103 protein-coding genes and 2 pseudogenes are annotated in these 107,214 nt (G+C 39.0%); 9 read left to right on the forward strand and 96 right to left on the reverse strand.

The window, feature by feature from the left end; translation table 11 throughout:
* Positions 1–591: 591 nt before the first annotated feature.
* The 6 genes from ACFYU8_RS18250 to ACFYU8_RS18275 form a co-directional block, all read right to left on the reverse strand.
* Positions 592–894 carry a hypothetical protein gene (locus ACFYU8_RS18250; protein WP_390301943.1) on the reverse strand — a complete coding sequence of 101 codons (303 nt, stop codon included), beginning with the start codon at positions 892–894 and terminating at the stop codon, positions 592–594.
* 73 nt (positions 895–967) lie between these two features.
* Complete coding sequence (locus ACFYU8_RS18255; protein WP_390301940.1) at positions 968–1,315, reverse strand: hypothetical protein; 348 nt, start codon at positions 1,313–1,315, stop codon at positions 968–970.
* Positions 1,316–1,588: 273 nt separating this feature from the next.
* Positions 1,589–2,032: a hypothetical protein gene (locus ACFYU8_RS18260; RefSeq protein WP_390301937.1), complete on the reverse strand. Its 444-nt coding sequence runs from the start codon at positions 2,030–2,032 to the stop codon at positions 1,589–1,591.
* A 44-nt stretch (positions 2,033–2,076) separates the two neighbouring features.
* Complete coding sequence (locus ACFYU8_RS18265; protein ID WP_390301934.1) at positions 2,077–3,159, reverse strand: hypothetical protein; 1,083 nt, start codon at positions 3,157–3,159, stop codon at positions 2,077–2,079.
* A 37-nt stretch (positions 3,160–3,196) separates the two neighbouring features.
* Entirely contained in the window at positions 3,197–3,706 is a 510-nt protein-coding gene (locus ACFYU8_RS18270) for a hypothetical protein (RefSeq protein ID WP_390301931.1), read from the reverse strand.
* A 121-nt stretch (positions 3,707–3,827) separates the two neighbouring features.
* Positions 3,828–5,087, reverse strand: coding sequence for a helix-turn-helix domain-containing protein (locus ACFYU8_RS18275; protein ID WP_390301928.1), 1,260 nt, complete (start codon positions 5,085–5,087; stop codon positions 3,828–3,830).
* 202 nt (positions 5,088–5,289) lie between these two features.
* Here ACFYU8_RS18275 and ACFYU8_RS18280 point away from each other — a divergent pair, with 202 nt between their 5' ends.
* Positions 5,290–6,015, forward strand: coding sequence for a CPBP family intramembrane glutamic endopeptidase (locus ACFYU8_RS18280; RefSeq protein WP_390301925.1), 726 nt, complete (start codon positions 5,290–5,292; stop codon positions 6,013–6,015).
* Positions 6,016–6,147: 132 nt separating this feature from the next.
* Here the strand turns inward: ACFYU8_RS18280 and ACFYU8_RS18285 are convergent, their stop codons facing one another.
* The 12 genes from ACFYU8_RS18285 to ACFYU8_RS18340 all read right to left on the reverse strand — a co-directional run bounded on the left by ACFYU8_RS18285 (position 6,148) and on the right by ACFYU8_RS18340 (position 15,647).
* Entirely contained in the window at positions 6,148–6,495 is a 348-nt protein-coding gene (locus ACFYU8_RS18285) for a hypothetical protein (RefSeq protein ID WP_390301922.1), read from the reverse strand.
* A 299-nt stretch (positions 6,496–6,794) separates the two neighbouring features.
* Positions 6,795–7,730, reverse strand: coding sequence for a DNA-methyltransferase (locus ACFYU8_RS18290; protein ID WP_390301919.1), 936 nt, complete (start codon positions 7,728–7,730; stop codon positions 6,795–6,797).
* 274 nt (positions 7,731–8,004) lie between these two features.
* Entirely contained in the window at positions 8,005–8,904 is a 900-nt protein-coding gene (locus tag ACFYU8_RS18295) for a hypothetical protein (protein WP_390301916.1), read from the reverse strand.
* Between the two features lie 85 nt (positions 8,905–8,989).
* Positions 8,990–9,793: a hypothetical protein gene (locus tag ACFYU8_RS18300; protein ID WP_390301913.1), complete on the reverse strand. Its 804-nt coding sequence runs from the start codon at positions 9,791–9,793 to the stop codon at positions 8,990–8,992.
* A gap of 100 nt (positions 9,794–9,893) precedes the next feature.
* Positions 9,894–10,220, reverse strand: a complete 327-nt coding sequence (locus ACFYU8_RS18305) for a hypothetical protein (RefSeq protein ID WP_390301910.1) — start codon at positions 10,218–10,220, stop codon at positions 9,894–9,896.
* 298 nt (positions 10,221–10,518) lie between these two features.
* Positions 10,519–10,917 (reverse strand): hypothetical protein, encoded by a 399-nt coding sequence (locus ACFYU8_RS18310; RefSeq protein WP_390301907.1) that lies wholly within the window; start codon positions 10,915–10,917, stop codon positions 10,519–10,521.
* Between the two features lie 114 nt (positions 10,918–11,031).
* Positions 11,032–11,352, reverse strand: coding sequence for a hypothetical protein (locus ACFYU8_RS18315; protein WP_390301904.1), 321 nt, complete (start codon positions 11,350–11,352; stop codon positions 11,032–11,034).
* A 295-nt stretch (positions 11,353–11,647) separates the two neighbouring features.
* Positions 11,648–12,118 (reverse strand): hypothetical protein, encoded by a 471-nt coding sequence (locus ACFYU8_RS18320; protein ID WP_390301901.1) that lies wholly within the window; start codon positions 12,116–12,118, stop codon positions 11,648–11,650.
* A 65-nt stretch (positions 12,119–12,183) separates the two neighbouring features.
* On the reverse strand, positions 12,184–12,888 hold the full coding sequence (locus ACFYU8_RS18325; RefSeq protein ID WP_390301898.1) for a hypothetical protein: 705 nt from the start codon (positions 12,886–12,888) through the stop codon (positions 12,184–12,186).
* 109 nt (positions 12,889–12,997) lie between these two features.
* On the reverse strand, positions 12,998–13,804 hold the full coding sequence (locus ACFYU8_RS18330; RefSeq protein WP_390301895.1) for a hypothetical protein: 807 nt from the start codon (positions 13,802–13,804) through the stop codon (positions 12,998–13,000).
* Positions 13,805–13,869: 65 nt separating this feature from the next.
* On the reverse strand, positions 13,870–15,030 hold the full coding sequence (gene dnaN, locus ACFYU8_RS18335; RefSeq protein WP_390301892.1) for a DNA polymerase III subunit beta: 1,161 nt from the start codon (positions 15,028–15,030) through the stop codon (positions 13,870–13,872).
* 59 nt (positions 15,031–15,089) lie between these two features.
* On the reverse strand, positions 15,090–15,647 hold the full coding sequence (locus ACFYU8_RS18340) for a hypothetical protein (protein WP_390301889.1): 558 nt from the start codon (positions 15,645–15,647) through the stop codon (positions 15,090–15,092).
* A gap of 620 nt (positions 15,648–16,267) precedes the next feature.
* Between ACFYU8_RS18340 and ACFYU8_RS18345 the strand changes: the two genes are divergently transcribed.
* Positions 16,268–17,410, forward strand: coding sequence for a hypothetical protein (locus ACFYU8_RS18345; RefSeq protein WP_390301886.1), 1,143 nt, complete (start codon positions 16,268–16,270; stop codon positions 17,408–17,410).
* Between the two features lie 85 nt (positions 17,411–17,495).
* On the opposite strand, the gene ACFYU8_RS18350 is transcribed toward ACFYU8_RS18345, so the two are convergent.
* The 33 genes from ACFYU8_RS18350 to ACFYU8_RS18510 form a co-directional block, all read right to left on the reverse strand.
* A complete protein-coding gene (locus tag ACFYU8_RS18350) occupies positions 17,496–18,365 on the reverse strand; it encodes a hypothetical protein (protein ID WP_390301883.1) in 870 nt (289 codons plus the stop codon).
* Positions 18,366–18,441: 76 nt separating this feature from the next.
* Complete coding sequence (locus tag ACFYU8_RS18355) at positions 18,442–22,464, reverse strand: S-layer homology domain-containing protein (protein ID WP_390301880.1); 4,023 nt, start codon at positions 22,462–22,464, stop codon at positions 18,442–18,444.
* A gap of 270 nt (positions 22,465–22,734) precedes the next feature.
* Positions 22,735–22,995: a hypothetical protein gene (locus tag ACFYU8_RS18360; RefSeq protein ID WP_390301877.1), complete on the reverse strand. Its 261-nt coding sequence runs from the start codon at positions 22,993–22,995 to the stop codon at positions 22,735–22,737.
* 168 nt (positions 22,996–23,163) lie between these two features.
* Complete coding sequence (locus ACFYU8_RS18365; RefSeq protein WP_390301874.1) at positions 23,164–23,751, reverse strand: EAL domain-containing protein; 588 nt, start codon at positions 23,749–23,751, stop codon at positions 23,164–23,166.
* A 124-nt stretch (positions 23,752–23,875) separates the two neighbouring features.
* Positions 23,876–24,319, reverse strand: a complete 444-nt coding sequence (locus tag ACFYU8_RS18370; protein WP_390301871.1) for a hypothetical protein — start codon at positions 24,317–24,319, stop codon at positions 23,876–23,878.
* Positions 24,294–24,497 carry a hypothetical protein gene (locus ACFYU8_RS18375; RefSeq protein WP_390301868.1) on the reverse strand — a complete coding sequence of 68 codons (204 nt, stop codon included), beginning with the start codon at positions 24,495–24,497 and terminating at the stop codon, positions 24,294–24,296. The genes ACFYU8_RS18370 and ACFYU8_RS18375 overlap by 26 nt, the downstream gene beginning before the upstream one ends.
* Complete coding sequence (locus tag ACFYU8_RS18380) at positions 24,497–24,787, reverse strand: hypothetical protein (protein WP_390301865.1); 291 nt, start codon at positions 24,785–24,787, stop codon at positions 24,497–24,499. Before ACFYU8_RS18380 ends, ACFYU8_RS18375 begins: the two co-directional genes overlap by 1 nt.
* 74 nt (positions 24,788–24,861) lie before the next feature.
* The gene (locus ACFYU8_RS18385; RefSeq protein ID WP_390301862.1) at positions 24,862–25,770 is read right to left on the reverse strand and encodes a hypothetical protein; all 909 of its coding nucleotides are present in this window, start codon (positions 25,768–25,770) and stop codon (positions 24,862–24,864) included.
* A gap of 193 nt (positions 25,771–25,963) precedes the next feature.
* The gene (locus tag ACFYU8_RS18390; protein WP_390301859.1) at positions 25,964–26,869 is read right to left on the reverse strand and encodes a type II secretion system F family protein; all 906 of its coding nucleotides are present in this window, start codon (positions 26,867–26,869) and stop codon (positions 25,964–25,966) included.
* A gap of 13 nt (positions 26,870–26,882) precedes the next feature.
* On the reverse strand, positions 26,883–28,436 hold the full coding sequence (locus ACFYU8_RS18395) for a TadA family conjugal transfer-associated ATPase (protein WP_390301856.1): 1,554 nt from the start codon (positions 28,434–28,436) through the stop codon (positions 26,883–26,885).
* Between the two features lie 20 nt (positions 28,437–28,456).
* On the reverse strand, positions 28,457–29,833 hold the full coding sequence (locus tag ACFYU8_RS18400; protein WP_390301997.1) for an AAA family ATPase: 1,377 nt from the start codon (positions 29,831–29,833) through the stop codon (positions 28,457–28,459).
* Between the two features lie 58 nt (positions 29,834–29,891).
* Positions 29,892–31,487 carry an RcpC/CpaB family pilus assembly protein gene (locus ACFYU8_RS18405; protein WP_390301853.1) on the reverse strand — a complete coding sequence of 532 codons (1,596 nt, stop codon included), beginning with the start codon at positions 31,485–31,487 and terminating at the stop codon, positions 29,892–29,894.
* 15 nt (positions 31,488–31,502) lie between these two features.
* Complete coding sequence (locus tag ACFYU8_RS18410; RefSeq protein ID WP_390301850.1) at positions 31,503–31,976, reverse strand: hypothetical protein; 474 nt, start codon at positions 31,974–31,976, stop codon at positions 31,503–31,505.
* A gap of 37 nt (positions 31,977–32,013) precedes the next feature.
* Positions 32,014–33,882 (reverse strand): Athe_2463 domain-containing protein, encoded by a 1,869-nt coding sequence (locus tag ACFYU8_RS18415; RefSeq protein WP_390301847.1) that lies wholly within the window; start codon positions 33,880–33,882, stop codon positions 32,014–32,016.
* On the reverse strand, positions 33,879–34,964 hold the full coding sequence (locus ACFYU8_RS18420) for an S-layer homology domain-containing protein (RefSeq protein ID WP_390301844.1): 1,086 nt from the start codon (positions 34,962–34,964) through the stop codon (positions 33,879–33,881). The genes ACFYU8_RS18415 and ACFYU8_RS18420 overlap by 4 nt, the downstream gene beginning before the upstream one ends.
* A 77-nt stretch (positions 34,965–35,041) precedes the next feature.
* Positions 35,042–35,350, reverse strand: a complete 309-nt coding sequence (locus ACFYU8_RS18425) for a hypothetical protein (protein ID WP_390301841.1) — start codon at positions 35,348–35,350, stop codon at positions 35,042–35,044.
* A 15-nt stretch (positions 35,351–35,365) separates the two neighbouring features.
* Entirely contained in the window at positions 35,366–35,899 is a 534-nt protein-coding gene (locus ACFYU8_RS18430) for a prepilin peptidase (protein WP_390301838.1), read from the reverse strand.
* The gene (locus ACFYU8_RS18435; protein WP_390301835.1) at positions 35,896–36,708 is read right to left on the reverse strand and encodes a CpaE/TadZ family protein; all 813 of its coding nucleotides are present in this window, start codon (positions 36,706–36,708) and stop codon (positions 35,896–35,898) included. Before ACFYU8_RS18435 ends, ACFYU8_RS18430 begins: the two co-directional genes overlap by 4 nt.
* 25 nt (positions 36,709–36,733) lie before the next feature.
* The gene (locus tag ACFYU8_RS18440) at positions 36,734–38,269 is read right to left on the reverse strand and encodes a CpaE/TadZ family protein (RefSeq protein WP_390301833.1); all 1,536 of its coding nucleotides are present in this window, start codon (positions 38,267–38,269) and stop codon (positions 36,734–36,736) included.
* Between the two features lie 175 nt (positions 38,270–38,444).
* Positions 38,445–38,876, reverse strand: a complete 432-nt coding sequence (locus ACFYU8_RS18445; protein ID WP_390301831.1) for a hypothetical protein — start codon at positions 38,874–38,876, stop codon at positions 38,445–38,447.
* 57 nt (positions 38,877–38,933) lie between these two features.
* Positions 38,934–39,332, reverse strand: coding sequence for a hypothetical protein (locus ACFYU8_RS18450; protein WP_390301828.1), 399 nt, complete (start codon positions 39,330–39,332; stop codon positions 38,934–38,936).
* Positions 39,333–39,436: 104 nt separating this feature from the next.
* On the reverse strand, positions 39,437–40,108 hold the full coding sequence (locus ACFYU8_RS18455; RefSeq protein ID WP_390301825.1) for a hypothetical protein: 672 nt from the start codon (positions 40,106–40,108) through the stop codon (positions 39,437–39,439).
* Positions 40,109–40,412: 304 nt separating this feature from the next.
* Positions 40,413–40,562 (reverse strand): hypothetical protein, encoded by a 150-nt coding sequence (locus tag ACFYU8_RS18460; protein WP_390301822.1) that lies wholly within the window; start codon positions 40,560–40,562, stop codon positions 40,413–40,415.
* Positions 40,563–40,578: 16 nt separating this feature from the next.
* Complete coding sequence (locus ACFYU8_RS18465; RefSeq protein ID WP_390301819.1) at positions 40,579–41,916, reverse strand: helix-turn-helix domain-containing protein; 1,338 nt, start codon at positions 41,914–41,916, stop codon at positions 40,579–40,581.
* A 145-nt stretch (positions 41,917–42,061) separates the two neighbouring features.
* Positions 42,062–43,081: a hypothetical protein gene (locus ACFYU8_RS18470; RefSeq protein WP_390301816.1), complete on the reverse strand. Its 1,020-nt coding sequence runs from the start codon at positions 43,079–43,081 to the stop codon at positions 42,062–42,064.
* A 272-nt stretch (positions 43,082–43,353) separates the two neighbouring features.
* The gene (locus tag ACFYU8_RS18475) at positions 43,354–46,689 is read right to left on the reverse strand and encodes a helicase-related protein (protein WP_390301813.1); all 3,336 of its coding nucleotides are present in this window, start codon (positions 46,687–46,689) and stop codon (positions 43,354–43,356) included.
* Positions 46,690–46,772: 83 nt separating this feature from the next.
* On the reverse strand, positions 46,773–47,813 hold the full coding sequence (locus ACFYU8_RS18480; RefSeq protein ID WP_390301810.1) for a DUF6094 domain-containing protein: 1,041 nt from the start codon (positions 47,811–47,813) through the stop codon (positions 46,773–46,775).
* A gap of 357 nt (positions 47,814–48,170) precedes the next feature.
* Entirely contained in the window at positions 48,171–48,416 is a 246-nt protein-coding gene (locus ACFYU8_RS18485) for a hypothetical protein (protein WP_390301807.1), read from the reverse strand.
* A 69-nt stretch (positions 48,417–48,485) separates the two neighbouring features.
* A complete protein-coding gene (locus tag ACFYU8_RS18490; protein ID WP_390301804.1) occupies positions 48,486–48,758 on the reverse strand; it encodes a hypothetical protein in 273 nt (90 codons plus the stop codon).
* A 716-nt stretch (positions 48,759–49,474) separates the two neighbouring features.
* Positions 49,475–49,975, reverse strand: a complete 501-nt coding sequence (locus tag ACFYU8_RS18495) for an SMI1/KNR4 family protein (protein WP_390301801.1) — start codon at positions 49,973–49,975, stop codon at positions 49,475–49,477.
* 61 nt (positions 49,976–50,036) lie between these two features.
* Positions 50,037–51,125, reverse strand: coding sequence for an HNH endonuclease signature motif containing protein (locus tag ACFYU8_RS18500; protein WP_390301798.1), 1,089 nt, complete (start codon positions 51,123–51,125; stop codon positions 50,037–50,039).
* 70 nt (positions 51,126–51,195) lie between these two features.
* The gene (locus ACFYU8_RS18505; protein WP_390301795.1) at positions 51,196–51,345 is read right to left on the reverse strand and encodes an aspartyl-phosphate phosphatase Spo0E family protein; all 150 of its coding nucleotides are present in this window, start codon (positions 51,343–51,345) and stop codon (positions 51,196–51,198) included.
* A 371-nt stretch (positions 51,346–51,716) separates the two neighbouring features.
* Positions 51,717–53,114 carry a helix-turn-helix domain-containing protein gene (locus ACFYU8_RS18510; RefSeq protein WP_390301791.1) on the reverse strand — a complete coding sequence of 466 codons (1,398 nt, stop codon included), beginning with the start codon at positions 53,112–53,114 and terminating at the stop codon, positions 51,717–51,719.
* Positions 53,115–53,378: 264 nt separating this feature from the next.
* Between ACFYU8_RS18510 and ACFYU8_RS18515 the strand changes: the two genes are divergently transcribed.
* From ACFYU8_RS18515 to ACFYU8_RS18530, 4 genes and pseudogenes are all read left to right on the forward strand, one after another.
* Positions 53,379–53,999: a recombinase family protein gene (locus tag ACFYU8_RS18515; RefSeq protein WP_390301788.1), complete on the forward strand. Its 621-nt coding sequence runs from the start codon at positions 53,379–53,381 to the stop codon at positions 53,997–53,999.
* A gap of 55 nt (positions 54,000–54,054) precedes the next feature.
* Positions 54,055–54,375 carry a hypothetical protein gene (locus ACFYU8_RS18520; protein WP_390301785.1) on the forward strand — a complete coding sequence of 107 codons (321 nt, stop codon included), beginning with the start codon at positions 54,055–54,057 and terminating at the stop codon, positions 54,373–54,375.
* Positions 54,376–54,545: 170 nt separating this feature from the next.
* Positions 54,546–57,493, forward strand: a pseudogene (locus ACFYU8_RS18525) (Tn3 family transposase).
* A 17-nt stretch (positions 57,494–57,510) separates the two neighbouring features.
* Complete coding sequence (locus ACFYU8_RS18530) at positions 57,511–58,239, forward strand: hypothetical protein (RefSeq protein WP_390301783.1); 729 nt, start codon at positions 57,511–57,513, stop codon at positions 58,237–58,239.
* A 363-nt stretch (positions 58,240–58,602) separates the two neighbouring features.
* Here the strand turns inward: ACFYU8_RS18530 and ACFYU8_RS18535 are convergent, their stop codons facing one another.
* From ACFYU8_RS18535 to ACFYU8_RS18590, 12 genes are all read right to left on the reverse strand, one after another.
* The gene (locus tag ACFYU8_RS18535) at positions 58,603–59,160 is read right to left on the reverse strand and encodes a hypothetical protein (protein ID WP_390301780.1); all 558 of its coding nucleotides are present in this window, start codon (positions 59,158–59,160) and stop codon (positions 58,603–58,605) included.
* 141 nt (positions 59,161–59,301) lie between these two features.
* A complete protein-coding gene (locus ACFYU8_RS18540) occupies positions 59,302–59,544 on the reverse strand; it encodes a hypothetical protein (RefSeq protein ID WP_390301777.1) in 243 nt (80 codons plus the stop codon).
* A 333-nt stretch (positions 59,545–59,877) separates the two neighbouring features.
* Positions 59,878–60,078, reverse strand: a complete 201-nt coding sequence (locus ACFYU8_RS18545; protein WP_390301774.1) for a hypothetical protein — start codon at positions 60,076–60,078, stop codon at positions 59,878–59,880.
* Between the two features lie 42 nt (positions 60,079–60,120).
* Positions 60,121–60,321, reverse strand: a complete 201-nt coding sequence (locus ACFYU8_RS18550; RefSeq protein ID WP_390301771.1) for a hypothetical protein — start codon at positions 60,319–60,321, stop codon at positions 60,121–60,123.
* 147 nt (positions 60,322–60,468) lie between these two features.
* Positions 60,469–60,684, reverse strand: coding sequence for a hypothetical protein (locus ACFYU8_RS18555; protein ID WP_390301768.1), 216 nt, complete (start codon positions 60,682–60,684; stop codon positions 60,469–60,471).
* A 21-nt stretch (positions 60,685–60,705) separates the two neighbouring features.
* Positions 60,706–60,939, reverse strand: coding sequence for a hypothetical protein (locus ACFYU8_RS18560; RefSeq protein ID WP_391365904.1), 234 nt, complete (start codon positions 60,937–60,939; stop codon positions 60,706–60,708).
* A 685-nt stretch (positions 60,940–61,624) separates the two neighbouring features.
* The gene (locus ACFYU8_RS18565) at positions 61,625–62,998 is read right to left on the reverse strand and encodes a CHC2 zinc finger domain-containing protein (RefSeq protein ID WP_390301762.1); all 1,374 of its coding nucleotides are present in this window, start codon (positions 62,996–62,998) and stop codon (positions 61,625–61,627) included.
* Between the two features lie 118 nt (positions 62,999–63,116).
* Positions 63,117–63,449 carry a hypothetical protein gene (locus tag ACFYU8_RS18570; RefSeq protein WP_390301759.1) on the reverse strand — a complete coding sequence of 111 codons (333 nt, stop codon included), beginning with the start codon at positions 63,447–63,449 and terminating at the stop codon, positions 63,117–63,119.
* 236 nt (positions 63,450–63,685) lie between these two features.
* The gene (locus ACFYU8_RS18575) at positions 63,686–65,437 is read right to left on the reverse strand and encodes a hypothetical protein (RefSeq protein ID WP_390301756.1); all 1,752 of its coding nucleotides are present in this window, start codon (positions 65,435–65,437) and stop codon (positions 63,686–63,688) included.
* Positions 65,424–65,603: a helix-turn-helix domain-containing protein gene (locus ACFYU8_RS18580; RefSeq protein ID WP_390301753.1), complete on the reverse strand. Its 180-nt coding sequence runs from the start codon at positions 65,601–65,603 to the stop codon at positions 65,424–65,426. The genes ACFYU8_RS18575 and ACFYU8_RS18580 overlap by 14 nt, the downstream gene beginning before the upstream one ends.
* A 126-nt stretch (positions 65,604–65,729) precedes the next feature.
* Positions 65,730–66,704 carry a hypothetical protein gene (locus tag ACFYU8_RS18585; protein WP_390301750.1) on the reverse strand — a complete coding sequence of 325 codons (975 nt, stop codon included), beginning with the start codon at positions 66,702–66,704 and terminating at the stop codon, positions 65,730–65,732.
* Positions 66,697–67,596 (reverse strand): RNA-binding protein, encoded by a 900-nt coding sequence (locus ACFYU8_RS18590; RefSeq protein ID WP_390301747.1) that lies wholly within the window; start codon positions 67,594–67,596, stop codon positions 66,697–66,699. The genes ACFYU8_RS18585 and ACFYU8_RS18590 overlap by 8 nt, the downstream gene beginning before the upstream one ends.
* Positions 67,597–67,924: 328 nt before the next feature.
* Between ACFYU8_RS18590 and ACFYU8_RS18595 the strand changes: the two genes are divergently transcribed.
* The gene (locus ACFYU8_RS18595; RefSeq protein ID WP_390301744.1) at positions 67,925–68,236 is read left to right on the forward strand and encodes a DUF2325 domain-containing protein; all 312 of its coding nucleotides are present in this window, start codon (positions 67,925–67,927) and stop codon (positions 68,234–68,236) included.
* Positions 68,237–68,261: 25 nt separating this feature from the next.
* Here ACFYU8_RS18595 and ACFYU8_RS18600 read toward each other — a convergent pair whose 3' ends face one another.
* From ACFYU8_RS18600 to ACFYU8_RS18695, 20 genes and pseudogenes are all read right to left on the reverse strand, one after another.
* Positions 68,262–69,644: a 5'-3' exonuclease gene (locus ACFYU8_RS18600; RefSeq protein WP_390301741.1), complete on the reverse strand. Its 1,383-nt coding sequence runs from the start codon at positions 69,642–69,644 to the stop codon at positions 68,262–68,264.
* A 41-nt stretch (positions 69,645–69,685) separates the two neighbouring features.
* Positions 69,686–71,191, reverse strand: a complete 1,506-nt coding sequence (locus ACFYU8_RS18605; RefSeq protein ID WP_390301738.1) for a DNA cytosine methyltransferase — start codon at positions 71,189–71,191, stop codon at positions 69,686–69,688.
* A gap of 197 nt (positions 71,192–71,388) precedes the next feature.
* Entirely contained in the window at positions 71,389–72,255 is an 867-nt protein-coding gene (locus tag ACFYU8_RS18610; protein WP_390301735.1) for a hypothetical protein, read from the reverse strand.
* 861 nt (positions 72,256–73,116) lie between these two features.
* Positions 73,117–74,415, reverse strand: a complete 1,299-nt coding sequence (locus ACFYU8_RS18615) for a hypothetical protein (RefSeq protein WP_390301732.1) — start codon at positions 74,413–74,415, stop codon at positions 73,117–73,119.
* Between the two features lie 1,076 nt (positions 74,416–75,491).
* A complete protein-coding gene (locus ACFYU8_RS18620) occupies positions 75,492–76,754 on the reverse strand; it encodes a RepB family plasmid replication initiator protein (RefSeq protein ID WP_390301729.1) in 1,263 nt (420 codons plus the stop codon).
* 472 nt (positions 76,755–77,226) lie between these two features.
* A complete protein-coding gene (locus ACFYU8_RS18625; RefSeq protein ID WP_390301726.1) occupies positions 77,227–77,886 on the reverse strand; it encodes a hypothetical protein in 660 nt (219 codons plus the stop codon).
* Between the two features lie 49 nt (positions 77,887–77,935).
* A complete protein-coding gene (locus ACFYU8_RS18630; RefSeq protein WP_390301723.1) occupies positions 77,936–78,208 on the reverse strand; it encodes a hypothetical protein in 273 nt (90 codons plus the stop codon).
* Positions 78,209–78,307: 99 nt separating this feature from the next.
* Positions 78,308–79,099, reverse strand: coding sequence for a helix-turn-helix transcriptional regulator (locus ACFYU8_RS18635; protein ID WP_390301720.1), 792 nt, complete (start codon positions 79,097–79,099; stop codon positions 78,308–78,310).
* A 1,425-nt stretch (positions 79,100–80,524) separates the two neighbouring features.
* The gene (locus tag ACFYU8_RS18640; RefSeq protein WP_390301717.1) at positions 80,525–80,740 is read right to left on the reverse strand and encodes a hypothetical protein; all 216 of its coding nucleotides are present in this window, start codon (positions 80,738–80,740) and stop codon (positions 80,525–80,527) included.
* 299 nt (positions 80,741–81,039) lie between these two features.
* Complete coding sequence (locus ACFYU8_RS18645) at positions 81,040–81,267, reverse strand: hypothetical protein (RefSeq protein WP_390301714.1); 228 nt, start codon at positions 81,265–81,267, stop codon at positions 81,040–81,042.
* A gap of 49 nt (positions 81,268–81,316) precedes the next feature.
* Positions 81,317–81,520, reverse strand: coding sequence for a hypothetical protein (locus tag ACFYU8_RS18650; RefSeq protein WP_390301711.1), 204 nt, complete (start codon positions 81,518–81,520; stop codon positions 81,317–81,319).
* A 206-nt stretch (positions 81,521–81,726) separates the two neighbouring features.
* Positions 81,727–81,888 (reverse strand): hypothetical protein, encoded by a 162-nt coding sequence (locus tag ACFYU8_RS18655; protein ID WP_390301709.1) that lies wholly within the window; start codon positions 81,886–81,888, stop codon positions 81,727–81,729.
* 87 nt (positions 81,889–81,975) lie between these two features.
* Positions 81,976–82,230: a hypothetical protein gene (locus ACFYU8_RS18660; protein WP_390301706.1), complete on the reverse strand. Its 255-nt coding sequence runs from the start codon at positions 82,228–82,230 to the stop codon at positions 81,976–81,978.
* Positions 82,231–82,270: 40 nt separating this feature from the next.
* Entirely contained in the window at positions 82,271–82,825 is a 555-nt protein-coding gene (locus ACFYU8_RS18665) for a hypothetical protein (RefSeq protein WP_390301703.1), read from the reverse strand.
* 48 nt (positions 82,826–82,873) lie between these two features.
* On the reverse strand, positions 82,874–83,050 hold the full coding sequence (locus ACFYU8_RS18670; RefSeq protein ID WP_390301700.1) for a hypothetical protein: 177 nt from the start codon (positions 83,048–83,050) through the stop codon (positions 82,874–82,876).
* A gap of 174 nt (positions 83,051–83,224) precedes the next feature.
* Positions 83,225–85,597, reverse strand: a complete 2,373-nt coding sequence (locus ACFYU8_RS18675) for a hypothetical protein (protein ID WP_390301697.1) — start codon at positions 85,595–85,597, stop codon at positions 83,225–83,227.
* A gap of 10 nt (positions 85,598–85,607) precedes the next feature.
* The gene (locus tag ACFYU8_RS18680; protein ID WP_390301694.1) at positions 85,608–86,084 is read right to left on the reverse strand and encodes a hypothetical protein; all 477 of its coding nucleotides are present in this window, start codon (positions 86,082–86,084) and stop codon (positions 85,608–85,610) included.
* Between the two features lie 1,176 nt (positions 86,085–87,260).
* A pseudogene (locus tag ACFYU8_RS18685) lies at positions 87,261–88,745 on the reverse strand (amidase family protein).
* A 117-nt stretch (positions 88,746–88,862) separates the two neighbouring features.
* Positions 88,863–89,657 carry a hypothetical protein gene (locus ACFYU8_RS18690; RefSeq protein WP_390301691.1) on the reverse strand — a complete coding sequence of 265 codons (795 nt, stop codon included), beginning with the start codon at positions 89,655–89,657 and terminating at the stop codon, positions 88,863–88,865.
* Positions 89,658–89,732: 75 nt separating this feature from the next.
* Positions 89,733–90,317, reverse strand: coding sequence for a hypothetical protein (locus tag ACFYU8_RS18695; RefSeq protein WP_390301688.1), 585 nt, complete (start codon positions 90,315–90,317; stop codon positions 89,733–89,735).
* 86 nt (positions 90,318–90,403) lie between these two features.
* Between ACFYU8_RS18695 and ACFYU8_RS18700 the strand changes: the two genes are divergently transcribed.
* Positions 90,404–90,616, forward strand: coding sequence for a hypothetical protein (locus ACFYU8_RS18700; protein ID WP_391365908.1), 213 nt, complete (start codon positions 90,404–90,406; stop codon positions 90,614–90,616).
* Between the two features lie 539 nt (positions 90,617–91,155).
* Here the strand turns inward: ACFYU8_RS18700 and ACFYU8_RS18705 are convergent.
* The 3 genes from ACFYU8_RS18705 to ACFYU8_RS18715 all read right to left on the reverse strand — a co-directional run bounded on the left by ACFYU8_RS18705 (position 91,156) and on the right by ACFYU8_RS18715 (position 93,083).
* Entirely contained in the window at positions 91,156–91,446 is a 291-nt protein-coding gene (locus ACFYU8_RS18705; RefSeq protein ID WP_391365905.1) for an aspartyl-phosphate phosphatase Spo0E family protein, read from the reverse strand.
* A 147-nt stretch (positions 91,447–91,593) separates the two neighbouring features.
* Positions 91,594–91,728, reverse strand: a complete 135-nt coding sequence (locus ACFYU8_RS18710) for a hypothetical protein (RefSeq protein ID WP_390301682.1) — start codon at positions 91,726–91,728, stop codon at positions 91,594–91,596.
* Positions 91,725–93,083: a helix-turn-helix domain-containing protein gene (locus ACFYU8_RS18715; protein ID WP_390301679.1), complete on the reverse strand. Its 1,359-nt coding sequence runs from the start codon at positions 93,081–93,083 to the stop codon at positions 91,725–91,727. Before ACFYU8_RS18715 ends, ACFYU8_RS18710 begins: the two co-directional genes overlap by 4 nt.
* A gap of 252 nt (positions 93,084–93,335) precedes the next feature.
* Here ACFYU8_RS18715 and ACFYU8_RS18720 point away from each other — a divergent pair, with 252 nt between their 5' ends.
* Positions 93,336–93,539, forward strand: a complete 204-nt coding sequence (locus ACFYU8_RS18720; RefSeq protein ID WP_390301676.1) for a helix-turn-helix transcriptional regulator — start codon at positions 93,336–93,338, stop codon at positions 93,537–93,539.
* 369 nt (positions 93,540–93,908) lie between these two features.
* On the opposite strand, the gene ACFYU8_RS18725 is transcribed toward ACFYU8_RS18720, so the two are convergent.
* From ACFYU8_RS18725 to ACFYU8_RS18770, 10 genes are all read right to left on the reverse strand, one after another.
* Complete coding sequence (locus ACFYU8_RS18725) at positions 93,909–94,079, reverse strand: hypothetical protein (RefSeq protein WP_390301673.1); 171 nt, start codon at positions 94,077–94,079, stop codon at positions 93,909–93,911.
* An 847-nt stretch (positions 94,080–94,926) separates the two neighbouring features.
* Positions 94,927–95,061, reverse strand: coding sequence for a hypothetical protein (locus tag ACFYU8_RS18730; protein ID WP_390301670.1), 135 nt, complete (start codon positions 95,059–95,061; stop codon positions 94,927–94,929).
* 347 nt (positions 95,062–95,408) lie between these two features.
* Positions 95,409–96,242: a hypothetical protein gene (locus ACFYU8_RS18735; RefSeq protein WP_390301667.1), complete on the reverse strand. Its 834-nt coding sequence runs from the start codon at positions 96,240–96,242 to the stop codon at positions 95,409–95,411.
* Positions 96,243–96,260: 18 nt separating this feature from the next.
* Positions 96,261–96,797: a hypothetical protein gene (locus tag ACFYU8_RS18740; protein WP_390301664.1), complete on the reverse strand. Its 537-nt coding sequence runs from the start codon at positions 96,795–96,797 to the stop codon at positions 96,261–96,263.
* Between the two features lie 153 nt (positions 96,798–96,950).
* The gene (locus tag ACFYU8_RS18745) at positions 96,951–98,636 is read right to left on the reverse strand and encodes a serine/threonine-protein kinase (RefSeq protein WP_390301661.1); all 1,686 of its coding nucleotides are present in this window, start codon (positions 98,634–98,636) and stop codon (positions 96,951–96,953) included.
* Positions 98,637–98,967: 331 nt separating this feature from the next.
* On the reverse strand, positions 98,968–100,206 hold the full coding sequence (locus tag ACFYU8_RS18750; protein WP_390301658.1) for an LCP family protein: 1,239 nt from the start codon (positions 100,204–100,206) through the stop codon (positions 98,968–98,970).
* Between the two features lie 216 nt (positions 100,207–100,422).
* Entirely contained in the window at positions 100,423–101,076 is a 654-nt protein-coding gene (locus ACFYU8_RS18755; RefSeq protein WP_390301655.1) for a hypothetical protein, read from the reverse strand.
* A gap of 207 nt (positions 101,077–101,283) precedes the next feature.
* The gene (locus ACFYU8_RS18760) at positions 101,284–101,508 is read right to left on the reverse strand and encodes a hypothetical protein (protein ID WP_390301652.1); all 225 of its coding nucleotides are present in this window, start codon (positions 101,506–101,508) and stop codon (positions 101,284–101,286) included.
* 89 nt (positions 101,509–101,597) lie between these two features.
* Positions 101,598–104,018, reverse strand: a complete 2,421-nt coding sequence (locus ACFYU8_RS18765; protein ID WP_390301649.1) for an S-layer homology domain-containing protein — start codon at positions 104,016–104,018, stop codon at positions 101,598–101,600.
* 579 nt (positions 104,019–104,597) lie between these two features.
* Positions 104,598–107,214: cadherin-like beta sandwich domain-containing protein (locus tag ACFYU8_RS18770; protein WP_391365906.1), on the reverse strand; the 2,617-nt coding region annotated here is incomplete at its 5' end.

The following is a 107,214-nucleotide window of genomic DNA, read 5'->3' on the forward strand; positions in this document are numbered from 1 at the left end:
TCCGGATGTGTCTTAGTTTATATGATTCTTTTATTGGTTATTCATCATGTCTCTAATTTCTTCTAATCTAATGATCTCCACTTTCAATTCATCCGTAGGATGAAAATAGTATTCACGTTTAAGCATCCTTATTTTTGTTGACAATTGGATTTTTGAATAGACGAGTGGATTCTCGTCTTTCCATGGCGGTAGTGCAAATGAATAACTCATATCCGAGTACCCGTTTTCGTAGGAAAGCAGATTGGAGTATTTTGATGAGCAACTACACATTTCAAAACAAATCTCTGAACGTTCATAATATAACTCCCCTTATTCTCCGATTCATTGTTACTTCAACTACCCCTGTCAGGATTTGCTCAAGCATTGTACAACCTCTTTCTCATGATCAACACCCATGAAAAAGACCTTCCATGTGAAACCCCGTAATTCGGTCCGGTGGTGTTCAACGAAAGGTCTTTATCAAAATGAAAAAAGGCACTCTATAAGAACACATCCCCGTAATTGGTTTTGTGCCCACAAAGAGCCCCTTCCTAACAGTTTCTTCTACTCGCCTAATAGTTGTAAGCGGCATCGATATTCATACAACCGCAATTAGTAGCGATATTTCCAGATAATATTAGTTATGACATACATTATTCGATCTACAATTTCAGCTGGAATGCCTATATCATTCAATTCTGGGCCTAACGTCGTCTCCAGTGGAAGATCGTAGTATTTAACCCATAAATCATTCGTGTCATTAGGCTCTAGGTCATCATCATATGTAAAGCTGCAACCAATTACAGTTTCTTTATCGATGTTAATTGATCTCACTTTACCACTAGCCTCAATCCACAAGCTATATACCATGCAGTTGCTACCAGTATTGATGTACTCTTCTTTGGTAATCTTCATTGACCATTTCCTCCAACCATATGATTCAAGTCACAGTAATTATCCTTGTCTTTAAAATCAGTGAATACATAGGCTATTGTGTTTGTTTCTTAGAACGGAACGGGTAATAAAACCGTTTCCCCGCCTCTTCTATTACAATCCGATTAATCGTTTCAATGATGAGTTCTTCATTATTTCCTGCGATAATTTTCTTCTGTAATTGGTCAAAAACTAAGCGGGGATTTGCTTCGATACATCGGGGCTTCTGTCCGTATATAAGTTGAAGTGTATCAATAGGCTCACTCGTCTCTGTTAATACTTCAAAAGAGTGTCCAAGATATTTCTTGGTAAAAACCACATATCTCATTCGACAATGTCGGTTTGCTTTATCCTCCAGATGATCTAGCAAAGCTTTGTTCTGATTCAATTTTGACCCTTTCATTTTACATTCTCTCCTTTTCGTATTTTTGAAAAATGCACAAAAAAAGCCCATTTTCCTAGAGCATACGAATTCTGCACTTCATTCGTATGTCCAGTCAAATGGACTTTAGTTTGCTTTTTCATTCGCTGACCAATGTATGGCCGCATTAATAAACAAAGTAAATCTACGCTCATTTTAACCTATTATTAAACCATTACTCAACAAGCATTTATGTTAGCTCTATGATAAAGTCCTAAAAGTAAGGAAGCCAACCTTTTTCTACTCTACGAGACACTATTTCATTAGGCTTCTAGTCAATTCCTTAAACAAAAGGATTAAACCATAGCGATTATTGATTTTTAAAAAAATTAAATAAGTAGCAACAAACACTATTCCGGTACAAATTATAGAATATAAGATTACTGGTGAAGAAAAAAGCGATTCGTCAATATACATTAGAGAATAGAATAATACAAATCCACATACAATGGCTGTCATTATCGTACATATGATATTTAAGACAAACATAAGTCTTCTTAATCTTTGGCGTTTAGATTCTAATAAGTCATAAAATAACGCTAATGAATCTTTAGGTATGTCGCCAATTCTTAGATGAATATCTTTGGTAATCTTTAAAACTTCCTCAAACTCTGTAACCGTGAATTTATCTATCTTTCTAGTCGGATTAGAATTAGAAAATTGAACTAGGAGCTGCTGATAATATTGATTCAAATCCATACATTTCTCCTTTTCAAAACACGCTTAATTCTCTACCCTGAAAATTATATATTCATAATCCCCTCGGATCGAGGATTAGCAGCTGCGCGTAAAATTGACGCAACCCCATCATTATGTACTCTTGTATAGGGAATCTGAAGTTCTTTGCAAATAGGACCACTAATCTCGCCAGTATGAGTCCTACTTGCCGTAATAATGATTACTACCACATTAGATTTCCTTATATACGTTTTTAAAACATCTTTTGTTGCATTTCCTTTTAAGCCCGTAAATTCGCCTCCACACGCTTCAATACTATCCCGATAATCAGCGTGCCTATCATCTCCACCTATTACTAGTACCTTTTTATTATTTAGTTCTGGATATACGGCTGCAAGAGTATTATCCGATGATGAAGAAGGGAGACTCTTTTTGTTAATCGAAGATGGAAGCGGTGCAGCGTCCGAAAACATGGTTGTCTCATGTTTCCAAATAACAGAAACATTGTTAGGATGCTGAGTGAAAAATGCAATATCAACTAATGCACCCTTGCCTAACTCTTTGCCTTCATCATATGGCAATGTAATGGCCTCAATTGGAAGAGGCTCTAGTTCACTGCTGTTCTTATAATAGCTCTGGATAATAAATTGTCCATGAATCTCTTCGACATGACAGAGGTTAAATTGAACTCGATTTTGTCTTGGAATCATCGGTCCTTTTTTGATTATCTTTACATAAGGTTTTCCTTTGTTATCAGTGACTCTTATGATATCGTTGTGATCCAAATTCAATCGCCTAATGATACTCTCTCCGATATATCGCCCATCGGCATACCCTCCTTTTAGCTCACGAGTTAAGACAGTTTCATGTACCTCGGTTGGTTGATTGAAAGTCACGTTCTGAGTATTCTTGGGTGTTTCATTTTTATTCATCCACTCTTCTTGAAAAACGTCTAGAGATACAACATCCGCTTCGTTTTCTACTGGATTCTCAGTACTATTCCATAAAGGTAATTCCTCTAGTATCGATACTGCTGATCGTAACTTAGGAAGCCGATCAATTAAGTTCTCATAAGTTAAATCTTCCAACTGAAGCATCATGTCTTTACTTAATTCTTTTAGAAATTGGTTCATTATATCCGGACTCAATCGCAAACCTCCTACCTATAACTTGGTAATTACTTATTTAATTATTCTTCCACACTAAGAATAACTTTTTTCCTTGCTTTAAAGACTCAACATTCTCTGTTTCCTTTAATACTTTTTGAATTGTAATGTAGTAATTAGACATATAAATGTTATCCTTCTTCAAAATGGATACAACCTCTTTCAAAGGTACAGGTCCATCTGACTTCTTTACTATATCTTCGAGACATCGCGTAATTCTCGGATAATCAATGGAATTGTAGGAACGTCTCTTAGCTACTGGTAAATTGGTCATGGGTTCTTCTTGCTGATGAGTAAGATCACCTGTAGACACTTCTTCGTTAGCATTGTGGAAATGTTTATCACCATTCTCAAACGTTTGTTGTACACTTAATTGGTCTAACTTAGAGACACGATCGATAATTTCTTTGATTTCAATAGAGAGCGCTTTATCTTGTTCAGCAAAACTAACCCGTAGGCTGTGACGCATCTTTAATAAACTTTCGAGGTTCATTTGTAATGCTGCTCTTTCATTAAAAAAAGTAGTCATAGTAGCCCCTCACTAATATTGATCCTAATTCTATTAAAAAATACCATACTAACTGCTGATAATATAGACTTTTCCAAACCTTTTATTCCCAATAATGCCCATTTGTACTCACATGGGTAATTTATCTAACTAACATAGTGGATATCCGTTTAAACATTATAGCAGCTTTATGATGTTCCCCTTGCTCCATTAGCATGTTAGCTATTTTATGATATGTATGGAATAACGGTCTGTTTGGAGGCAAATTTGCTATTGTATCAAACACATCGATGAACAATTGAAAAGCTTCTTCTACTTTATTCTCTTCCAGTAAAAGTTCAGTAAGAACAGACTTTGCTTCTGATGAAGCCGAGTCTTGACCATTATCCGCTACACTTTGAAGTAATTGTTTTGCGTGTTCAAAATTACCCATTGCTTTATAAGTCAAAGCTAGTTCAATCGAATTATTCTCGTGTCCAATAGCAAAGCCAAGAGATTTATATCCATCTTGAGCACGCTTAAGATATTCTAAAGATGCATCGTATCTACCTATCATCCTGTAGAAAATCCCCATGTTCCCTATACAACCCATATAAAGAATTTCATCATTCCCTTTACTCTCATAGATATCGATAGCTTTTTGATTATAATATTCAGCCTCCTCATGATGACTTGAAGCAGCATATCCGATCCCCAACCCCATAAAAGTATCCTCTAACCTATATTGGGTATTATAAGCTTCCTGAGTAGAGTATACTTCCTTAAACAACCTAATTGCCGATACATACTCCGACAAACGAAGAGACAAGTTACCTAAACTAATTAAAACATTGATTTTCAGTCTGCCAGATAGATCATATTTACGTAGGAGTTCAAATGCGTCATTCAACAAAAATGATCCTTTTGGTACGTCGTCCCTAAAACGGCAATAGAACGTCCCAATTGAATCGAGTATCCTGACTCTGGTTGAAATATCAGCAATATCTTTTGAAACTGTTTCCGCTTGGGAATAGTATTCTTCGGCTTTATTAAAATCGCGTCTTAATTCCGCCAGTTTTCCCATTGCCCAATAAATAATAGCTTCATGTCCGAATGACTTAGGTATACTCGATAATTGTGTTAATAGAGATTCAGCTTCTTCAATTCGCTTTTCATCTAACAAATCGATCAACTTCGAAATTCGGCGTGTTAATTCTTCTGAGCTAAAGGTATGAATTGGACTTAAAAAGTCTGGAGAAACCTGTAGCTTTTCCAGAATTTTTTCAAGCATAGCTTTTGATGGTGTTATAAGTCCATTCTCTATTGAGCTTATGTACTTTCTCGAGCAAATTCCCTGAGCAAGTTCATCTTGCGTCATTTTTTTGCTCTTTCTAATATCTCGAATTCGTATCCCTATATTCATGATAAACCCCCACGTTGTGATCTGATAACGAATGTATAACAATGAAAAAGGTAACACCCTATAACTTTTCAATTATCTAATCATAATTTTTATCATATTGTAATTTACCTATCAATTACAATTTAATATAGTTGTAGGTATAGCTCCAATGATTCTTTGTTCGTAAGTTATAGAATGTTTTTGACTTCAGGAGGATCTAGCATTGAAAAGCCATCGGAAAACACTTGGGAATAATTGTGAAGCAGATCTGGTAATTCATTATCGTGATTGCATCCTTGTCTTCGCCTTGTATTATTCAATAACTGGTTTGTATCATACTCTCTTATCTAGGAATTGGATTTTTGAATCAACACAAACAACTCTGTTGTTTTATGTGATGAGGTTCATCTTGTTTTGTTGCTTTTTATTCCCCCTTTTCTTTAAAGGAAAAATGGAGATGTTGCGTCTAGTTAATGTTCAATTCCCTACTTTTACTAAAAATCAAACAGGTATAATAATCGGAACTATCCTATTTGTGTATTGCCTCTTGCAACTTGAGCAATTATTCTCCTGGTCGAACCAATCCCTCCGAGTAAATGCCTTCACCGAGGAGATTCAAGCAGCATTTCATCTTGGACTATTATTCTCCGCCCTATCTTTTCTTACGGTGACAATAACTCCTGCAATCACAGAAGAGATAATGTTTCGGGGAGTTCTACAGACATTCCTAGAACAAAAATATAGGCCAATCTTTGCAGTGGTTATTACTGCATTAATTTTTGTCTTATTTCATTTTGATTTAGCTAAATCTCTTTCATTATTTGCATCAGGTATCCTATTGGGGAGTATTCGTTACGTAACAAGGAACCTCTGGGTGTGTATAGTTGTTCATGCCGGTCTAAACCTAACCCCATGGCTCTCTCAACTAATGATCTTCCTTAATAAGTAGGTTACACATGATGAAAGTCTATACTAATGAAAAGACACCAGGCTATAGGGGCTGGTGTCTTTTCATTAGTACTGATATGTGCTTTCTTAACCCTGTCCATGGATTACTCACCCTACATTTACTCACTCCGCACTAGTAACCACTAGCTTCTTGTTGAACCATATTCATAGTTTCATGATTCTTACCAGGCTCATAGCCAGAAATAAGCTTCAACAAGTCAAATCTACTCTTTAAATCATCAAACCATTCCTGATCCCCCATTATCTTTGCTTCAAAAAGAAGATAAGACAAGTCTGTTAGCTCGGATTCAATGGAGTAGTCACGAACATAACATGTAGGTATTACACAAATATGAGCTCCGTCTGTAGTAAACCAGCATACTCGGTACGACGCCGATCGTTCATCTAATACTATTCCAACCGATCCTTCAGGTAAGTCCCCTAACTGTTCTGGCGTATAAACCCACTTAGATCTGTTCATCGGTTTTCCTTCCTCCGATCAAAATGTAACCAACATAATCTTGAAAATATATCGAAAGTATCCCTTAAAAACAAAGAAACCTCCTTATGGCGCAACTATCGCTGCTCCACAAAGGAGGTCATAAAAAAACCATTTGCAGGCACACTACTCCCTTACAAGGAAATAGATGCCCACAAATGGACGCTGTATCTTTTGGTTCGCTAACCTGCTATCAGGTTGCCACAGAAAAATAAAAGTTACACCCATTATAAGGGATAGTAGTTTAAATTTCTATACTTTTCACCTAGATCTTATGTTAATTAGATTGAAAGCTTCATTTGAACAAGTGAAGTACGCTTAACTGCCTCATCAGCAAAATCGGGATTTATTTCAAAGCCAACAAATCGACGATTGTACTGTAAAGCAACTTCCCATGTTGTACCTGTTCCAACGAAAGGGTCTAAAATGATGCCTCCTTCTTTTGAAGCTTTTACAAAGGGTTCAATAAGACTGGGTGGAAATACAGCGGGATGGGGACCTTTATATGCTCTTGTCGGAACACTAAATACGTCCCCAGGGTTTTTTCCATTTAATCCTGGTACCCATTCTTTACCGCTGTAACTACGCTGCCCATATTTTTTATAATTAGCTCCGCCAATAGAATAATGACCTTTTGTCGCTCCTTTTGTTAAACATGGTATTTTTATATCTTGTAAATTAAAGATGTATTTGGGACTTTTAACAAAGAAATATACTTTCTCATACTTGTTTGAGAAACGATCTGACACGGACTGCGGGCAAGCATTGGGTTTATACCAGATTAATTCATTCCGTAAAATCCAGCCTCTCTGCTGCATTGCAATGGCTATTCTAGCAGGAATTTGCATAAGTTGCTTCGGTTTTGCCCATGGCTCCTTCGTATCCATTTTTCTACTTACATGTCCTTTGTGGTTTCTAGTATTGGTTGGACGGTGACCGGATCGATCACCACCATATACATCACCAATATTAAGAAATACGCAACCCGTTTTAGAGAGTACACGGTACACTTCAGTATTAAAAAGATTAACGATCTTCTCAATATATTCAGCTGGGTCGCTTTCTAATCCAAACTGTTGTGGATGGCCGTAGTCTCTGACAGCATAATACGGAATGCTGGTAATTACCGTATCGACAGACTCATCTCCCATCTTCTTAATACCTTCAAAACAATCTAAGACATGAAGTCCTTCTCGAATATTCAATCGATTACTCATGAAAATCTCCCTTTCCGAAACGTAGGTTTTCGGAAAAGGTAGGGCCCTGTTTGTTTACCCTTGTTCACTAAGTGTAGGATGCTTAGTGAGTGCTACTCTTCCACATTGGGAGATCAGTTCGAGGGTGGACACACTGGTCTCTAAAATGAGTCTGCTTCCTAGCTACTTGTCGTCCTACACCACTAGGTACTCACTCCCTCATCGCACCTGTATTAAAGGAAAGATTTTCGTCTATATGCCTGATACTTCATAATGTTCTCCTACCTTATATCTCTCATTTCAATAGGGCAATTTGCAAACGAAACAGAGCATCACTGATATTCCGCTCTGTTTTTATTACATACTCATGTTTAATCAAATACCTAGTGAATTTTGCTAATGTCTTTCCACATTTACTCTTTATTGCTTGGTATTGGTCTAGGTTCTTAGTTAGATCAGCTGGACCACGTATCCCTCGAAAGAATGACTCTACATGCTTGAATTCAGAGTCTTCTTCACTTTGGGCTTCAAAGTCGCTCAGTGCTTTTCTCTCATCTTTACTTCTTTGATAATAATTTCTTAGCTGCTCTCGAACTTCTTCGACTATTTCCTCTACTACTCGTCCATAATGTTCCGATTGGAAGCCAATTAAATCAAGAATTTGCTCAGCCTCTTGAATATTCCGATACTCCAATAGAGAAGAAAAAAACAACTTTTCTTTCTGCATATCTTTGAGTCGTCGGTATTTTTTTTCCTGCTCCATGAGCTCCACATACGGCTTATGTTTGCTACTCAAAGCCTCTTCTTCAGCAAATACTTTATAACCATACCCATATAACTCGAGGAGGGGTTTTAGTTCCTCGTAAACGTTTTTTCCAGCGTGTATTTCAATTATGGTCCTTGGATCGTACTGTTTCTGAAGAAACTCAATTATGCTCTGAGCAAGCACTTTCTGATCAGTCTTAGCTACTTCACCGCTTCGCTTGGGGTAATCCTCAATCTCTGCTGTAAAAGGGATAATCCGATTCCCATGAAATGATAAGAAGAAAATATCCTCTTCTGGAAAGTTCCTTACTTCCATGTAATCAATAACGTGATTAATCCACCTTGAATATCTTCCTCTGTAAAATTGCTTAGCAGCTGCTCTTTTCATTCGATTACTTGATTCAATGATGAATGCTACACGTTTAGTCAATTCAACCCCCCCTTTTATAACAGAAGAGGACGTCATTATAATTAATGACCTCCTCTATGGCTTGGCCCTATCCGGCGTCATCAACTTATTTTTCCCCGAACAAAGCATTCAGAACATGTCTTACTATTTTTAGTCCTTCAATCGGAATACGTGTCGACCGATTTGTTAACCTATCCGTAACAAGGTAATTACTCTCGCTATCCTTTTGAAATGCAAACCTTACATTGTTTGCTGGTTTCTTACTTTGTTGGCTTTGAACATTATTGGTTTTTTCTAAAAATGACTCCACTAAGACACTGTCATCAATTGCTGCACCTCGATTTTCTGATAAAGCCTCTTTCCAGGGCCATTTACCGGCACCGATAGGATAAGCTCGTATAGCATCAACTTCATTAAAGAGGACTGTCTCAGCACTATAAACTTCTGACTGAGTCGCGTCCAATGCTTCTTTGCTAAATCTAAAGTAAAATGCATCTTCCTCTTCGTTATACCAGGCATGAAACCCCATAGAATTGACCTTCATGACCAGCCGTTTTGCCTGATCCATTAAGAAGTACGCTTTGAGTGAATCACCGTCATTGACCCTTCTCCGAGCTAACCCAGGTGACGCGAGACCGTTCTCATCTTCCGTAAACTCAGAGCGATACCAGGTACCTAGTGATTCTAGAACTCTTGTATCGTACCCAAACAGGATGCCCGTATATGATACATCTGCAACTAAGTAACCTGAAGTATCTAGTACTAAGCCGATATTCCTCGTGTAGTACTCTTGAACTCCTAAATTCTCACGGTCACATAATGCAGAACATAATGCAACTGCCTGTTCTATTGATTCTACTTGTAACTTTCTACTTTCTGACACGGTAACAAAGAAATACGATTCAGACATATCCCTCTCTCCTCTACTGATCAGTAAATGAAAAAGAGGGCTGGCTAAATAGCCACCCTCCTGTCCTATTCTTCTCCGAATATCAATTACTCTTTCAAGTTTAGATTACCTGGACACTTTCGCAAATATCCGGTTCTTTAGACATGAACAATTCATACAGTATAACTGATGCTTCTTCAATATCTTCCAATAACAAGTTAGGAATATTAATATTATATTCAACCCAATCGAAGGCACTGTCATCAAACTTAACCGTTTGATCCTCTTGAAATTCGCCTCCCCTATAGGTAACATAAAAAAATTCATTGTCCTTTTTAATTACAGTTGTTTCATTAGCCCTATTTGAGAAGAACCAATTTGTAAAAATGTACTCTTGGTTTTCCTGCATTTCAGACACTTTCATTTTAGATTGCATTAACTGATCCATTATTTACACCCCTGTCCCCAATACCTATTTCTAAAGATACCTCATCAAAACCTTTAACATTTCTTCTCCTTTCCATTCGCCCGTGATTTATCAAGGAACGCAAAAAAGCCCCTTGTAAGTGTATAGAAACCTAATTCTTGTTTCCATATACTCGCAAAGAGCTTTATCTTATATGCATTCGCTTACCACTATGGTAGCATGACAAAAACACAAATCAACTTAGTGCAATTATAACAAAGTGGTTGCCCTACTTACAATAAATAAAAAACGCGAGCACAATGCCCGCGTTTACAGAACCCTACATCCAGCTTGTTTTATCCCATTCTTCCATCCATACACTCATTAAATAATGGGAACCGTCAGTCATGGAATCATCATTGAGCTCCCAATTTTCTATCCATAGGCTAAGCAAGTATGCGCAGGCAGCTTCTTTGTATTCAGTATTAATACCACTCGACTTCATTACTGTACGCACATGACGCCAAGCCTGTTGAAAGTCAACGCCCTCAAAAGAACGAAATGTTCCTGGCACATCAAATCTGTAACGAATATACCTATACAACCGGTTCCATTTTGTGTGACCTTCCTTAAACTTTGTAGGGATAGTATACCAGTCTGGAAGAAGCTTTTTGATATCATGTAGACCTAAAACAAGATCCACATCTGACACTTCCAATGGAACAAAGCTAGTTGACATTTCCATTCACCACATTTCAATTTATTAAAGTTCACTTTGTAGTTTATCTGCAATTGCATCGCATGTTTATAACAATAACGATGAGCTTTGCTCTATCTCACACAAGGTATTTAGTTAAATAATCCATATGATATTTTCTTCAAAGGGATGTATAAACACAATTCCTTTTTGTTTTTTCAATTGCCTCATGATTAATAGCTCAAGACTATTAGTTGCTAATACTTCCTTCTTGTGCTGATCATAAAGTAAATGGGATACTTGAATTTTTTTGTCTTTCAATTGACTACCTACATAATATAAAGCCGTCCGCAGGTTATCCGTATCTTTAATAAAGGTAAACAATTCGTCATTGGCCATCTTTTTAAGCATCACGTATCTGCCCTCACAAAAGCTAGCATATTGAGGTACAAGATCAACAACTTCCATGTTCGACATAACCATACCATTCTCCCCTCATTTGGAAATAAAAAAAGGCAGAACAAAAAAGTCCAAATGTGGGATTCACTCTTCCTAAATTAGGATTCGTATATCCAACAAATGGACTTATGTTCTGCCTTAATATTCGCTAACTGATTTCTCAGCTGCATCAAAAAACAAGTAACTTAAGTCTTATACTACTACACAGTTAGGCTGATTTGAAGATCTAATTATTACTCTCCTTTTAGCATGACAAAAGATAGGCAGCTTGACGCCACCTATCTTTTGTCTAAATTCAGCCGACAATAAGATCTTATAATGTGCCGACCTTTCCTTGGTACCTATCCGGAATGACCTGTAGAGTAGCTATTTGGGAATAAATTTCAAATTCTACGTGTTCCAAATCATATAATGTCAAACTTGAAATATCATACTCTTCGCAGTAATTGACGGTATTTACGATTGAAAGATCAAAGAAAAATTGTTGGCCATCTTCAGGAAAATCCCCACCTTTTATCGTGACAGTTAATCTATCACCGTTTTTGGTGAAGCCCACAATATCATTGGTGTATTCGTGATCAGCTATTATCTCGTAATAGACACCATCGACCATTTGGGTAACAGGGAAGCTTTGGTCTGCAAACTCTTTTTCCACAACACAGATACATTCACCATGAAAGTATCGATTAGCATACTTTATGGCTCGCTGTTCGTTATTAGCCTCAACGTGTCTAATATAGATCCCACTGTCTGAGTCTTTCATCGTTACTTTGTATCCTGCCATTTCAACCTCTCCCGTTCTTCGTTAAGATTAGACACATTAATACTGAACATGTAAGTTGAGCAATATCAATAGATGCTTATGATTAGCTTAGGAATATACGTTACTCCCACCCACCAGGTTAATCCAAGCCAAAAAGATATACAAAAGATTTGGAAGCAAAAAAGCTTGATCGTTTTGAAATTTAACGATTTAGATTCTTGTTTAAATTTGCTGTATCGCCGTTCGTATTTTTCAAGGATTCTGTCATCAATATGATCAGTGAATAAGATGTACTTCTTCATTCTCCAAAAGCCCCAAACCTTATTGAACTTAAAGTACAGAATGAAAATCATAATTGGATAAACGATGTGAATCCATTCTGAAATAGTAGGTCTAGTAACAACGATATTATCTCCAAACTTAGCAACTATATTCTGCTGTGAAGAATGCCAAGTATAAAAAAGGATCGGCTTATTTATCCTTCGAGCGTCAAGAATAGTCTTTCCAGTCATAGTAATAATTTTTTGTTTATTCATTGACATTCCAATATGCAGTTCCATAACCTGATTTATCGGATTATAAGAAGTTGGCATTTTTTCTTTCCAATTAGTAAAAAACACATATCCTATATAGCTCAGTATGTTGGTAAAGAGATATATGGTAGATATTGCTGTAAACATTACATTTCTTTCTAATAAACTAAATGTTAATAAAGGGAATCCAATAATATTCCCATAATATACGAACTCTAAATACCATCGAAATGTCCTTTGCTCTTTGGTCTGCCTCACTTTCCCATCTCCTTTTGGATATTTTACCAGATTGGTACTAATAAAGCAGAGACTTGAAGCACAACATGTCTCTGCTTTAAGGGTAATAGTTCCCAATGTTTTTATAGCCTTAGATAGCCTCATCTGGAATAAAATCAAACATAGATATTTGTGCATTATATGCCTCGCCTCGCTTCGGTTTCATACGGAGAGTCTCTTCCTTTGAGCTCATAATGGGGTCCAGTATGCTCTCGATTTGAGTACCATTGTATGCTTCCTCTAGCGAAACAAGGGCTTGTATACTATAAGCCCTACATTGTTCTGTAGACCAATCCCTCGGTGCAATTTCGAACCCTCTAGGTGTTATAATGGTTTTCCTTCCATCTGAATCGTTCTTTCGTGGGTTTAGGTAACTTGTTGAGTCTGCAGAAAACCACTTATAACGATAAAGCAATTCCGAACTGAGTCCCAAAATATGAAATCTTCCGTTTGGAAAGGCGGCAAAGATCTTATCGAAAAGCCTTCTTTTCTTCTGGGAGTTAAATAAATTTACAGTACCACCAATCGCAATAAAATCGTACTTATCTGCTCTAACAAGTCCCTCGAGCGTTTCCCATGAATCGTTAACCTGCCACACTGGAAATATCCCCTGGAGGAGTCCCATTAAAAGAGAACTATACTCTGAATACCTCTCTAACTCCCTACGAGTCGCTGTTCGCTTGTAGTAGATAAAAGCCATGGCTTCCTTTATTTTTTTTACTGGTATGACGATAGCGTTAACACTTGCTTCGGTTTTGAAGTAGATTTTTTTTCGATCGATTTCTGTTATAAAATTCGGTCTTCCAAGTCCAGTATGAAAAGGTAAGCCTGACTTTCTCCATTTTCGAATGAATTTACGGAATCTAGCTCGAGCTCTGAAGGTTGATACTTGGTTCATTTTACCCTCCCCAAAAATATAGAAATGCCCTTAGCATTATTACTAAAGGGCATTTCATAACTTAATTATTTTCTTATTGGCAATACTAGTTGCAGAATATCGCCATTGCCCTGAGTTCGTAAAGTAAATGGATGCATATTCCCCGAAAAAGACAGATCTATCGGTTTCTTTGCCTCGTCTAATACATTTAATGCTTCAAGGACATATTTTGCATTGAATGAGAGTTTTATATCTATTCCATCGATTCTATCGGTATACAATACCTCTTCAGCCTTCCCTACCTGATTACTAGCTGAAGTAAGGGTTACTACTCCATCTTCCTTAATTGAATTCAAAGTAATAACTGTTTTACCGTCTTCCCTAAAAATATCACACGATTTCACTGCATCAATGATTTCCTTGGGATTTACGGTTATTTCAGTATTAAAATTTGTTGGAATGATCCGATTTGTATCTGGATATTGCCCTTCTAATAAACGAGTAATGAAGGTAGTATTCCCATTTAAGACGGACATGTACTGTCCATTTGTGCAGATATCCGCTTCCGAATCTTCATGTAGCACCTTAACGAGCTCTTTTAATGATGATCCTGGTACTACAATCTCAAACGGTTCAACATCCGCACTAATAGCATATACGTGCTGAGAAAGTCTATGCGAGTCTGTAGCCACCATTTTCAACTTCTGGCTGTCATATTCGAACTTAACACCCATTAATATCGGTCTTGTTTCGGAAGTTGCAATTGAAATAATTGTTGATTTCACCATGTTTTTTAGTATGTTAGTATGCACTTTCAGACTTTCGCTTTGCTCTACTAACGGGAGAACTGGATACTTCGAAGGATCCAATCCCGAAAGATCATGCCTAGAGGTAGCTGCCTTCTTCCCCTTTTTGGCAGGCAGTTCTGAACTGATTATTACTTGATAACCATCTTTTTGCTCAATTTCAATGACATTCCCTCTTAAATTTGTAACAATTTGACTAAAGTAACGAGCTGGGAGAATAATGGAACCCTCTGTCTCAATTACTAAATCAGCCGCTTCAGAAGAAAGTGGAATTTCATGAATAAAAGCAAACTGGTTGTTGTATCCAGTGAATAATAAGCCGTTCCCCTTTACCTGGATTAGTATGCCTTGTAAGACTTCGAGTGTTGAGGAAGAAGATACTGCCTTACCAACAATATTAATCGCTTCGCTTAACAAACTCTTTTGTACTTTTACCTTCACTATGACCCTCTCCTATGTCTTGTCCTTTTTTAGAAAAAACTGATTAACGCTTATCTCAGTTAAACCGCTTTTTCTATGCCCGTGAGATTTTTCATGTTTTCAAGTATCCAAATTGTCTTTTTTTGCAAACATTTCCACTGTTTCTTAAAGCGTGTACGAGTCTGGAGAACAACCCCATCATCAAATTGAAACAAACTGATACCATCAAGTTCATAACATCGCGCTCTTGCGGAGGTTGACTCCATTTTTTCTTGGAACCCTAACCCTAAAATCTTTAAAGCTGTACCTTTTCTGATAACAGGTAAGTAAATTGAAAAAGACCTTTTACAAAATCGTAATTTACTGCACATAGCTTCAAAAGAGGTCACGCCATGCGTAGGGTCACCATTATAATGTGCATAGTACAGATATTGCCCGTTTGACGAAGGATCTCGACGATTCCAATAAATCGTAAACGATCTCCCTTCAACCGATCGAATAAAACCCTCAGCTGCTTTTGTATACCCATGGCTAACTAATTTTTGGGCCATTTGGTCAGGTCCATCTTTACTAGTAAATACCCATTCTGATGTAAGAACAGTTGGCCTTTGGATTAATAAATTCATACCATTTGCCACTCCTTTATCATCCTTATTGTGTTACGATGTAACAACTGACCACACCCATAGATAGTCACAAACAGAAATCCAATTAGACCAATTAACAGCCTTCGAATTTCAGAAATCCCCAATGGTAACACCTCCTTTTCGTATGTAAAAAGAAGAACAAGCAAAAAAAAGCCCATCTACTTCGCACATACGAATCCCCTAAAAGATTCATAGTGCTCAGCAGATGAGCTTTACCTTGTTCTTCAGTCGCTCACCAATTGGTGGCAAAAAATAAACATAAAAATCTAATTACATTATACGCATCCTAAATCTAACAGTAAATATATCTTTTTTTGAAAATATGATAAACGTTTAGTATAATAAAAGTGATAAGGATATTCTAGGTTATTCCTTTCTCCACTTGCCCGTGAGACTTGAAAAAATAGAGTATCCTTGTCCCTTTCCAAAAAGAGCCCGCAAGCCTACCCATGCTTGGTGGGCATTTTTTTATGCCCATTTTAGAAAATATTAGTAACAAGTGATACCATAGTGTATAATCTTGGGTAAATGTTACTAAAACAATATGTTTTAGTCTCTTCGGTATGCATTTTAGCTTTTTTAACATGTTAATGTAAAAGGAGATACTCAAGATGGCCATTTCATTCCAGGATGTCCAAACAAAAACTATATCTGAGATACAGCTTGCGGTTTTTAAGGAAAACTACTTTACTATCGATCAGATAAGTAGTCTCCTTCAATTAAAAGGTCGACTTGCTGCATTAAGATACATTCAACCAAGAGAAATGAAGATGGTTGAGCTCTTCTATCACCCCATAGATAAACAAGACGAGTCTATCATTACCTCGCAAACAAAACAGCTTAAGACCAGATACTTTATTCCAAAAGAGGTATGGGCCCAGTTCATTACTGAATCAGGATGGGCTATCAAAACCTCTCGATCTATTACTGAGCGATTTACATTTAAAATCAACAATAAACTGATGCATTTACTGGTTGTTCATTCCAAAAGTTCCAAAGACATTGAGAGCGATGAACTATTTAATAGCCTATCAAATTGGCGGAGACAAATTAATATCACGATCGAAACCAAAAAAACTAAAAACGATGATTATAAATGTATAAATAAAGCATATTTCTATAAAATTGCCCAGCTTTGTAATTCTCTAGCTATAACTTCTCCCGAAAATGTCAGGCCATTACAATTTTTCGACCCAAATCAAGCCGCTTGGCTCTATAGGACCTCATTATTCTTTTCTGATTTAGTTGTAGACTACCAAGAGAGTTATGACAGTTTATCATTATTCGATCGCTTTAATAAGTACTTAAATGATGCTCTTTCTACTGAGGATCAATCCATTCATGATGATTTAAGGGATGAGATGTTAAACACAGCTGAGTTATTAACGACTTCAATACACCCATTTAGCTTGTTTAACCCCGAGAATGCAAACATGCTCTTATCGATACAAGAAGATCCCCTTTTACGTTTTCCACTCATTAATAGTTTGTTGCAGCTACACAATGAGTTTAAATCATTATCTCAGAGACACAATAATGTACTCCCTGGTATCCGTTTTTCTCGGGAGAAAAATGAAGATTTACTACAAGACTATCATTATGTCTACGATTTAATTCACTCACATAAGTTCTATCTTCCGGACAATATTCAGGAAGGTTACCATCCAGAAATTTTTGAGATAGTTTGTTCTGCTACATATCAGTTACTCGAGATCCTGGGAGGAAAAGACGCCCGTTTGACAGTTGCACCTTAAATTTACTTTCTGGCATTATACTTAAACAAAAAGGATAGAGGTTCAGAAATTATCTGACCTCTACCCTTTTTGTTTTCTATTTGGTCTATGAATTCAGAAGCCACTTTTCAACTTCTTTCTTCAAACTGTCATCATTCACAGTACCAGGTTTATCGAGAACTTCACCGGTTAATGTCTCCACCGCTTCGTAAAGATTATCTCTCACTTCTTCAACATAATCTCTATAATCGTCCAAGTCATCTTCGTCTGAGCTTTCCAACCAATCTTCTAATACTCTAAATGCTTTATTCTGATACTTGATTGCTTCTTGAATATTGTCTCTTACATCATCCATATCTCTTTCTTCACTTCTACCAATCTGATCGCCAAGCTCATTTGCTAATGCTTTCATGCGATCATCCATGAGTTCTAATGGTAAACCTCTATAAACCATTCCCTGTTTAATTAACTCTAAATTGGGATCACGATTAATGCTTGCTTTCGATTGAACAGCATTGTCCATCATTTCCGTAACGGATAAAAAAGCCTTTGCGAAGGATGCTATGTTAATGATGTCCTGATGCATCATACCAGAATGATACCGATCATCATCATATGGTATGTTTTTCATAACTTCAGCTGCGAGCTCCGATTTAGACTTATATTGGTAACCGTTATCCCGATAATAGGGATCAAACGAATCATTACTATCCTTACCACCACCAAAAAATAGATGTGTCTGATAGTTAGCTGAATCATAGAAGTATGCAACTTTATTGTTTTTTTGCATTTCACTTACAGGAACGTAAATTTCTCCATTAATAAAAAGACCCTTAGCGTTTGTTTTTTCCCTATCCATGTTAATAGCAACTAGTTCATAATTGCCTATTTTTCCATATGGGCTACCAGCAGCATAAACGGTACCCACTCCAATTAGAAGCGTTACAACAGAGGTAAGGACTATTTTTCTTTTCATTTCACTCACTCCAATTTGTATAAAGTAGTTGAAAAGCCTTCCTTCTGGACCAGTCCAAAAAGAAGGCTTTTGGTTCTTACAACTTGATTTCAAGAACTGGAGGTATTTTCTTTTGATTCGTCATTACACGCGACATAAGGATTGCTGCATCCCCGCGCAAAATATTTGCATTAGGTTCAAATACAAACCCTTTTTTAGGATCCTGATCATCTACCGGTGAACCTGCAATTATTTTCAATTTCGCAATTGCAAGTACAGATGGCGCAGCATAATCATTAATAAGATTGTAATCTTTGAAAAGCTTTGCAAGTCCTAATTTACTAGCTGACGCAGAAGTGCCAGTTTTCAATTTCAATGCACGTGTTAAGATGACAGCAGCTTCCTGACGAGTAATTTTACCTTGTGGGTTAAAGATTCTAGGGTCAGTTCCCTTTACAATTCCTAACCTTGCTGCTGTCTCAATGTGACGATAATCATAGAGATCCGTTGGAGTGTAATCCATGATTACATCATCAAAGCTTGGCTTTGAAACATCTGTTACAAGTGGTAACTGCAAAGCTCGTACTACCATTGCAGCGAATTCCCCACGCGTAGTATCTGTATCTGGAGCGAAATCCAGTGAGCTTTTTGCAAGAACTACCCCTTTTGCAAACATCGCTTCCATATGATTACGAGCATAAGGGTGATGTACTACATCACGGAAGGAGTCATTCAGTTTTGCTACTACATAATATCCAAAACGGTCAAACGGAACTTTAATTGTCTTTTTCCCAGTATTTACAACACCGCCAAGATTCTCCCAATAGAATTTCTCTGGGTCATAGCGCATTACTGTTAAGGTATGAGCTGCACTTGGAACCACATTTTCATCATATGATAACTCAAGGGTTCCCCGCTTTGTAGGCATAAGAACTCGATTCTTAGGAACTTCGTTAAAATTGTACAAGCGAGGATTCATTTCTTTTGGATCAGGGATGGCCAAAATAGGCAACATACCGTATTGATATGGATCGTATTCATCTGTATTTGGATTATCAGCCATACCTGCATCGATCCAAAATACATTACTTGCTTTAATAAAGTGCATATCAAAGGAATTCTTATACTGTCTTCCTAAGTCTTGTACAGTGTCATCGAAGTTTTTCGGTCTCTCTTCTAAATAATCATATCGATCTACAACACCGTCATCCGTATTTGCAATACCAAACAAGATGTTATGTCCTTTAAATACTTGACCACGCAGATTTTCAGCGACTGTATAATCTGTTCTCATTAGATAGGATTCTTTAGGGAAAGTCAATGCAACTTTTCCTCCAAAAACTTTACCTATCTTATCCATTGGCGCCATATGTTGAGCGCCTTGAATATTGGTAGGTGCGTAGAAAACTTCAATCGTATCTGTTACTTTGTCAGCACCGCGTGTAATTGTAATTGGAATCTTATTTGCCTTTCCTGGCTTTAAATCAGTGAATATTGCACGATAAGCATCGGTAGTATCTACGTCGCCATCCATGTCATCATCAAAGCTAATTTTTTGCGCTTCTTTTTTTCCTACCATTACACTTGTAGAATTCTTAGACTCAATAACAACTTCAACATAGTTTTGATTTACAGTCTTTTGTAACGAGGTCGGTCGCAATATTTTATATGCAACACCTGGAGCTGAAACTTCTAAACGATAGGATGCTTTTGATCCACCCGTCAAACCATTATTGTAAACGGTAAATTTAAAAACTACCTTACTTCCATCAGTAGGAATGTCTTGCTCATCAATATCAAAAGTAAAGTAATGCTTATCCATGTCGTAGTACACGTCTAAATCTGGAATGTCAGTCATACCATTGTCGAACGGACTTCTATCATTCATTAAAGTATTTTTGGTAATATCCCATGTTCTCGTTCCAAAACCATCTGGACCCTCAACAACCAATAGATACTTAGAATCATCTAGACGCGAAATGGTATTGTTCACTTCATTTTTGTTATCACCTAAATCAACAAAGTCAAAAGTACCAGTAATCTTCATTTTATTTTCTTTGGTAGTGTAAACTCCATCTTTACCAACGAAACGTGAATCTTTTTTTCGAGTAGTTGTGTTATATGGATAAATTTCTGTATTAGCTACTGGGATCTCAGGAACCGAATTCGAGTAGAGAGTAACCGTTAATGTCTTCTCATATACCAGATTATTTTTATCGTATTTGAAGACGATTGTATTTTGGCCGTCATGGAAGTAGCTAGAAACTTTCCCGCGATAATTTATTCCACTCGCAAGGCTTCCTTGATCCGTATTCATCATAAATGTGTTAGAGCCAGTACCAGGAACTAAAAATACCTCATTATTATTAACCTTTAATGTGATTGGTTTTTTTCCGTCCGAACCTTTAATGAAGTCGGAGGCCACAACATCAACATTGTCCAAGCGTCCTTCAAAATCTTTCAAAACTGTTTTGATAAGATACTTGGTAGATCCTGTCTCTTTTATTGCATAACCAGAACCATCATTAGACTGATTTGGATCATATTTAAAGATCAAACCATCATATACACCGTCCAACTTGAGGACTAGACCTGCCGCGGCATTGATTTTTACGGATTCGTATGCATTTGCATCGTAGTAAATTGTTAATGTTTGTGTTCCATCAAAAGGAAGGTTATCAATTTTCACATCATACATTACTGGAGAACCAGCAGCGGTCGTAATATTTGCTGAAGGAATTACCACTTGCGATTTGTTCCCATAAGCGTTCACAGATTCCACTTTTATTCCCGCAGTACTTGAACCAAATGGAACGTGCATTCTAATTGTGAACGGCTTTTCATTGATAATAGTGCCTTCTTTCAAATCATTAAAGGTATTTCCTGAAGCAAACTTATATTCCAATTTTGAAATATATGGCGCATTTTTATCCAAAAACATATATCCAAACTCATCATCAGTAGGATCGTCATATACCGCAGATGGTGTAGGATTAGACGGATCAGATTTAAATGTTTCTACAGGGCTAAATGCCGAAAATTCGGTATAGATACGTGCATTATCTTCAAACATATTGGTTGTAGGTAAGTTCGAACCTTTAAAGGTAAACTTGTAGATTGCGTAAGATCCTGTTTGACTCTGGAATGTGTATGAAAAATCGCCAGTTGGAACAGGTTCCGTTACATTCTTTGCTTCATTCACCAAATCTGCCTTCACTAACACCGTACTTCCTGGTGAAGCTGGCTTAAACGATGTTAAACGTGGTTCTTGAGGGATAATTACATATCCACTAAAGGTCGTGTTCGATTTTCTATTAGCTACGGTTGAATTAGTTTTTACTGTCGGATTGTCTCCCAAAGAATAAGTTGTTGAATTATCTACCATTTCGACATCATAAAAAGTGCCTGTACCATCGAAATAAACAATATTCCGCTTTACTTCTACTGTTTGGTTGTTATTTTTCAGAAGAAATGTCAGCTTGTTAAGACCACGGTTTAACTTGACTCTACCTACAATAAAGTAAGCATCGGAATCTTGTGTTACACTTCCTGAGGATGACTCACTCCCATTCCTAATAATAACTTGGGATACATTGGGAGCATTACCTTCAATAGTGAAATAGTCACCAGTAGCAAACTCTCTCGTAACGATAGTTTGTTTTGTTGGATCAATTGGTAGCTTTTTACCTCCACCAGTTAGCTGAAGATTATATAGAAGTGGAGTACTGATGTAGGTGATTTCATAGGTATTGATAACATCTGACGTACCTTGTTTGCCATAGAAGGTAATTGTATTGTCTCCATCATACAATTCAATATTAGCAACAGTAATTTTTGCACCATCTTGGGATACCGTAATTCCCCTTGATGTAGGAGTAGTTTCAATATTAGCCGACTTGTTCTTAACGGAATAAGTGATTCCGTTAGGAGAAACTTGACTTAGTAACCCTTGTAACGTGATATATTTGTAATTTACTTTCGAAACTACATCGGGAAAGATAAAGTTCTTCTGTTTATTATTGTTGTCCCCCCATGCAGCTTCTACATGCACTGGATACAATGGAACCATTGTGAATATCAGTGCTAGAGCAATCAAAATTTGAAATACTCTTTTACCCATTAGATTTCCCCTCCAAAAAATAGTCTACTTACATTATCCTCACATTTTTTTCTATTGCAAAAAAAGTGACTGCCCGTCTGCGTGAATGATAACGTATGATTTTCAACACAAAATACATCCTCATTACTCTTATCGACATAAAATGCTAAAATCTTAATGTTTTTATGAAAAAAGGATTGGTGTATATGAAATAATCTATTCTAAAAACCAAATTTAACTTGCAGATCGTATTTAGAAACAAAAAAGAAGCCGTTGCTGCCGGCTCCTTATTTATTGTACATCTAATACTTGTAGAATAGAGGAATCAATTTTTACTGCCACTTCATAAAAACCATTTTCCTCACATTCTTTTATTACTTGTGGATCAATTTCGTTACGAGAGACGACTGCTTTACTATTGCTAAGTGTTTTATTTGACTCACCAGAGCTATCCCCATCCCACTGAAAGAACGAGGTATAAACCGCCACTTTATTATCTGGCATCAATCGATAATAAGTCCCTTTATACAAACCCGGTTCATTTACGAACACAAAAGCTCACACCTTCCACAAGCACCTTCCTAGTATGTACAACGCATCATAAATATTAGAATATGAAAGGTTTACTCCCCCGCTTTAAGTATATACAGAATATACTCAAAAGAATACCCCTATCTTAATTTCATTTAAAGACATATAGCGACATTGCTAGGTACCATTCTAATAGTCAAAATAATATCCTTGACCATATACTAGCCCTTTCTCTAACAATTTCTCTCTCATTTCTAAGGAGTCTACATGTTCAACAATAAGCGGTCTATTCTGTTCAGTTAACTCTTTTAAAAATGTTGTATTTGATAAAACATCGGCAGCAACCACTTTATATCCATTTACAGATATATTCCTCCATAAGGCTCCCCATGTATGTGGTGAAAGATCATCTACCCATACTTCGATTCCTTTCTCTTGAACACAGGTGATTAATGATTGAAGTGTTGGCTCTGAGAAATTCAGAGCTGGACCCCATTCTACAATTTCTAATCCGCCTTCCCAATGCAGATCGCTGACTAAAAAATATGGAAGAGAAGATACTGTTAAATTCAGCATTTTAGATCGCTTACTATTTTCAGCTATCCCCTTTTCTAGACATTTCTTTTCCCTCTGCCATAAGGAAAAAGGATCATTCACATTAAAATAGTCGGAGATCGTTTGAGTTGCTGGTCTACATAACCATTCCTCTGCAAATACATCATCTGTTCTCATATTAATAATTGCTTGTGATATCATATTGATCCGTTCAGAACACAATTGTAATTTTCCCCCTCTTATAAAAAAATGACCAAAGGACAATAATCCCTTGGTCAACACCCATAGCCGATTACGATAATAGTTCGTATATAAGAAGAAAAGACCCGTATCTATCTCTAGGTCTTTATCGTATGTACACATTCGAAGCGTCCATTTTATACGCTGTTACTTGTATCACTCCGTCTTCAAGCGCAAGCGAGTTTGATAATCGAATGCTAGGTAGAACTCGAAGGATCATTGGGTAAACATTAGCAATAATCTTCACCTCAACTTGCTCCTTAAATCCTTTAATTTCTCCAGTACCATAAATTTCAAAGTCAGTGATATTTCTTGCTTTTAAGTACTCAACTGTTTCATCACTAATTGTTTCGGTCATTCTTCCTTGCTCAACAGCACGCTGTATTGCATAAGAACTTGCTTCTTGAGTATAAAAAATGGCTCTACCGGTCAGAATGATGTCCGGCAAAAGCACAACAATTAGAAGCAAAAAGGCAATTTTTAAAACGGACCACTCAAAAACCATAAAGTTACCAGATTCAGAATTAATGAAATCTTTGAAGCGTTTCATCGGCTTCAATCTCACTTCCGATAAATTCATTCTCAACGCGTGTATATTCCCCACTTGCGATAGAGACAATGTAGCCAACGACAACCAATGCAACCATGAAAGCTCCCCAGGCGAGAGCCGTGCTTTCAAAAATTTGAAAGCCCGACTCGTCCCGGAACCATTGATGGACAGATGGCATTAGTTCCAACCAGTATCAGCTTTTGCACCCCAACCTGGAGCAATTGCATCTGTATTACCCGGTTGAAGAGCACCGATACCACCTGTGTTACCAAAGTACTTATTACCGACTCCGCTCCAGTAATCATTCATTACCAAAACGCTGACAGCAGCTACACCAATTGCTAAAAGCACTCCGCCTTGAGTCAAACCAAACTTCTCAAAGACCTGGAAACCATCTTCGTTTTTTACCCAACGCTTCGCTACTTTTACTGCCTGTACAGAAAAATTCTTTACTGTGTTTGGTTTCATGCTACTACCTACCTTTTTCATAAGAATTTGTATTCTACAGAAATTCCTTTTGGGAATTTGCTGTTAGTACCATATCATCCTTGCATCCTTAACATACTGCCGAACAAGATCACGCCCATATATATCGCAATTAATCCGACATTCAAAAACGTAGGAATACGAGCGATAACTTTCATCTGATCGATATTTTCATCTGTTACTCGTTCTTGTAGTTCGATCAGAGTTTCACGCAAGCGTAGATTAATCTCTTTTGGATTGGAACCAGCCTGATTGATCGACAGCAGAATGTTATTCACAAAACGGTCCACATACGTCTCATTAATTTTTTGAGCAAAGTCTTTTAACGCTTTTTCAGGCCCCTTTGTCATTAATTCTGATTCCAGAGGCTCAAGATAATAGCGCAGGGCATGAGATTTGCCCAATACTTTTTTAATTGCTATCAGTAATGAGTCATACGGAGTGTTGTTTCCTTCTGCTTGCATGATGTAAACCGTTACGAAACGCGTAAACTCTCGTAACTTGTTCTCACTGTGTTTCTTTCTTTTCGCTTTAAGGTTTCGCATAGGAGCTCCATACATGTAAACACCGGCCGCAAAACCCGCCACGACCACATAGGGTTTATATTGACCATCCATGAACATGGATAGCAATAAGAACACGATAGGATAAATTAGTATGTTGGCAATTTGAGCAATTTGCACGTCTTCAGGACGACTTTTATATTCCCCCGCTTTTTCCAGCTCGACTTTAATTGCTGCGTAACTTTGTTTTGCAATTGGGTTCTTTTTCTGGATCCACTGGTGAATTGGATATAAAATCTGGTGGATACTAGACTTTTCCACTACATTCCTTTCCTCATCACTAATCCGGTCAGAATTTAGAAACTCCCCAGCTGCATATTTTTTTTCAGCGGGATGAAATATACGATAAAATGCCCAAAAGAATACAGCACCCACTACAATGGTTAGGGCCTTGATACTCATGTACTCCCTCCTGTTTTATAAGACCCACTCTAGCTGAAAACTCAAAAAGGTACAGCAAGAACGATTGATTCCCAAAAACAGAAATCCAGTGGAAAATAAATCCACTATTCGTTCTCGCTGTACCCTACGTACCTGCGAGTTATTCAATTAGATAGGATAATTATACTAAACTTTGATAAAAAAGACAACGATTTTAGAAAAGATTACGTGGATTAAGTTTTTTCCGATATGTCCATGTAATCCAAGCGCTTAATGTCAGTACAACACCGTCCATGATATTCTGAATCGGTCCAACCGCTAAAGGCCCACTACTAGGAAGCATAAATGTAAAAGACCCTACCATCACGACAACCAGCCCAAACATCATATTCATTTCTTTCCTTGACTCGGACGTTTCCCTCAAATATCGATTCGCGTTTTTCTGTTGCCTTCTAAGAAGGTCGGAACAATCACGAACAATTTCTCGAGCTTTCTCTTGTGTCTCTTCCGCAACTTCCACAATCATATGAAAGTATTCGAGTTGGGGAAGGTCTAGACGTATAGGGATATCCTCTAAAGCTTTCTGTAAGCCCATTCCCGCTTTTTCAACTCCGTCAACAGCTTTTTGGTATTCTTCCTTTAATGGTGATTGCATATAAGGAACAGCAGCTTTAATAGCATGAAAAATTGGGATATCTGCTTGCATTTGTTGCTCTACTGCATTAATCGCTTGTTCAGCGCGAAGAGGAAGCTCCTGTTGAAATGCCTCTTCGCGCTTTTTTAGTTGGAAGAATGGAAAGAACAGGCCAAACGCAATCCCCGCAAGAATATAGAGTGCTGAATTGCCAACAAATCCTCCAATTCCACCGATGACAAAGCCAATTACTGCCCACGTCTGTTGATAGTTCGGTGGAATTAACCAGTTCACCCTTTCAGCCCGCATGCGAAATGAATTAAGCCTGCGTTTTCTCCTATCCTCATCACTCATATCTTTCTCAATGTTTTCTTGCTCAGATATTAGTAGCGCAAGTGATTTTTTCTTAAAGCGTTTTGATATCTGGTAAAACACAACCATTAGTAAGATTGTCCCAATAATCCAAAAAACCATATATAGTTTCATCTATTGCACCTCACTATGCGACGTTACTATCGTTCTCGTCTTCATCATCAATGCCTTCGAATAATTCTGACACAGGGGGGATCTCCGGCGCCTGCAAAAAACGTTTAACTATATGAACTGGCGCCCCATGATCTACTAAATATTGTGCAAACTTCCGTGTTATTCTGCCTGTTCGATAAAAACGACCAATTATCTTCCCGTTCTCATCGGTGCCATCCTTAACAAATTTAAAAATCGTTCGATACTTTAATTTCCCATTTTCAAAGTCTTCAAGTTGAATAATTTCACTAGCACGTCTTACATTATCTTCGTATTTCATTTGGAAATAAACTATGTCAAGTGACTGAGTGATCCACTTGCCGATTGAATTCGTATCCATCTTGGAACCGTGTTCCTGGACCATGTTAATTAGCCGCTGTACTGTATCTGGCGCGGACCGTGAATGGGCAGTTCCCATAATCTTATGACCAGTAATGCCTCCATTCAACATATCGTAAGCTGCACCGTCACGCACCTCACCATATAGCATGTAATCCGGCTTTTGTCTCATTGCATTCCTTGTCAAGTAAGACAAATTAAAGTTGGCATTAGGATCTTCCGTATTGAATTTACACTCTTCCGTAATTATGTGTTTATCCGGAAACTTATGACGAATTCTAGCTTCTTCAACATCTTCCATCAAAATGATGCGTTCATCGTCTGGAATGTGATCAACAAAGGCAGTAAGCAATGTAGTTTTACCCGAACCAGTACCACCTGCAAATAAACTATTACCTCCATATCTAACCACAAGCTCCATAAACTCATTCATTTCCTCACTAATTGATCCACTTTTAACAAGATCTTCTGGTAAGAGTGTATCCTTAGGAAAAATTCGGAATGAAATATAAGGTCCACCCCCACCAGTTGCAACTGGTTCCTGAACAATATTAACACGACCATCTGGGTACCTAACGTTAGCTAGAGGCATATTTGTCCCTAGCTTTTGTTGGCCATTCCTCGCAATTTTTTTAGCAATGTCATTCGCATGTTCTTGATCTCGAAAACGAGCTTTTTCCTCTTTATACTTTTTCCCCTTTTTTTCATAATAAATATCAATTGCACCTGTTATTGGATTTAGTCCATTTATCCATATTTCATTAAGACCTTCTTCGCGTTCAATAATTTCATCTATCGGTCCTAATCCACAAATTTCAAATGTCATGTGTTCCACGAGCTTTGAAGTTTCATTAAAGCCGTTAATTATTATTTTGTTTTTTTCTATGTAGCTAGAAATAATAGGCACTAACGTATGCCGAGCTTCCTTATCAAACATTGAAGCTTTTAACTCATATGAGTGTTTCTCAATCAAAAACTCACTTAATGTGTCTACTAGTATTTTTGTTTGTTTGTTCCGCTCTTCTTCATGATAAATTTTCTCATGTTCTGGTGCGGAATTAAGGTTTCGTATATGCTCTTCCTTTTTTTGATCGTATGCAAGTCGATCAGCACTACCTTGACTCGTCCTTGATACGCTAGCTAGCGTCATAGCAACCTTTCTTTTGTCTTCATGGGTTAACATGCTCATATTACCACTGCCCTTCTACACTAGTTAAAGATAAAAAGCCCTTTTTTCTTAGGCATCATTGTTTCATCTACATTAATTCCATATCTTTTTGCAAAAGATCTAACTTGCTGCATATAAGCTTTCCCGTATTCGATTTTTAAATCTAATTGGGCTGTTACCATCTCAGAATCAAATGGTAACGTCACTATTGGAGTCATATCGTAAAACTTTGAAACCTCCGCTGCAGAAGCATCCTCTTGAACTTTGTTTACAATTAATTGAAAGTGTTCCTCTGTCATTTCGAGTGCCTTATATGCCTGCATTGCCATTTTAAAAATACCTGAAGTAGCGAAGGAGTCATCCACTACTGCAAACCGCTCATCTGCAGAAAGAAGTGATAAAAGAGTAAACTCAGATAGGCTTGATGGTAAGTCGACCAAAATATTGTGGTACCCATTCTGTTTAGCTTCAAAAAATAATCTTTCAATAAGACGATCATCTTTCAACTCCATCGCTGGTTCATAATGAAGCTGCGCATTTCTGCTTAATGCAAATAACGTGTCTGGTAGATTTCTTAACCTCTGCTTGATAGCTCGTTGTGTTGGTGGCAAATCATCTTCAGCAACTTTATTATTTACAACGAATCCGTTAATCCCCTTTTCACCGTTTAGCATACGTACAAGAGCACCTTTTAGTGTTCTGTCTTTATGAGATAAGCCTGTTCTTCTAGCTAGTTTTGGATATTCCCAATCCATTTCGATGATTAAAACACGTCTACCCCCTCTAGCTAAAATGTTTCCCAACGCAGTAATAAATGACCCCACACCTACATTTGGTATTGGAGACCAAAATGCACTAACAGTTGGTTTGCTATAATCAACAATCCGATCAATAGATTGTATAGCATGAGGGTAGTACGGTGAGTTCGAGTCATCAAAAGAATCCTCGAGCGATGGAGGAGCGATAAAAGCTTTGTCTGTCACTCTACTTCTAGATTGAGGAAAGTAAGTATTGTCTGACTTGAAAGCTTTCTCAACATCCTCCCTCGTCGTTGGTAAAGCTAATATTTTTTCTGGATCTGTAAATGGGACAATCTTATAGAATTCTGATTCGAACAGTTTCTGTATCAGTGAATCTTGTAAAGGACGCTCTACCATAAACACCAGGTTCCAATCTTTTAAATCCATGATGAAATTGTATAGATATGCGTCAAACTTACCCTTATTGTCTATCGGGGAGCGTGTAGCAATCCGATCGGATACAAAGATCATATCCGGCATTTTACTCCAAATTAATTCCTTTAAATCATCTAAATAATCAACCTCATCACTATCAATGATCACTTGATTCTCTTGGTTGATTAAATCATGCAAAGTATTGTGTAGTTTTACATCCCCTGTTGCAAAAATGATTTTCATTTCTTTCACTTTTATGTGCCTCCTTATTTACTGGTTAGGAAGGTCCTGCCCCTCCGTATTATTGCTCAACTGAGATACTCCAAGAACCATTAGCATCCACGTCTAATATGTACTCTCCTGCAGCCGAAACACTGAATGCTTTCTTTCCTTGATACATTCCTTCTTTATGGTCAAGCAGCTTCTTTGCGCGTCCTTCAGAATCAAGCAGATTAACGATCATTGGGCCAGATCCTTGGAATTGAATATTTAAAACACCAATACCCTTAGATAGGAAAAACTTGTTGGATACACTCTTCCCTTTTCCAGAAAAGGTCATAGGATCTTTTGTTATCGGATTCTTTGCTGGTTCAGTTTTGTTTTGTGTTTGGTTAGTGCTGTTAGGTGCAGTATTTGCCGATCCACTAGTATTGCCTTGTGTAGTGGAAGGAGTTGTTGGAGTAGCTACACTAGCTCCCCCTGATGATGGGTTAGGCTTCGTATTAAGAACTTGATTAATTTCGTCTGGACTCAGCTCTTGTAATACATAAGTACTATCCTTAAATTTTTCTTGAGTTTCAAAATAGCGAAGTTGATTTTGTTCTTTATCGAAGTAAACAACCTCACCTTTAGGTGTCACGAAGTACTTATCCTCGAATTGAGTTTCAATGTTATACGTCATAGAATCGATAAACAGTTTGATCGGATTTCCCGTAAACTTCTTTCCTTTTCCATCTTCTACTTTCTTTTCAGTAGCTAGTGATTCTAGCATTAGCTTTTGTTCAGGAGCCAATTTATTCCCAAGGCCATTAATTAACTGTAAGATAGTATCCGAGTCACTGGTTTGGTTCAGGTTATTAGTAGCAGCTCCTTCAGGATTTGCAGAAGGAATTTGCTCAATCGCAGCAGCAGGAACAGGAGCGCTGCCACTTTCATTAGGATTTGATTGAGGAGCTTGCTTCTCTAACTGTGCTTTTTCACTGATAGGAGCATCCGACTCACTCAAAGCAACCAGGTTTAATTCACCTAGATTCTTTGCTCTGAATAAGTAACTAGCTTGTTCGTCAGATGCATCAAAGACGACAACCGTAGGTACTTTTGATTGCTCATGTTCTGTTTTAACAACATCCCGGCCTGAGTTATCGCGAACAGCCAAAATTTTAATCTTCTCCTCTAATACTCCCTCTACCGGCATATTCGATGGTGTTCTATCTGTAAAGAATCGAACCTGAACCCACATATCGTCTTTTAATGAGTTAGCAACCGATCTTTCCAAATCAACACGCATGGTTATACCGACTTGACCTTTATCAAGCAACTTTGGAATTCTTGTGGGGATTTGATCCAAGGTTGACAACATATCTTTATAGAAATAACCTTTTTCAGGAATCGTGTAATTTGTACCTACAAACTTTCCTAACAATTCATCTGGGTTAACCACTACTGTATTAGGCGGAAGACTTTTTGCAGAAACTGTAATAAAACCCACCATATCTTTTTTAATTTCTGTATGTTCGTTTATTCGAACTTTTGCATATGGTACTGTAATTGGTGCAACTTCAGCTTGTACTTTTATGTCAGTTACCTTATAGAACAATACCGCAACAAGTACCGCCAAACTGACTGGCACAAGTGCACTCTTCTTTTTTTTCTTTACTACGGATTTTTTATTAATCAATGTATTCCTTCCCTTCTAGTACGTTTCTTTCCATTCAAGAATCGCTATCTTTTGAGTTTGGATAACATATCTTGGCTCTAGTGAGATAATCTGACCCAAAAACGTTCTCATAAGCGATTCTCTAACAACATTAGATCGGATTGCGACCATCGGTGGGGATTTGCTAATCCCCACCCGCTCATCCCGTTCAGCAGGATTGATCACATACATCTTTTGTCCAGAGCTATCTTTTTGTAACATTGTCATCGATTTCTCAAAACCTTCATTCGCAAATGCCTGGTCATAGGTTGTTGAGACTTTCTGAGGATACAGATCCGCATCACGGAGACTACCTTTCTGGACACCCATCTTTAAGGCATAAGTTGCAGCTTGTCTCGTTGCGGTATCAGCATCACTTTTAGTAACATTATGGAGTCCATATTCACTGAGCAGCAGCAATAACGGTATGAATATGAACATGAATGCTACAGTCCATTTAAAGACTGACATAACTTCTCTTCCTTCCGCTGATCTATATTGAGACGAGCTATCGAACTTTATTCTGATAAGCTTTCTCGGGTTCTGAGTACCAATTCTGCAAATCAGTTATTCGATCAGTATAGTCGTAATAGATCCCCTCTTGGTCGTATCCCTTCCAGTTGACACCGACCTCTCCTGTTGGAAACGGATTGTTAGGGTCAACCACTCTAACAACGAAATCTTCAAATGGCGTACCTTCCACCCGTATAACTCTTCCGTCGCATGCATTTAGGGTGTTTTTATAGCCCGCTTGGACCTTACCATATAGGATAAATTCTTCGCCGTTTGGTACATCAAAGCCAAAATACCAACGAGTTAACCCACCAAATTCATTTTTACTCGGATCAATTGATGGTTTGGTTTGATGCTTCATCCAATTTCCATCCCCATCGAATTTGGCGTATGGAGGATGCCACTTGTTATTCCAGCTACCTGGAGTCTTTTCTGAAACCATCTGTTGATTCTCCGTATAGATACTTGGCCATTTATCAGTATTAGGTGCTTCCAGGATTACCGTTTTTCCACCGTAACTCTTGCCGGCATGAGCTGGGTTATCGTTTTCATAGGTAGTTTTCAATGTGATATCTGTTCCTTGACCGGCTTTCACTATTTCCGGATTGGGTTTTAGCATATCCACCCAGAGCTCCTCATAGTAATAGCCAACGCACGTTGAAGGATTACCATCTTCATCGTAGGGTGGACAGTCGTAGTAGTACTTTCCTGAAATACCCTTACTGTAACTACTTGTTGCTTCATCTATGTTGCATGCTCCATTAATCGGAGGAGGAGGAACACTATTCTGTAGGGTCACGCTCATTACATTATTTGCGTAAACATCGCCTGTTTTTTGCCAGTACTCTGTGTGTCCTCGTGGGAGCGGGTTAATCTCAGCTTTCAGTGATATGTTTGCCGTCACCCTGGGAGTCCAGGAAAACGTTAGTGTCTTTTCAATTCCTTTTGTAAGTGATATCACTTGAGTTCCAACTTGGCTTCCGTTGGCTGTTAGGGTTACTCTTACGTTGCCAAGTGAATCAATATCACTACCAGCTGTAAGCCCTACTTTTACTCGAGTGGTTTTTGGTACGTTTTGTTCAAACTGTCCACCTTCAACATATGAGGTATACAAATCTCTCTCATTTCCACCGCAAAACAATACGTCTGGCGCAATTAAGAAATCCTGGTACCAGTCACCGCCGCGATTTTTACCGTCATTTCGGCCTGATCCAGTATTGAACATTACAAACGTGCCCCAAATATATTTTTGTGGAGGGGCAACAATAACACCGTACTCTTTCAAAGTTTTAGAATCCCAAGGATACTTTATATTTTTCCAGCTATTACTGGGAAGTGAGTTGAAATCCTCAAGCCAATTGAACGGTCTGTCTGGATACATTGACACAAGTCTTTCCCGTAACCATTGGTCACTTGCTGGATCAGAGTTATAACCGAGATCATTGACTTTCCATTGATCAATCAGTTTTTTACTAGCTATTGGATCGTTCCAGGGCTTATACGTCCATGATTTTGCAACGTGATATTGAACTTCAGTGTCAGGTGGATATTGAGGGTTTGTATAAAGAGCATCTTCGAAAGTGTATCCGATATATCTGTACTCACCTTGGTTAACACTTCCAGAGGGATTTCCATATGTTACATATCCTCTTTTTTGAAGCACATCGCGATTAAGCGGTTTTCCTTTGACATTTTTAAGCGCAATATCAGGGTTATTCTTTAAAATCGAATCAACATCTAAATTACAACTTAATGGTGGAGCCCCTGCTAAAACTGGCATCTTAGGGTCTATATAGGGGCTAACTATTAAAAGAAGCGACACTGCTACAACAGATATCGCCTTTAATACTTTCGATATCCTCATTTCACTCCCACCCAAATTCTTAAGTCACCGTTTCCTGTTGAAAAAAAGGTTGTCTTTTTGCCTTCGAAAACTTTTTGCTCCTGAGATGTAAATTTGTTGCTAGATGCTATAGCAGCCTTATAAACTTGTTCACTGGATTGAGGATAAAACACTTTTAAAAATTCCTTAAGAAAGGCTTTCTCAGGTTCTTTTAATTGTGTAAATGCAATTGTTACCTTTTTGTCAGCAGAATCAGAGTATTCGATTCGCACATTATAGCCATATCTTGATTCAGTTCCTAAGAGAATATCGTCGTATGAGCCTTTGCGAAGATTACTACTATAACTTTCAGAACTAGGTAGAGATCTTACAAAGCTAATAAGAGTATTAATATCTTTTAATGAGGCAGGATTCTTATTAATTTCCTCGTGCTTTTTAGAGTGATCGACTTTCTCCGGCAGCTCTGGTAATTTTGTAAGATCAGAAGGAGTGTTTGGTCTTGGTTTTAAGGTTTGATTTCCATACTCTTTAAGGTTCTTAAGGAACTGTACTGCCTCGGCCCGAGTAAGATAGCCGTTGGGATCGAAACCCTCGATCGTTTTATGTTGACCTTTACCACTAGCTAGGCCATTACCAAGCAGGTACTGAATTGCTGAATTACCCACATAATTAACCCCTTGGGTACCAACTACCAGGTCAGCGACACTTTGTCGAGTAATGGCAAGGTTACGCTGGTTTAAATCATTAGTACCCAACACTGGATAGTTCATTTCTGCTGCAAACATATAATATGGATCAGCCCAATGTGAGTGCTCCCCAGTTAAGTTAAGGTTTGTAGGCTGAAACATTTTAATCATCATTTTGATAAACTCTGCTTCTGTAACTTGTTTGTCGGGACGGAATGATCCATCAGGATATCCTTCCACAACCGTATTTTGTACTGCCCAGTTTATTGTTTGATAACCCCAATGACTATGTGTATCTATGAACTCCCTACGTTCCATCCTTTGGGTTTCCGTTGCACTGTAAACCGTACTAGATGTTAGTACCCCTACGAGTGGGAAAATTGCAAACATAATACCAATTTGTTTCTTAGTCAACATTTAGAATCGCTCCTTTTTCGTCACCTTTAATAAAAGTGTATATCGCCATTTTTATCGGTTCAAAAAAAGTAACGTGCTTAGATAGCATTGTTTAAAGCTTCCAAATCATTGCGATAAGGCACAGAATCTAAAAATTTGAGTACCTCATCAGGCTTTACCTGGTATTCGACATGGATGCGATGTACGTTTTCAGTAACTTGATCGATTTGAACATCCGTAAATTTCCATTCACCTTCGATCTCATTTAATACGGAGACCGCTTCTTCTCTCGTTCCTTTAATCTCGTATACAACCGGTATACGAACAGTACTTACTTTCCCGTTATTTCTTTTGACTTGTAGGGATGGAAATGAAAGGTATAAATGATTTATTGCATCTTCTTTCATATGTTTTCCTCCGTTTTATAAATTGATTAAGATTGCACCAATATAAGCTAGGTTACCGACAGCGATAGCAATAGCTCCCGGCAATATTGCGATGACTTCCTTTTCTTTCTGATCTTTAGATTGCCTAACAAGAATTGAATGAGTTATCTCTCGTATGTAACTGAAGATATTGAAGTTCAGTCTCTTAAGCCAAATAAAGTGACCTATTCCGAGATGAAGTATCACAATAATCAACAGGATTCCGGTAGCCGAGATGATCGAATTACTTTGAACTATTATTGATGTTAATAACCCCCCGGCAATGTATAGTTTTGTATCACCTGCAGCCCAAATTGGTATCATCATGCAAATGATTGACAATACAACAAGTGCGATCGTAAAGACAACAGTAGACCATAAACCGTTTTGATAAACTGAACCTATAAACCCCAGTAAAATCAACGGGAGAGTCAGCCAGTTTTTTATCTTTCGAAATTTAACGTCAGTATAGATTGCAATAATATACATTAACAAAAGAAGGCATGAAGTTATTACACCTACAATATTCATCGAGCGATCAGCCTCCTCATACGCTCAAACAAACCAAATGTTCCTTTCTTAATCGTTATTGCATTAGGAACGATGCCAAAGTCGCTTAACATTTGAAAAATCGCTATCGATAAATCACTTTTTGGTAGGCTTATAACAATACTTTCTCTTAAATCTCGTAATTTTCGAATTCTCTCATCATCCGATGCCATATAAATTTGCTGAATTGGAGCCCCTGAAGTTTTGAACAGGTGAACAACATCAGTGATATCAATGTCCTGGTTCTTCCGTATCTGATTAATAAGTAAGGAAATTTTCAAAGGGTTGACCCCAAGATTCACAAGGTCTTCCTTGTACTGATGATTATTCCAGATTGATACGTTGTGAGGAGCTGTCACAACCACAATCCGATCTGCACTAATTAAAGCTGATTGAGTCGAAGGACTGAGATCAACGCCAGTGTCTACTACAACATAGTCGTAACAAGAAGCTAATTGCTGTAGAATCCGTTCAGCAACCTCTCCAGTAAAACGAGTAATGTCGGAAGCACTTGCTACAGTAGGAAGTAAATCCAATCCAGTTTGATGGCTAATTACTAAACTCTTAATAGCTTCTTCACTAATAATTCGGTTCGTTCTTATCCAATCAGAGATAGAACTCTCTTTCCCAAGTGCTAAGGCTTGTGCAACGCCACCATAAGGAATATCAAAGTCAACGATTATTGTTCGTCTTCCTGTTTCCTTTCTGATAGCTACAGCTAGACTTAAAGCCGTTTCAGTCTTTCCAACTCCCCCCTTCATACTAGTAACAGTAATTATCTTCCCTCTCACGGTTGCTCCCCCCATTTTTTATACTTTACGATTTGGAAAACCATTTTTTTCTAACCGGAGGTTTTGACCTTTTGATAGCTGCCATCGGAACAATGGAGAAGGCATCAAGGATCATATCCATACCTACACTAAAGGGATGGTTCGGATCCTGTGAATAAAAAAGCCCACCTTGGTTCCTTACAATTCGAACAGAATCATCAAACGGTGCATATCCTATAACAGGTATGGCGGTTTCATCGTTATCATCATCGAATGCCCCTGCAATATCTTCTTTTGTTATGTCTTCATCATCAGGTACCTGATTAATAAACAAGCTGATCTTCCCATGTTGTAATCCATACCGATCGAGTAATTCACACTTCCAGTTAAGTACATTGGATATAGCAACAGCATCATGAGTTGTTACAAGAATAATCTCAGAAGATCTTTCTAAAGCGACTTTAGATACTGGCCAAGAACCGTTACAATCAACTATGACAATGTCATAGACACGTTTTAGAGCATCAAGAATGTGTGCTGCATGATCAGTATTAAATCTGATGCAATCATCTAAATTCGCTGACATGGGTAAGTAATCAATCCCGAAATGTTCTACAGTCTTATGTTTGATACCCGATTCAGTTAGTGGATGTCCGTAATCAAACATCCAATCAGCAATCGTCCGTTCCCTCTTAAGTTTTAAAGCCTGAGCAATGCCACCATAAGGACAACTAAAGTCAACCACTACAATCCTTGAGTCTGTATGTTCTTTAAGAGCACACGCGAGATTGTTTGCTACGTCTGTCTTTCCAACTCCTCCTGCAACTGAAGCAATTGTAATAATCTTTGCTGCAAATGCAAGGTAGGCGGTATTAAACTCCTCGTTAGCTGTTCTGCCAAGGTTAATAGAAGGTAAGTTTATTTGGATGGATGGCATCTGTATACCAACCTTCAACCGATCTTTACCCTTTTTTAATCCACTTTCTAATTTCTTGCGAAAACCATCTGATTTATCATTTTCTTCTTCTTTTACTACTTCTTCATCAGCTTCATCTTCTTCCTCATCCTCAGAGGTTACGACTTTACTTATCGTCTTTATCCCTACATCCTGTCTTGCTTCCAGGTCACCATTTGCATATACATCCCTAGGCGCCGGCAGCCTGTTTTTTAAATGAATGACTTTTTCGAGAGATGCAGGTTCTTTCAGTTGTTTTACTAACATATGCGGATCAAATTGATTTCCGACAAATATGTCATAGACACCTAAGTGGATTAATCGAAGTAAAAAAGGATCATTATCTTTACGAGTTGCAAAAAATACAATTCGAGTTTCTGGTGATTTTACTCGGATTTTTTCCAGAATTGCTACCCACTCATCATCCAACACTTTTCGTTCAGTATCTGGAAAATCTGAGTGTAGTTTATCGTGAACAAGTAAGATTGTAGGTTGTGTTTCCTCTACCTTTTCTACAAGGAACCTACGCAAATCAACTGTAGTTTTTAATACTTGAAAATCATCTTTAAGAAAAGGGAGTAACAACTCGTCAAAACGTTCACTCCCACTTGCTAATAGCAACGACATCGTTGCCCACCTCTTTCTTTTTCGTACAGTTATGCCGAAAAACAAAAAAGGGTATACAGGAATAAATCCTGTATACCCTTGGGTTTTCCAATCGGTATCCATTGTATTTGTTTAAATTTTTAACATTAATCAAAGGATAGCACATGGATATTTATTTGTAAATCTTAAAATCTGATCAACCTTTTGTAATCAATATATGCCTTACGATGTATTGATTACTACTAGAATCCCAGCTCCGGGATAGATAAACATATCGCCCCCAACCATTAGCGTCTATAAACCACGCCATATGAGCACGAAAAGAGTTTGGAACATCTGCTTTATGGAGTGGAACCGGACTTCTGTATGAATTAGAACTGTCTAAAGGGAAGCTTTTCACCTGCGATAACTTTCCAGGTACTATCATTAACCCTTTATATTCAGACTGAATCCAACAGCCCCATTGTTCTTGTGAATTATAATACCAATGTAAGTTTTCGTAGCTCTCAGGGGTAAAGGGAGCATTTTCAGGATAGCCAGGATAACTTTGATTAAGTCTCATCTCCAACTGTTTGCTCATCGTTGTTTCTTTCTCGTATTCATCTAATACTTCACTAATCATTTTCATAGTATCCCCCCTTTGATCTGGATAATAGCTTATCTATTAAACTCGTTCAACTTTTGTTTATAGGTTGTACATGATAACTGGGCCGAACTTGATCGCTATAAATCCTAGTATTGAAGTAAAAATCGCTCCTCGCCCCCACTTTTTATATTCAGGATGCTTTAAGCCAGCTGCAAAGATCATAATAATCCAGCCAACAATAAAGAAAAAAACAGCGAACTCAATTCCTATAATTTGTGTACCTGAGACTGTTGTCTTAGTTGTGTTCTTCATTTCCTCAACATCCAATGGACTTTTGCCATTGCTCTTGTCCTGCAAAAAATTACCTAGCTTTTGATTACTACTGGGACTAATTGGGCTTTTCGTTTCTGCTGATGCAAATCCAAAAGGAACAATAGCACAGATGAAAAGCACCATAATCATGATAGAAACACCTTTCAACATTTTCACCCTTTCCATCAAAAAAACCCCACTACTCCTTAAATAGAAGTTAGCGGGGTTTTCCCTTAATTGTTTTATTTAATATTTTCTAATTATAGCATTTAGCCACTCTATAGGAAAGACTACATCTTTACATTTTTATCTGCATACCATTTTACAATTTGGCCAAACTGATCTTTTTCGGTGACAAAAATCTCACCAAACATTTGTCGTTGAGCAGCTGTAACCATTTTCATAAACTCTACTTCATTATGTTCTTTTACTTTATTAGTGACAAATGGATATGTAATCAAGTCCTGAAAGTAATACTTGAAGCGTAGTGTCGTAATGCGCCCTTCTTTGAATACGAAACTAATCTGACTATCACCCTGTCGAAAAATCTCCGGTAGCTCATTTTGTAAATAAATGATTTGATCCCAGAAATCGTCTAATCCACTAAAATACCTGACCCCTTCGATATAGCTGTGCTCGTCTATAATTATTCGATAATCATCGCGGAAGTAGAAACGCAAAGAAAATTGATGATATCGATTCATTAGTTCAGGTAACGTTGTTGTATAGAGAAAATCATTATTCTTCCTGAGTACACTTTCAAACTGGATCTCTGGATCTCTACCTATTCGCTTTTCAAAATCCTTTAGTTGTATGGTATGTGAAATGATCATATTGTTGTTTACTTTAATCTCTCCACTATGTAATGGAACAATGTTGTTAGAGGTAACGTTCTCTGGTATTAATTCTACCTTACGGAGATGTTGTAATATCTGATTTACTGTAAGCGGCTGTGCTGACACGATGTCTTCACTCCAAACATTCAGGTATTATGTATGATCTTACTAAAATATATGGATAATTTGGGAAATAGAGTACTTATTTAGTCTAGTTGGCTCAGAGAAAGTCCTAGGACTAAAGTTACTATTCCTTCCCATTCACACGTTAAAAACGTTGAGATTTTACATTTATGGTAGTATTGTCACGTCCACATTACATACTATAGCATCATATTCCAAAAATCATAAGGGGAATATTTCTGAAATACTTTCGTCAAATTCTCGATAAATGTGAACTCATAAAAAATAGAGTGCCATATCGGCACTCTTACCATCCTGGACCATTATCACTTCTTTGTACTATGATTATCTGGTCTTTTTTGAACTTATCTTGTTGTTTCACTTCAGACTTAGCAAACGCGCTAGTCGTTGAAATAACAAGCAGAGATAGAAGAAGAATGGAGACTTTCTTTTTCATAAATATTCCCCTCTCACTAAGGCGTGTTTTTATTTATTTGTTCTATGCAGTCTTTAAGTTTCTGCTTTTCTTCATCCTTAAATTCATGATAAACATCAAGGATTAGAGGAAACAGATCTGAAAAATATTTTGATAATTTTAACCTAACAGATTCCTCTGCTATGTTCAATATAATGTTAGGAATATCCTTAATGTTATTGCTTTTTAACAGATAATGAGCAAGATAAAAGTTAATCCGTACCCTTATTCTACGATCCCAAGGTGTTTTCTTGCTGGCTTCAAAATTCTTGTTAGCTATAGGTATATACGCGTTTATTATATTCTCCATAATATTAATATTATCATGAACTAAGCAAGCGTTTAGTATTACAGGTAATGAAGCATTTATTTCTCCAACATGCCGATCTAACCAGGTTAAGTATTCGGGAATAAGTGAAACATTGCCACTTTCTATGAGGACATTGTACCGATTAGCAGTTCCCCACCTTTTAAAGTCTCCGTTCTTATCCTCAATATTTATATAATCCTCAATAATTTGTAAAGCCATCTCATTCATCCCTAAATAATATGCTGCTCTTCCCTTGTAAACTAATGAATTACCGTAATTGATCATATCCTCTTTTTGTTTCGTAAAAATAGCTAATTTATCACAAAGTTCAATAACTTTTTTCCATTTTTCAAGCACGTAGAAGTAAGAAATTAACTTTCGGATTGCATCAGTACGGATGTCGTCGGAGTCATCATCAAAACGTGTACTACTCTTTGAAGGCATCAAATCAACTGTATAGCTAAACATAATTGCGATATCATAAGCTTCTTCAAGGGCCATCTCTCGTAAAGCACTAAACAAACGATAATAACTTAATACTAAAGTTGGTGTCTCGACAATCCTGGTTAACTCCATCCCTATTACCAGTCGATAGATCTCAATGGCATCTAAAACAAACCCCATCTTGTGTAAGTCCTCACCTAAGGACAGATATAGTTTTGACAAGGACTTATTACTGATATCAGAAAGCTTTTTGATATATTTCCTTCCGATGTAGTCCAAATTTCTATAATAGCAATGTCTTATAAATGAACATAATTTGGTGGGCAACACTTTCCCACTGGGTCCATACATTTCAGACTCATAGTATGGGTACAAGGCACCCTTAGGAAATCCGAGCCCATCCGTAATCTTATCCACTTGTTCTAATGAGAAATTCCTCTTTCCTAAGAGGGCATTACTTAATGTTGACTGACTTACATTGGATAATCTTGCTATATCTAATTGATTTAAACCTCTTTCCTTTAGTAATTCTTGTATAATCTCTCTGAGTGGAAGATACTGACTTATCTCAGAAACAAACATTAAAGAACCTCCCCCCCTCCACTCGGGTAAAGTCGTGAGCACTTACTCCCTATTTATCACACATAGTCTACTCCATATATTAAACAAGTAGCATAAAATTAAAAACCCCACTTTTAAAAAGTGGGGTTATGTCCAATGTATGACTCTACATAGCTTGGATAAGTTGATCTTTCCCTAGTTTGAATACGTAGTAATCTTTATTTTTCTTTTGTTCAAATACAATATTACCTTCATACATGCTTATTTCTACTTCATGAAGTGCAACAATCGCCTCACAATCAACCTCTCGATATACTGTGTCACAAACTTTTACCCAACGTTTAATCTTTGGATCTGCTAAATGTAGGACACAGTAATCATTAAATATCTTCTTCTCAAGGACCTTTCCTATAATAGGAAAAGCACCCCCTACATATTTATTCGGCTCATCAAGAATTTCACTAAATTGCAAGTACATATTTATTTGATCGAAAGGTATTCCCCAAAAATCATTATTGTTTGTTTTTCCAGTTTCAACGGATACTAGCGTCTCAAATAATGAATTTATATTGGGATCTCCTTCGACATCTACTTTCCTTACATTTTCAGGAATTGGGGTTGTTTCTGGAACCTCAATGTGTACTACTTTTACCTCTTCCACATTAGAAGCAGCTGGCATATCGTTCTTTTCTGATGATATCAAAACTTCAGGAGTACTTGTTTTTCCGGTTCTAAACGGATTTAGATAGTTAGTACTGTTCTTTTCATTTTTTATATCTATCAATTCGGAATTGATTGTGGAGCGTAAAGGCATTTTTACAATATTTCCTTTTTCTTGTGGAAGTTCCTCCAAATCACTAACATCAATACTTACCTCATGCGTCGTTTTCGTTTCCATATCCATTTGTTTAATTTCATCATTCTTTTCATTTGCATCTAATATGACCGGTGTATTCCCAATAGCAAGCGGGGCATTCAAATTCTGTTGTTTCATGAGCTGAATGGTTTCATTATCATGGCCATAATAGTGATTATGGACTTCGGTAATTATCCTTTTTCTTCCGTAGTTTCTCGAATCAGCTTCAGCTTCTTGGGATTTTCTATATTGCCAAAAACAAAAGGCAATAAAGAAAATCAAAATCAATAAAATTAACTGCCAGCTAGATAAATTCATACTAAAGGTCATAAGATAAGCCTCCTTGAAGGATAATCAATTAGTTGTTTTTATATAAACTCCGCAGAGAATAAAAAAACTCTCTACAAACATACGAAGCCTCAAATAGGTTCATATGCTCGCAGAGAGCGTTATTCAATACTTTATCCGCTCACCATTCTCAAAATTACATGAAGGTGGCACCCATAATCTAACAAACAAATAGGAACATCTTAAGTATACAAGAGTTGACTCAGGAAAAAAAGAGGGACAGATGCCCCTCTCCCTAATTAAATCAGTTTTCTTTAAGCAAACAATTTTAAAGCTAATTGTCCAACAGCTGGTGTATCCTTTTTTCGTCCTCTATGTTTTGTATTATCATTTACAACATCAAAATCCTCATAAATTTCTAACATACTTAATTGGCCTTCTTGTTTTTTAACGATTATCGGTTTACCTTCTATTGTAAGCCCCATTGAATGCATAATATGGTCCACAATCGCAATCTCATCGACGAAACCGAATCCGAATGTGCTTACTTCATCGAAGTAAAACAAGTCTTGATCATAAACGAATCCCAAAATACTGTTTTCTCTAATTCCCCGTAGGATCTGTTCCTTACGTGATAGTAAAAGCGATTTCCATGGTGTAGCAAAGTAATTCAACCACTTCATTAAATGCTGTTCAAGGCTATTCGAATTGGTTTGGCTACCCGGGATTGTCAGACATCGACTTAAAGTAATTTCAGCTAATTCCTTCATCCTATTACGGAGTATCGTTTTAAAATCGTTTTCATTGACCAGTTCAAGACCTTCATCAATATCCTTGGCAGCTAATTGCTTCCACATTGCTGCTACACTAGTACCATCCAAAGAATCAGCAATATCTCCTGCCATCGCTGAACTAGCATCCCTTGAATACTGTGCAAGTTCAGATCGATCGATCCTTCCTTCCGCCAGCATTGCATGACCTCGCTTTGCCATTATCGTCATAAATTGATTCAACTGTTGAGACAGATCGTAGACCAGATAATAGACTCTGCATACTCGATCCTGACCAATCCGCCAGGCCCTACGAGAGCTCTGTCTGACTATGTTGATATCGTAATCAAGTTGATAATAGATAATCGTTGGCCACATAAGCAAATCTAATCCAACCTGTACGATACTCGAGTTACATATTATAACTTTAGTACCTAGTTTCGCCTGTCGTTCGAGCCATTCAAATCGCTGCAATGTACCAGTGCTACTCGATAGAATTTCAGAACTGATTCCTTCTTCTGCTAACTGATTCTGGAGGTATTCATTCATCTCATATGCATCACTATACTTGGTGTAGATCACTATACCCCTGTCCTCTGCAAGCTCCTTTTTTACGATGTCTATAAGTCTTCTTAATTTAGCGTGCTTCCCTGGAATCGGTGGCGCTTTAATGATTAGATCCGAATTAGAGTCTTTATCCCGAAATTCAATTTGGGCTCCCAAATCCGGTCGATCACCATAATTTATTGTTGATGGAATAAACTTCCCCCATCTACGTGTTTTACGGGACTCTTCAAAAGCTCTTTCGTGAAACTTCCGATATTGGTGTCTATGTTCTGTATCCATTTCTATAATTTCAGGTAACTCATGAAGCTCGACGAGCGGTAACCCCAAATCTTTTAATTCTGTAAAGGTTGATTTATGCAAAAGATGATTAACAACTAAGGCAGGAGCAATACCAGGATCTTCTTTTGGTTGCAACGCCTTTACCCTTCTAGGAGTTACTATACCTCTGTCTCCACCTTCTACTTCAAATACTTCCCTCAGTACCCCATATTTTCTAGCCCATTGGATCATTCCTGTTTCATGGTCGAAACCCTCGTCTAGTAAAGCTTGAGGATGACTTCGCCATATTATTTCTTTAATGGATGTACTCTTGCCGGTTGTTAATGTACCGGTTAAATTCAAATTGTTTCTACCGGCTTTCACCATTTGAGCGAATGCATCGCCTCTCCCGGATGACTCTGACCTAGTCTGCTGAACTTCATCTTGAGCAAAAAATGTAAAGAACTTCTTCGTCTTCTTTAGAATCTTGCTGATGTTATACCTAGGCTTGTTACGCGTTTCATGTCTGCTCTTTAACGACGGTCGCCACAACACTGACTGACAATTATTGCATTTATTCGGCTTACCTTGATTATCCCATTTCTTAATATAACCAATTGGAACATTATTTGGTGTTAACATTCCATCTTCAATGTTTACATTACTTTGAAGGTAATGTTTAGTGATGTGTCCTTTTTTTGCTGCACTTTTAATATCTTGAGGGTTTGGACATCTTCCTTTTTTGACGAAATCGAAGAAATCCGCATTTCTAAAGTAATTTTTCTCTTCCTCGATTTGAATCGGTTCTCCACAATCAGGACAATGCCATGCATAATTGGTAGTTGAATGCTTTAGACGCTTCCAAATCCCTGAAAAGAATGGCTCATGCCCTAATTTTGCCCGATCTAACCCAACCATATAGATTTCAATATCGTCCTTGTGAGGTTTGTGTCCATTTCTGATTTTGTTTAGGAGGCGAATTGCATCTTCTGTTGAATTGATATACGTGATTTTAGCGAACTGTGGGATGGTTGGCATGATTTCGTCCTGTTCCCATTTTGGTAACGTAATGGCCGGTGCAGATAGCAGGCAGCTCGTACCATAACTCGAGCCACGTTCCTGTTTCATTGTATGGTAAATTTGTAGAACCCCACATAAGGTAATTGATTTTCCTGTTCCCATATCCGAGGAGTCAAAGCGCGAGGTGGAATCCGCGTCTTTACTTAATAAAGAATTCACTAGTGCTTGGATCTTGTAAGCTTGTGCTGGGAATGGTATTCGCTTCATCAAGCGGAATCCCCAGTGAAGTTGATCTACATCAGGATCAAAATATGGACGCACCTCAGAGAGCTTGGTCGCTAATGTTACAGCGTTGTTTTTGATGAATTCTTTCAAAGTCCACCCTGGCTCAAAAACTCCACTGGTGATGAGATCAATCTTTGGAATGGATAGTCGGCCATTCATCATTTCAACCTCAATTTTTTTTAGAAACTCTTCTTCCTTTACTTTTAAACGAACAGCCTTTAGCTCAGACCAGATCGGAAAATTATTATTTAATACGACAATCAATTTCTCCTTCTGTTGATCTTCTAGTAAATGATAATAATCATCTTGCCAGCAGGAAGGTAAATTGAATTTTTTTGTTAGAAACCTTCCGATAACTTGTTCGATTTGACCATCAACTGCAATAATTACAGGATCTACAACGACTCCATCCACCGCGTCACCTTCAATATCATTCCATACGGCTGCTCGAGGTAAAATCATTCCATGATAAACATCCCCAATACCGATGGGTCTTTCTTTTTTCCGATAAGCTACTCCACGTAGCGCTTTGATTCTTGTATTCTCTATAAATGTGTCACGCTGCTCAATTATCCCAGCGCTAATTGCTTTAACTGTCGTTGCATATCCCATGTAACTCGCAGCTAGAAGTTGCATCTTCTCGTCATATACAATAAAATGCAAAATCGCTTCAAAGTTTCTTTCTGGAGTTTGCATTCCAATCGTTAGATTTGCATCTGGTACTTCCATAGTTGGGCTAATGTTTTTCATTTTTGACGCTCATAAGAAAAAACAAGGGCATGGTAGCCCTTGTTTCCCTTAAGGGCTACCTCCCTTACTTTGTTCTCTTTACATCACTTCAACTCTACAATGCCAAATTTCGGTGAGAAGATACGTGCAACCGGTACAGGTCGATGCACAATCTCTTCTCGGACGGTTATCCCCTCATCGTTTTCGATATACTGAGTCTCCGGATCATTAACGGTGTATCCAGATAACCAAAAATCACCCATATTTCCGTCTACTGTATTGGCTGTAATAGCCAATCCCATGTGAGCTATTTTCAACGGAAGCGGAGGCCTCTTTAGTCTATTTGCGTTTTGCAGTGAAGGAGGAAACATCATTGTTACTACATCTCCAAAAACAGTGGAACCCTGCAAGTCTTTCCAGAGCTCATCAGTTCGTAATGCTTCACCTCTAAAATACGACACTTCTCCTTGGGCAGCCGGAACTATATATTCAATACCGTCATTATAGTCAAGCGGTGTTACGAAAGATGGTCCTTGCTTTGCCACCTCTTTTAAATGCTGCTCCGTCTCGGCTGCGTCTTTACCTAGCGGTTCTTGAAAATAACCAAAGACGACGACTTGACGGAATACAGGGTAGAACTCGTCAGTAAATCTGTATACGCGTACTGCATCTAATTTTCTTGAGACAGCACTTGCAACATCAGCTAATATTTCTTGAGGGATGCAAAAGCAAACGACAGCTCCCTTTTGAAGCATTTGCTGTTCATTGCGATACGTGTGGATTCTAAAGGCAGTTAGCTCCATCCTTTCAATCCCCCCATTATCGTAAGGAGGATTCAACCAACAAAGTGTCTGATAAGGACTGGAACGAACTCCTTCATAACCACCCTGGATAACAACATCGAGTTTGGTTCTCGCCTTTTCATACCGGCCATGTTCTAATTCATTTCCATAAGTGCTTACAGTCGCACCTTTCCCTAAAAGATTTGTTTTTAATTGCAGTAAGGCATCCCCTTCACCGCAACATGTATCCAAAATATTTACATGTTTCCCTGGATGTACAACCAATCGTCGAGATACCAATTCGATCATCTCAGTAGGTGTAGCATAGAATCCACCTTTTGCTTGCGAAGCTAATCTTGCCATTTTGTCCTCCCCAATAAAAAAAGAGAAGGATTAAATCCTCTCTCTCTTCCTGGCTTCGTATTGTTTTCTTATACTTTTAACTCCAAATTAACATCGCATTTGCAATAGTATCCCCCTTATTGATTAATAGAGTATGTCTTTCTTGAAAACAAAAAAAGTCCACCAGCTAGACATACGAATCCCAAAAAAGGCCTTCATACGTCCAACAGATGGACTTTGCTTCCAATCAATCGCTAACCAAATAAATCATGGCTGCAGACAAAGACAGAGTAATCTTTTTTAATTATACCGAATTATATTAGATCCGGAAAGAAAAAGAATCCCTCTTGCTTAACGCAAGAAGGATTCTACGGTTAATCACCGTCTGGGTCTGTATTTCATAAATATGATCCGCAATATTTCTACCCCAATATATGGAATGACTAGGACTACAGGTAATAAGACAATGAACACTGTTACCCTGATCGGGTCAAACTCATCACCTTTTAACCATCCAAACGCATTCATGAAGCCAGTAGCCCCAGTAATGGCACCTATTTTGCGGATCAAATCCGAATTGTATATAAACAAAATCAGCAATACTGGAAGTATATATCTTTTCATGCATCATCACTCCTCTTCTTCCAATCTTGTTACCATGAGCAAGTGGTTCAGGAAGAAGATAGAATAATTCTACATATCACCCTCTAACCATTTATTTTCGCCACTTGCTAACGATTCACGATCAGGCTGTTGTATAGAGAACAGCTTCTTGTTATTAATCGTAACAGGTTCTTTAATATTTTCAAAAAATGTGTATATGCTTCCTATTAAAATCGCTACTACGCACCATCGCCAATAAAAAGGTAAAAAGCGTTTCCCTAATCTATTAATCGATCTTCGAATTTCCTTTGCTAGTTCACTCTCATTTTCATAGCTGTCGTTTGAGTTCATCGTTTTTTCCATATGCAATCCTTCTCCTTATTAATTTTTTGATAGATGAAATTTATCTCTCCTTCCCAACAACTGCGCTTTTTATCTATATAAAAAAAGACAACCACTTCTAAAATAAATTAGAAAATGGTCGTCTTTTGAATTTGGAATCATACAATAAGAACGCAAAAAAACTCTTTGCGCATACGAACCCTGAAAATATGTTCGTACAACTCACAGAGAGTTCTCATTTACCAGATAACCGCTGCCCCATTCACCATTTTGTGTGGGACGCTTACAATACAATATATCTATCATTAGAATAGCACGTTATAAACTTATATGTAAATATTTTCTTCATAATAATGGGTATATGCTTTATTAAGAAGGACCTACATTTCGCCTTCCTTCAGCGCTAACCTTCTTTAAGGGGTACCGCCAGCAAAACGCAGATTTACAACGCTAAGGAGTTCCTGACACAAAAACAGCCGATTTTCACCACGCTAAGGGGTGTAACTGGCTGTTTTGAATACGTACTAACTTACAAACTACAAATTTTTCGTTCATCCCGATTTAATTGATCGGTCATAGGGGTACAGCCGAGATACGTGTAAAAATGGGTTATAGTATGTAATTTATTGGAAATCTTATATATTCCCAAATGGCGGCAGCACCTTTATAGGGGTCCTAAACCCCGTTTGTAGATTGTAACTTCTTAGCATAAAAAAAGACGCGATTTCTCGCGCCTATTACTGCCCAAAGGGTGGAATCCAGAATTCTTTCCCTTCGTGTTCGATGAGCTTATCCAGCCATTCTGTAAATGTCAGATCAATGTCAATCGGGTTATCGGGGTCCATTGATTCAATCCATGTGAGGTAGCCGTTTCCGCTGTCGATTCTGTCTTGATCTACGCATATGCATCCGTTTGAGTAATCACTCCAAGCAATGGGGTAGTGCGGATGATCGATACTATAGCCTTTCCAATGCGAAATGACACGTTGGGGGCTCAATATACTGCAACCACCGCCATAACCCAACCCTTGAAATAAGACGGCACTATCGAATTCATGTAAAAATTCTACATAGTCTTCAGGGAGATCAAACGATCTCAAATGCGCCTCTATACTGGTATTTGGATCGTTTGCTTTGTAAAAAATGAACTCATTTTTTTCATTTATAATATGCAAGTTCCCATCTTTCTCAACTCGTCTTCCCTTAATCTTGTCTAAAATATGGTCAAAATTACTCACGCAGTAATCACGTCCTTTCGATAACAGGATGGACAGCCATATATGACGGCTGTCCATTTTTTTAATTTTTCCGGTAACTTCTCCACCAGTCAGTCACTTCCTCATGTATCAGGATGTAATCGTTTTTGTAACCGTCTTTAAGAAGAGGAATTAGGTTGTCGAAATCGTTTGATCCATAGTATTCTAGCGGAATCATGTGATGGATCGCAACTTCGTTCCAACTGAAATATTGAGGGGGGCCGAAGTAGCCCTCGTAACGTTTCTTGTAGGCCTCTCTATCCACCGCTCGCTCCCTCTTCTGAGGCACCATGTCAGCGTCCGGTTTAATTAACTTAATGTTTGACTGCGGATCGACGTAATCAGGGTAAATTTCGCCTTTATTGTTAGTCAGGATCTTTTCTACCTCCTTCAAATGGGCGATAGGTGAGGAGCCTCCTCCCAGGTATCTAACAGTTCCTTCTAATTTTCCTGACCACCAGTAAGTCTCCGCATTAGCGCGTGCCCTATGAGTAGATAGGTTCGCGTATGGAGGCTTAAAATTCATACTTTCATTTCTTTCTACTTTATATTTCCCGTCCTCTGATACCGAACGGATGATAGTGTGGGTGGCTTCCACAGAGGCTACTCTGCCTACCACGGCGCTTACAGTAACCACCGAGTATATGTCGCCACCAGCCCAGTCGGACGTCATCTTGTGATTAAAAAACACTCCATCAACGCTAGGACGCAAACTCCTTGGCTCAATAGCTCCAACCTCATCAGTGTCAGATTCAGCAACCTCGGCAGCCTTGTCGGCACTCTGGTAAGAGAAGGCACCGAAGTCAAATTTAGAGTCATCTTCTTTTTCAACTGGGGCTGCATTGGGGCTATACACCATTTGACGCTCTCCGATGATTTCATCCGTTGCGCTACTCTCCATAATAGTTACGTTTTTGCTTTCGAGTATGCGAGGTTCATCCATGGCCTCTGCCAATTCCTCTAGTGTTACCCCCTCCGCCAATTGTATGGGAAGGTTTTCGAAATCAACGACTTCTTCTGTCTCGGCGATTTTCTCTGTACTTTCAGCAGATGCTGGCGTCAAGACTGACACAGGAGCAACTAACAATGAGAACACGACAAAAGGCACTAATACTCTTTTGAATTTCTTCATAGGGCTTCTCTACTCCTTTTTTCATGTTTCTACATCTTTACGCTTCTGATCTAATTCTTTAGAAATTAATTCATTCTTTTTCCATCATTTTTGATTGAATGACCAGGATGTACTGATCCAATTGCTGACTTAATTCCACAACTTCATCATTCAACAAATCATTCTTTTCTAAATACAATTGCACCAGTTGCTCGCGTAATTGTTCCACAATGTTTTTCAAATGATCTACATCGTGATAAGTTCCTCCTTCCCGATCTTTTGGTAGCGTGGTACATTTACTTATAGGAGCCGTTACAGCTCCTACTGTGGGCGTTCCGTTAACCTTGCAAATGGGTGGGACGCCCTTTTTATATGCAATAGCTCCTATGGTTATCACCTCCCTTTTTTTGTAATTACTTACAAATATAACTATAACTTATTACCCGACAAATGCCCGACTGAGAAAAATGGGGTAAAAAAAAACACCCGTATGGGTGCTAGTTGCAGACTTGATATGTACTTGTTTAACCGCCCATTCCATGTGTGAGAGTAGTCACTCTTGGCTTCTCTGTGGCCGGTATGACTTGATCTTGTACGGTAACGCTAAAGAAGCTAAATGTTACCACTAGTGACAGCAAAAACGCCTTTATTTTCATGATGTGATCCTCCCTTTAAAATGTTATGATACGCTATTTTTTGCTGTTCTGAGGCGTATTGACGGTTTTCCCAAAACAGTTCAGTGGATCGTTTGAAATTTCCATGATGATTCATTTTATCAGACAAATCAAGGCAACGTAAAGTTTCCTCTAAACCAACTGAAATCGACCCTCTTTTATACTCATATAGCGCTTTACAATAACGAAAATGATAATGTCTGCCTATATTGACAGGATCATGATAGTTATTGAAACGATTAATCTCCTCAGAATATTGCTCTAGTATATGGTCTACAGAAATGTTGTACTTACAAGCTGCTTCCATGATAGTCAATAATCCAGCATGTATTTCGTTGGGATGTTTGGCCAGAAAATCAAGATACGTAGGTAATATGTCGGTGTTTCCTAGTAGTATATCGTAAGTATACATATTAGCCGTTGCCCAGTATCGAAACTTTTCGACTTCTTCTTTGCCAATTTCATCTAAAAATTCAAACCATCCTAGATCAGCATATCCTTTCACGCACTCTTTCGCTTCTTCGTACAATCCTTGCATTTGTAGCGCGACACCCTTAGCAAGAAATCCTTGTCCATAGTAAACCACTAGGTGTCGTTCTGTTTGAAGAGGTTCATGGTCTTTACTGCTTTTTCGTTTATCTTCATAAACTGCCGTAGCGAGAATACGCAACTCATCAGCGTATTTTTCAACTTCTTTCCACTTCTGTACTAAGAAGCATACATTCGCCAGTTTTAGTAATGCATCCAATTGGTAATTCTCCGCTAATCGCTTTCTGTAGGGTTCAAATCGAATGACGGCCGCCCAATGTTCTTCAGTATTTGTACCTTGTAACGCTTGAAATAATCGATACTGAGATAGTAAAAAGCGCTCTTCATGGCTATTTTTTTCGGTATCAATGACGTACTGATAAAATACAACGGATTCTTGTCTTCTGCCGCTCTGAAATAGTTGTTCAGCAATAGAGAAGAGAATAGATACGTTTTTGGGATTGTCTAATAACCTGGATACGGTCATCTCAATACAATGGTGTCGCCCAATCTCGGCGCACCTTACTAGAAATGGAACTACGCGCCATTTTGATACTTTCCCCTCACTAAAACACTCTTCTTCCGCATACAACTCATACAACCAGCCTGCCTCATAACCCAAAACCTTACCGATAGCATCTAGCTGCCCTATGGTAAGCGCTCGTGATGGGTTGCCATTCAAAATTTCGCTCATATGCCCAGGTCTAATGCCAGCCAAGTCACCTAACTTGCTCAGCGTATAGCCCATGTCCTTCAGGTGATGCACGATTTCTGATCGTATTGACCTTTGTACCGCCTGTAACTCCATAAAAGCACTCCTTTCACGAAAAAATACAAAGAGAAACAGCATTTTACTTTATTTTACATTTAGTCCAGTTTATATGCTAGCGTTTTCATTTCTGTGCACGAAATTACCATCCGTGCCCGATGCGATACTGTCAAAAAGCATGCTTTATGACATAACGGAAAACAGGCTCTATTCTACATGTCAAAAAGTATATTTTTTAATATCGAAACATTTCATTTTATTGATATACTTTTTGACATAGATTATAGGAAGGAGCTGCTATTTTTGAAAGTTGGGTACGTTCGCGTTTCGGCTAAAGATCAAAATACGGAACGGCAGCTTAAGAAAATGTTTGAACTCGGAATCGAAGAACGTTATATCTTCATTGACAAACAAAGTGGTAAGGATTTCAACCGTCCACAGTATCAGGCCATGCGTTTAATCATTCGCGAAGGAGACCTACTCTACCTTGATGCGCTGGATCGGTTAGGTCGGGATTATGATGGTATCATTAGAGAATGGAAGTATATTACTCGTGAATTAAACGCAGATATTGTGGTACTGGAAAATGAGACGTTGTTTGATAGCCGGAAATTTCGTAGCATGGGCGATCTTGGAAAGTTGATGGAGGATCAATTTTTAAGCCTGCTTTCTTACGTGGCTGAGCAAGAACGTAAAAAAAATAAACAACGGCAAGCTGAAGGAATTGAAATTGCAAAAAATAATGGTGTAAGGTTCGGTCGACGCAAGCAGGAGATCAATGCGGATTTCATTCGGATATATGGTGAATGGAAGTCTGGATTAATCACGGCGACGGAAGGCATGAAGCGTCTTGAGCTAAAGCCAAATACCTTTTATCGACGTGTAAAGGAATATGAGAATCAGATAAAGAAGTCATTCGATTGAAAGTACAATAGGGTTGTGAGGTTTCTCCCTACTGCTAATTAAGGAGTGCTATATCATGTCAGACAGTAAATTTTGGGATGAGCTTAAAGACAGTAGTAAAGGTGTATCGTGGGAAAACGAGAAGGTACTAAGAGAACGGGATGGTGCGATGCCGCAAATGTCAGTACGTCAGGTATTAGAGAAAATTGAAGTACTGAATCAAGAAATCAACTGGTTTAAAATTGCTCTAAATGAATTTGACATTGAAAATGATCCAGATAAAAATCCTCCCATGTCCCTAAAAGAATTACTAAGAAATCATCTCATGCATCGTATCGAGTTAAAAAAGAAACTAGAAAAAGCATTAGATAATACAACGATAGAGATTCCTGAATAGTATCTCATTTCATAATCGAAAGGCCGGATTCCTTAGAGGAAGGAAAGCCCAGCTTATTGACTGTTGAAAAGTCATTAGCGTATATTTTCGTTAAAATGTTGGTAGTACCCTGGATAAAGCATAGTTAAAAAATTATATAGAACTATTGTAAGAAAGGTGACGGATAGCACTTGCGCGGAAAAGAGCTGCTTACGTTAGATCAACGATTGGAATGGATGAGTCCTCCCACTGGTGAGTGGGAGCTTGCTACATACTACACTTTCTCGCAACATGATTTAGAAATAATTAATCGTCACCGGCGAGATTATAACCGGTTAGGCTTTGCTGTCCAACTAGCACTACTCCGTTATCCTGGATGGAGCATAACTGATATAAAGGAGATCCCCGATTTCTTGCTTGACTATCTAGCTAAACAGCTGGATACTGAGCCAGGAGTTTTTTCCTTGTATGCCCGAAGGGAAAACACGCTATGGGACCATCTGAAAGAAATTCGTGAGGAATTTGGCTTTACTACGTTTACAACGATCGATTACCGCCGGTTGTTGAAGTTCTTATTTAAGCTAGCGTTGGAAAATGGGAACGCTGTTCATTTAATTCGCGCAGCATTAGATGAGCTGCGTCGCTCAAAAATCATCCTACCGGCCATTACGACGATTGAGAGGGTCGTATGGGAAGCTCGGCATCGTGCGGAAGAACGGATTTATCGTCAGATCCACACAGCTCTAACTTCTTCCCAAAAACAGAAACTAGACAAGCTAATCGAACCTGTGATTGGTACCGGAAAAACAACACTTGGTTGGCTTAAAGAAACCACAGGACAATTCTCTCCGGAAGCCTTTTTGAAGGTTATTGAACGGTTAGAATATATACGGAACTTGCAACTAAATATTGATACTAGAGCGATCCATCCCAATCGGCTAAGACAGCTCTCACGCTTGGGTGCTCGATACGAACCACAATCATTTCGACGATTCCATGAAGCAAAACGATACACTGTATTGGTGGCGTACCTTTTGGATCTTAGCCAAGATTTAGTTGACCAAGCATTTGAGATCCACGATAAGCAAATTCTAACCTTGCAATCAAAAGGACGGAAACAACAAGAGGAGCTCCAAAAACAAAATGGTAAAGCTGTGAATGAAAAGGTGATTCATTATGCTGACTTAGGAGTTGCTCTTATCAAAGCGCGAGATGAGGGCATTGATCCTTTTGTTATGCTAGAAACGGTCATGCCGTGGGAAAAGTTCATTGAATCTGTGGAAGAAGCCAAGAAACTATCGCGGCCACTTGATTATGACTATTTAGATCTTTTAGAAAGTCGGTTTAATTATCTTCGAAAATACACGCCTACCCTACTTAACGCATTGGAGTTTCGTTCAACGAAGTCAGCTGAACCGTTGATAAAAGCACTCGATGCCATTCGAGAGATGAACGAAACAGGTAAACGAAAAGTACCTGAAGGTGCCCCATTAGATTTCGTATCGAACCGATGGCAAAAGCATGTTTTTGATGAGGATGGGACCATTAATCGGCATTACTATGAGATGGCAGCTCTTACGGAATTACGAAACTATGTGAGATCCGGAGATGTTTCCATTGTCGGGAGCAGACAACACAAAGATTTCGATGAGTACCTAGTGTCACAAAACGATTGGAAATCTACTCAGTCAATCGGTACCAGATTAGCCGTGAGTCTTAGTGTTGAAGCTATCTTGAGGAAAGAACTACGTCTCTATTACGTCGATTGCAGTGGATTAGTGACAACATCGATGCGCTTGAAGGAGTAAACGTAGAAAAAGGCAGATTACATGTTCATCGGCTTGAAAAAGATGTTCCAGAAGAAGCAAAACAATATAGCTCTACTCTCTATGGCATGCTGCCACGAGTTAAGCTGACCGACCTACTATTAGAAGTGGCAAGTTGGACGGGGTTTGACGAGCAGTTTATCCATGCTTCGACTAATCGTCATCCTAAAGCCGAAGAAAAACCGATTGTTCTCGCATCACTCATGGCAATGGGTACCAATATCGGCTTAACCAAAATGGCTGATGCAACGCCTGGCATTTCTTATCATCAAATGGCCAATGCTGCTCAATGGCGAATGTACGATGATGCAATGAACAGAGCGCAAGCAACACTTGTGAACTTTCATCATCGTCGTTCTTTAGCGTCCTATTGGGGGGATGGGAGCACATCTTCATCCGATGGTATGCGCGTGCAAGTAGGTGTTTCATCTCTTAGTGCCGATCCTAACCCACATTACGGATCAGGCAGAGGAGCTACTATTTATCGATTCGTCAGCGATCAATTTTCATCGTTCTATACGAAAGTTATCAATACAAACGCTCGGGATGCGGTGCACGTTATCGATGGGCTCTTGCATCATGAGTCGGACTTATCAATTGAGGAGCATTATACGGATACCGCAGGTTATACGGATCAGGTCTTTGGATTGACTCATTTGCTTGGCTTCCGATTTGCCCCACGTCTTCGAGATTTGTCTGACGCAAAACTTTATGCGATCGGAAAACCGAGTGACTTCTCGAAACTGGAGAATCTTCTCCGTGGCCAAATTGATATGAAGGTCATACGAGAAAATTACGATGATGTTTTGCGCCTGGCGCATTCTATTCGGGAGGGTAAAGTGTCCGGTGCGCTCATTATGGGTAAGCTTGGCTCCTACGCTCGCCAGAATAAGGTTGCCAAAGCACTTCGAGAGATGGGACGAATTGAAAAGACCATTTTTATCCTGGACTACATCTCAAGCGAATCGATGCGCCGCCGTATCCAACGCGGATTAAACAAAGGAGAAGCAATGAACGCCCTGGCACGCGCCATTTTCTTCGGGAAGCATGGAGAGCTGAGAGAACGTGCTTTGCAGGATCAGCTGCAGCGTGCTAGTGCATTAAATATCCTGATTAATGCCATTAGCGTTTGGAATACGGTATATCTAGGCAAAGCTACCGATCTACTCAGGAGTAAAGGAGCGTTACGAGAGGATTTATTAAAGCATATGTCACCATTGGGATGGGAGCATATCAACTTCCTTGGTGAGTATCGTTTTGACCCGAAAGGAGTTACCACTTTAGATTCATTACGACCATTGAATCAGGGATAAATTTAGGAGTTGAACAAATGCAGCAATTAGAAATGATAAAGAATGCATTACTTACTGGCCAAATGACATATGAAGTAGCTGCGGAGTTAGTGTACAAAGGTAAAAACAAGCCTTGGAACACAAAAGAATGGCAAGAAATTAGACAAGAACGCATTAAGGATCATTGCGAACAATGCAAAACAAAGCAAGAGCCATTTGTTTTGCAACATACGAGAGGATCAAAACCTTATCAATTTTTTGTTAAGGAAAAGTATCAAGAAATATATAACAGAGAAATTGAAAAAGGCATGGAATACGAAGTGATTAAGAATGAGGTAGAACTTTATCTCTATGAGAATATGGAAAAACGAAATGTGTGTCCAAATTGCCAATCCATAAATATTCGAGAAAGAAAGACGAAAGCCCCTAAATTCGCTTGTTACAAGTGCTATCAAGAATTTGATGAGCCCTTGTCTAAAGAAGATTATTTACGTGGCGGTAGTACAGTAGAAGATATCATCAATAAAATTGGCCAACAGAAGATTAGAGAAATGGTTTGGGACCAGCATGGTGAAGAGATTCGAACATATGCTATTCTAAAATCGATTGAAGAATTTGAAAGATATATGTCTTGCATCGATACAGTTACTTTTTGTAAAAAGTGCGCGTTCTTGTGGGACAAAAAAGGGCTGAAATTGTGTGATCGTTGCAGTGTTAAGTATCATGCAATCGCTAGGGATTGCTGTAGAGATTGCATGGAATCCTAGAGATTAGATTTGCCGGTTACACCCTTAGCGTGGTGAAAACCGGCTGTTTTTGTATCCAGAACTCCTTAACGTTGTAAATCTGCGTTTTGCTGGCGGTACCCCTTTAAGCAATTTACGTATGGTCTATACACTTAATTTTTCATATAGAACGTGACATTCACATGTTATCAATGATGTTGTTATCAATGATGTTGTTATCAATGATGTTGTTATCAATGATGTTGTTTTAAATGCTGACTGAATATATGACAACACTCATACAATTTATTTTACTTTTGTTTAATGCGAAGCTCAAAAGCTTGCCATACATCCCATGCCCTCAAAAATAAAAGGACTGCCTTAAGGCAGCCCAGCTAAATGACACTATACCCAAACATCCGTTGATTCTTTAGATAATATCCTTAACTGCTTAATGTCTACTCCATGCGCAAGTAAAAAAGCTAAAGATACTGCCAAAGGTAGGCTGCTCATTTCAGAAGTCTCAAAAGTTTCTTCATATCCCCTACCTTCTGAGACGATGCCAGATACTCCTTTAAACGCCCCTAAACTTGTATGCTTAAACCAAAGATCGATATCCTGTTTCCTTGCTTTTTCAATTAGTAATAGCATGCCATCTCCAGTTGAAGAGAAATGCGGAAGTTCTTGATGAGATGATCCATATTGCCACCCAAACTTTGCAGCTACTTTCACATCGACTTCCCTCGTGTGATACAAATCGCGCACACCCAACTTAATCGCTGCCTCATCACGTTCTTTTTGTTCTTGTGCAACTTTTTCACGCCACACCTTCTCGCATTGCTCTTGAAAGGCTTTGAGTTCTTCAACATGGTCTTCAAAGCCTTCTGTTTTATGTAAATCCCAGCAGGGGTCGTCTTTCCACAGTCTTTTTAATTCTTCTACTTCTGATAACGTTCTTGGCATGTTTTCATTCTCCCTTTATTAATTTGATCAACACGTATCTAGTAACACTCTAACTATTATTGTAGTGCTTACATTCTTTTTTCCTTTTGTTTAATCCTCGCATCTAGATTCAAAATAACTATTGAGTAAAATATCGGCAATCTATTCCAGTTCAAGTTCTTTTTTATTTGCTACGTTAAACAATTTATATTTCTGAGAAATTACTCCCTTTGAAATAAACATATTGTCAACAATTGAGTAGTTAGTTCCGTCGATCAAGACCAAAACTCCATTACGGTTTTCAACATATAACCCTGGTTTAAAATCAGATCCGCGAACGAAACCTTGACCGTTTAGACACTTCTCAACTGCTTCAAAAAAAGTAAGGTCATACAAATCTGCCATACTTATTTTCCTCCCTAAGCATTGAGTATCTCTGGACGAGCCGTTCCACGACTCCCCGTCCAAATCAACTACATATTCACACTAAGTTAAATTGAGCTTTTTCAGACACTTGCTGCACGTGATATCAGATATGCTACCAGGATGTTTTTGAACTTGGTTATGTCTTGTACCACATATTGCCTTTCCTGAGTTATCTTGCGAAAGTACATGAATGATACCAGATTTGGTTTTGACTAATCGATAATCCATTATTACTTTCCCCTCTTTCCTAAATGAACATTTTGTATCCAAGTGTGTTCAATTCGCAAATCCGCGTATCTATATTCAAAATAACTATTGAGTTAAGACCTCCATAGCGTGTTTAGCAATCCCAACCATTTTTCGTGCAACTTGAATATCTGTCCCTTCACCTTCATATGCTTTCTGGATATCCGATAACGCTTCACGTAACTCCTTATTCTCCGTTTGTAGTCGTTCAACGTGACAATCAGCACAATAGACAAATTCCGTTTTTCCATGTTTACAATGATTCATTATTACCCTCCATTTGACCAACTTGACTAATTAACTATTGAATTAAATTCGACCTACTATCTGTCTCATGATTTCACTATCGCATTCTCGTGATGCAACCAAGTAGTCATGTTTTGGATACTCGTCCTCGACTTCTGCGATCTGGTGCAACTTTTTAAGTACCTCGAATGTAACTACTGGAAACGACTGACGCTTGATAATATTGATCCAGTTTTTTGGTTCCTGCTTACTTATTTGTGTCATACCCCATCCTCCTAACTTCGCTACACAGTGTGATAAATCAATCCTCCTGATACCCTCGTAGCACGTTGTAAGCCACATCATGCTTTCCATCGGTCAGAAGCTCTAAAGCTCGGTCGTGCCTTATAAGAATTCTTGATAGACTTTGATTTAAAGTCCAAGGACTTGTTTCATTTTCACAAAGCGCTCGATATCTTCAATATCTATATGTATCCTATTACCTCGCTGTAATTCAAATCCGTTTAATCCAACAGTTCGATACACAATCTTGTCTGGATATTCATCTGATTGCTTACATAGAAATTCAATATTGTCATAAATACCGATTGATTTATAACCTTGCTCCAACAATTCATTCTTCGTCATAAAGAACACACCCTTTCGACCCTATTCTGTTTTACTGTTATGCTGCTCAATCATCTTTTGAATCTCCGCCAGCAGCTTTGGATCATCTGGCAGCTCGATCTTGTTTTGCTTCTTGATAACAATTTCCTTGTTCTCAGTTACTTCAACTGAAAGCATATCTCCATACTCTGCACCAATTAGTTTCAATTGTTCGGTAATTGAGACCCCCAAGCTAGTTCCAATCTTGATGACTTTTCTCTCCTGCAATTCGTTCACCTCACCATGTTATTCCTTATTCATCCATTATAGCGACTATTATATAATAGTCGCTATAATGGGATTGATCAATAAGAGACTAATATCTTTTTATATAGAATCAAACCAAAACCTGCCAAGAGGCAGGTTCTAATGACTTTAGATATGAGCCAAGACTGCCAAATGAAGTTAACAACTAGTCTTAACGTTTCTTTGAGATTAGTATTTAAGATATCGATCTTATTAAGAAACATCAAAATGTATCCAGCCAGGTCTGAAGGCGTAATAGAACTCAATCCTAATTGTCCTTATGAAGAGACGTATATCTATTTCATAACATAAGCATGCATGCATTGGATACAGCGGGCACTTGGGGGAGTTGATCCTATCAACTCCCCCTTACCTATAAGCTTTATACTAGAAACGTGTCCGTTAACATTAGAGTTGGTAAATGAAAAACCTTATTACACCAATGTTTTCCGGAGATATTTAATTTTTTCAATTTACATTAGAGCTGCTAAATAGGATATATCTCAGGGAAGGGATATCTTTTTAATGATTACATTAGAGTTGGTAAACTGAACATGATGATCCTAAGAGAGCAGCTTCAGAACCGCTCTCTCATTACTATTTGATTAACCAACTCTATTGGAAATTTAATAACTCCAATGTAAATTTACCTACTCTAATGTCAATAAAAAAACGATCATTTAGTAAAAATATTCTTCACTTCTGGGAAATATTGATTTAATAAAATATCATCTATTCCTTTACCGTGTAACGTTTCAGACCAAAGAGCGATGTCGCATCTCTTGATATGTTCTGCTTTAAAGAGCTCTTCTTTAAAGAGTTTAATTTGTTCGCGTAGCTCTTCTTTTCTTGCAATATCCATATCAAATGCCAATACTACGTGTTCAACTCCCATGTCAGATAAGACCTGCAACATTTGCCTCCAAGCACTTAAACCTGGTATTCCCACAAAGACCTCATTTAAAATTTCTGATCCTTTATCTGCCTTTATTGGACCTTCAGTTAACCAGCATTTCTTCGCCTTAATTAGTTGGCCAGGTGTCATTTGCTGCCGTAGACAACAAGGTACTGATACATGCACTGGAAGCGGGTTACCTGCCGCGGTCCCTCTCGCCTTTTGATCACTTGATAACCAAAAGTATTTTTGGCCTTTTTTTAGTCCAACTTCTCCTAACTCGATTTTTTTATTACCTTTACTTACTGTAATAATTTTCTTTGCTGAAGGATCCAGTTCTCCATCCACTTGTAAGAACTGTGACTCAGGAAAGCGTGCAATCACTTCACCATCCCAAGTAACCAGGAGCTCTTTTTCCTTATGAGTTAATTGAGCTCTGAATCGATTTTTGAATTCTGTTTTGTAACTACTAACATTGGGTACTTTATCTAGTCGAATTTGCCAACCAATAATGTAATTGTACTGGTTATGAATTGGAATTAGAATGCCTCCACTTGGAAAAGAGGTAAGTGTCCAATATTCTTTGGCCATATTCCCATTTTGCCAACGATGGAGATAAGCACCAGGATATCCTTCAAGATCGTCTCTCATTAGTTTTGAGAGTCCCACCCATGGTTTCTCCGGATAAGAACGATATCCACGTACCTGGAGCTCAAAGTCGCTCATCCCCCGCGTTGGTGATTGTAAATATTGTTTATGTTCCGACGAGAGAACCCAGATTCTTTGTAATTGGCGTGAGATTTGATCTAGTACTGCTGCTGGTAGTTTTTGAGATTTCTTAACTTCAATTTTATTCGATACAGGTTCGATAACTCCACCTAATATTTCTTTTAGATACTGAATTGCTTCCGCAAAGCTCCATCCATTTATCTCCATTAAAAATGAATAGACGTCTCCGCCTTTACCGCAACCAAAGCAATGGCAGAATTGTTTTTCTACATTAACAGAAAAACTTGGGGTCCTCTCGCTATGAAATGGGCATAATCCAACAAAGTTTCTCCCTTGTTTACCCAATGTTACATATTGGGAGATTATGTCCGAAATATCTACTGAATTCTTAACATCTTCTGCTGATAATTCGTATTGTTTACTCATATTAATTATGGCTCCTTTCATAATGAATGCCTATGAGAGAAATCATATAGAGATTGGATTTTACGGCCTCTCTCAAGTGCATTTCTTTCTATTTGTCTCTAATAAAAAAGGATGAGTATTAAACCCACCCCTTTTTATTTTCACGTTCCTCAAGCTTTCGTTTAGCCTCCTCATAGTTTGCAATAGATCCATTAATTACGCGTCCAATAGCAACAAAAGCTAATATAAACCATAGACTCGCAATTAGAGTTTGGTCTTGAAGTTCATTCCTGGATAGCTGAGTCCATCCAAGTACACTTGTTTGCATTATGAAATATACTGACGTACCAAATACATAGAACCATGTAAGTACCGCTTTGATTTTGATAGGAGAATTAGCCCAATTAAGATACATCTCCGTTATCATACCTGCAGCATATACAAATCCTGATAACAATTGCAAAAGTCTCATTTCCATTCCTCCTATTAGTTAGTGATGAAATAATAAAGAGGACAGAAAAAAAGTCCATTTGCAGACACAGGAAACCGATCGGTTAATCCTCATGCCCAGCAAATGGACTTTGTTCTATCCTGACATTCGCTCACCTGCATAAAATATGCAAAGTGGCACTTACAAACAAAAAAGAAAAGAGTACATGCTTTCATTATAGAAGAAAAGTCTATTGGATAATAGTGGGTATTTTTTCGCTACCTAAAGATTCCTTTCTTTCTTTGTTCCCTAGGCTTATTCACCTCTATAAAATCTTCATAATATGAGTCTGAGATAACCCTTTTAAATAGCGGCGCAAAGGCTGTATAGAGTATGTTCTTACCCTCATCGTAGAGGTAAGCAAAAGAATTCTCGGCTTCTGCTCGTGCGAACTCAACGGAATACGGAATACTCGTGAGAGGCTCTGGATTCATCCGATGATCTAGTTGTTCCAGAAATGTTAACGTTGCAGCGAGATCACTAAACTCAAACTTCTTATTGACGATATAGTATACATTTTTCGTATGAACAAAACCTAAGAGCTGCTTGATCCTTTTCTCCTGATATCTTAATAGATTAGCATCAGGTTCCACTACCACCCATACTTCATCAACCTCTTCTAATAAGAGACGTTGAAATCCAGCGTCAAAATCATAGGATAAGTCAATGAGCAAAACAGGTAGTTTATCGGCAGTGTAGTAGATCGCAAGGGAATCTAAAAAGCCCATTCCCTTGGGATTTTGCATATGGGTATAAGCCCAATAAGGAATCCAATATACTTGGTGTTTATACCATTCGAGGTTCGATTGAATAAAAGAGACTGAGTAATCTTCTTCGCCATATCTATGTGTCATCTTATTCCTTTTGACGTTCTCATACCAGCTCTCCCAGTTTGAAGGCGCACCATTTAAACCACCCAATCTAAGAAACAGTTGAGGAGTAGGCTGTTGTGCCTCGAGAACGCCTACCGCTACTTGCGATTGGCCTAAAGCAATAGCGAAGTTGTTTACCACAAAAGATGAGCCAGAACGTGGAAGTAGGTTAACCACAGCTATGCTTTTTTCTTGGATTCCCGATCGTAAAGATTGTTTGATTTTAAAATACCTACCTTGTGTCATTAAAGCACTTTGAACCAACGCTTTAGCTTGTTCTTTCAAGCCAAATGAAATATCATCGGCTACTTCAATCTCTTGTGTAATCGTAGGTGTACCATCAGCCTCTTCTGTTTTTTTCTTGGTTTGCTTTTTCTTTCTCCCCCCTTGTACTCTCTCGGGTACCGGCTCATCCAATACCGTTTCAACGGATGTAGGGTGTTGTTCATGTTCAGCATCTACAATTTTAGAAAGGGCCCCTCCTTCATTTTCCTGAATCGGTAAGGACATATGTTCGAATACAAAATCTATAGGAAGGGAGGTTTCCGTACCGCCAGTATCGGCAATAACAACCTCCCCTTCATTCGTCTTTTGATAGTCATTTAAGTTCATCTGGATCGATTTTGAACTTTTCTTTTTTATGCGTCGAATTTCCTTTAATTCATCTATTCTACATTTAAAGTGGTTGATAATTCTCTCTTCTATAAGCGTGCTTGACGGTATTCTTTTTTCTGAGAACAGTGTGTTATATACATTTCCTAACTGGAGTAAGTCATCATAGGCGCTTAAATTTTCTTTGAGGATATGTAAATGAATCAGTGGATAATCAAATTTTTCTTGGATAAGTTCTACGCATTCTCTTAACGCTTCAGTATACTCTTCACGGCTACCTAGACGATGATAAGCACATTCACCAAGGTAGACAAAATGAATAGGTTCTGTAGAGCGCCTGATTTTATCCATAAAGATATGAGGGTCATCCTCTTCTATTTGGATGCTACAATAGTCTTCCCCATACATTCCTAAAAAGTAACTACGATGTTTATCTCTTTTTATGCATATCGCAGCATTAAATGGAAGTGCTTCAGGAACATTCATGGAACTCCTCCTGGCTTTGTTTTTTCCTTAACAACCCCTCCACCCGGGTTTTTATTTTAATAGACATGGGACTATGACCATGTTCAATTTTGGAAATAGTAACAGCTGAATACTCGACTTCGTTCGCTAGTTCAGCTTGGGTAAGTCCTAGTTTTCTACGAGCCAATACGAGCCATTCAGCATCATTTTCAGGCGTTAACTGAATACGATCGGTACAAATTGTTCCTCACCCCCAAAATTATATTTAAATCAGCCCCATACCCTCCCTCATTGAGTAGGCATGAGGCTGATCCTATTCGTCATTTTCCGTTGTAAGACGAGACTTTAACCACGAGAGGGGAACCTTCTTCAATCCATCTGGATTCAGGGAAAACACTGCATTCGGTAATTTCTCCTTCTCCAAATACTCGTCAACGATAAACCAGATTGGGATTTTGAATTCCTCCACTGGAATCTTTTCTACTAATGACTGAGCCATAGAAATGGAAGATACCGATATGGCAACCACAACTGGTTTCTTAGGGAAATCCATAACAGGAAGTGACTGATTATTATGCATGAATACTGTATTCCAATTCCTCAGCCTATCCATTAAATGATCCATGTACGCTTGGCCTTGTTGCAATCGATTAAACAATAAGAGTATCTCGCCCCGCGGTCCTGCCATTGCCCCGACTGCAAAAGGTTTCCCTAACTTCGGATTATTTCCAACAACGCTGTGCCATTTCCACCCTTTTAATGCCTGATACTCATAAAGTTGAGTACGGATTTCATTTATTGCTACATAACGCTGAACCGCTTTTACACCCTGATTAATCAATTTTTCGGGACTCATTACAAAATCGGGAAAACTATGCTTTAAATACAGATATCCCCCAAGTCCCACGCTCCAAGGGGATGGGGGTGATGTAACACCTTCTTCACGACTCTTTAATTTCCATCGATCCGTATATCCATAAATGGACATATAACGAATACGATTTGAGAGTCGATTAGAAGACACCTTTCCATGTAACAGCCTACGTAACTGATTTTCATTTAAAACAACCGAATCTCGTATGAGGGATAAAATCAAGACATCTTCCTCTAAAAATCGTTTGTGATAAAAATCAGCTACAGTTGTCATCATGTCAAGTCGGGGTTGGTAGTTGTCCGGCCGATCGATACCGCCATATACGCTAGGATCATCCCAAAACGGGATATTCCCCGATCGATCATAAAACATTGTGATCTGAGGAACACCCGTTGGAATAACATGATTAGTCAAAGAGATAAGCTCCTGGGCTAGCACTTCTATTCGGCGCTCCGTGTGGGTAATTTGTGATTACCATTTTTCCTCTGCGTTTCTCTTCATCAATCCATTGGATAATTCCGCGTACAGGTATGCCAACTACCGGTTGGTCCAATCTGGAGCGATTAGGTAAGGTTGCGAGTAACGTAACCCCTCGTGTAATACTTACAAAAATACCGTGTTCTTTCGTAATATTTGTTACCTTGCCAAGAACATTAGAACCAGGTGAAAATTGTTCAGCAATATTATCCCATGGATCCTTGCTTGCTTCTTTTCTGGAAACACGAATGATGGGTGTTCCATCTGGATCTTCACTCGGTAAAATTTTTGTAACCATAACTGTTACTGGCTCTCCAATAACTCCAGCATCTCGGACGGTAGGTGTACGAACATAGTCCCAATCACCTAAGTAACAAAAAGCGTCAATTCCACCTAGATTGATGTGTAACGTTTCTTTTTCCTCATTGAAACCTGAGATCGTACCGTTTACGATATCCTTTTCTTTCAAATTCTTTAAGAGATCAACTGCTTGTTTTGCTTCTGCCCGCTTTCTCGATACAATAGCGAACTTTTTACCAGTAACCGGATCTGTATGTATCCTATCTACAATTACAGATACTGTGTGCCCAATAAAACCACGTAGTGTTGAAAAACTATGTGCCGCGAACTCTTCATCCGAGCAATAGCCCTCTACCCCGCCAAGGTCCATCGTGACATACTCACGTTGCCTTTCTTCACCGTCAACTGCGCCATCCTTATTCTTATTCTCAACTTTAAAAACAAGACCGGTAAGAATTTCACCTCTTTTCATTGCGTTTTCAATTCTGTGAAATGGATCTCCAGTCCAAAAGATGTCGTTTGTACTCATAATATTGAATCTTCCTCCTTTTGGTTAATGAAAGACACACAACTTGGTGAAAATGGAAATCCAGAGTGTATAGAACGCAAAAAAGCACACAAGTGTATTAATACACTTGTGTGCTTCTGGTTTTTCCATTCGGCACTCATCATTGTGAAGTTAATATTTTTAACTATAATTCTAGTATAGAACACTGTCGCCTTAAATGGCAACGACATTTTTGAAAAGATTAACATGTACCCTGTTACAAAAGTTGTTCCTGGTTTTTTCGCATGTTATTATTTCTCCATCAAAGCACAAAACGTGATCAAACTCATATTGCTTGGAGGAAAATATAATGTCAAAGAAAAAAACGATTGCTATTATTGGCGGCACCCAATCGAGCACATTCCAACAAATTGCGAACAAAAAAGGAGTAAACATTACCTTCTATGACGGGAAAGGGGCACGCTACCGGAATCCAATTTCTGAAATTGAACGAGTTGTAAAAAGGGCTGATTGTATCATCGTTTTAACAGATGCCGTTTCACATCCAGCTAAAGATGGTGCAAAAGAACTTGCAGCAAAATTAAACATCCCTATCTTGTTCCATCCATCAAGAGGCGCAACAAGTACAATAAATGCTGGGCTTGAACTCTTATCGGCTTGAATAATAAAAAAAGCCTAGCCGGTTTTCAACCGACTAGACTATCTACTCTTCTTAAGATACTTTTGAGTTCTAATCTTTCAAGACCTGTTTCGAAACCTTGTTTATCAATGTGCCATAACATTTGATCATATTCAACTTGGTACATGTCCGGAACTTCAGTCACGATCGTTGCCAGATGTTTACTTAGCATGCCACTCTCTTTACCGGCTTCAAGTTTCTTTTGGTATCGTTTAAATTTGGGATCAAGTTCAACTAAATGATCATATATTCCTTCTAGGGATCCATAGTGGACAATAAGTGGTAACGCAGCCTTTTCCCCAACTCCAGGAATTCCTATAATATTATCCCCCTTATCGCCTAAGATGGCTTTTACATCTATAAACTGCTCAGGTGAAATATTATAATGGTCTTCCTGAAAATCCTGAAGGCCGTAGACTATCTCTTCTCCACTCTTAGTCAAAATCTGTGATATGTTCGAATCAATTACCTGAAACAAATCCCGATCATGCGAATAAATCAGACATTGCGCATTTCTCTCCTTACTCCACCTTTTCGCCAGTGTCCCCAAGAGATCATCTGCCTCAAACAAAGGTGTCATCCAGCAAGCAACTCCCATCTCCTTTAATAGATCTTTGACAGTATCAAATTGCTGAACAAGGGCATCTGGTGTAGGTGTGCGTGTCGCTTTGTACTCAGGGTTGAGCAGCCGGCGAAACGTCTCATCCCTTTTTACATCCCAGCATATACCCACATGGCTAGGTTTGTAGGTTTTTACAAGTGCAAATAACTTTTCAATGAACGCTTTCACCGCATTTGTGAAGATACCAGTGGAAGTTTTCATTAATGCTGATTCATCTTGTCCATAAGCGGTTCCATAATATGATCTCGATAACAAATTGCTACCATCAATCAAGAGAAGACGTTCTTTCTCGTTGTCCTGGCTGCCATTTTTTGAATCTGGTGTTGGTTTATGTTCATTAGAGCCACCAACTTTTGCCGGCGTGTTTATCTTTTCTTTACTCACTTGCGGATGCTCAAATTCAACATTAATTTCATTGTTTTGAATTACCATTGTATTAATATTGGCTGTCTTCCAATCTGAAGATTTGAATCTTTGAAGTGTACGTATTAACTCAGCTATTTTTGCTTTTACTTCCTTACCTGGCATCCTCGGAGAGAACGTTACTTGCAGAGATTTTTCATTGACTACGAGAGGAGGAACAGCAACCGTTTCTACACTCTCTTCATCGGACAGAACAAAGCTGAACCAGTCATCATTATCAATTTCACATCTCTTAAAGCTGTCCCCATCTGTTTTCATTTGATTAATAATGCTTTGAAGAGTACAAACCAAATTATTAGCAGCAGGCATAACTGATATCTTTGCTCTATAAACCTTGTCAACCATTCATTACACTTCCTTCTCCTTTTAAATAACTACCAACATTTTTAGAATGTAAGTCGTAATTGACCATTTGGTGCAAACTCTAGAATGTCCTCATAACTTCGAATAGTATCCTGAATTAACCCTGGAACAGACTCCTTCACTGTACGTGTTACCCTGTTTATAGCTTTATAGAAAACAGTTGCGAGTTCGTTTCCGATCGCTCGGATAATATTGCAATCAACACTTTGCCCGAGCATTTCATTCTTTCTATAATTTGGGATCGACGGTGGGAACTGAAACCATTCGGGCACTGCAAGAATCCTTCTTATCTCCGATACCGTTAGAAATCTCCATTTTGTTTTACATTCAGACAGAACGTAGGTGTTTGAAGCACTTTGCGATCGATAACGCTTTGGGATGCAATATATCTCTCTTACTTCTGGTGTAACAAATGTCTTGTCAACGTTCCGATCTTTCCAAGCGTTACCCTTTTCAGCCTTTGATGAAAAGCTTTCTTTCCATGAATCTAATGATTTCCATTCGAACACGGTACCTTTTGGGTCCAAATAGTCCCGTAACTTTTTTCTTCTAATTGAGGCAGGAGCAGCTGGAAATTGAAAATTCATATAATCTTCTTTACATCGGAAACCACACGCATACGTTCGATTGCGTCTAGCTATACTTCCGTAGTCATAGCTCTCAATACTTTCTTTTTTCCAATATGGGAATTGATCTTGAAGGATAGATGTAAACAACTGGTAATGTCGTGAACTGTAGAATTGACCTACATTTTCGATGAGGATTAATTTGGCGCCAGAGGACTTTATTAATTGAGCAACATGGAGGACTACATTATCAAAGACGCCACCTTGATGGTGTCCAAGGTGAGAATGTTCGTTGCATTTGAGGGTAACTAAAGCGACGTCTGTTTCAAGAACCTCATTAACATCCCGAATATCAGCATTTTCTAAGCATGAGTTAGGAAAGTTGAAATGTAATACTGATGCGCTATCTTCCTCAATTTCAAATTCCTGTACGGCAGTAAAATACTGGGTGTCAATCATGGCTGCCGTGGAGATTCCAGCTCCAGCTCCATACGTTGATAGTTTTATTCTTTGGTCGTATTGTACATCTTTAGTGGTTATTACATCTTGTTCTAAATAGTTGAATCTTAAAGGTCGCACAATAATGCGGCTTTTGTTACCTTGCTTGTAAACTGAGACTTGGATTTTCTGTTGAATGGCAAGGACACCTGTATAAAGGTCTCCCGAAGTGTCCACTATTGGCCGTAGTTCACCAGAGGTTCTACATTTCTTCCTTGAGACTGTAATTGTCTTATCTGCACTATCAGCAACATGATTTTGAAGTATGATTTCTTCTTTCTCTTCGTCTACGTAGATGTATAAGGTATCCGAAGGTTTTAAACCAGCTGCTTCACAAATTAATGAATGGAAGTACATCCTTGCACGGCCGTGCTTAGTGGAGACACGATATACTTTCCCCATTACTTTTTTCCATTTTGAGCTCCTTTCACCTAGTTTTCTCATGCGTAAGCGGTACTTTTTCAATTTCTGATCCTCCTTCAATTAAAGGATAGAAAAAAAAGCCCATTTGTTAGCATAAGAAACCCTTTAAAGGTTCCAATGCCCACAAATGGACTTTATCTATCCCAGAATGCGCTCACTCGCTATACAAGCGGCAATTAAAATCAAAAGCAATTATGTGTTGATTATAGCTTAATTAATGTAGACCAACAAGCATCGGTTCATTGAGTTGGTACAGACTGTTTGAGTGGAATTAACAATGGAAATGATTTTTTACTGTCAACAACTACACCATCAATATCTGTCCAATATACTGGGGAGATTTGTATTGATGTAATGACCGCATTCGTATTTTCGAACTCAACCCATGTGGAGCTTGTCTTCTTCGGTGGGATCATTATCTGATCGGTAATCCCTTTCTTATCTCCTTCACTGGTATGAATGGTTACTTCTATTGGTACAAATACCCCCAAGCGTAATGCTTTATCAGGGCGTAAGTTAGTAATGTTAAAGTATAGCTTTGTTGATTGAATTCCGTATTTCCAGGTTAATCCACTAATATAGATTTGGTTATTTATCTTAATCGGATCAACCTTCGGCGTTTCTTCTTTCAGGATACCGGTGAAATCTAATCTCCATCCACCGCTCTCTTCAATAACTAAGAATTGATCTTCATTGGCTCTTTCTTCCCCTTGGTTGTCGTATGTAAGAATGACATTTACCAAGATCAATTTATCTTCCATCGGTTTCATATCTTTTATCTTGTAACTCTTTCGCTCAATCCCGCTCTGTTGATCGGCAATCTGCATCTGATTACTCCAGTCAGCTCGGTTCGTCTTAATTGTCTCCAATTGGTTCACTGCTAACCACTCAGAAGCAGCAAGATAGTCTTTTTTAAGTAGCCCATCATAGTACGAATGGATTGCATTTCGAACCTTTTCCTCATTTGTTAATTGCTTTACAGGAGTCTTTGAATAAACCTCCTTGGGTCCTTCGTTTTTACGTTCAACGAAACTGAGATAAAAAAACAAAAACCCATAAATTACGACAATAAGACACCCAATAACGATCAATACTATTTTCTTCAATAGAACTCTCCTACCTTTTGGGAAACAAGGAGACCTGTTACCATTCCAATCGTTGCTCCGAGACTGATGAATCCTCTTATTCTAAGAGCGTTAACATCTTTTGTTGGCCGGAATACCCGGTAGATTGAGTGGCTTACCCAAAGCAATAGCGGGATTGCGAAAAACTGGTTCCCTGTGGTTACTGCACTAAACATACTGAGAAAGGAAACAACTAATCCTCCAGTTACATAGCAAAATGGTGTCATTTTAATATATCACCCTTTTACTGATAACAACTGTTCTTGGACTTTATTTATGAGAAAGCAACAAAAAAAGCATATAGGGATGTTCTTCCCTATATGCTTATGGTTTTTCCAATTAAGCGTTATCAGTTATTTATTTGTTAAATACAGATTAGCATAAATTGCTGTACCAATCTATATGATTTATCGAGAGTTAAATGGGGAATGGAGATGGTTATTTCTTTCTCCTTAACTAAGTTTATTTACTCAGTACTGTAATTAAAACACTTAATTAGAAATATAGATTAGTACCATGGATAACTCATCTGTTTAAAGTCAATAACCTCAAGGGATTCGTCATATCTAGAATTCTAATCGCAAGAGAATGATAGTAAACACATCAATGATTGATATATCACAGAGTTTGTATTAATAAACACAGTCAAATTAGTTTTATATACAAGTTATAATGATCTATTCACATATGCAAAATATGTAAAAAAAGCTCTTTCCTACTAATTGTATAGGATTGAAGCTGGTACTGTTTCAAATATGAATACATAAAAAAGAGGATAATTGTTCTCTTTGAAGCTTAATCACCACGCCAAAAAGCACTCGCTTATTGGGGCCAGTGCTAGACTTATCCGATATTCTCATCGTTATGCTGATAGAGATAGGTTAATAGGAATTGACGATAATCGGCTATAGTTTTCTTTACTTCATAGCCTATCGCTGCTCCAACTAAATATGGTTGAATTTGAGATTCGATCTGGTAGAAAGACTCGAGGTCTTGATGGACCATCGTTTGTAGTCTTTCACTCACACCTGCTTTCGACTTTTCAGTACTTCTTTCTGTCTGCACTCTAGAAGAGAACCATTTCTCGCAAGCAACCATTAATGTTTTTATAATCTCGCGGTTCCCTTGGATTCTTTCTTCGTACTCTGGAGTGCAAATTGAAATAGTCTCCACATCTTGCATCCATGAATGATGTTGTTGTTTGTTTTGTAAGATCAGATTGAAGTTTCCACGCAGCTCTTCGATATATTCGATCTGCTGGGAGGCTTTTAACATTTCGGCCTTCATGTTTTCATGAATTATCTTACTAAAATATGCGGATGCAGCACTTGGTGTTTTTTCTCCCTCTGAGCGCGTGAAACTAACCATCATATCGACTGACTGACGATAGATAGCTCGAGCCAAGCGGCGATTCGGAACGACACGAAGCAAATGTTTTGCAGTCTTCAGCATTTCAATACAGTGTGCACGATCAAGAACGGCTCCAATTCCGTTTAGGGTAATGGTCCGTTGAAGAAGATATAACTCAGTATGATTCTCATGATATTGAGTGAAAACAGACGAATTAAATGAAAAATGTAATTGTGGCTTTTTTGAAAGCCGGTCACACACTTGATAAACCTGTACAATTTCCCCAATTTTGTCCTGAATATCGCTTATTGCCATTTGATATTTTGTATCATCCAATGGGAGTAAGTAGTTAATAATTTTAGCAGAGCGTTGATATATTTCGTTCTTATCGAAGATAACATAGTTTGTCCCATTAACAGACATGCGAAATGCAGCCATCAATAACATTCTCTTAGCATTAACACAAAGAGAGCGGAATGTGTCTGTGTACAGGAAGGTATATTTTTTACTGTATTGAGCAGAGAATCTATCAAATTCCACATCAGTGGATGCAAAGGTAAAACGGATCAAATCATGATCATACGGATCCCTCTCTAGTAATCCTTTGGCAATACCTTTTTTAATCAGATTACGAGCATACAGAACAGAAGTCTGCGAACAAGCAGCCAACTCTTCAATAGTTGCTCTAATGTTACCGTCCCAATCTACTACTCGAAAGAGATACAGATAAAAGTCGATTTCAGTTCCGGACATGTCTAACATAGCGCGTCGAATAAACTCAGATTTTATCATACTTCTCTCCCCTTTCTTTCGTAGATTAAAATGGTTGACTCTGTTATAATTTTTGGCAATAAGAAAGACAGCCTTATCACTGCAATTTTTTTGCAAGTGAAGGTCTCGAAACTGATCTCCCAGATCAATATTTGATTTAGAGCGAGTGTTCCAGCACTCTCTCATCAAGTTCCTTGCCAGAGGAACTTTTTCTTTTTATTGAGCAGGTTTCAACATATGTTTGCATATTACCAAACCTAGCCATTAGATGTAAAACGGAGTACAGAGGGATGTTTTAAGACTAAAAAACGGAGTACAGAGGGATACTTTCGGAGTACAGAGGGATACTTTCGGAGTATAGAAGTATTTTAACGGAGTACAGAGGGATGTTTACGGAGTATAGGGGGATGTTTTCATCACTGCAATCAAACGGAGTACAGAGGGATACTTCGAAGTGTATTTGCGGAGTACAAAGGGATGTTTACGGAGTGCAGAGGGATGTTTACGGAGTGCAGAGGGATTTAAAAAAGTTTCCCAACAAAGAACAAAAATTTACCGACACATTTCGACAAAAATACTGATTACAAGGAGGACAATAACGGAGTACAGAGGGATGTTTACGGAGTACAGGGGGACTTTTTCGGAGTACATGAGGATGTTTACGGAGTACAGAGGGATGTTTCGGAACACAGTGGGAAGTTACGGAGTACAGAGGGATGTTTCAGAACATAGCAAAAGTTACGGAGTACAGAGGGATGTTTCGGAACACAGCCGGAAGTTACGGAGTACAGAGGGATGTTTCGGAACACAGCCGGAAGTTACGGAGTACAGAGGGATGTTTCAGAACACAGCGGAAGTTACGGAGTACAGAGGGATGTTTCAGAACACAGCGGGAAGTTACGGAGTACAGAGGGATGTTTCAGAACACAGCGGGAAGTTACGGAGTACAGAGGGATGTTTCAGAACACAGCGGAAGTTACGGAGTACAGAGGGATGTTTCAGGACACAGCGGAAGTTACGGAGTACAGAGGGATGTTTCGGAACACAGCCGGAAGTTACGGAGTACAGAGGGATACATTGAAAAAGAGGCAGCAGATTTACTGTGCCTCTATCAATAAGCTTGAATCTATTTTTGGTACAACGATCCCTTGTTCCAGGGACTCAAGGAGCTCTTCAGACGGGATAATATGAACAGTCTTATATTCTCTATGCACCCGCTTAAACTCGAAATCTTCGATGATGTTAGCATCAACCATATCTTTCAATGATTTTTTAATACGATCAAGTACCTTGTTTCTTGCTACATTTTGCATCCCCATGTTCATTATCAGTGCATCCAGATCTAATTCTCGGCGATCATGAAGCAAACTCGTTAATAATGGGTAAAGCATCTTTGAGGTTTGAGAGTTAAAATCTTGATAAAGAGACAAGTTAATTCTTACAATGTTACCTGCAGTTAATCCTTTATGGAGATAATTGTTAAAAACTACATGAGCCTTATGATTTTCGTGGTCGATGTGGGCTGAAGCAATAAGATTGTGTACTTCAGTCGTGATTTTTCTTTTTAAAGTGTGGTCTCGAAACTCTTCCATTATCAGTGATGTGGTGGATAGACGGGTCAGACTCTCCCCCATTGCTTTATAAATTCCGCCTTCTTTTGGATCGCCTACTACTTCAGCTAACTCACCAAAGGAAAAGGAAAACTCAATATTTCCGCCTTTTATCTCCCACAACTTCTGAAGACCAACAAAATGTTTGAAATCAAGGCTTGATAAATAACGACCTTCAGGTGCGGTAGCAAAATTTACTCTCCGGTAACCAGATCTTAATTCTTCGATTTTTCCGTCACGGTTACGAAGTTTAACTAAGGTTGCGTTATTTGGGACAGATGCTGAAAAAATAGGTGCCTCAGCATAGTTTCTTTCAATCGGATGGGTTAGTTTTTTGTAGTGCTCTGTACGTAACCGAATAGCTTCTTCAACCACCATTTTTTGAAAAATAGCAACGATTCGTTTTACATTTGGGTCCTCTTCGTCTTCCATTATCATTTCACTTAAGCCAGGCTCATTGATTGAAAGTAGAACATTTTGAATGGCAATTAGAGAATTATTCAGTTCGGATTTATTTTGACTTTTAAGACGTTCTGCATATTCTGTAACGAGTGAATGTCTTATCACTGAGTCTGAGTTAGGACGGCTGTTACTATCGAACGTTTTTTTATATTTTTCGCCTGCTGCGTTGAGTACATTAAGTATCTTGCTAGACAAGGACGACCACCTCTTTTCCTCGTAGTCACTCCTACCCATTTTATCACGAGATAGGCTGTCTTTGCTGATTTTGCGCTTAAATAATGTTGACATAGATTATCACCACCAATGAAATAAACCCCATGCACTCCGTAGGAGTAAGCATGGGGTTTTCCCGTACACTTTAAATACATATACTGTTATTGCTCATTATATCTTTGTTTGTTGTAAGAATCTAGTTAATTCTAACACAAGATTATCCAGTTTAAGAAGAGAGTCCAATAAACTTGACGATCGTGTCTAACAAATGCAGCTTTGTCTTTATTGAGTGTAAGGTCTTGTTAATAGCTGAGTGCCCGCTTTCTAATAAGTATAGAAAGGTAATGGTTATATATTCTCTTTTATGATATCTATTGATAGAATCTAATCTAATTTTTAAAAAAATAATATATTAATTGTGAATTTGAGGATAATAGGTTTAAAACAATATATTTTAATATAATTGTGATATTATTTACCCTTTGATTTGTAATATGAGATAATACCATCGTTAAATTAAGAAACCGGCGCCATGTTAGGCGCCGGTTCAAACCATTTCTTCAATCTGAATGCTTCGATCAAGTAATGGGATTACCTGTTCATGTTTCTGAAACAATTGATGAACAATCACATCTTTGTTCTCTTCTAGTAGAAGTTCATATATCTTTAGTGTATGATCCAACCTTCTGGTTTCCTTTTCAATATGTACAATAAACTGTATAGGAAGCGTCATCATTTGTCGTACTGTTTCTATAGAGAGGTCCGGATGACTTTTTTGATAAAGGATGCTTAAAGTTTGTAAGGCATCAAGAGGAGAATTACTTCGATGACCTCCGATCACTTGTTTCCCCATAAATGCGTACATGACAAATGGTAAAACATGGCCCTCCGTTTGAATGTCTGGAATAATATTAATGTCGAACGAAGAATTTCTACCGGAAATCACATCGCGTTCTCCTGTTAGTCGGCGGATATTAAAAATAGGATGTTGTCCGTTGATTTCAAGTTGAAGGGACTGCTCATAAATCAATATGATTTTCTCATTAGGTAAATACTCGAGGCTGGCCTGTATTGCTGTTAAAATTGCTTGTTCGCTTTCACCTGTGAACATAAATTTCGCCCCAGAAGTTAATTTTTCTCGTAGAAATTCAGTCACCTCATTATTGTTATGGTATAACTGAACCCCTTTATTTTCTAATCGTGTCATGTATTTAATCCTTTCTATTATCAACTACATGTAGTGGAGTCGTGTTCAGTCACTGCCATTCACCATTTAGATATTTCAGTCCATCGATTTGATGCCTTCTATCTAAAGGAGTGAAGCAAAAATGAATGCCACCATTAAACTCAATAACAATTGTCTCGTCATCTCCCCAAGCACCAGGATAGGCGGAAATATGGTTTAATTGATACATCGAAGGTTTCGAAAGTAAAACTGCTACATTTCCTTTTTCAATCCACTCCAAATAACAAAATCCATCTAGCGTTTGTTTTAAGAAGGATTCGAGTTCATTAAAATATTCATTCAAAAACTACACCTACTCTCGATATCGATTTTAGTAACAACCATAGGATTTCCAATAGACAATTGGATGAATAAGTAATCCTATCAACGTTTTCTTTCTCTCCTATTTTCCTCGAGTTTGTAGGATTCGCAACTTTTGTAACTCGTCGTTTACTTCAAATACAACTAAGATATCTTTAACAAAAGTCTTTATCATCTTCACGTTTTCAAATGCCTTCTCTTTAACGCCTTCATATGATTCTTCTCCCAAGGGTAGTAGATGATACAATTTCTTTCTACGGAACGTAGGATCATCCCATTTCCCTTCAATCCACATGAACCCTTCCATCTCATGAATAAGTTCATAAAAGTACCCTTCACTGCATTGCCAACCGAACTTGTTTATTAACATTTGTAATACTTCAGAACCGTAAACATGTCTACGGCTGGTTACCATGCTATTTAGAATAAAATAGCGAACTAAATCACGGACCCGGACAAGCTTACTAAAAAAGCGTTGATCTTGTGTTGGAAATGAATCGTTTATAGATTTGATATTTCCTTCCATAACCTCTATGAAATGGTCTGCCATATTATAAGTGGTGTGTAATCGTTCAAAATGGGAATTAAAATAGTCTTTTTGTTTTTCTTTACCAAGATTGGTAAGCTGGAGAATTAGTTTTCGTCCACTCTTTTCGGCTTTTATCCACTGATATTTATCAGACATCTCGCTAATGGTCTGGTAAAAATGAGCTCGGGAATGGGTACGTGTTGGGAAAACCTCTAGCACCTTTTTATATAGAAGAGCTGCATGTTGAGCCTCAGTACTTAATTCTCGAAAGATGAACAGATGGAAGAAATCCTTATATGTCATACCCACTTTTTCGAAAGTGATGAATTTATCCTTTGTAGTCAAGCGAATCACTCCTTTATAGCTCCAATAAAGTTATCTTTCTCTATATTAGCATCTACAGTTTAAAAGCAATGCTCTTTCAAGATAGTTAATATCATTTTGAATCTATTGAGTGATACGATTAATATTTGAAAATGTTGGCTACAATCATAATATTGGGCTTTGAGGTGTCGTCCTGACTGGATAAATTGGAAACTTGTACGGAAGCATGCAAACCTAGGGAAGCCGTACCTGTTGAGAGTTGAACCGGAAGGAACAAGTCGAAACCTTGCTGTCCACCAAATATTGCGCGCGCAACAGAACAAAGTAACGTCTGGCTCTGTTTAACGGTCGCTCCGAAATGAGACCGGTACGTTCTGGCCCTGATCCCCCTGGCCATGGGGTGAGGGGCTATTTGTGTTGCTTGTACTGTCTCTGTGAGTTCAAGTATAGGGTCGTTACAGGCAGTTTCTTAAAACTATTCACTTCTAAGTTCCATTAACTAAGGGGTAGCTACCATCCTACATATTCCAGTAACTAAACGGGACCCACCCCAGAATAAAAACGTAATGTCTAATCAGACTAATCCTTCAATGTCGCAAATCGACTGGTCGTAATTTAATGTCTGTTGACCCACATGGAACACTTCGCCATTAAAAGCGAAGTACTTGTAACCTAGACTTTTTGCCTTTTCAAGTGATTCTCTATAGTCAGCAGGGTATATCTTTCTGGAATCAAAAACGTCTCTCCAGGACAAATATGTCGACATGTTATGCTCCTCAATTTTCGACTTGTAGTTCAATACCATCGCCGGTTTAACACCAACATGGATAAGCTGGCATCCCATTCTGTCCCTCACACAATTCGATGCCAGCGATTTACACCGCGCACAATGTTCTCAATCATCATGCTGATGTCCACATATATTCTTATAGCCATGTAATCGTCCAATTGCAGATTTAAACCGGTTTGAGTGGATCGGGCCGAGACGCTTTTGCTCAGCCCTCAATCCCCTCTAGTGACATACCTGCCAGGTCATTCAGCACAGGAATCTCCGGACCATCAATTCCGTTTTGAGGTAAACGGGTCGTGATTAAAAGTAGATTTACCCCGATTGATGAATGTCTAATATTGCTTTAACGCGTTCCGCCACTATAAAGTAAGCAGCGTGTTACCTGTGAGGACCGCTTACACAATTTTCTTAGACTGTCTATTTGTCCGTATTCTCCAACCATTCAGCTCTAATCCGAAGGAATGTTGGTTCGTCCACTCTCATTGCCCAGTCATACTCGCCCCATTCTCGATCTCTGACATATCAGGACGAGCTATAGCTAAAAAAGCTATTACCTCTTCTCGACTCAAATTTCCCATATAGCCTCCTTCACTCTTTGAGCAGTGTGTACCCAGATTCGATCGATCCACCGTACTGGATACAAGATAACTAGTATGTTAAGCAGTATTCCTGCGTTTGCCTTCAACGGCAATCTTCCTGATTATTTCCCAGAGTTCGTACTCTGACAGTTCTTCGTAAGCATCTATAATATCTTCCGGAATTGTGTCGTATGCCTCGTCTATTTCCACAATACGAGATACGAAAGAATTTTTAACTACGAAGGGCGTATTTTCCATCAGGTAGTCCAATACCACTTTTGCCGGTTTGCTCATTAATTCCACTCCTTACATAGTAGATTAAAATTACCTTAAAGCCTGTCAAAGCCTTGATATAACAGCGTTTGTATATAGTGTACCGACAGGATTTACATGGAGTGGCGAGCATGATAGGCTACCACGCCAAGCGAATCCATTACTGGCATTGACCCGTTCGCCCCCAATCATGCTCGTAGAGGCTCCATGTCAATCCGTCTATCGTGTTGGTACACCATATTTAACCCCTACAGCCTGTAAGGATGACAGGCGTTTTACGACAAGTTAATCTAATACACATTTTGTGAAACTACTCTTGCCTACAAATTAACCTTGTTTCTGATTGATAAAGCGTCCATAATCTCTTGTTCGTCTTTTTCTTCTAGAGCAGAGACTAATTCATCAGGCAAATCTTCGGAATCCCAATCCGCATCAAGCCCCACCCATCCAGTTTGATCTCTCTCGTATCTTTTTACATAGACCTTACCCTGATAAACCAAAGATTCAGTAAAACCATTTGGTGTGATGGTTTTTGTAAAAGTGTTCATATCACGCGACCTCCTCATTTATCAATTTGAGCATTGGTGTTCATTCTGTTCACTTCAAAGTAAATGGCAACACCCCGTCTACCTCTCTGTTATAAGGACGTACCTCGACAATTTTTAAGTGACTTGTATGTGGTTGTTGCATGTATCTGTCTATTGCAGAACGACTACCGAATTTATGCTTATACTGAATTGGATTATTGGACTTCCAGCCTGTATGATTCGGATTTTCGATTATCGCGATTACGGTTTTCATGATAAGTACCTCCTTTTACATTTTGAGCAAATTGTTAAAAGTGCCCCTTCCTCGCTTTATAAACTCCCACAACAAGCAATGCGAGCAAACCACCAATACCCAAAGAAATAAACTGCCAGTAAGCTTCGAAAAATAGACTCATACGTACAACCTCCATTTAACTAATTGAGCATTGAGTATCCAAATACACAGTAGAACAGGTCTTCCTATTCCGTTTTTTTAAAGAAAATCAGATAAGCTGTCAACCACAGGAGCAAAAGAATCAAGACTCCCGACTCGTAGTATTGTGGTTTGGTAACGATTAACGTCGGTATCACGATCAGAGCCGACAGCAAACAGGACCATTCAAATAATCGTTTCTCTTTCATCGTTATTCACCACCACTCTTACTTACTGAGAGCATTTTGTATCCAGGAGCGTTCGATCCACGTCGCTGGTTACACGATAGCAGTATGTTAAATATCCAATGTCATTTGCTCTTCAGTGATCGCTACTCTTTCAAGGATGCAGTCAACAGCTTGTTCAATCTGAAATGTATGAAACAGTTTACTGAATCTGTGATTTCTTTCGTCTGAAATCCACCACATCCACAAGCCGCCATGATATATCGCAGATACATGCTCGGTAAACTGCTCTCTATCGAGAGTATTGTTCCTGCGCTCTAATTTTTCTAAAGCATTGATTATCTTTTTTCGTGTTAGGGCTGCCATCGTAACATCCGCCTCCAATTTTTATTCCCTACACAATTAGTTAATCAAGGTAGTATTCAATGTCTTTATTTCCACCAATCAATTCAAATCTGTGTAGAATAAAATCATCCAGATCCGCTCTACTAATCCCGTTATGTTCTTCCTTACCAGCCCTGCACATCAGCTCGTCTAATGCTTCAGCCTTGACTGGGTATTTCTCTTTCATGATTTCGACAACAGTCGGCCAATGCTGGGTGAATCCGCAGTCGTAGAAGGTGCTGTCCGAATTGTCCACGACGCCCATACCTGTAAGCCCATATCCGCGCTTCTTGAAGTCAAATTCCAGTGCCTTATAACGCTCGCACTTGTAAACGTACTCATAGATGAGGGCACATTCTTCCCATGCCTTATCGAATGTAATGCACTCTAGGCTATGGTCTTTCACGTACTGTCTAAGCATGCCTTCTAATTCCTTGTCGGTCATAGTGTGTAGGAATTCATAGCAGGCGAATTGCTTCGCATTATAAAACTTATCCTCTACGAACTTTTCTACGTATCTTTGTAGTAGTGTCCTTGTGATGTAGATAGGGTCATATGTAAAATGCATAACAGCCATATGCTTACCCTCCTTTATTTCCCTTAGCATTTTGTTTCCTAGAAAACCTCACTCACCCATGTCTAACAAACGAGATAAAGAAAGATAGAGAACGGGGAGAATAAAAGCACCTAATAAAGTACCAAATGAAACTTCTGCATTTATATTAAAAGAAGCATAAACAGACATAGATAGAAGAAGACAAAAAAACACAATGAAAAAACCTTTTAAAGCCTTCTTTGACATTAAAAACATCCCCTTATCCCTCGATTGTCCGTATATCACCACTCAAGCGAATGAATACCGTAGCCTAGAAAATAGATCCTGGCATAACGATTACAACGAACGTACATCTTAAGTATTAACGCGGATATCAGCTGCCATTTTCCATGTATAAGCTGAACAAATGCTTGTTCCTCCTTAAGAAAAGTCATTTAGTCCGAATAAGACATCTAGGGGTTCCGGTAATACATTAGCTGGTGGCTCTGACTTTGGAATCGTTAGATTCTGGTAACCATGAATAGTAACAACCTGACCGTCGTAATTCCGTTTTACTTGGTAAAGGCCATTTACGCGCCCTTCTCGCTCTACTTTCTCTACTACCCCAATCCATGGTTTATCAGGTATCCGTTGATTTCCAAAATGCCTCCACGAATGAAACTCGACTTTATCGCCCGGTTTCGGTTTTATAAATACTTGTCTCTCATTCCTATCAGGTTTCTCTTTCGGTTTGATCCAGAACTTGTTCGGTTTTAAACCATGGCTTTTTCGTAGCTCGTTATAAGCCGTCTTACTCAAATAAATGCCAACTGTCATGTTCAACTTAGCCCAGGGATTTTTAATAGCCCAATCCATCGGATCAAGTCGGGAAAGTATTTCATTACCATGGTATTGGTCCATATTCGTCCAGTGTTGAAGGATATCCGGCAGCTCTTCAACACTACAACCACAAATAATGGACAAAGCTTCTGATGTATGCGGACGAAACAGTGCAATAAAGCTGGCTTGTGAGTCTTTGATAATGCAACCGAACTGAGAACCGGCATCGTTCTTCCAAGTGTGCAATGGGACCTGAAGACCATAATAATTTGCACTCTCTAACAATTGCAGGATATTGCCCCCTTTATCGATCGACTCGCTCGCAAAACGAGGTTCGAGAACGCTAGGCACTACTAACTGTCCTTCTGCAATGGCCTTGAGTAGATTTGGTAAATTTCTTTGAACTGCTTCGTTATACCACGTGGTAATTTCGAGTTGCCGCTCAGCATATTCTCTATTCAGTTCGACTTGTAGTAGCTTCGCCAGGTTGTATCTCGCTGTCCACCGGAGATCAGCAATTATTTCATTAGCTGTTCCTATAGTTGTTGAAGCCATTGAATGAATCCGTTCTGTCTGTTTCAAAAATTCATCCTTATCGAAACAAAAGTCCAACGCTTGGTCTAACTCTTGATCGGTAAGTGACACAACCTGATAACTGATTTCAGAAGACATCACTTCGCCTGACAGCTTTAGTGTGGTTTCTTCCATAAGGCGTGGTATTATGCGAACGGAAAATCTCGACTCTTTGATAACTTGGTTAGGTAATAAATAGATCTTCTTCTCGTCGGTGTCTATCGTGTTTAATAACACATCTGAAATCTTATGGATGTATCGTTTCTCGATCCATTCATTTTTCCTGGTAGGTGTTTGTTCCCAATCCCCCAGCATTTTTTCAGTTGTAACTTCATTTGTTGTTAAGTAAGGGGCTGTGAGAGAGAGGTAATTGGTAACGGACAATTGGTTCTCTTTAGCAGCTTCAAGCATTATGCTAGAAGATCGGATCATTGAGCCTGTATAAGATAATTGCGGGGTTTTGTAATTTTGTTTGAAGAATTTATCTTCAATCAGTGAAAACATCATAATAGCCCATATCACTTCATCCGGTTCTAAATCTTTAATCTCTTTCATTGGCGAGGTTTTATTAATGATCGCTAGGTTGTTTTGCTGTTCTTTAACGTAGGCACGACCATTATCACCATAGATAATATCCATAAGGCTGTAAGGGAAATGATGACTTGCGATTCGTTCCATGAAATCTCGGCCAGCAGCACGTGTACGCGACATGTGTTTCTGCATGGGATGCGTGAAATACGGTTTATCTGTTAAGATGCCAACAGTTCCACCGTTCCGATAGGCAAATACGAAGTACGATGCATCTGACTTTGGATCACGTATCAAATTAAGCGAAATACCGGACTTCATCCGGCAAGCGGATTGAATCAAAGCATCGATGTTCCAAAATTGGTTGACGGTTTTATACATGATTGGACGATCTTTGTCTGGCACACCTTGTGCGAATTGATGAAGAGTTAAGGTTTCGATTGAACGTAGTGCGTCTCGTCGAATGAACGCCAGTTTAGTTGCATCCTCGGCAAAGGAAAAAACATCGGGCCTTTCTACTTCATAATGCGACAGAGCTTCATTCATTTCTTCCTTGAACTCGATTATTATCCCCGCTATTTCCTCAGTATCAAGCAGATCAATAAGTTGTTTACATTTTCCCAAGTATGTTGTGAAACTATCGAATTCTTTCAAGAATGACATCACATTGAATGAGCGTTTCTCCATGTATTTATTTACAAAGTACTTCATGAGAATAACTGTGGTGATTTGTGTCGGGTCATAAGAAACGGATTCTTTTAATTCGTCGTTCATTTTGACCACATCAATGTCGCGGCTATAAATTGTAGTAGCCATTGGATCTACCCCAGTAATTTCGATCCATAGATTCAATGCATGCGTTGCATTTATCATGATTTCCCCCTTAATGGGCAGCAGCCTCGCCATCTTCTATTAGTTTTTTGATTTCAACTTCTAAATTATTGAAACAGTCCTCCATAGAATGGCTTAAATAACCGTTTTGCTCCTGATGCTTAAGATATTCTGTAAGTACATCTGAAACAGAGTATGTATAATTGCGAAGTGCTAAGAATAGTAGGATTTTTAAATGAGAGTTTGTTTCAGATTCGTAATTACGTTCTTTTTCTCGTGATTCCCACGCTGTAATACTTACAGGTAGCAGCTCCTCATAATCACTTGTTTTAAGATCTTTAATATCAATAACTATGCGATGAGGAACTACTAAAAACTCTTTACCACATTCACTGCATGTAGGATTAGCAAAAGCATAACAACCTGCTGTTTTGTTAAAATACATATCTTTGTAATCAAATTCAGCATTTTCAAAGACCACAAAACCTTTGCAATTGGCTACATTGCATTTATGAGCCTCTATTGACACATGAACTCTCCCCTTTGATGAATTGGCACAAAGTAGAATTTCCTCTACCTTTTCACCATTGGACGGGAATTATTTCCTCTACCTTTTTACCATGGTTAAAATGATAATTCGTCGAACCTTCATAATAGGATACACCCATGATCGAGAGCCCCAAGATGATCACTACACAGGAATAAGTAAAGAGGTCCATAGGGTTAGACTTGCTAAGAAGAATTGCCCAACTTATACCTGATACGAGAACGATTACTCCGAACGCGAATTCTAATTGATACCGCAATTCAAAATTATGCAGCTCCATTCAAACATCCCCTTCTTGTTCGAAAAAATTGGTAGTGTTTAGAGTAGTAAATATCTTTGTCTACTATTCTCATTGTAATGTAGACCTCGCTAACGGACATCTTTTGTGATCAGGTGTGGGTCGGGTTCATTCTTTTCGTAGCTGCTATGTTTTGATTGCTTTTCATTTTGCTACTCCTCTGCTCTTTAGTAACTAAATTAGGATATGAGCAACACACCTGATATTTAGCGACTTGATTAGGATTGGTGGGGTGGGGGTCGGTCGCGCGCGTGTGGATGTTGGAGCTGCTCGGGTAGATAAGAAGAAACACATAAAGTAAGTAGCTGCTAAACATGCAATGAAGACGACAGACCAACGAACGGACAGACCTAGTAAAGTACTGAGACTGAAAAAGAATCGAAATTGAAAATGAGTACCTCACAAAACAACTAATATGTCTGTTAGCGAGGTTTCATTATTTTGTGATATATGGATATTTGTAGGATTTGATGATAGTGGATATTGCGATCCCACTATATAAAATAAAAAAACCCCTACACCTACCCAATTTGGGTAAATGCAGGGGCTATCCCGTACATTATTTTGTTATTCATTTGTAGTTTTAGTATAGGACAAAAAGCTAAAAACGTAAAGGGTTACGTCTTATCCATTCGTCCTCATGTTCCTTTCTGATCTGCTCGGCCGTTCATAAAGAGATTGAATCTTAGCCGAGGATTCTTCGTTTGATTTCTGGAGCATGTCCTGAAATTCGGTTCGAAGATGCAATAGCTCGCGCTCTTTTTCAACACCTTTCTTTTCGACGATATGTTCAAGTTCAGCCTGATGTCGTTCTTCGGCTTGACGAAGGACTTCCTTTCCTTAACGGACGGAATTGGAGACTAAACCGGATCTGTCGGCGCAAAACGGTATTGGCTTGCTTGTTCGTAGGCGTAAGCGAGACGGAAAAGCGAAGGCTCGCTGTAGGCGGTTCCGACGAAAGTGATTCCCTGCGGCCCTTTGGTCGTATAGCCGCCTTCGGCGATGATTCCTGTCTCTGCGTACCCGCCCGGCACGGTAATGGCAGGATACCCCGCACGCGCGGACAAATCAATCCCTTCCTCGTTGCCTAGGAACAGCAGCGCGTCCAGCCGATGTTCGCGTATTACGTGGTCGATGCCTTGGTCACGGGATAACTCATGGTTAAGGCGCAAACTCTTGGCGTACACCTGTTCAGACAATGTGTCACTTGTTCCATTCGACCAGATCAGCGTGTCTTGTCCATATTTAAGTGCGACGTCGCGATTCGCTTCGTTATAGGCTATGAGTTCATCTAACGACCGAACGAATGCGCCGGGGCCAGCTTTGGCGAAATAGTCGTTCAGTCCTTTTTTGAATTCGAACCGCATCACGTCCCAGTCCCACTTCGCGCTCTCGCACGGCAACGATACCGGGTCTACGACGATCGCCCCGCGTTCCTTGCACAAGGTGATCGCCCGCTCGATAATCACCGCCCGGGCTTTGTCCAATCCTCGATAATAATATCGCGGAACGCCAATTCTCGCGCCTTGCAAACCGTTCGCGTCCAAGAAAGACGTATACTCCGTATACGCTATTCGTCTATTCTCTAGCATAGCCGCATCTTCCGGATCTTGCGCTGTCATGGCCCCAAGTAAGATCACGGCGTCGCTGACCGTACGCGTCATCGGACCGGCCGAATCTTGGCTACGTGTAATCGGAATGATTCCTGTACGACTGACGAGCCCGATAGTCGGTTTTATACCGACGATGCCGTTTTGTGAGGACGGGCTGATGATCGAACCCGAAGTTTCTGTGCCAATGGCGGCGGCAAACAGATTCGCGGCAACCGCCGCGCCAGAGCCCGAACTCGAGCCGCCTACAAACAACTCGCCGGGCCCATAAGGATTAAGCGTCAGACCGCCCCTGGAGCTATACCCCGCCCACATCGTGCCCGACATGAAGTTAGCCCATTCCGTCATGTTTGCCTTACCAAGGAATACACATCCGGAACACCTTTATTGCGCGGCCACGGCCGAATCCTTTGGAGCGAAATGTTCAGCAAGAGCAACCGAACCGGCACTAGTATGCATGCGGTCACCTGTATCAATATTGTCCTTGAGCAAGATCGGGGTGCCGTGAAGCGGTCCGCGAGCCCCGTGTTCCCTTCGCTCCGAGTCAAGTCTCTCCGCGACCGCTATCGCGTCCGGGTTGACTTCCAGCACCGCTTTCAGCTTCGCGTTGAGCCGTTCGATTCGTTCCAAATACCAGCTAACGCAAGCTGCTGACGATAAATAGCCTGATTCCATCGCCAACTGCAACGAAACGATGTCTGCCTCTATTAAACTATCATTTAGTGTTCTGGCCATTCAGAGAGACTCTCCTTTTTGCAATGTTCTGCTTATAAAAATATCAAAATAAAACAAGCAATGACCTGTAGAGAACGATTAAAACTAAACTGCCAGTTAGCCTAATGATCGGCTTTATTAAAAGTCATTTCTAAATATCATATTTGGTATATCGGAGTATTCTACCATCCCTTGCCTTTCGCTTATTAGTAGTGGTCTTAAATCAATATTAACTATTTGGTTTGGGGGGTAATTTATCTTCCAATTAACTACTAGTTTGATCTGTTCCTTTGGTTTTAACTGGTAACCTGCTTTAGGTATCGGAACTTCTTGATTGTTTATAACTATTTTTACATCTTCCTCGCTATATGCTACATATGGATTATTTAATTTAATCCCCTTTATCATAACTGGATATTTATTTTCATTTCTCGGTGCAATTTCTAATGGTGTCCCTTTCGAAAATACTCCTATGTTATTGGAGAGTGCAGATATACCTGAAAACACTCCCTTTTGAATGTTTATATTTGCTTTACCTAAATCTAAAACTACTCTTTCGTTTTTCGTATTAAAAGCAATTTGGGTGAAGACATGAGTCCCTTCTTTTTGTGTTAACATATGAACAAACAAAGCCTTTTGATTTAAGTTATTTTGAGGAGGATTTTCCTCTATGAAAAATTTATCAATTTTAACTAAGTCTGTACTGGGTAATAACTCGATGGATTCAATTTTACTTTTATCAAATTCGAGGGCAGGGGAATGATTGAATGCTAAGTTTGCTATGAACAGGTTTTGAGAACCTTTTGTCCAATATGATTCGTAACTCGCCTCATTTTTCACCATGTAGAAAACCTTATCATCAGTAGCGGTAGTACAAGAAGCTAGTAATATCCCTAAAAGTAATCCAACAATGTATATGTACATTTTTCTCATATATCCCTGTCTCCTTTTCAAGTAAATAAAGTAATGGTAAAGATGGGGACTCATCAGAGTCCCCATCTTTATTAACTATTCAGTTATCCATTTCAAGTGGGTAGGATAGTACACATCTATTTTTTGTGAACCCGTTAAGTATTTCCATGTACCTTTTATAACAGTCAGAGAGGGTGACGCCTTTAAATATACTGTTGTACCGGTCGGAACCGTAACGGCAAATTGAGAAGCTCTTTCAACCGTATTTGTCGCTTGGTAACCCATTGTTGCATTAAACGCAGCTTGAAACGATGCAGTCACACTCGCGTTGTAAGTGGTTGATTTTGTTGCTTTTGCTGTGAATGTGTAAGTAAAAGGTGCTGGGTGCTTATTTTCATATTCCTCAACGGGAAATGGTTGACCGCATGCTTTAGTCTCACTACTGTATACCCAAGAGTCAAGTGCCAAAGGAGAAACTTTGGATTTTTCAGAATTATCCGGTTTATATTCAACTTCGTGTGGAATCTTGTAGTAAGAAATTTGACTTGTACTTGAACGGCCTGGAGTTTTGTCATCTTTACCGCAAACATTTCCAGACGGTTTTGTGTATGCCAATGAAGTAGGTACTAAGGTAGCGAGTACAAACAATATTGCAACGGTAGAGCTAACCAATTTTTTCACTTCTATCACTCCCTTTACGTAGAACGTTTTTATTTCTTCTCCCACTTTCCATTTTCCAGTACGAACTCTATAGCAGTGTTCGATCCATCGGCGTACTGTCTCAGTATGTACAGACTTTCGCCGGACTCGTGCAAATGGATTTGAGGCTTATAATCGCCTACTTCGACATTAGTCAGCGCTCTAACCTCTTGGTACAGGTCTGCGTCGATTTCAAAAACCTCGCCCTTATTGATTGGAGTGTATCCATCCAAGTCCACGCCAGTATCAGCAGCGATCTGCGTAGCTCGTTGGGCCAGTAGATTGTTGAGCGCTTTCGCTTCTTCTTGCTCCTCTTCCTCGCTCAACTTGGCGAATGTCCAATCAATCGGATTGTACAAGACTGTATCCTCCGAGTATTTGCCGTCGGGCTGAGTGCTGCCTACAATCTCAAAATGATCCGTTTCGATTCTGTATCTGACCTTGATTCCATGATCATCCGTATAGGTGCTTGATGCTCTTACAGACCCTTTCGCGTCGTCTACGGCTTTATCACCTTTGTACAAAGTCGATTGCGTCGACAGTTTTGCTTTCGGGTTATCGTTAAGCGTTGTAGCGTAATACTTCACTGTGTAGTCATCTTTTGTCGAACTTTGGATAGTGACATAAGATTCATACTCTGTGATTTTTGCCGATGCGCTATTTCCGACAAGTAGCAGCGCACCGATGCCCACGAGGACAAACGTAGCTTTTTTAATCATTTCGTTACATCCTTTCCTAAAAAAGCTTTGTATTGGTATTATATACCATTTATTGTGCAATTTCACTAGTTAGCAATTATCCGGGTGTTTTTATTTGAATCTCACATAGTCTTCGTATTCATCTTGTTTTGAACCTGAACAATGTACTTGTCCAGGTGCTGGCTCAACTGTATAACTTCCTCATTGCCAAAACCTTTTTCTCCAGCAAGTACTACCAATTGTCCTCGCAGCTCTTCTATTTTTTTAGCTAAATCCGCCTCACTGTACTGATCTTTTTTCATCCAGATCATGCATTTCTCGTTAGTGACTATTTTCTCCCTTTCAATAAAGTACTTGTCACTTACTTGGCTAACAAGTGGTATAGCCCATTCCAGACAGTCCAAATTGTTCACTGCTACAGTCTATCACCTCTTCCTTTTTATGTATTTCGAGGACATTTTTTACTATACTAGACTCTCCCAAAAACTCGTCCCTGAAAAAATAAGGAAATATTAAAAGCCAATACCTGTTGTAGGTACTGGCTTTTGTCTTTAGACTGTTTAACCGCCCACTCCATGAGTGTTTGACTGTACTACTGCCTGACTCATGGTAGTAGATGATGTTTCAATGCTTCCAATACCGATGCAAAGTCCAAATACTAACATAAATGATAAGGATAACATTTTCAGCTTCATTCCGTGGACCTCCCAACTATTTCTTGATAGATGCGTTCATGATGTTCCGATGCGTGCTGACGGTGTGCCCAAAACAATGCTGCACTTTGTTTAAATGCTTGTTGATTATTCATTTGATCTGCTAAATCCAAGCAATACAAAATGTCTTCGAGCGCATTGTTTATGCGCCCTTTCTTCAATTCATACTCGACTTTATAATACCTTATATTGTAATGTCTGCCAATATTAACTGAATCTTTACATTCAGAGAGACGGTCTATTTCTACGCTAAACTGAGTTAATATATCGTCAATATCAATGTCATATTTGCTAGCTGCTTCCGAGATTGTCAAAAGTCCAGCTGGTACTTCTGTTGGATTTTTTGATAAGAACTCCAGGTAATCTGGTAAAATACCAGTTTCCCCCATTAGCAAACTAGAGGTGTATAAATTGGCTTTTGCCCAGATTCTAAACTTTTCAACCTCTTTTAATCCCACTTCATCCAGGAGTTCAAACCATGCAAGATCAGCATAGCCCTTAATATACTCTCTCGCTTCCCTATACAATCCTTGCATTTGTAAGGCGACTCCTTTTAAGAGAAACCCTTGGCCATAGTAAACAACTAAACTACGTTCCGTTTTTACAGGCTCACATGTCTTGCCACTTTTCAGTGTACGTAACTCATTGTTATAAACCTTAATAGCGAGAGAGCGTAATTCGTCCGCATAGCTTTCCATTTGGCTCCATCGTTGCATTACAAAACATACATTGGACAACTGTAGTAGTCCGTCTAATTGGTGATTTTCCGGTAGCCGGTTGCGATATCGTTCAAACCTAATAAGTGCCTCCCAGTTTTCTTCAGTATTTGCCCCTTGCGAAGCTCGGAACAATCGGTATTGACTGATAGCAAAACGGTCGGAATGACTGTCCTTTTCATTTTCGATCACAAGCTTATAGAAAAAAATAGACTCTTTTCGTTTCCCACTTTCAAAAATCTGCTCTGCTACTGAAAAGAGGATATCCAAATTTCTCCTATCATCGAGTAACTTGGAAACTACCTTTTGAATACAATCGTACAAGCCAATTTCTGCACATTGGATCAGGTACGGGATTACTCGCGGCCGCGATACCCTTTCTTTCGGAAAACACTCTTCTGTATACAATTCATAAAGCCAACCAGAAGACTTTCCAAAGGCCTTACCCAATGAGTCTAGCTGACCTATCGTAATAGAGCGTTTACTCCGCAAAATATCACTTAGGTGTCCATGGTTAATCCCTGACAAATCACTAAGTTTCCTGAGAGTATAGCCGTTTTGCTTTTGATGTCTCTCGATCTCTGACCGCAACGACCTTTCCAACGTCTCTTGCAGCCTCATACATATACACCCCTTTAATTCCCAATACGGGTCATTTATGCCCAGTATTTCACTCGTCTTTCAGTTAGTAAAAAGCAAAATCCAGTCGCAAGCATAAAATGTTAATACTTGGCAATTACGGTAAGTATACTACGTGTATTTTAATGCAACAAGTATCATGCAACAAGTATCGTGCAACAAGTATCGTGGATGTTTAAAAATTCGCTAACAGTATAACATAGGAGTAAACGGATTAAGGAGAGCTACCCAGATTTGAAACTTAAAGAAGCGAGAACACAAAAGAAATTATCCCAGGAAAAAATAGCCCGGACTATAAACGTATCGTTGAAGCACTTTCAGAACATAGAATATGGTATTACAATACCGACCGTCACGATTGCTTTGCATATTTGTGAAGTCCTAGACATTGATCCTCGTGAAATCGACGAATGGAAAGACAGGCGGCAACCGACATAAGATCGATTCAACTAAGAGATACCGGCACACCAGCAATATATTTGTTGTCAGCAATCACCTGCATTCCGGATCCATGAATGGGTGCTGGCTATTGGCACTGTATGCACGTGTAGCTCCTGATACATGCTTGATCCATCCTGGCTATCGCAGCTCACCGGCTTTCAGATCGATTGATGATTCACTAAGGGTAGTTCCTTCTTCTCTCGAGTTGCAGTTGGCATTTTTTCCGGTGCAAATAAGAAAAAAAATAAGGGTCTGCGCAGACACCCTTACTTAAAGATTTTTTGTTTCCGTCAATTTAACAACTGTCAACATGATTACTCTTATAAGGAAGGTTTAAACCCCAGCCCCCCAAGCGCGTCACCATACTCACGAGCATTCATACGCATTGTCATGATGTTCTTCATCATCTTCATAATCAAACACGCCAAATTCCAGTTCAATCAATAGATTTTTGACCAACCTAACAACTTCCGGGGGTGACTCTTCTTCGTCATAATGAGACAGCAGCCAATCAATTAACTTATTGCGACTTAACAAAAACATCGCTCCTTATCTCTGTGAGCAAATTGTTAACTCATCTGTCCGATCCGTTCTGCTGTGGCATCAATATCTTTTGTATCAAAATTCTGACCTTCTACTATTCGCCCATTGTCTTTACGGTAAACGCATGTAGTTCGAGGTCCAACCGTCACGAAGCAACTGCCTTTCTTTAGACGCTTTCTCCCCTCCTTGCGTTGTACCTCTGATAACCGTAACATCGGTATGGTCATCCGGAACAAACCCATTATTAATTAACCAATCAAAGATCAGGATGAACACCAGCTTTTCATAATGAGCATCGTGTTAATTGGTACGGATCGCCCTAGACATTCCCTAAATTTATCTATCTTTAGTTCTTATCAAATCAATAAATTTGTGCACTAATAGATATAAACTAAATACAAATGCGGATACTAATACAACACCAATGACAATGCCTGGATAAATAAATAGCAATATAGCAATTACCGTGGCCACAAACACTGCAAGTATTACCAAATTGCTTAATCCTAATGCGACTAAAGATCGATCGATCTGATATATAGCTCTTTTCATATTGCACCCACCTTTACATATTGAGCATTACACTACATTGTGTTAAATCGCTACATATCCCTAATGACTTTAATCAATTTTCGAAGACTATCACGAAGAGAACAGAATGCGTGAATATACAACCATACGGTTAAACACAGAAAAGCAGCCATTAAAATAAAAGCAATATAATACCTCTCGTACCCTAAAGCTTTCACTGAAACAGGAACTACTAAAATAAAGGCAATAAAATACCACTCGTACCTTACACCTTTCACAAAAATCGCTCCTTTTCTTATTGAGCAGTGTGTTAATCCCAATTGCCCCGAGGAATATCCCTAACACCCAGACGAATGATTTTCCCATCTTTAGCAGTAATTCTAGCAGACATAAAAAAAGCAAGGTTAACGGCTATCAGAGCTACAAGAAGTAAGTCATTATCCATTGATAACCTCCAGCCATTTCAATTTACCAACCAGATTTAGCACAAACTCAAACAGGAAACACCTATATACGCTGTACTTCTCAGGACAGTATCCTTCTTGGTGTCTTTAAATATAGAATTCTCTTAGTATTTATGACTTGAGTTTTACAAACAATTTTTTGAACTTCACGATCAAACGAGCTAACAAACCATCCTAGAAATAGAAGCACTACACCTGCAGCGGCATACGAATATAGCAGGTCCATAGGGAGTAGTCATCACATGTCGGATAAGAAAGAAGCCAGGATATTGTTGGGCACTTTATTTACAATCAAGGCAACTTTTTCCCATGATACCCATTTCATTTCCTATTCACAATGAACAGTGTGTAGATCCGACTTCCCTGCTTGAGCCAGCCAATATTCAAAAAGACTTGGATGCTTTGGTTCAGGGTGTAAGGATGTTTGCGATAAGATTACTGCATTGTCTCGAATGAACACTAAGAAGTTTGTCATTTCTATTTTCCGTTGTGTATCCATCTCATTGTTTACTCTTTCGTGAAGGGAACCTCCTAATAAGCTCACTCTTAAAAATGGACCACCTGGTATATGAGAAATCGGTAGATCAAGTTGCAAGCGCTTTGCTTCTGTAATCACTAGCTGCGTCATTTGCCATTTAACGAGCTGGTGTTCTTTTGTTATCAAATGATAGCAAAAGATACCTCCTATTAATAACAGCAGTGTCGCTTGTTCTACTAAAGTGAGTAAGTCTAAGAGCGGGAAGTAAGGTATCGTCAGTATAAATTGTTCAGTTATTGGCAATTGGTTCCCTTGAAATAACGTGACAGCAGGCAGAACGATTGAATCCACGATCAATAATACTGCAATTGCTCTCATCGCTCGCTTATACTTAGTAAAACTATATATGAATCTCCAGCCTTTCAAAGCACCGGCTATAATATCGCCCCAACGTCTCTTAGATTCGATCGAATGATAAAAGCTGAACATAGACGACAACGTAAGTAGTACCCCTATACCATATAGAAAGAAGATTCCCATGAAGACTTTACTAATAGTCGAAAAAGCTATCAACAAAAGCGATAAAATGATTATATAGAACAAACCAGAAACTAATGGACTTACAGTCTTCAGGAGAATTGTCGGGTACTTCCTCCTGATTACCCCTATTGCTTTCTGAATCATAAACCCTTCCTCCTTGTTTTACTTTCTATTTCGACGCAAGCGTTCTTGATAGGTATTCCCAATTACTTCAGCTTTGTCACTCACCTCCTTTAAATAACAGAGAGGTTGATTTGTTTCTTTAGAGACTACGTGATAAACCATATCAATCAAAATCACGACGAATAGTTCACCTCGGAATTGAAGAAAGTCCCCCTCATTTATGTTCCTTCCTTTTGCATCCAGGTAAGGCGTTGGACGAATTAATTCAATTTCATCGAAAGATCTATATTTGACATGATTTCCCGCTTTGTACGATACCTTCTTCATTCGATAATCAATGTTTTGGGCAATCCTTACACGATTCTCCCGCTTGTCCCAAAAGCGTATCGATTGGTGTCTTATTCCATTTGTTTCTGAGCTAAAGTTGAGCTCATTATCCTGTTTGAATGTTCGGTTCAGTAATTCATGGATGACTTGCTCCGGCTCTCCATGCTTTGCGATAGATTCTAACAATGAGTTCGGTATTGATAATTCAATGGTGCTTACTTCATTTTCAGATAAGAGTTTGATAGTCATTCGCTCCCTCCAAAACTGGTGTCAGGCAAAAAATAAAACCCCTACAACTACCCAATTGAATGGGTACTGTAGGGGTTCTCCCTTACAATGACTATTATTTTTATTAATAATAGTCTAACTTGGAAATTTTGTAAAGAAGGTCAGCGAAGCGTATTAGCCATCAAACTTCTCTATAAATGCCATATGATGAACTTCCGAAGAAATATTAGTGTAAATTTTCCTTAATGTATCACGATGCTCCCCTAAAACTCTCCCCAATTCTTCTATCAAATAACTATCCTCATATTTATCTTTAATGATTCCTTCTAGAGTCGATTTTACTTCACTAGAGTATCCACTTTCATTTATTATAGCTAGATATTTCAAAATGTTAACTTTCGTATCGTTATTTTGGGTTGCCCAAAATATACAGCGCATAACTGAACAAATTTTGAGCATATTTTTGAAAGTCCAATTAGTTTGCATGATGATATTCTCGGTTTGCTCCCAATAATGATCCAAGAAATCATTAACAACTTCTATATCGGTCCTTTCAACCCATTCCATGATCATAGTAGTTGGAATTTCAACTATCGGGCTAAAATATTGAGTATAATTAACACCTCCCATGTTCGTCCCTTTTACTAACTCTTTCCGACGTGTTAAGTGTCTTGTCAGGGACTCCAGTTCATCATCAGTTAAAAATCTACCACTAACATTTCCTCTTCGTGAATGATAATTGTTCACGATTGTTTGGAGTGGATAGTGAACAACTTGTTTAACTGGATCCATACAATCATTTAGACCTTGAATAACATGATCAACCGTTTGAGGCCGCGCTGCTTTGTTTTTATTTCTAAGTCGGTTAATGAAACGACTAAAAATTCCTTGATAATTAGCCAAGCGTGGATCCCTATTTGTTAGCATATAAAGCATTAGCGAGCCAATGGCATAAATGTCTGAATGGGTTCCTGAGGTGCTGAGGTCATTTAATTGATCTGGATCAACAAATGCATCTTGCCCCAAGAAACGAGAGTCACTGCGTGTCAACTGCTTTGACATAACCCGAGTAAAATCACGTCCTAAGCTAAAATCAGCCACAAGTACACGATAAGTACCATCATCATTAATAAATAATAGTATGTTTGAAGCGGCAAGATCCCGGTGGATGATATCTTTGTCATGAGCAACCTTCAAGGCATTAAGTACTTCTATTGTAATCCTATAACATTCCTCCTCTGTTAATGGCCCATTTTCCTCCACATAAGTTGCAAGGTTCATTGTTGCCTTTGGCATAACGAACCAGGGCAGATCTGCTTCGATACTATAATCTACAATTTCAATTACATTCTCACAATCTGCGAGCTCCAGAAGGATTTTAATTTCCCTTATGAACCTGCGGCGATCATTAGCAGCTGAGTCTTTCCGAAGGACTTTGACAACTAACGGTTGATCAATAACGGAGTATACTTGACCATACCCCCCTTCTTGAAAGGGAGTTCCAGGATATCTTGTTTCCCATCTGGTTTTATCTTCCCATGTGAGGATTCCATTTCTGTATTCAAATCCTCTTTCACTCAATAAGATATCTATTAATTGTTTCTGTATTTCAGGTGGAGTTGAAATGATCATATAGCTCATAAGATTACAAAAAGAATCCGGAATAGTAGTTCCCTCATTTATATCATTTAGGTAAAAGCCTCCAGTCATTTCTGTGCTCATTCCAATAGCAATGTAATACGAAATGTCGTAATCTGAGTTGAATTTGATTAGGATATGGTTGAACTCTTCGTTTGAAAATGATCTGGCTATGAGAGATGCTAAACTATTAATTGCACTACCCGTTAGTAATTGTCCCATTACAACGCTCCTAAAATAACATTCTCTTCTATTTATACTAGTATCTTTACGGGTAATTGGCAAATTATGATAACTGTATGTTATTGTGTTCAGCGCATATGCAAAAATCGAGACAGAACGTTAGAGCTTTTATATTCATTCTGATAAATCGTCTTGGAAACAAAAAAGCCCAGTTAATCATGTACCCTTGATTTGACTGGGTTAAGACTCTAATTGCTTATTATATATACAATCGTAACTGTGAGTCCTATAAGACTGACGATGATAAGTAATATCTCTTGAAAAAAGAAACTCATATAATGCCCCCTCTCAGATTAAGAAATATATATGTTTAATTCATATCTCTCTGTAAACGTTCTTTAACTAGTAATAATTGATCTTGAGGAATTATTGTAAATGAGCTCTTCCTATCCCAATATGCGTTCGTAGGGAGGATAATAACGTTTTCTGGATTAAATCGGATAAAGCTAATAATAAGTGATTCGAGGACATCTTTAGGGATATCAGTCCTTATATGCCCGCCAGCCACGTCTAAGAGGGAGAATACCTGTACCACACCACTTCCTGTTCCTACTTTTTGGGCAATCGCTTTTAATACTTGCTGCTGACGCTCATTCCTATGAAAGTCACTGGAATAATTTTTGGGTCCGCGATCGTCATGCCTATGGCGAACAAAGTCTAAAGCTTTTCGACCGCTTAAGACTTGAATACCCGGATGCAAATCAATAGATGTTCCATCAGTTGGATCATGATATAACATTCGACGATCGACGTTGACCTGTATTCCACCTAATGTATCTATAGTCTTTATGAACCCTTCGAAATCGATAGAGACGTAATAATCAATCGGGATTCCCAATACCCCTTCAACTGTCTTTTTTAAGAGAAGCGGGCCTGATACATCTGAATTCTTTTTTGCTTTTGATGCTTTAATTCGTGCTATTTCTCCTTTTGCATAAGCCGAATTTATCTTCGCCGGCTTGGAATATCCTGGAATATTCACACGCAAGTCTCGTGGTAATGAAACAAGTGTGACAGACTGTTTTCCTGGATCAACAACAAGAACAATAATTACATCAGTATTAAGACTCCCACCCTTTTTACGTGTATCTTTTCCTACGATGACAAATGAAATAGGTTTAGATTCTTGAAGATTGAGTGTTGAAGGTATCTCAGGAGCTGGATCTCGTTCCATAATAGATAAATCCGGATTTTCTGAAGCCGGCAACTGTTTTGAAAATTCTTCGGTGGGTCTATCTATAATTTGGTTTATCACAGAAAGGATTTGGTGGTTGCTCATATTGTCTTGATTTTGCAATATCAATGCTATCAGATTCATTTCTTCCTTTGTTAGTTCGCGCTGTATTGTCTGAAGATTATCGTTGCTTTGGATATTGGTTAACTCTTCCTCTTGAAGATACTCGGTTATATTTCTTTCTGATATCACTTCCTCCAGGTTTGAATTGTCCACTTTAGCTATTTCGGTTAAGCTCGAATCAATCTTCCACCAAATTAATCCTCCAATGAGTAAAGCAGCAGATACTAGAATTAATAAGATACGACTCTTCATTAGCAATCTGTCTCTTCTTTCTCTAATTGAATCAAAAAGAACTTTCGCGTTCTTTGTTTATTTAGTTTCTTCATTCTTGATCCTCCATATAATTCTTATTTGAGGGTAAAAAAAAGACACCTATCCTAGTCGGATAAGTGTCGGGGTTCTCCCTAACAACAATTTGTTTATATTACTAGTATATTAAATATTTATCCATTTGAGAAGTAGAGTAATCTATCTTCTTATTCGTGTAATAATAAGTAAACCAGCAAATAGTACGAGACAAAAACCTACCACGGGAATTATTAGATATATAACCGAGTCTATTTGAGGTTGAACCATCGGTAACTCGCTGTGCTCCGCGGTGAAATCTTCTGGTAGTTGTTCTACCACTTGAACCCCCACACTATCCAAATCGGATTTACTTATCTCTTCACCTGTCTCAGCATCTTCATAAATTGGTTCACCTGTTTCGTCGAATCCATTGAGGATCAGATAAATACCGGCTCCTGTCAAAAGATAGTTAGCATAAGAGCCATTAGAATTATATACACGTCTTTCTGTACTCGTTTCCTTTTTACCTGAAGATTGATTCGAGTTATTTGAAGATACAGAAGGCTTCGTACTACGCTCAGATGACTTATTATTTGTTGAGGGAGCTACTTGTTTAGGGACATTACTATTTGTACCACTGCTTGTACTAGATGGTACTTTAGACGGAGAGGCTACAGACGGTTTAGAAATACTGGGAGAGGACGTTGTACGGGATGAACTGAACCCAGAAGTTGAACGAGCCCCTCCTCCACCTTTTGCCTCTACAATCGTTGTAAAGCTTAGAAACGTTAAAAGGCTACCTATCATGAAAAAAGAGACAGTCTTTCTGAGCATTTTTAACACTCCCTTCAATATATTCAATATCCTGATTCATTGTATAAATTTATTCAAATTTTGAATCACTGTAGATATCATGTGGCACCTTGTTGTCCAGATGAGATTTGCTTTTGCTTTTCGTATTCTTATGCCGATTAATGAATCGTATGAGAAGCAGGTTATCATTAACCCACTTCTCAATTGTTCTATTGGGCTGTTTATTCCTTAGTTATCATCATTTCTATTTGCAAAGAATCTTTTTCCTTCATCTAACAAATCGTAAAAATTTTGTGGGGACCATTCTTCAGGAAACTCTTTTAGTATTTCTTCCGCAAGCACTATGAGAGTATTCTTGCAGATCGTAACTTTATGAATCGGGCCTTTGCCATCAATTATTCTTAACAATATAAAATTTGGGATTTTAATCTCAGGATTTATGATCAATGCCAATACTTCCTTTCCACTTTTTCATCCAACAGGTCCAAAAATCATTATCATTTTTGCATTCTATAAGAATTTTTACTTTCTTACCTTCCCAATTACTTTACCAGGAGATTAATTACGTAGGCTGCCTCTGCTCGAGTCAGTTTTCCTTTTGGTCTAAAGGTATTGTCAGGAAATCCTTTAATTAACCCTGCTTTAACAGTTGATTGGACAAGTCCTATTTGAGATATGGAAGCTGCATCAATAAACGGAGATGAGGTAGTATCCGGACTCAACCCTTCTGCACGTGCAAGCATGATCGCCATTTCTTCACGCGTGACTGGTTTCTCAGGAGCAAAGTAAGCCCCATATTCATCCGGTAATACTATTCCTGCCTCAATGGCAGCCACCACATATGACGTGGACCAACGATCTTTCGGTAGGTCCGCAAATGGAGAGTAGTTCCCACCAACTGCGAAGGATTTACTTTGAACAAGCATCGTAACAAATTGTTCTCTCGTCACGTCATTAGAGGGCTGAAAGGTACCGTTTGCAAACCCCTTAATGATCCCCCGATTCGTAAGATTTTGTATGGCCACATTCGCCCAGTGAGAAGAAGGAACGTCTTTAAATCCCTGGGTGAAAGTGTTACTTGGACGACTAGTATTTGTACTCGCTGGTGTGCTTGAGTCTGCCTTAGATACAGACAGTTTCTTTTTAACATCTTGTCCATCAATAAACACGTCGTAAGAACCTGGTGTTAAGTGACTAAATGTTATATTTGTTCCGTTAGTCGATTTAGAGTAGGAAGTATTCCCTTTTTGCTTAAGCTCCACTTTTACGTCACCAGAGGTACCGGTCCAAGAAATGGTTGGTGAACTGCCTGTGGTTACAATAATATCAGTTGCCTCACCTTTTACCTCTCCGAAACGAAATGAGTCAGCATACTTACCATCAATGAAAATTTTGTATTCCTGATTCAAAGGAATACGATAGAATACTACTTCTCGCTCATCTGTACGCTTAGAACTCACTGTCGATTTCCCATTTTTAATAGAGACATCTTTAGTACCGGTCGTTCCTTTCCATGATACTTCTATCGTTCCATCCTTCTCATCCGTTTTAATGCGGAGGTTTTTGATATCCTTATTTTTGTTTGCCTCATCCAGATTTGAAATCTCAAAAGATTGAACGTAATCGCCATCGATGTATACCTTATATTTCTCATCTGGATCTAGGTTTAAAAAGGTACTGGATTTACGATCTGTCCGGTCTGCGTCAAATATTTTAGTCCCTACCTTCAATTCGACTTCTACAAACCCCACACTATTCTTCCAGCTTAATCTAATGCCGTTGTTATTGATCTTTGTTAGAGTTAAATCATATGGATTATCTGACAAATCTTCAATAACAAATGTCCCTGCCGATTGACCATTAATAATAAGTTTGTATTCTTCGTCTTCATCTAAATCTTTCAAGACGATACTGTGGTCACTCGTATTTTTTTCAGTTACCATCGTCCCATCTGAATCATGGAGTTCGATTAGAATTTTACCTTTTGTCCCGCTCCAATTCACACGTACAGAGTTATCGTCCTTTTTCACAATAACGATATTACTTGCTTTACCAGATGATGTATTGCCCCCGGTGGTTGGAGTACCGCTACCGGCCGATTCCTCCATTTGGACTGTCCCCGATTTAACATTCGCAATATAAACATCATAAGTACCAGCTGGAACCTTTGATAAAGTGAACTTTGAAGATAAAGTACTTCCTTTATAAATACTCTTTTCAGCTTGTTTAACTTCTACATCGACCCTACCTGTGGTTCCTTTCCAACTTATGATTTTACTCCCTTTTATCGGTCCATCTGATACGGTGTAATCAGTGATAGTCGGGGGTGGTGGTGCTACTGGAACCTCAATCGTAAAAGATCCAATCTTAGATCCGGATACATAGACATCGTAGTTACCAGCGGAAAGGTTACTTAAATAGATTTTTGTAAATCTAGTCTCACTTTTGTACACGGTTTTTTCTGCAGTTTTAACTTCAACAGGGACGATACCCGTAGTTCCCGTCCATTCGACCATTTTAGTTTTATTCGGCCCATCCGATACTTTTAATTCAGTAGCTTGTCCCCCGCTTTCGCCAGGACTTGAACCATTATTGTTTGATGGGGGTGGAGTATCTTGGCCTGTTGAGGAAGCCGATACCGTAAAAGATGCTGACTTCTGGTTGTTTAAATAGACATCATAGGTACCAGGTGAAGCTTGTTTCGATAAGGTCACACTTAAGAAGCGGGTACTTGTTTTATAAACGGACTTTTCCCCATTTTTTATTTCTACCTGAACAATACCAGTTGTTCCTTTCCATGAAACAATTTTCGTTTTTGGTATCGTGCCATCTTGTACTGTTACATCGTAGGGTGCACTGTTTTCTACGTTTGTTGCGTAAGCAGTAGGTAATTTAGTATTAGATAGTAAAAACGACGAAGTTATTAACGAAGTTAGAACCAATCCAGTCACAAAACGATTCAATTGTTATCGCTCCTTCTTGATTTATGCTGTGGCACCAATTGGTTGCCTGATTTCTAAAAACTCATATTCTGAGTTCAAGTTATGTAAAAGTTCCGTCTTCAGGAAGCTTTCTTTGATGTAAGAATCTCGGGAGTCTCTCAATGCATACTCAACAAGTACATGTCGAGCGAAGGCACTAACCACTTTACCTACATATAGCTTGTCCCCACGCCTTTCACGAAAGGATATGTCTGTTCCGACAGGAATCCGTACGTTCCTCATTTCCACTGGTTTATGTTCTTTCAAAAAAACCATCCCCTCTTAACGACAAAAAAAGATCCCTCATGGCACACTCCTTTAGAAGTGTTGACCATGGGGGATCTCCCTCATTGCCGCTCAATATTTTGTTATAAGTATTATAACCTACCATCTTTAGGAAACCAATACTACCTTTTTATATTTCATGGATGTTTTGAATAGATTGGGTTAAGGTTAGTTGATTTTGATCCAACATTTGTCATCACCACCTCTATCATATCTCGAAAAGTGTCTATTGTATAAGAAAAAGATCAGGGTAATACCCTGATCTTTTTCTTATAGTTATGGAGTTGTTGGAGGAGTGAACACCGTGAGTGTATTCACATCCCCTGTAAATGGCTGCTGTGTTGCCGTTACAGTAAACTTCCCGTTCTTCAGCGTCACGCCCACATTGTCTGGCGTAACAAATTGCGTTTGGATACTCACATACCCTGCAAATTTTCCGTTGAGGAAGAACCCATATACTTTATCCGGCAGCTGGAACAGGGATACATTCGTGAAGCGGGTGCTGGTCGTTTTCACAACCTGCTCTCCTTCTTTCAATTCTACATTCACTAGTCCTGTTGTTCCTTGCCATGTCAGGGTTTTGTAGTTGGGATTCGCGGCTACCGTCAAGACAGGGTTGTACTCGATTACAGGTTGTCCAGGTACAGTTGTGCTCTCCACGGTTAATGTTCCCATCTGTTTGCCTGCAATGAATACCTCATAGGTGCCGGCAGCCAGATTGGAGAATGTTACACTTGTGAAGCGGGTCGATTGATTCGCCTTAATGACACCCTCTTGCTTCAGCTCTACCGCCACAAGCGTATTGGTACCTTGCCATGAAAGGGTCTTCGTCCCTGGGATACTTCCGTCCTTCACCGCCAGATTGGTTGGTTCCGCTGTTGGCTGCGTCGGTTCGGTTGTCGTGGTCACCGTGAATGTACCCAAGTTCGTACCAGCCACATAGACATCGTATGTGCCGGCAGCCAGATTCGTAAACGTTACATTCGTAAAGCGCGTCGTCTCTTGTGCTTTGGTTACGCCTTCTTGTTTCAGTTCCACCGTTACCATGGTGGTTGTCCCTTGCCAGGAAACGATTTTGGAACTGCTCACGCCGTCTTTTACTTCTAGGTTGGTAGGAACCTCCGGTTGCTTGCCGCCGTCCCCACCGCCAGGTGTATTCCCGGTTACGTCAAAAGAACCTAATTTCACGCCGCTTACGTATACATCATAGGTGCCATTTTCCAAATTGTAGAACGTCGCGGACAGGAAGCGGGTCCGTTCAGATGCTTTCAACTCGTCGCCCTTCTTGAGCTCAACCGTGACGACTTCCGTCGTGCCTTCCCACTTCACCACTTTACTGCCTTTTACCGTTCCATCTGTCACTTGCAGATTTTTCGGTGTTTGTCCGGGGGCTCCTTCACCCGGATTGCTCGGGTCTTTGGCATTGGAAACGGTCAACGTACCCAAGTGCGTATTGGCAACGAAAACGTCATAATCGCCGTTCGTTAGATTGTAGAAGGTGGCCTTTGTGAAGCGGGTATCTTGTGCGTGCTTGGTTTCCCCGTTTTGCTTCAGCTCGACTTTCACAATCTTCGTGGTTCCTGTCCATGCCAGGTTTTTACTTCCCGGCAGCGAGCCATCTGTGACCACCAGATTGGCTGGTGTCTCCGTATTTCCTCCATTGCCGGGTGTTCCTGGCTCTTTTCCGGTTGTCACCGTGAAGGAGCCGACGGACTTCCCAGCAATAAAGACATCATAGGTGCCGTTTGGGAGATTGTAGAACGTCACCTTCAGGAAACGGGTGCTCTGCGAGTCTTTCAACTCTCCGTTTTGCTTCAGTTCAATGGCTTGAATCCCTGTGGTACCTTTCCAGCTTAACACTTTGCTACCCGGCATCGGGCCATCTACCGCTTGAAAATCCGTAGGATTTTGCTCGGTCGGTGTTGGTGGGGCAAATGTCAGGCGCTTCGTGACACCCATTCCCCAATTGCCTTTGTACTCCGTATAAATGGTGACATCATATTCACCGTAGGTGATGTTCGCCAATGTCGAGGTGCTGGCTACCGTCAGGGTAACAGGCGTATCCGATCCTACCTTGAGAAGATCGACACGGTAGCGGGAAACACCCGGAACAGCTCCCCACGAAACCTTGGCTGCTGCTTGTTGGTTCTCCAGCTTAATCGTGTTGACATCGACGATTTTGGTGGCTAAATCCGTTGTATCGATCGTAACGGTAACCGGATCACTTTCTTCTTGGCCACGTAAAGCAGTTACAGTAAACGTTTGAGAACCGGTTCCTGCCGGAACGGAAACATCAAACAGGGTACTTGTCCCCTCTTTCGCTTTCGTTACCCCGTTCACTTTCACGGTGTCCCCATCGATCGATTCAACCGTAAACAACACCGTACTTGCATCCACCATGCGAACCTGTTTCACCGATGGTTTCTTCACACCAGAGACAGCAGCAAGCGTCTTAAAGGTGGTAGTTGCCTGTTTGTCGGCATATCCCGTTTTCGAGGCAGTAACGGTTACTTGGTAATCGGTGCTTGGACGTAAATCAGTTATGGTGGCGCCGTTTCCGCTAATGGAAGAAGTGCCGTCGTTTGGCGTTAGGGTGACCGTATAGGTTACCCCTGCCCCTAGATTCGTCCAGAGTAGCTTTCCGCCCGTTTGGGTAAGATTACTTGCGTTTACATTGAACGTACCAAAACTAGCTTCCTCACGCGTTACCGTAATCGTATACGTACGGGAAGCAGATCCATCTTCCGATGTGACGATGACAGTCACGGTGTTTTTCCCGACCTGCAGCGGAACATTGACCGCACTTTTTGCCTCGTTCCCATTAATCGTCACCTTGGCCATGTGATCTGCAGCAGCTGCCGAAACATTGACAGAGGCAGTGGCATTGGTCACG

Origin of the sequence: Brevibacillus sp. NPDC003359 (genome assembly GCF_042878995.1) — a bacterium.
In the GTDB taxonomy this organism is placed as follows: domain Bacteria; phylum Bacillota; class Bacilli; order Brevibacillales; family Brevibacillaceae; genus Brevibacillus.

Excerpts from the sequence above, each read along its gene's own strand:
- ACFYU8_RS18575 (WP_390301756.1), bottom strand. The coding sequence starts at position 65,437 with ATGAATGTTCCTGAAGCACTTCCATTTAATGCTGCGATATGCATAAAA.
- ACFYU8_RS18260 (WP_390301937.1), bottom strand. The coding sequence starts at position 2,032 with ATGGATTTGAATCAATATTATCAGCAGCTCCTAGTTCAATTTTCTAAT.
- ACFYU8_RS18310 (WP_390301907.1), bottom strand. The coding sequence starts at position 10,917 with ATGTCAACTAGCTTTGTTCCATTGGAAGTGTCAGATGTGGATCTTGTT.
- ACFYU8_RS18595 (WP_390301744.1), top strand. The coding sequence starts at position 67,925 with ATGTCAAAGAAAAAAACGATTGCTATTATTGGCGGCACCCAATCGAGC.
- ACFYU8_RS18355 (WP_390301880.1), bottom strand. The coding sequence starts at position 22,464 with ATGGGTAAAAGAGTATTTCAAATTTTGATTGCTCTAGCACTGATATTC.
- ACFYU8_RS18465 (WP_390301819.1), bottom strand. The coding sequence starts at position 41,916 with ATGTTTGTTTCTGAGATAAGTCAGTATCTTCCACTCAGAGAGATTATA.
- ACFYU8_RS18470 (WP_390301816.1), bottom strand. The coding sequence starts at position 43,081 with ATGACCTTTAGTATGAATTTATCTAGCTGGCAGTTAATTTTATTGATT.
- ACFYU8_RS18665 (WP_390301703.1), bottom strand. The coding sequence starts at position 82,825 with ATGGCTGTTATGCATTTTACATATGACCCTATCTACATCACAAGGACA.
- ACFYU8_RS18390 (WP_390301859.1), bottom strand. The coding sequence starts at position 26,869 with ATGAAACTATATATGGTTTTTTGGATTATTGGGACAATCTTACTAATG.
- ACFYU8_RS18370 (WP_390301871.1), bottom strand. The coding sequence starts at position 24,319 with ATGAAACGCTTCAAAGATTTCATTAATTCTGAATCTGGTAACTTTATG.
- ACFYU8_RS18475 (WP_390301813.1), bottom strand. The coding sequence starts at position 46,689 with ATGAAAAACATTAGCCCAACTATGGAAGTACCAGATGCAAATCTAACG.
- ACFYU8_RS18540 (WP_390301777.1), bottom strand. The coding sequence starts at position 59,544 with ATGGCAGATTTGTATGACCTTACTTTTTTTGAAGCAGTTGAGAAGTGT.
- ACFYU8_RS18690 (WP_390301691.1), bottom strand. The coding sequence starts at position 89,657 with ATGAGAAAAATGTACATATACATTGTTGGATTACTTTTAGGGATATTA.
- ACFYU8_RS18645 (WP_390301714.1), bottom strand. The coding sequence starts at position 81,267 with ATGAACACTTTTACAAAAACCATCACACCAAATGGTTTTACTGAATCT.
- ACFYU8_RS18590 (WP_390301747.1), bottom strand. The coding sequence starts at position 67,596 with ATGAGTACAAACGACATCTTTTGGACTGGAGATCCATTTCACAGAATT.
- ACFYU8_RS18395 (WP_390301856.1), bottom strand. The coding sequence starts at position 28,436 with ATGAGCATGTTAACCCATGAAGACAAAAGAAAGGTTGCTATGACGCTA.
- ACFYU8_RS18550 (WP_390301771.1), bottom strand. The coding sequence starts at position 60,321 with ATGACACAAATAAGTAAGCAGGAACCAAAAAACTGGATCAATATTATC.
- ACFYU8_RS18710 (WP_390301682.1), bottom strand. The coding sequence starts at position 91,728 with ATGAAGCTGAAAATGTTATCCTTATCATTTATGTTAGTATTTGGACTT.
- ACFYU8_RS18290 (WP_390301919.1), bottom strand. The coding sequence starts at position 7,730 with ATGAGTAATCGATTGAATATTCGAGAAGGACTTCATGTCTTAGATTGT.
- ACFYU8_RS18555 (WP_390301768.1), bottom strand. The coding sequence starts at position 60,684 with ATGACGAAGAATGAATTGTTGGAGCAAGGTTATAAATCAATCGGTATT.
- ACFYU8_RS18755 (WP_390301655.1), bottom strand. The coding sequence starts at position 101,076 with ATGCTCAGAAAGACTGTCTCTTTTTTCATGATAGGTAGCCTTTTAACG.
- ACFYU8_RS18305 (WP_390301910.1), bottom strand. The coding sequence starts at position 10,220 with ATGGATCAGTTAATGCAATCTAAAATGAAAGTGTCTGAAATGCAGGAA.
- ACFYU8_RS18600 (WP_390301741.1), bottom strand. The coding sequence starts at position 69,644 with ATGGTTGACAAGGTTTATAGAGCAAAGATATCAGTTATGCCTGCTGCT.
- ACFYU8_RS18730 (WP_390301670.1), bottom strand. The coding sequence starts at position 95,061 with ATGGATAATGACTTACTTCTTGTAGCTCTGATAGCCGTTAACCTTGCT.
- ACFYU8_RS18715 (WP_390301679.1), bottom strand. The coding sequence starts at position 93,083 with ATGAGGCTGCAAGAGACGTTGGAAAGGTCGTTGCGGTCAGAGATCGAG.
- ACFYU8_RS18745 (WP_390301661.1), bottom strand. The coding sequence starts at position 98,636 with ATGGGACAATTACTAACGGGTAGTGCAATTAATAGTTTAGCATCTCTC.
- ACFYU8_RS18450 (WP_390301828.1), bottom strand. The coding sequence starts at position 39,332 with ATGGAAAGGGTGAAAATGTTGAAAGGTGTTTCTATCATGATTATGGTG.
- ACFYU8_RS18735 (WP_390301667.1), bottom strand. The coding sequence starts at position 96,242 with ATGATTCAGAAAGCAATAGGGGTAATCAGGAGGAAGTACCCGACAATT.
- ACFYU8_RS18490 (WP_390301804.1), bottom strand. The coding sequence starts at position 48,758 with ATGGAAAAAACGATGAACTCAAACGACAGCTATGAAAATGAGAGTGAA.
- ACFYU8_RS18510 (WP_390301791.1), bottom strand. The coding sequence starts at position 53,114 with ATGGAGTTACAGGCGGTACAAAGGTCAATACGATCAGAAATCGTGCAT.
- ACFYU8_RS18615 (WP_390301732.1), bottom strand. The coding sequence starts at position 74,415 with ATGATAAAATCTGAGTTTATTCGACGCGCTATGTTAGACATGTCCGGA.
- ACFYU8_RS18530 (WP_390301783.1), top strand. The coding sequence starts at position 57,511 with ATGCAGCAATTAGAAATGATAAAGAATGCATTACTTACTGGCCAAATG.
- ACFYU8_RS18415 (WP_390301847.1), bottom strand. The coding sequence starts at position 33,882 with ATGAGGATATCGAAAGTATTAAAGGCGATATCTGTTGTAGCAGTGTCG.
- ACFYU8_RS18655 (WP_390301709.1), bottom strand. The coding sequence starts at position 81,888 with ATGAAAGAGAAACGATTATTTGAATGGTCCTGTTTGCTGTCGGCTCTG.
- ACFYU8_RS18620 (WP_390301729.1), bottom strand. The coding sequence starts at position 76,754 with ATGTCAACATTATTTAAGCGCAAAATCAGCAAAGACAGCCTATCTCGT.
- ACFYU8_RS18350 (WP_390301883.1), bottom strand. The coding sequence starts at position 18,365 with ATGAAAAGAAAAATAGTCCTTACCTCTGTTGTAACGCTTCTAATTGGA.
- ACFYU8_RS18425 (WP_390301841.1), bottom strand. The coding sequence starts at position 35,350 with ATGAAAGAAGATGCAATAAATCATTTATACCTTTCATTTCCATCCCTA.
- ACFYU8_RS18545 (WP_390301774.1), bottom strand. The coding sequence starts at position 60,078 with ATGAATCATTGTAAACATGGAAAAACGGAATTTGTCTATTGTGCTGAT.
- ACFYU8_RS18440 (WP_390301833.1), bottom strand. The coding sequence starts at position 38,269 with ATGTCGTTGCTATTAGCAAGTGGGAGTGAACGTTTTGACGAGTTGTTA.
- ACFYU8_RS18650 (WP_390301711.1), bottom strand. The coding sequence starts at position 81,520 with ATGAAAACCGTAATCGCGATAATCGAAAATCCGAATCATACAGGCTGG.
- ACFYU8_RS18740 (WP_390301664.1), bottom strand. The coding sequence starts at position 96,797 with ATGACTATCAAACTCTTATCTGAAAATGAAGTAAGCACCATTGAATTA.
- ACFYU8_RS18320 (WP_390301901.1), bottom strand. The coding sequence starts at position 12,118 with ATGGCAGGATACAAAGTAACGATGAAAGACTCAGACAGTGGGATCTAT.
- ACFYU8_RS18345 (WP_390301886.1), top strand. The coding sequence starts at position 16,268 with ATGGCCATTTCATTCCAGGATGTCCAAACAAAAACTATATCTGAGATA.
- ACFYU8_RS18375 (WP_390301868.1), bottom strand. The coding sequence starts at position 24,497 with ATGCCATCTGTCCATCAATGGTTCCGGGACGAGTCGGGCTTTCAAATT.
- ACFYU8_RS18445 (WP_390301831.1), bottom strand. The coding sequence starts at position 38,876 with ATGAAAATGATTAGTGAAGTATTAGATGAATACGAGAAAGAAACAACG.
- ACFYU8_RS18485 (WP_390301807.1), bottom strand. The coding sequence starts at position 48,416 with ATGAAAAGATATATACTTCCAGTATTGCTGATTTTGTTTATATACAAT.
- ACFYU8_RS18330 (WP_390301895.1), bottom strand. The coding sequence starts at position 13,804 with ATGAACCAAGTATCAACCTTCAGAGCTCGAGCTAGATTCCGTAAATTC.
- ACFYU8_RS18750 (WP_390301658.1), bottom strand. The coding sequence starts at position 100,206 with ATGAAGAGTCGTATCTTATTAATTCTAGTATCTGCTGCTTTACTCATT.
- ACFYU8_RS18275 (WP_390301928.1), bottom strand. The coding sequence starts at position 5,087 with ATGAATATAGGGATACGAATTCGAGATATTAGAAAGAGCAAAAAAATG.
- ACFYU8_RS18675 (WP_390301697.1), bottom strand. The coding sequence starts at position 85,597 with ATGATAAATGCAACGCATGCATTGAATCTATGGATCGAAATTACTGGG.
- ACFYU8_RS18500 (WP_390301798.1), bottom strand. The coding sequence starts at position 51,125 with ATGAAGAAATTCAAAAGAGTATTAGTGCCTTTTGTCGTGTTCTCATTG.
- ACFYU8_RS18565 (WP_390301762.1), bottom strand. The coding sequence starts at position 62,998 with ATGAGTAAACAATACGAATTATCAGCAGAAGATGTTAAGAATTCAGTA.
- ACFYU8_RS18385 (WP_390301862.1), bottom strand. The coding sequence starts at position 25,770 with ATGAGTATCAAGGCCCTAACCATTGTAGTGGGTGCTGTATTCTTTTGG.
- ACFYU8_RS18300 (WP_390301913.1), bottom strand. The coding sequence starts at position 9,793 with ATGTCTGAATCGTATTTCTTTGTTACCGTGTCAGAAAGTAGAAAGTTA.
- ACFYU8_RS18480 (WP_390301810.1), bottom strand. The coding sequence starts at position 47,813 with ATGGCAAGATTAGCTTCGCAAGCAAAAGGTGGATTCTATGCTACACCT.
- ACFYU8_RS18315 (WP_390301904.1), bottom strand. The coding sequence starts at position 11,352 with ATGTCGAACATGGAAGTTGTTGATCTTGTACCTCAATATGCTAGCTTT.
- ACFYU8_RS18270 (WP_390301931.1), bottom strand. The coding sequence starts at position 3,706 with ATGACTACTTTTTTTAATGAAAGAGCAGCATTACAAATGAACCTCGAA.
- ACFYU8_RS18570 (WP_390301759.1), bottom strand. The coding sequence starts at position 63,449 with ATGAGACTTTTGCAATTGTTATCAGGATTTGTATATGCTGCAGGTATG.
- ACFYU8_RS18660 (WP_390301706.1), bottom strand. The coding sequence starts at position 82,230 with ATGGCAGCCCTAACACGAAAAAAGATAATCAATGCTTTAGAAAAATTA.
- ACFYU8_RS18640 (WP_390301717.1), bottom strand. The coding sequence starts at position 80,740 with ATGAGCAAACCGGCAAAAGTGGTATTGGACTACCTGATGGAAAATACG.
- ACFYU8_RS18400 (WP_390301997.1), bottom strand. The coding sequence starts at position 29,833 with ATGAAAATCATTTTTGCAACAGGGGATGTAAAACTACACAATACTTTG.
- ACFYU8_RS18420 (WP_390301844.1), bottom strand. The coding sequence starts at position 34,964 with ATGTTGACTAAGAAACAAATTGGTATTATGTTTGCAATTTTCCCACTC.
- ACFYU8_RS18520 (WP_390301785.1), top strand. The coding sequence starts at position 54,055 with ATGTCAGACAGTAAATTTTGGGATGAGCTTAAAGACAGTAGTAAAGGT.
- ACFYU8_RS18460 (WP_390301822.1), bottom strand. The coding sequence starts at position 40,562 with ATGAAAAAGAAAGTCTCCATTCTTCTTCTATCTCTGCTTGTTATTTCA.
- ACFYU8_RS18670 (WP_390301700.1), bottom strand. The coding sequence starts at position 83,050 with ATGTCAAAGAAGGCTTTAAAAGGTTTTTTCATTGTGTTTTTTTGTCTT.
- ACFYU8_RS18430 (WP_390301838.1), bottom strand. The coding sequence starts at position 35,899 with ATGAATATTGTAGGTGTAATAACTTCATGCCTTCTTTTGTTAATGTAT.
- ACFYU8_RS18250 (WP_390301943.1), bottom strand. The coding sequence starts at position 894 with ATGAAGATTACCAAAGAAGAGTACATCAATACTGGTAGCAACTGCATG.
- ACFYU8_RS18625 (WP_390301726.1), bottom strand. The coding sequence starts at position 77,886 with ATGACACGATTAGAAAATAAAGGGGTTCAGTTATACCATAACAATAAT.
- ACFYU8_RS18380 (WP_390301865.1), bottom strand. The coding sequence starts at position 24,787 with ATGAAACCAAACACAGTAAAGAATTTTTCTGTACAGGCAGTAAAAGTA.
- ACFYU8_RS18410 (WP_390301850.1), bottom strand. The coding sequence starts at position 31,976 with ATGTCAGTCTTTAAATGGACTGTAGCATTCATGTTCATATTCATACCG.
- ACFYU8_RS18285 (WP_390301922.1), bottom strand. The coding sequence starts at position 6,495 with ATGAACAGATCTAAGTGGGTTTATACGCCAGAACAGTTAGGGGACTTA.
- ACFYU8_RS18535 (WP_390301780.1), bottom strand. The coding sequence starts at position 59,160 with ATGCCAAGAACGTTATCAGAAGTAGAAGAATTAAAAAGACTGTGGAAA.
- ACFYU8_RS18255 (WP_390301940.1), bottom strand. The coding sequence starts at position 1,315 with ATGAAAGGGTCAAAATTGAATCAGAACAAAGCTTTGCTAGATCATCTG.